This window comes from Pandoraea sp. XJJ-1, from assembly GCF_026802345.1.
Classification (GTDB): Bacteria; Pseudomonadota; Gammaproteobacteria; order Burkholderiales; family Burkholderiaceae; genus Pandoraea; species Pandoraea cepalis.
This window is the reverse complement of the sequence record NZ_CP113827.1, coordinates 5255055-5370397: the sequence shown is the minus strand read 5'-3', so window position 1 is coordinate 5370397 and position 115343 is coordinate 5255055. Positions and strand designations below refer to the sequence as shown.

Below are 115343 nucleotides of genomic sequence, written 5' to 3'. Positions count from 1 at the left end.
TCGCCGACCTGATCGAAACAGGCGATGTCATGCCTGTCGGAGGCAGCCCCATCCTGCACTGAACCGTGCGCGGCGCCGAAGGGCGCTCGCCCATCAATACGCCGGCCCGTCTTTTCGACGGGCCGGCGTTTCGCATTTCAGACGCATGCCACTGCGAGGTCAGACAGGTCCCGCGTGCTGACGCATGAGGGCGTCGAGGCGCGCCGCCATGCGCTCGCGCCGACGACGCGACGTACGATACAGCAGCACCGCCATCGCGAGCAGGACCACGCAGGCGATCAGGAACACGCCATACGGCAGCATGTCGCCATGCAGCCGCATGCTGATCTGCGCAGGCGTGGACGACGTGCAGATGATCGTGCCGGCGCGCATGCCCGTGTAGTGCATCCCGCAAACGGCCACCGCCATCACCAGCGACGCCAGCGCTCGTTGCAGACTCGTCTCGAGATGGAACGCCAGCCAGAGCGCCACGCTCGCCGCCACGATCGCGATGACCACCGACAGGGCGACGATGGCCGTATTCCATTCGAAATACGCCTGCGTGCGCACGGCGTTCATCCCCAGGTAGTGCATGCCCGCGACGCCCAAGCCGCCCGCCACGCCACCGATCACGCAGCGCACGGCATTGCGATAGGGCGCGCGCGCAACGTACCAGAGCGCCGCCCCCGAGACCACCACCGCCAACAGCAGACTGCCGAGCGTCGGCCATAGCGAATACGACACGGGAAATGGCATGCGCTGCGCGGCCATACCGATGAAATGCATGCCCCAGATGCCAATGCCCCCCAAGGCCAGGGCCGATACCACGAGATAGCCGACACTGATGCGGCCGTCGTCGTCGCGAATACGGGACGCGGCCACCAACGCCACATAGGCCCCCAGCGCCGAGATCACGAAGGAGAGCAGAACGAGGAATTCACTGTACTGAAGCGGAACGACGCTACCTGGCTGCATGGGCTGATCCTGTGATTTCGCAGTCGCCGGGGTGCCAAAAGCGCGGACGAGCGAACGGTAGTTGAGCCTGCACGACGACGCCCAGGGGGCCGCGACGTGGCTTCGCACACGTCGGACGTCAGCGGCGATTCAATCTCGACGGCCCGGCGACGTCAAGGGGCAAAAACGTCTTGCGTTCGCCAAACGAAGATCATTTGCCGCACGTCGATTACACCCAACGAAACAGTCTCGTCCCAAACCCTTACCGGGCGCGTGATCCGCGCAAACGCCCTCTGGTTGATCGGCCAATCGGCGCACATCCTGACGATTTAGAGCGCGAATTCCAAACCCTCGTCGCACACCATCGCCGTTCTGCGGCACCATCCGGGAATCACATTGGCCCGAGTCGCTGCGACCCGGCCAGCATTCCACGGAGACACTTCACATGGCCGACGCAGCCACCGCAAACGCCACCGCAGCGCCGCAGGGCGCGCCGTTGACCGGTACGCGACTGGCGATTCTCACGGTAGGCCTCGCGCTGGGTACCTTCATGGAGGTGCTCGACACGTCCATCGCGAACGTTGCGGTGCCCACCATTGCAGGCAGCGTCGGGGTATCGAACAGCCAGGGCACATGGGTCATCAGCTCTTACGCGGTGGCCGCGGCCATCGCGGTGCCTCTCACCGGGTGGCTGGCACGTCGCGTTGGGGAGGCGAAGCTGTTCGTGTCGTCGGTCGCGGCGTTCACCGTGGCGTCGATGTTGTGCGGTCTGGCGCCCAATATGGAGACGCTCGTCCTCTTCCGGCTGCTGCAGGGGCTCGTATCCGGCCCGATGGTGCCGCTCTCGCAAACCATCCTACTGCGCAGCTTCCCGGAAAAAAAACGCGGTCTTGCACTCGGCCTGTGGGCCATGACCGTGATCGTCGCGCCGATCTTCGGTCCCGTGGTGGGCGGATGGATCACCGACAACTACACCTGGCCATGGATCTTCTACATCAACGTGCCGGTCGGGATCTTCTCCGCCGTGTCCTGCTTCGTCCTGCTGCGCGGGCATGAGACGAAGACCCAGAAGCTGCCCATCGACCTGATCGGTCTCGCGCTGCTTGCTATCGGCGTGGGTTCGTTGCAGATGATGCTCGACCTCGGCAAGGACCGCGACTGGTTCAACAGCGGCTTGATCGTCACGCTCGCGCTCGCCGCGGCCATCTGCCTGTCGTTCCTGATTATCTGGGAGCTGACGTCCGACAAGCCCATCGTCGACCTCACGCTGTTCAAGGATCGCAACTTCGCGTTGGGCGTCGTGGTGATCTCGTTCGGCTTCATGACATTCTTCGCCTCGGTGGTCATCTTCCCGCTGTGGTTGCAAACGGTGATGGACTACACGGCAGGCAAGGCCGGGTTGGCAACGGCCCCCGTGGGCCTGCTGGCGCTGGTGCTCTCGCCGATCATCGGCCAGAACATGAACCGGCTGAACCTGCGCGCGGTGGCCTCGTTCGCGTTTGTCGTGTTCGCCGGCGTGTCGTTCTGGAATTCGCACTTCGCGTTGAATCTGTCGTTCGCGAAGGTGATCGAGCCCCGGCTCGTCCAGGGCATCGGCATTGCGTGCTTCTTCGTGCCGATGACGACCATCACGCTCTCGAGCATGTCCGACGAGCGCCTGGCGGCGGCGGCCGGCCTGTCGAACTTCTTCCGCACGCTCTCGGGCGCTATCGGCACAGCCGTGAGCACTACCCTGTGGGAGGACCGGGCGATCTACCATCACGCCCGGCTCGCCGAGAACCTCACGCCGTATTCCAACGCGACGACGAGCTATCTCGACCAACTGCGCCAAGGGCTGGGACTCGCGAACGGGACCGACTTCGGCATGCTCAACGATCTCGTGACACGTCAATCGTTCATGCTGGCGACGAACGACATCTTTCATCTGTCGGGATATGTCTTTCTCGCCATGGCGGTGCTCGTCTGGCTGACTCGACCGAAGCGCGGGGCCCAGGCGGCGGTCGGGCACTGACGCGGGCGCCCCGTGACGACCCCGAACCCCCCGTCGCAACGCGACACCGCAATCGTTCCAGAAAAGCAACACTACGTCTCCGCTTCGCGGCTTCTGGCTGTGACCGCCGGACGCTACCATGCGGTATTGCGACTATTTGCCGACAGGGATCCTGCATGCTGTTCGATCTGATCGCCCGCTACGGGCTCTGGCTGGTCTTTCTGAATATCTTCGGACAGGCATTGGGGCTGCCGTTGCCGGCCTATCCCACACTCATTGTCACGGCGTCGACATCGCTGTTCCCGGCGCCGCTGATCGTCGCGTTGGCGATCGGCGCCGCGCTGCTGGGCGACGCGCTCTGGTTTCTCGCCGGACGCCGCTATGGTCACCATATCTTGCGGCTGATGTGTCGCCTGTCGATCTCGCCCGATACGTGTGTGAGCCGCACGGAGGGTGCGATGGGCCGCCACGGCGTGCGCGTCTTGATGTTTGCCCGCTTCGTGCCGGGACTCTCGGCGCTGTCGGTGCCGATGGCCGGTGCGCTGGGGGTGTCGTGGCGCACGTTCTTGATGTACGACGCAATCGGCGCTTTGGTCTGGTCGGGTGTCGCCGTGGCGCTCGGCGTGGGCTTCGCCTCGCACATCGTCGCCCTGCTCGACACCTTCGACACGCTCGGCCGCGGCGTGCTGTGGCTGATCGTGCTCGTTTTCGCGCTGTATCTGCTCAACCGCTGGCTCAATCGATACCGTCTGCTGCGCTCGCTACGCATGGCGCGCATTGGCGTTCAGACGTTGGAAAGCTGGATGAAAGACGACGTCACGCCCGTTGTGATCGACGTGCGCTCCGCCGCACTTCGGGCGGTCGATCCGTTCACGATCCCCGGAGCGCTGGCCATCGCCCCGAGCGAAATCGAGGAAAAGTTGCGAGATGTACCGCGCGATCGCCGCATCGTCGTGTTTTGCGCGTGCCCGAATGAAGTATCGGCCGCGCGCCTGGCGCAGCGCCTGCGTCAGCAGGGCTTCGCGGAAGTTCGTCCGTTGCTCGGTGGACTCGATGCCTGGCGCAATGCCGGCTACACCGTCGACAAGATCGATGGCATTGAATCGCTCGTCCCAGCCAACTGATCTTTCCCCGTTCGCGCGAACCATTGCGCACAATTGAATGACGCGCGCTTACCCAAAGGGAAGCGCGCGTTTCGCTTGAGATCAAGCGTCGTTCAGGGTGTCTTTGAGCTGAAGAAGCAGCGTGCGCAAGGTCTTTTGCGCGGCATCGGACTGGCCCGTAGCCGCCTGTATTTGCGCGGGCACCTGACGCGCGTCACGACGCAGATTCACCCCTCGTGGCGTAAGATCGATGAACACCTGACGTTCATCCACTTCGCCTCGTCGACGCGTCAAAAGCCCCATGGATTCGAGTCGTTTCAGCAGCGGCGTCAGCGTGCCGGAGTCGAGTCCGAGGCGCGCACCAAGCTGATTGACGGCAATGTCGTCCTGCTCCCAAAGCACGAGCATCGCCAGGTATTGCGAATACGTCAGGCCCAGTCTATCGAGCACCGGCTTATAGGCTTTCGTCATGGCAAGCGATGCCGAGTACAGCGCGAAACCCAACTGATCTTCCAGGCGCACGGGTGTTTTTTGTGCGGCTTTTTTGTTCACTGCCATTCGTAGACGACTTTTCAAATCCAATTCAATTGCGCGCCATTCTATTTCACCGCGTGGAATGTGGCCAGGTGCAATGACACGTCGCCTTACGTGCCGCACCAGGCGTTTCGGTGGAACGGCACCGGCCCCACCGCTGCGAGTGAAGGTGCGACGACAGGGTAGGTATATCGAGCGGCGGGCGGCCGCGCCGACCGTTTGTCGCGCGGCGCCGCCTTCGGACGATGTCGTTGTCGGCGGCAACCGTCACGGGAAACGGTCACGCGCATCCGTTCAAATGCGTTTGCAGCCTCGAAATTTACCTTTATCTGAATAACGCTCAGATAATCTCCGCGTCGGTCGCGGCCTCTACTCGCGATCGCTTTGAAAAAATCGAAATCGGCAAATCGATGCGCGCGACACTGACATTCGATTCGGATGATCAATTCTCCCTCATCAACGCCCAAAACCCCCTTTCCTGAGCATTACTCAGTTTTGTTGCGTTAACCCGCCGTCCAGCGGCGCGCTTTCAAAAATGAGCGTCGCTCGATACCATGAGACCCAATTCCGATCTCGACTGTCTTTTATCCGTGTCAGCAGTATCTGCCTGGGCGAAATCGCCCATTGTTGTATGGGTGCGGCGTCAGTTCGCCCCGAATACCCTGCAAATCACGTTGCTGCTTGCCGGCATCGTCGGTCTGCTGGGGGCGTTGGCCACCGTGGCGTTTCGCGAAGCGCTCTCGGGATTGCAATTTCTCCTCGCCGGCCATCGCAGCGGCATGGTCGAGCTGGCGCAGGGCCTGAACTGGTGGCAACGCCTGCTGCTGCCGACCACCGGCGGCCTGATCGCCGGGCTGATCCTGCAGTTCGCCACGTTGTGGGTGCCGAAGAAGGGCTCCGACGACTACATGGAAGCCATTGCCATAGGCACCGGCGTGCTGAGCCTGCGCCAGACCCTGGTCAAAAGCTTGTCGTCGCTGTGCTCGGTGGCCTCGGGCGCGTCGATCGGCCGGGAAGGGCCGATGGTGCAACTCGCCGCAATGTTCGCGTCGCTCGTCGGCCGCATGCTCGCCTTCCCGCCCGAGCGCTTGCGCCTGCTCGTCGCTTGCGGGGCGACGGCCGGTATCACGTCGGCGTATAACGCGCCGATCGCGGGCGCGCTGTTCATCTCCGAAATCGTCTACGGCTCGATTTCAACCGCAACGCTCGGCCCGCTGGTCGTCGCCTCAGTCATCGCGAACATCGTCATCCGTCAGTTTCTCGGCTACGAAGCGGTCTACCGGATGCCGCGCTTCGATTTCGTTTCCGGCTGGGAAGTCTTTTTCTACGTCGGCCTCGGCATTCTCGCCGGCGTACTCGCGCCGCTGTTCCTGCGCCTGCTCGACACCGCCAAGCATCGTTTCAGCGCGCTACCCGTGCCGCTGTTCCTGCGCCTCACACTTGGCGGCTTCATCGTGGGGATACTGTCGCTGAAGGTGCCGCACGTCTGGGGTAACGGCTACAGCGTGGTCAACTCGATCCTGCACACGCATTGGGCATGGCAAGCGCTCGCAATGGTGCTGGTGTTCAAGGTGCTGGCGACCGCATCGTCGGCGGGCTCCGGCGCCGTGGGTGGCGTGTTCACGCCAACGCTCTTCGTCGGTGCCGCGCTCGGCAGCCTCTATGGCATCGCGATGAATGCGCTCGCGCCTGCCGCCGCCTCGGTGGCGAGCAGCTACGCCGTGGTCGGCATGGGAGCGTTCCTTGCGGCAACGACCTATGCGCCGCTGATGTCGATTCTGATGATCTTCGAGATGACGCTGAGTTATCAGGTCGTGCTGCCGCTGATGTTGGCGTGCGTGACGGCCTACATCACAGCTCACACATTACGCGCGGATTCCGTCTACGCAAAATCGCTGCGCCGCAATCAGGTGGCAGGCCGATGGCTGTCGATGACCGGCGAGGGCAGCGAGATGCGCCTGTCGTCGCTGGCGACGGACAACGACGCCGTCGTCAACGACGCCATGACCTCGGAAGCCCTCGGCGAGCGCTTTATCGCCACCGGCTATCGCAACCTTGTCGTCCGCGACCAGGACGGCCGTTTTGTCGGAACACTCGACGCCGCACGCTGGTGGCGGCGGCAGGCCACCGGCGAACCCGCTGACTGGACGGAGGTGATCGTGCCGTGCAAAGCGCTCGACGGCGAGATGACGCTGGTCGGCGCGCTGCGCGCCGTCGGCAAGCTGCACGTCGACTGGGTACCCGTGGCGAACGAGGCGGGCGAATGGTTGGGCGTGGTGTCGCTACCGGGACTCATCGAGATCGTGACAGAAGAGCGGGGCGGCGAATGAAGCGTCGCGCAGGCGCCAGTCCCATCATGCCGGCAGAACCGGCGACCGGCGCGGACGGCACCCCCTGTTCGGCAGTCTTCGACGAGGCCTATCACCGCACCGACGACGCGCTCGGTCAGGTGCGACATACCTTTCTGGGCGGCAACCGTCTGCCCGAACGCTGGCGCGGTCGCGAGGCTTTCGTGATCGTCGAGACCGGCTTCGGCCTGGGTCTGAATTTCCTGGCAACGTGGGCCGCCTGGCGGGACGATCCGCAACGGCCCGCGCGGCTGCATTTCGTGTCGGTGGAGAAGTTTCCGTTCCGGGTGCAGGATTTACGGCATTGTCTCGAGGCGATGCTCGTTCTGCCCGGCATGACGCAACTCGCGCCTCTGGTACAGAAGCTGTGCGACGTCTGGCCAGGCCCCGTGGCAGGCTGGCACCGGCTGGAGCCGGCGCCCGGCGTGGTCCTGAGCGTCGGTTTCGGCGACTTCTTCGATCTGATGCCGTCGCTGCGAGCCGGCGCGGACGCGTTTTATCTCGACGGTTTCACGCCTGAAAAAAACGCCGATCTGTGGACGCCTAACGTCTTCAAGACGCTTGGCCGTCTGGCACGTGACGGGGCCACGCTGGCGACGCATACCGCCGTCGAAGCGGTACGACGTGATCTCATCGGCGCGGGTTTCCAAGTCGCCCCGCGTGCCGGACACGGCGGCAAGCCGGACGTGCTTGCGGGCGATTACGCGCCGCCTTATCGCATGCGGCGTTACGATCCGCCCACCGTGCCCCCGCAGCGCGCCCGTGAGGCGATTGTGGTCGGCGCGGGAATGGCGGGGGCGGCGATGGTGCGGCGTCTTGTCGCCCGCGGCTGGCGGGTGCGCCTGTTCGAACGGGCACAAGCGCCTGGCACGGCGGCGTCGGGCAACCCGGCGGGGGTCTTTCATCCGCAACTCTCGGTTGACGATAACGTGCTGTCTCGCTTGACGCGGGCGGGCTTTCTGTACGCGCTCTCGCAGTGGAGAACGCTGCCGGGTGGACTGCCCGGGCATGCCGACGGCTTGCTCCAGGTTGCCACGGACGACGATCAGGCGCACGCGTTGCAGCAACTCATAGCGGCGCACCGGTATCCGCAGACGTACGCGAAGTGGGTTGATGCGGCGCAAGCATCGGCGCTTGCCGGCGAAACGCTCGCGCGCGGCGGCGTCTGGTTTCCGGAAGGCGGCTGGCTGGCGCCGGCGATGCTCTGCCGGGCCGAATTGGTTGCTGCCGGGCCGTTGCTCGATGCCCGCTACGGCGTGAACGTGGAACGGCTCGAACGCTGCAATGGCCGCTGGACCGCGATCGACGAAGCGGGTCACGTGTTGGCCGAGGCCGACGCCATCGTTGTGACGGCCGCAGACAGCTCCCAGAAACTGCTCGCGCCGTACCTCGCGCCCGAGTTTTTGCCCGTCAAACGGGTGCGCGGGCAATTGACGTTCCTGCCCCCCGACATGTTGACCGACCTGCGCGTGCCGGTCTGCGGAGACGGTTACGTAACGCCGTCGTCGCTGGGGGGCACTGGGCCCATCACAGGTGCGACCTACGGCTTCGACGACCCGGCCGAGGCCATACGCGTCACCGATCACCAGGCCAATCTGCGTCGGCTTGCCGCGCTGTTGCCAGCCCATGCGAGCACGCTCGGCGATGGTGGGCTGGCGAGCGAGCACGCCGCCGCCGAATTGGGCGGGCGCACGGCGTTTCGCTCCATGGTGCCCGACCGCCTGCCGATGGCGGGGCAACTGCCTGACATGGCCATTCTCGACACGCAACGTCAACAGCTGGGCGGCGGGCATCTCCGAGATCTGCCGCGCCTTGACGGCCTGTATGCCAGCTTCGCGTTCGGCTCTCGGGGCCTGGTGTTCGCGTCGTTGTGCGCGGAGCTGGTCGCCAGTCAGATCGAGGGCGAACCGTGGCCGGTCGGCAGCGATCTGGCCGACGCCATCGACCCGGCGCGATACCTGATGCACTGGCTGCGCAAAGGCTGACAACGCGCGTGCCCCAACAGGCACGCCGGCTTCGCGCGCCGTCGGGCTTGGCCGGATCCTTCGCTCGCCGCCCCCGCGACCCGCGACCTCGCTATCTCCCATCGACGTTTCCCACGTTCCTTCATGACGCGCGGCCCACGCCCGCCTGCCGTCGTTCTCCGAAAATACACGGGGATTCAATAAATCGAATCTGACCCTATAGCGGTCGTAACCCCGCCCCATGCGGGGGCGGCGCCCCTTCGGGGCTTGCCCCCGTAATTCCCGGCTGAAGGGCCATATCCCGCCTCCAAGGTGCGCCGTCCCCACCGCTCGGCATCGGGATGAAATGGGTTTGTGCCAGGTCAAACCTCCTGCCATGGAGACGCCCGTTTGGAAGCGTCGGAAACCGAGTGTGGCAAAATGGGCCCAACCCTTCGGGTTCGTCGTGCATTTGTTCTTAATCTGCAACCCCGCGCGCGACTTTCTTTCCTTTCCACCACTTGATGCGCCGTCAAGCGGCGCAAAGCGAGCATTAATGACGTCGGAACTGTCCCTCTTTCCGGGCTGGCCGCCGACGCCCGATCCCGTTTTCTTCGCTGGGCTGGCATTGGTTTTTGCCGGACTCGCGGGGGAAATCTGTTTCCGGAGACTGCGCCTGCCGCGGATCACCGGTTACGCCGTGGTCGGGCTGGTCGGCGGTACCCTGGGTCTTTCCTCGATGCTGGACGCGCAGACGAGCGCGGCCATCCGGCTGCTGATCGATCTGGCGCTGGGTTTGTTGCTGTTCGAACTGGGCAGCCGCCTCAACCTGAAATGGATGCGGGCCAACCCCTGGATCATCGTTACCAGCGCGCTCGAAGCTTTGCTCACCTTCGTGGCGGTCTATGCCGTGCTGTGGGTGTTCGGGGTGGCGCCGCTGAGCGCAGTGCTCATCGCCGCCATCAGCATGGCGACCTCGCCGGCCGTGGTGATCCAGCTCAAGAACGAGCTGCGTGCCGAGGGGCAGGTAACGGAGCGTTTGCTGGCCCTGGCGGCGCTTAACAGCGTGTACGCGGTCGTCGCGGTGAAGCTTGTCTACGGATGGATGCACCAGGCGTATCACTCGAGCGTGTGGGTCGTCCTGTTTCATCCTTTGTACCTGCTCATTGGCTCGATCGTGCTGGCGTTCGTACTGGCCAAGGCGTGCAATCTGATCTTTCGCAAGTTCGGTAGCCAGGACCAGCATGCTTTCGTGATTCTCATCGGCCTGATCATGCTGATGGTCGCGCTGGTGCATATGCTCAAGTTACCGAACTCGCTCACATTGCTGCTTGCCGGGATCATTTTCCGAAATCTGGATGAGCGTCCGCAGCTTTGGCCCGCGTACTTCGGCACGGCCGGCTGGTTGCTTGCGGTGGTGCTCTTCGTGCTGACGTCGCTGGCGTTCCGGTGGGAATACGTCGTGATCGGCGGTCTGGCCGCGGCAGCCATCATCGTGGTGCGCGGCATCGCCAAGGTGGTGGGCACGGTCGCCGTCGCCCATCAGGCGGGGATCAGTTACAAGCAGGCCGTCGCGCTCGGGTTGTCGTTGTGCCCGATGGCCAGTCTCGCGTTCGTACTCGTTGCCGACACGTACGACATTTACCCGCAGTTCGACCCGACGCTCAAGGCCGTGGTGATGTGCACCGTCGCAGCACTGCAACTGGTCGCGCCGCTGGTGGTTTATTGGGCGTTGGCCCTGGTCGGTGAACGGAAGGATTAAACCATGTCATTAGAAGCATTCATTCCCTCGAAGCCGTGCACTTTCGGTGTGGAGCTGGAGATGCAGATCGTCAATCGCCACGATTACGATCTGACCAAAGCCGCCGCCGATCTGATGCGGCTCGTGGCCAAGGAGACACACCCGGGCGAGATCAAGCCAGAGATGACGGAAAGCATGATCGAGCTGTCGACGGACATCTGCCATCGACATAGCGATGCCGTCGCGCAGCTGGGCCGGGTTCGAGACGTGCTGGTGGCGGCGAGCGAGCAGCTCAACGTCGGCCTGTGCGGCGGCGGCACCCATGCCTTTCAGCGCTGGAGCGAACGTACGATCTACGATTCGCCACGCTTTCACTTCCTGTCCGAGTTATACGGCTACCTGGCCAAGCAGTTCACGGTCTTTGGCCAGCACGTGCACATCGGCTGCCCGGATCCGGACAGTGCCTTGTACCTGCTGCACGCCATGTCGCGCTATATCCCGCACTTCATCGCGCTATCGGCCTCATCGCCCTATGTGCAAGGTGTCGACACGGGCTTCCACTCGGCGCGTCTGAACTCGGTGTTCGCGTTCCCACTCTCGGGCCGCGCGCCATTCGTGCTGAAGTGGGAAGACTTCGAGACGTACTTCGACAAGATGGTGAAAACCGGCGTCGTCGAGAGCATGAAGGACTTCTACTGGGATATTCGGCCGAAACCGGGTTTTGGGACGATCGAAGTGCGAGTCATGGATACCCCCTTATCGGTCGGCCGCGCGGCCGCTATCGCCTGTTACATCCAGTCCCTGGCCCGTTATCTGCTCGAGGAGCGTCCGTTCGTGCTGAGCGAGGACGACTACCTCGTCTACACGTTCAATCGCTTCGAAGCTTGCCGCTTTGGGCTGGAAGGGGCTTACGTCGATCCTCAGACCGGCGAGCGCACCACATTGGGGCATCACATCATGCGGACGCTGGAGATCATCAAGCCGCACGCGGCGGTGCTGGAGGCCGAAGCAGCCTGCGAAGAAGTCCGTCAGCTTGTCGCATCCGGCAAGAACGACGCTGTTTGGCTGCGCGACGTCCACCGGGAAGCCAAGTCACTCAACGAAATGGTTCGTCAACAATGCTTGCGATGGGCCGCATGAACTGAGGCCTTGGCCGACGGGCCGGACTGGGTACCGTCGGTCTCTGGACGCGATCGTTGTTATGCGATCGGTGTGAGGAACCCCGCCTTGGCGGGGTTTTTTCTTGCCCGTACGTTTTGCAACCGTCCAGCACGCGCTACCGGGCAGCAAACGTTTCCGCTTAGTCCCACCCACGACGCGCCGTGTGCCGGCGCCGTTGGCCGAATTGTGCATCGCAAGCGATGCGTTTTCCACGATTCAGGCTGAGCGCGTTTTGCCGATTTTGCGTCGCCCATAGCAAGGTTTTAAGGTTTTAATAGGTTTACTGTATGTATACATAGTAGTAGTTAACAAAGGCGGCCCACTCCTGTGGATAACCACAGTTAACGTTGAGTAAACAGAAAGTTGCCCGAATGAGAACTGGATGGAAAAACAGCGGGTATCCCAAGAACAACTCGGAACAGTTTTTGGCCTTGTGGAAAGATTCGCGAGTTATCCCGAACCCATGCACAACCAGTCCGACAGGTTATCCAGAAAGTTATCCACAGGCGCCTAAATATTGTGCAGAACACCCTCGAAAACGGGGTTTTGTGGATAATTTTGACGTTCCTGCGTTAGCCGAACGGTTCGCGGATACAATCTCGCCACTTTGAAATGTGACTTGGCGTGCGTGGTGCAAGAAGTGAAAGATGCTGGTTTTGCAGAATGTAACGAGCGAGATCGCTGGTACTGTCAAATTCTTCAATTCGCGTGTCCGGAAGGGGCCTCCTGCGGACACGTTGCCCCGCACTTCCCTCCAGTTTCCTGCGCAGCACCTCCCTCGCCGATTGGCGATTTACGGTCGCGTTTCAAATGATTCGCATGTCGTTGGACGTTTGCTACGAAACGCAGGGCATCGGGTACGCTCACGCCGCATGTCGGATGGCGCCGAAATGTCTCGAAAATCGAGTGGATTTTCACAAGATCGTTGTCCGCGATGGTGGCCCGTGGGTGGGATCGCTAAGGTCTGCGAGCCATGTCTGGCGAGGCTTTGCCGATGTGCGCGGAGATCGTGCGGGATGCGAGGCGGTTCCCAACGGCCGCTGCGGGCGACGCCTGTTCGATCTGCCGCGTAATTGGCATGGGATGCGAAATGTTTTTCCCAATTTGATCCTTCGCAAAGCGAGTGCGCAGGACACCAATATTTTGTAAACATCTTGAGTAGGATTTGGGAGATCAGTACAAGAACTGATACGCCAAAATCAAACTCAGAACACACAATGGAATCGTGGTGGGGCGGTGGGTTCAACAGCGACTTGCCGTCGCGTATCGACACGGAAGTGGCTTAGGGTTTCCCCCGGGCGGGGCGCCGACATGGATGCAAGGCAATGACGAGACGTGTGATGCACCGCCCGTAAGTTCATTTGACAAGCTGTTTTACTGACGTATAGTTTTTAGAAATCCTAACGAAAATCATGGCTACTCCGACCCCACTAGATGAAGCGCTGCCCAAGCGCGTGACAGCCGGTTTGTTGCGCATGGGAACCGCGTTACGGAGCCACGCCTGGGAGGGCGCGGCAATGGCTGGATTGACGCCGACGCAGGGCGAGATTCTGACGCTCTTGCTCTCGCGTGGCGTGCCGATGCGATTGGGCGAGATTGCGGAGGATGCCGCACTCACATCGGCCACGGTCAGCGAGGCCGTAAGCACGTTGGAAAACAAGGGTCTGGTCGAGAAGCGTCGCGATGCGAACGACGGTCGTGCCCTGGCGCTGCGTCTGACCGCGCGCGGCAAGACGGCAGCCAAAAAGGCGTCGCAATGGCCGAACTTCCTGACCACGGCGTCGGAATCGCTGGGCGAGAAGGAATGTGCCCAACTCTACCGAACGCTCGTCAAGCTGATCTTCACGATGCAGGAGCGGGGCGACGTACCATCGCAACGCATGTGCCTGACGTGCAGCCACTTCGAAGTCTCGGCGCGCGGCAAAGGCCAATACCACTGCGATCACTTCAATGTGACGTACGACGATTCGCGCCTGCCGCTGGACTGCAACGCGCATGAGGACGCCGACATCGCCATGCAGCGCAAAGTCTGGAAGCTGTATAGCAAAACCTGAGCGGCTGACCGGCATTCGTCACGCGCAGGCGGCGCGAGCCAGGGGGAGAACGTCATTCGGTACCGGGTGACGTTTTTTTTCGTCGACGCTTGTCACGCACATGAGTGTCGCCTGCCTGTACACTGCGCTTTTTTGCATCCACGAAACCTCATCGCACAGAGATGGCAGCCAAGCGCAGAATCGAAGTCAGGAAGTCCGGCGTCCACGGTAAGGGGGTGTACGCGCTCAAGCGTCTCAAGAAAGGGGATCGCGTGATCGAGTACAAGGGCGAGATCATTTCGTGGCGTGAGGCCTTGCGCCGCCATCCTCACGATCCGGCCCACCCGACGCACACCTTCTACTTCAGTCTGGAAGACGGACGGTGCATCGACGGCAAGGTCGACGGCAACAACGCCCGCTGGATCAACCACGCCTGCTCGCCCAACTGCGAAGCGCGTGAAGAGGGCGAACATGTCTATATCTATGCCGTGCGCGACATCGAGCCTGGCGAAGAGTTGTTTTACGACTACGGTCTGGTGATCGACGCGCGCTACACGGCAAAACTGAAACGCGAATACGCTTGCCACTGCGGTACCAAGGCGTGCCGTGGCACGCTGCTCGCACCGAAGCGCTGAACGCGTCGGGCGTTACCCGCGGCAGCAAGCGCGCAGCGGCAGGTCAGTTGGAGGCGCGATCGCCTGCGAACTGGTCGATGGCCACGGCCAGATCGACATCGCGTTGGGTCAGGCCGTCGGCGTCGTGCGTCGAGAGGGTGATGTCTACCCGGTTATAGACGTTGAACCACTCTGGATGGTGGTTCATCTTCTCGGCCTTGAGCGCGACCTGCGCCATGAAGCCGAAGGCCTCATTGAAGTCGTGGAATGTGAAGCTGCGCTGGATGGCGTCGCGTCCGACCACCTGGTGCCACTCTGGCAGCACTTCGGTCAGGCTGGCGCGTGCCTCGGAGGAGAGTCGTGTTGTCATGGCATTCCTTTCAAAGCGTTCAGTGCAAATCGGGCCAACGGGCATGCACCGACGTCGGCATGGCGTCAGTGATGGCTGCGTACGGTTGTCAGGAGGGTTGTCGGCTGGGCCGCACGCAGCGCCCACGAAGCGGCAGGGTTGCCGGTTCATGCGACCTATTGTTTCACAGGCGAGCTGGGCGTGTGCGTGAGCCCTGTCCTATAACGCGAAGGGTCGGGACATAAGACCGGGCGCCAGGAGGCGTCGAGCGACAGGCCGCGGCGCGACCCGGGGCCTGTCAGACCGTGCATCATGCCGGCAACAGGATAGGTGTGTCGTCGGTATGGCGGGCGTTGGCCTCGAATGCCGGCTGCTCGGCAAACGTTTTGAACAGCGTGGGCAGGTCGGCACGCATGGCGTCGAACAGTTGGGCGAAGTCGTCGATCACGAAGTACGTCTGCTGGAATGTGTCGATGCGGTATTGCGTGCGCAGTACCCGCTCGAGCGAAAATCCGAGCCGATTCGGCGCGCGCGAGGTCAGCGAGAAGTCGGTTTCGCCGCGGCTCGAGACAATTCCGGCGCCATAGATGCGCAGGCCGTCGCCGTCGCGCATCAGGCCGAATTCGACGGTGTACCAGTACAGACGGGCGAGCAACGGGAGTGCCCCCAGCGATTGCGCGACCTTGCCGGCTTTGCCGTAGGCTTGCATGAAATCGGCGAACACCGGATTGGCGAGCAGCGGCACGTGACCGAAGACGTCGTGAAAGCAGTCGGGCTCTTGCAGGTAGTCGAGCTGGTCGGGACGGCGCATCCACCACGTCGCCGGGAAGCGGCGGTTTGCGAGATGCTCGAAAAAGACATCGTCCGGCACGAGTCCGGGTACGGCAACGACCTGCCAGCCGGTCGCCGCCATCAGTTTTTCGTTCAGGTGTTCGAACTCCGGCACGCGACGCGCGTCCATGTCGAGGGCGCGAATGCCGTCCATGAACGCATCGCAGACCCGGCCCGGCAGCATCGCCGTTTGACGTTCGTAGAGTTGCTGCCACACCGCGTGATCGACCGCGCCGTATTGATCGACGGGTTGTTCAATGGTGAAGTCGGGCCGGGTCGTGAGACCGGCATCGAATTGCTCTCGGAGCATGGCAGTAAGGGACATGATGCGAACGACTCAATCAGGCAGTGACAGTGATTGAAAGTGTAGTGCGCATGGCATGCGAAATGGGCGCATAATGCGCCTGTGGTGAAAGTCGTTTGCATAAATTTCGCATAAAAATGTGAATTATTGCGGAGAATCGTCATGCTTGTTCTGGATCACTTCGATTTGGCTCTTCTGGACGCGTTGCAGAAGGAGGGGCGTGCCACGCACCATCAGTTAGCGGAGCACGTGGCGCTTTCCGCGTCGCAGATAGGCCGCCGCCTGCAGCGGCTCGAGGCTGAAGGCGTTATCGAGGGATATCGTGTGGTGCTGCGACCCGAAGCGTTGGGTCTGGCCGTGACGGCATTCACGACGTTGCGTCTGCAACATCATGGCGATCAGGTCATCGAACGTTTTCAGGCGGAAATCGATCTGTTGCCCGAAGTGCTCGAGTGTCACGCGGTGGTTGGCGAGGCGGATTACCTGCTGCGCATCGTGGTGCCGGATCTGAATGCCCTGTCGGCCTTCGTCATGAAGCGGCTGATGCAGGTGCCGGGCGTGGAGAACGTGCGCTCGAACATCGTGCTCAGCGCTTTCAAGCGCAGCAATGCGCTGCCGCTGCACTATCTGGCGAACCGACAATCGTCTCGCTGAGCGGGCGCGGCGCCACGCCGCCTCGCATCGCTATTTTCCCGCCCTTTGCCGGATGTCCCGGCATGTCCCTGCGCGCTTGGGGCAGGCGTTCGCTTGTCCGATCGATGGATCGGACGGCAAGCCGTTTGCGCGGCCTTATGTTCGACGGCTCAGTCAGTGGGCATCAACCAGGGCTTCACGTAGCGCCCATAGATTAGCGACTGAATGAGCGCGACAGTGGAGCCGATCAGCACTTCGATCACGCGCAACATGGCGAGGCTGAGCTCCTGATGCAGCCCTTGCCCCTGTCCGCTCAACGCTGCCGACATCAGAATGACCACGGTGGCCGGGCCCAGACGCCAATTGGCCGGATAGTTCTGCACCAGCATTGCAGCCAGCGTGGCCAGCGTGATGCCCACAAGCATGGCCGCCAGCCCGGGCCCGAAGACGAGTAAGACGATGCAAGCGATGACGGCCCCGGTGATCGTGTTGATCGAGCGCGCCTTGAAGTTGCTGCGCGCCTGCATCGGGTCCGGTTCGGTCACGATGATGAGCGAGATCATTGCCCAATAAGGCTCTGGAAAGCCTGCCGCCCGCAGGCCGAACCAGACGATCAGCGAGCCGCTAAGAATCTTCACCAGATAGACCAGTGCGTTCTTCTTGGGGTGGAGAATGGCTAGAGACATGACGCGCCCACGTTGCGAACATGGAAAGGTGCCAGTGTGACATAGGCGAATCCTGGAACCCAACCCAGAAGATTCCGCCTCGGTCGAGCGGCCGATCCGAAATGCGGTTTCCCGATGTGCATGGGAAGGGAAACGGTTCGAAATGCCAACGACTGCGGGGTAGAATCGCCTGACCAGAACTCGGGAGGAGACCGGCATGCAAAGCCGAACGCAACGCGTCTGGCCGGCCGCGCCGTGGGTGTGGGCGGTGCTGTGTCTTGGTGGGTTCGCCGCGTCGCCCGTGCAGGCGGCGCGCGTCACGAGCGTCAGTCCGCAAGGCGAGGTCGCGAGTGTGGACCAGGTCGTCGTGAAGTTCGACGAAGCCATGGTGCCGGCGGGCGATCCGCGCGCGCAGGCGCCAGCCGCCGTGAAGTGCACCGACACGTCGCTCGCAGGCGAGGGCCATTGGCTCGAACCGAAGATCTGGGTCTACGATTTCAAGTCGTCGCTGCCGCCGGGTGCGAAATGCTCGGTGGAGCTGCGCGGCGGGTTGTCCGCCGTCTCGGGCGCCGCGCTGTCGGGCACCACGCGTTACGCGTTCAACACGGGCGGCCCGGCCGTCACGTCCATCCGTCCGTCGTACGGTCCCATCGACGAAAACCAGATCTTCATCCTTACGCTCAATGGCGCGGCGCAGCCCGCCAGTGTGATTCAACACGCCTGGTGCGAGACGGAAGGGGTTGGGGAACGCATCGGCGTGAAGGGAATCGAGGGCGGCACGCGTTCGGCGTTGCTCAAGCGTTTCAGTCTGGAGAAGCAGGCAGCGCGTGTCGTCATGCTGCAATGCAACCGAACGCTTGCGGCGGGCGCCAAGATGCATCTGGTGTGGGGCGCGGGTATCACGACGCCATCGGGCGTGCCAACGAAGACGGCGCGACGTTTTGAATACGATGTGCGTGAACCGTTCACGGCCAGTTTCAGTTGCGAGCGCGAGAATGCGAACGCGCCCTGCACGCCGTTGCGGCCACTGCGTCTGACGTTCAACTCGCCCGTTGCGCGCGACATGGCGGCCAAGATTCGTCTACATGGCGCGGGTGCCGAACGGTCGCCGACGTTCAGCGATTCGGATCGCACGTCCAGTGTGAGCGATGTCACCTTCAACGCGCCGTTCCCCGAGAAGGCCGAGCTGACGATCTCGCTGCCGAAAGGATTTACGGACGACAGTGGCCGAGCGCTCGACAACGCAGGCGAATTCCCGTTGAAGACGAAGACAGCGACGATGCCGCCGCTGGCCAAGTTCGCGGCCGCGCCGTTCGGCATTGTGGAGCGCTTTGCCGAGCCCGGCATGCCGCCGATGCTGCCGGTCACGCTGCGCAAGGTCGAGCCTGCGCTGCAGATCAACGGGCTGGGGGTGGCTGGCGAGGCCGCGAAGACCGGCGGGGGCGGCGAGAGCGGGCGCACCCTGCAACTGCGGGTCGACGACGACGCCGAGGTCATGAACTGGATGTCGCGCGTGCGCCGATTCGACGAAACGACGATGACCCGCAAGCAGATTGCGCAGGCGATGCCGTCGATTCTTACGGCCCCGGCGGCCAATGTGGCGTTCGGGCCGAATGCCGCGGTGATCGTCGAGGACAAGATCACGCGTTATGACACGCGCAGCCTGTCGTTGCTGTCCGGATGGCCTGGCGTCCAGGCGTTGACCCTGCCCGTGCCCAAGGAGAAAGATCCGCGCCCGTTCGAAGTGGTCGGCATTCCATTCCAGAAGCCCGGCTTTTATGTCGTGGAGTTGGCCTCGCCATCGCTCGGGGCGGCCCTGTTGGGCAAGTCGTTGCCGATGTACGTACGCACGACGGTGCTCGTCACCAATCTTGGGGTGCATTTCAAGATGGGCCGCGAGAATTCCATTGCGTGGGTGACGACGCTGGACAAAGGCCAGCCGGTGGCCAATGCGAAGGTGCGAGTGCTCGATTGCGATGGCAGCGAAGTGGCGAGCGCCGTGACCGACAAGACGGGCGTGGCGAAGATCGACAAGTCGCTCGAGCGATACCGGTACTGCGAGAAGACGATGCGCTCGGGGTACTTCGTGGTCGCCCGCACGCAGGGGAACGATCCCGACATGGCGTTCGTGTCTTCCGACTGGGATCGCGGCATCGAGCCCTGGCGGTTTCATGTGCCGACCGACGGTGGCAGCAGTCCCACCGTGCGCGCGCAAACGGTATTCGACCGCGTGCTGTTCCGCGTTGGCGAAACGGTGTCGATGAAGCACTTCATCCGTCAGGAAACGATGCAGGGGCTGGTGTTGCCCGCGAGTCTGCCGTCGCAATTGACGATCACCCATGAGGGTTCCGGACAAACCTACACGCAGCCCATCAAGTGGCGCAATGGACGGCTCGCCGAAAACACTTTCCAGATTCCGCAGGGCGCGAAGCTTGGCGAGTACGCGGTGACGCTCGACTACACGGATGCGGATTCGCGTCCGAAGGCGTATCCATCATCGCTCGACGCGGGGCATTTCCGCGTGGAGGCTTTCCGTCTGCCGGTGCTGGCCGGATCGATTGGTGTGCGCGATGCCGCGAAGTCACCGCTCATCAACAAGACCGAAGCCCCGGTAAATGTGCAGGTGAACTACGTGGCGGGTGGCCCGGCGGGCAACTTGCCGGTGCGCGTCTCGGCGTTGTTGCGCGTGCGAGACATGACCTTCGACGGGTATGACGATTTCAGCTTCACGCCGTACCGTCCGCCGTCGGCGCAGTCGGAGGCCGATGACGGGGATCAGGGCAATGACGAGAGTGCGGGAGCGAGTGATCAGAAGCTGGTCGCCGACAAGCAACGGCTTGTGCTCGACAGAAACGGTGCAGGTAATCTGACGCTCAAGGACTTGCCCAAGGTCGACCGTCCAAGCGATCTCGTGCTCGAGGCGAGCTTCGCGGATCCGAACGGCGAAATTCAGACGCTTCGGGGCAATGCCACGTTGTGGCCCGCGAATCTCATCACAGGCGTGCGCAGCGAGAGCTGGGTGTCGGTGACCCACAAGCTTCCGGTGAAGGCGCTCGCGCTTGATTTGCAGGGCAAGCCGAAGGCCGGGGTGGCGATGGACGTGCGCGCCGAGGCGCGGATGACCACCAGCAGTCGCAAGCGCATGGTGGGGGGGGTCTATGCGTACGACAACCACACCGAGGTCAAGGATCTCGGCACGGTGTGCAGCGGCAAGACGGACGAGCGCGGTTTGCTGGCGTGCGACGTTTCGCTCTCGCAGCCGGGCGAAATTACGCTCGTGGCACAGGCCAAGGACGACAAGGGCAATCTGAGTACGTCGACAACGAGCGTGTGGGTGACGGGACGCGGCGAGGTCTGGTTCGGCGGTGACAATACCGACCGGATGGATGTGCTACCGGAGCGCCGGGCTTACGAGCCGGGCGAGACGGCCAAGCTTCAGGTGCGCATGCCGTTCCGCTCGGCAACGGCGCTCGTCGCGATCGAGCGCGAAGGCGTGATCCAGACGCGCACGATGGAGATCTCCGGCAAGGACCCCAGCATTTCGCTCAAGGTCGAACCCACCTGGGGCCCCAACGTTTACGTGTCGGTGCTCGCGGTGCGGGGTCGAATCCATGAAGTGCCCTGGTACTCGTTCTTCCAATGGGGCTGGAAGCAGCCGCTGGAATGGTTCCGGGCGTTTTGGTACGAGGGCCGGGAGTATCAGGCCCCGACGGGGCTGGTGGATCTGGGCAAACCGGCCTATCGCTTCGGCTTGACCGAGTTGCGTGTGGGCACGGCGGGGCAGCGTCTTGGCGTGGAAGTAAAGCCGGACGCGGCGACGTACCCGGTGCGCGGTCATGCCAAGGTGCGCATCAAAGTCACGCAGCCGGACGGCAAGCCGGTCGTGGCCGGCACCGAGGTTGCCGTTGCGGCCGTCGACGAGGCGCTGCTGGAGCTGGCGCCGAACACCAGCTGGAATCTGCTCGATGCCATGTGGCAGCGTCGCAGCTACGGCGTGACGACGGCCACCGCGCAGATGGAGATCATCGGACGCCGCCACTACGGTCGCAAGGCCGTACCTGCGGGCGGCGGCGGCGGCAAGAGTCCGACGCGCGAGCTGTTCGACACGCTGCTGCTCTGGCAACCGCGCGTCGTGCTCGACGACAAGGGCGAGGCGAGTGTGGACGTGCCGCTGGGCGACGCGCTGTCCAGTTTCCGCATCGTGGCCGTGGCCGATGATGGCAGGCCCGGTGCGCAGGCGCTTGGCTGGTTCGGCACCGGGACCGCGACCATTCGCACCACGCAGGACCTGCAATTGATCTCGGGTTTGCCGCCGCTGGTGCGCGAGGGCGACATGTATCGTGCCCAATTCACCGTGCGCAATACCACGCAACATGCGATGCAGGTGCAGTTGACCGCACGCGCCACGCAACTGACCCTGGCACCGCAGCGGGTTGACGTGCCGGCCGGCGAATCGCGTGAAGTGACGTGGGACGTGACGGCGCCTGCCGGACTGGCGGACACGCGTGCCCAACGCGTGTTGTGGGAAGTCAGCGCACAGGCACCGGCGACGGGCACGGCGCCCGCCGCGAGCGATGCCATCAAGGTCGGGCAGGACATTCAGCCGTCGTTGCCTGCGAGCGTCCAGCAGTCGGTGCTCACGCAGGTGGAAGGCAGTCTGACGCTGCCCATGGCACCGCCAGCGGGCGCGGTGGCAGACAGCACCGGAAAGTTGCGCGGCGGGGTTCGCATCAGCCTGCAACCGCGTCTGTCGCAGGGATTGCCGGGAGTGAAGCGCTGGTTCGAGGTCTATCCGTACGGTTGCCTGGAGCAACTGGCGTCGAAGGCGATCGGCATGCGCGACACTGCGCAGTGGAAACGGGTGATGGGCACGCTGCCGTCGTATCTCGACGACGACGGGCTGGCGAGCTACTTTCCGCCGCAAGAGGGTTTTGCGAATCAGGGCAGCGATACGCTCACTGCCTATCTGCTGGCCGTAAGCAGCGAAGCGAAGGCGCTCGACCCAGGCTATGCGTTGCCGGACGACGCGCTGGCACGCATGGAGGACGGACTGACGGCGTTCGTCGAAGGGCGTCTCACGCGCCGCTTCTGGGCCCCGCGTGACGACCTGACGTTGCGCAAGCTGAGCGCCATCGAAGCGTTGTCCCGGTACGGTCGGGCAAGCGCACGCATGCTGAGTTCGCTCACCCTCGCGCCGAACGACTGGCCGACGTCTGCGGTCATCGACTGGTACGCGATCCTGCAGCGCCTGCCCGACGCGCCACAGCGTGCCGAGCGCATGGCGCAGGCCGAGCAGATCCTGCGGGCGCGTCTGTCATATCAGGGAACACGTGTGGGTTTCTCCACGCAGGCAAGCGACGGGCTCTGGTGGCTGATGGTCGGCCCCGAGACTAACGCGGCGCGGCTGGCGTTGCTGATGAACGCGAACCCGGCATGGAAGGACGAGATGCCGCGTCTCGTGATCGGCCTGCTGGGACTGCAGTCGCGCGGGGCCTGGTCGACGACCACGGCGAACGTCTGGGGCGGTTTGGCCGTGGATCGATTCTCGGCACGATTCGAGCGCGACACGCCGACGGGACACACGGCCATTCAGTGGCAGCGCGACAACCAGACGAGCGGCAGCGTGCAAACCGTCGACTGGGACAAGCTCAAGGCAGGCACCGTGCCGCCGGCCGTCTCGTTGCCATGGTTGAGCAACGCGGCAGCCGGAAAGGACAGCGCGCGCGATGTATTGCGCCTGGATCAGACGGGCGCCGGCAAGCCTTGGGCAACGATCCAGAGCCTGGCCGCCGTTCCGCTCAAGGCGCCGTTCTCCGCCGGCTATCGCGTGACGCGCAGTGTTCAAGTGCAGGACGTCGCCGATCGTTCGGGAGATCGCTTCGTGCGTGGTGCGGTATTGCGCGTGCGTCTGGATATCGACGCGCAGGCCGACATGCGCTGGGTCGTGGTGAGCGATCCGCTGCCTGGCGGGGCGACAGTGCTGGGTGGCGGGCTTGGACGCGATTCGGTCATCGCCACGCAAGGCGAGAAGAGCGAAGGCGCCACGCCCGCTTTCGAGGAGCGCGCGCAGGACACCTACCGTGCCTACTACGATTACCTGCCGAAGGGGCAGCATCGGATCGAGTACACGGTGCGGCTGAACAACGTCGGCACGTTCGCGACACCGCCAACGCGGGTCGAGGCGATGTACGAACCGGCGATGTACGGCGAGACGCCTAACGCGCCGGTGCAAGTGGTGCCGGCGAAGTAATGACGAATGGGGGGCGCACTGTCATGACGTCGAACTTCTTTGACCCGGCGGCGGCGCTGCCACGAGAGGCGCGCCGCTTCTGGTGGCTGGCCGCGATTGCGGGCGCCGCCTATGCGTTGGCGTTGCGCGGCGCACCTTATGCCGACCAGGGCATTGCAAAGGTGCTGTTGTGTGCATTGTTGTTGTTCGCGGCGCTTTACCACCGGGTGCCGCGCGAGCGGGTGTGGCTTTGCGCGGCGCTGATCCTGTCGGGCGCGGGTGACGTGCTGCTCGCCTCGCCGACCTTGGCGCAAGGTTTCATTCTGGGCCTTGGCGCATTCCTGCTGGCCCATCTCGCGTATTTCGTGTTGTTCTGGCGCTTGCGGCGCCCTTGGGCGAAGGTGCCCGGTTGGCATCGCGTCGCCATCGTGCTGGTGTGGGCGGCGGCGGCGCTGGCGTACGCGATGTACTGGCCGGGAATGGGGGAACTCAAGGCACCAGTGGCGTGCTACGTGATCGTGCTGGCGATGATGGCCTCGGCGGCGCTGCTGGCCGACCTGCCGAGCGAATGGGCCGCCGTCGGCGCGCTGCTTTTCACGGTCTCGGACGCGCTCATCGGCACCACGCGCTTCGTGGGCCCCATCATGGCGCAGGAGTACGCCATCTGGATTCTTTACGCACTCGCGCAACTGATGCTCGCGGCCGGCATCCTGGCAGTGCGTCCCGCGGATTTGTCGCAACCGGGTGAGAAGCATGTGCGCCGTGATTGAACATCGGGGCTGGGGCGTTGGCCGTCAGGTCGTGTTGAGCGTTGCGCTGATGCTCGGGGCATTTCTGTCCCCGGCACCCGCGCGCGCCGTCCCGTCGTTTGACGAGGTGCATCGTGACTGGCGCGCGTCGGACTGGATCCTGCTGGATCGTCGCGGCGAACCCTTGCAGCGCCTGCGGGCCGACATGCAGGCGCAACGCGGCGACTGGGTAACGCTCGCCGATGTCTCGCCCGCTTTTCGCGAGGCGTTGATCGTTTCCGAGGACAAGCGCTTTTACGAGCACAGTGGCGTCGATTGGCGCGGCGTGGCCGCCGCCGCGTGGGGCAACCTCTGGCACACGCGCACGCGCGGCGCCTCCACGCTGACGATGCAGTTGGCGGGGCTGCTCGACGACGATCTGCGACCGAGTACCCGCAATCGATCCGTTTCGCAGAAGATCGGTCAGGCGGCAACGGCGTTGTGGCTGGAGCAGCGCTGGCGTAAGGATCAGATTCTCGAGGCCTATCTGAACCTCGTGCCGTTTCGGGGCGAGCTCGTCGGCATCTCGGCCGTCTCGCAAACGCTGTTCGGCAAGTTCCCCAGCGGACTCGACGCGCGCGAATCGGCGTTGGCCGTTGCGCTGCTGCGCGCGCCGAACGCGCCCGCCGCGCGCGTGGCGCAGCGCGCCTGCGGCATTCTGCGTGACATGAGGCAGGCGTCTGACTGCAACGGCCTCGATGGCTACGCGCAACTCGTGTTTTCGCGACCGGCAAGCGTCATGACGACGCGCGATGCCGTTGGCCTTGCACCGCATTTCGCGCGTCGAGTGTTCAGCGCGAGTCGTCCGCCCGCGGGCACGCGAATTGTCAGCACGCTGGACGCAAATCTCCAGCGCATGGCGGTGACCACCTTGCAGCAGACGCTGCGCGAGCTGGGCACGCCGGGACGTTCGCGCAACGTGCAGGACGGGGCCATTGTCGTCATCGATAACGCAAGCGGCGACATTCTCGCGTGGGTTGGTTCCTCCGGGCCATTGTCGTCGGCGGCGCAGGTCGATGGCGTCACGTCGCTGCGACAGGCCGGCTCGACACTCAAGCCATTTCTCTACGCCCAGGCGATTGCGGAGCATCGCCTGACGGCAGCGTCGCTCCTCGACGATTCTCCCATCGATCTGCCCACGGGGGGCGGCCTGTACATTCCGCAGAACTACGATCATCACTTCAAGGGCTGGATCAGCGCGCGTACGGCGCTGGCCTCGTCGCTGAACGTGCCGGCCGTGCGCACGCTCGTGATGGTCACACCGCGCAGGTTCGCCCAGACGCTCGTGTCACTCGGCTTGCCGCTCACGCAAAGCGGCGACTTCTACGGCTACAGTCTCGCGCTTGGCAGCGCCGACGTGACACTGCTCACGCTCGCGAATGCCTATCGCGCGCTCGCCAACGGAGGCACCGCCAGCGGCGTGAACGAGCGCATGCCGGCGTCGGTACGCCCGCGCGCGGGTGACGTCACGAAAGCGCGCGCGAGGGAGGTGATGCCCACGACCGTCTTTTCGCCGCAGGTGAGTTTCATCGTCTCTGACATGATCGCCGACCGGCAGGCGCGCACCCGCACGTTCGGGCTCGACAGCCCGCTCTCGACGCGCTACTGGACCGCCGTGAAGACGGGCACCAGCAAGGACATGCGCGACAACTGGGCCGTCGGGTACTCGCGACACTATACGGTCGGGGTGTGGGTGGGCAATGCCGACGGTGCGCCGATGTGGGACGTCTCCGGGGTGTCGGGAGCCGCACCGATCTGGCATCGCCTCATGGACTATCTGCATCGACGCACGGCGAGCCTGCCGCCCACGCCGCCGCCCGGACTTGAGCATGTTGCGGTGCAGTACGCCGAGCGCGTTGAACCTGCACGCGACGAGTGGTTTCTTCGCGGAACGTCGCAGCGCACAATCGTGCTTTCCTCGCTCGCGACCAAAGCGCCCGGCGGACCGCTCTGGCGAATTGCCGGGCCGCCCGACGGCACGATCGTGGCGCTCGACCCGGATATTCCGCCGGCGAACCAGCGTCTGTGGTTCCAGGTGGCGGCCGCCTGGCCGAAGGGGGCGGCATGGCGGCTCGACGGCAAGCCGCTTGCGGGCCGTGCGCGTGTGGGGTGGCTGCCGTGGCCGGGGCGTCACACGCTCGAACTCGTCGATGCTGCCGGAGCAATGCGTGACCGCGTGCACTTCGAAGTGCGCGGTGCGACGCTCGACGATGGCAAGCGCATGCGCAATGCGAGTCGCTGAGCGCATGTGCGCTGCATCGCGAATAATTTTTGATGCGGCAGACGCGTTCACGCGATGCAGGCTACACTCGAATCAGACCTGCCAATGCGTGACGCAATGTGACGGCGACGAGCGCGCCGCCGCCCGACAATGACGCACGCCCCGGAGCGGAGACATATCGATGATCACGCTGGATGCGCGTCAAACCGCACAGTTGTTGCCGTACCCTCAGTTGGCCGACGGCATCGAGGCCATGCTCATGGAGATGCGCGCGGGCACCGCGCGCGCGCCCGCGCGTCTGCATTTCGCGTTGACCGAACCGGAACGCGGCCGCCGTGGCGGTGTGCTGCTGGTGATGCCCGCCGCCAATCGCGATGTCGCGATGACCAAGCACATCACCGTGCATCCGGAGAATTGCCGTGCGGGAAAGCCTTCCATCATCGGTGAGGTGATGGTGTTCGATCCGCATACCGGAGAGCGATTAATGTTGCTCGACGGGCCCACCATCACCGGTCGACGCACGGCCGCCGTGACGCTGTTCGCCGCCCGCAAGTTCGCGCCGCGCCCCAAGGGACCGGTGTTGATCGTCGGAGCGGGCGTGCAGGCGAGGGCGCACCTGGAAGCGTTTGCCGCAGGCATGGGCACGCGGCACTTCATGATCTTTTCACGCAGCGCGGAGCGCGCCCACGCGCTCGCGGAACATGCCGCTACGCTTGGTGTGGAAGCGACCGTGGTCGACGCGGTGGAGCCTGTGCTGAACACCGTGAGCATCGTGATTGCCGCGACCACCAGCAGCGAGCCTGTGCTGCCCGATAGCGACGTGCTGCGCTGGCGCGACGACATCTTCGTCGCGGGCGTCGGTGCGTTCCGTCCGGACATGCGCGAGTTGCCGCCGCAGTTGTGCCGCGACGCCGCCGTGCGCGGCACGCTCGTCGTCGATACCTGGGAGGTCAAGCACGAAGCCGGCGATCTGCTGCATGCGGCCATCGACTGGGGACGTGCCGCACCGTTGCTCGACGCCATCATCACCCCCGATCGCTTCCGTTCGAGCGGGCCGGTGATTTTCAAGAGCGTGGGCTACGCCCTGTGGGATCTCGCCGCCGTCTTGTGCGCACGCGCGAATCTCGCAAAGGACGGCGTGCCCGCTGCCTGAGCGGTCTGACGCCGTTGGGATGAACGGGGTTGGGCCCAGGTCGCGCCGACGCGTGAACCGCGTGGCGTGTTCACGCGGGCAATGCGAAGGGCACGCCTGCGGATGCGGCTTTGAGCCTTGGATAGCCGGGCAATGTCTCAGGCGTCATCACGTGCACCGGCAAGCCGAGCGTTGCCTCGATGAGGTCGGCGCGCATCACGTCGCGAGGTATCCCTTCTGCAAGAATGCGTCCGTTGGCAAGCAACGCCATACGGTCCGCGTGACGCGCCGCGAGGTTGACGTCGTGCACGATGGCCATCGCACCGAATCCCCACGTTGCGGCAAGTTCGCGCGTGAGCGAGAGCAGGTGATGCTGATGCGCCAGGTCGAGCGCCGCCGTCGGTTCGTCCAGCAGCAGATAGCGCGGCACCGACGGGGCCGAAGCCTCGTCGTCGGGCCATAGCTGCGCAAGGACTCGTGCAAACTGCACTCGCGCCCATTCCCCGCCAGACAAGGTCATCACGTCACGCTGCCGTAGCGGCAGCGCCCCCGCGCGTTCCAGCGCGAGCGTCGCGATTTCCGTATCGCTCGCGACGGTCTTGCCGGAGGCGTCCCGTCTGTGCGATTTCGGGTAGGGCAGACGCCCCATCGCCACGATATCAAGCGCACTGAACGGAAACGCCAACTGCGCCGTTTGCGGCAGCACGGCACGCAAGCGAGCCAACGCCGCCGGGGCGTATTGCGCGAGCGGCGCACCGTTGAGCGTGATGTCGCCGCGCATGTGCGTGCGCGTGGGCAGCGGATCGCCGGCCATCGCCTTGAGCAGCGTGCTCTTGCCCGCGCCGTTGCGGCCAAGCAGCACCAGCAGTTCGCCGGGACGGATGTCGAGCGACAGGCCGTCGAGCACGGGCGAATCGGTGTGGGCAATCGTGAGGTCGTGTGCACTGAGCATGGCGATGTCCTGTTCTATCAGACCGGATCGATGAGCGTCATAGCCCAAACTGTCCGCGGCGTCGCCACAGCAGCATCAGGAAGAACGGCGCGCCGAGCAGTGCCGTGAGAATGCCCAACGGTAACTCGGCCGGCGAAACCCAGGTGCGCGCGACCAGATCGGCAAGCAACGTCAGGATCGCACCGAAGAGCGCGGCTGCCGGGAGCACGGCGCGCGGGTCGGGCCCGACGACCAGCCGCACGATATGCGGTGCGATCAGGCCGATGAATCCGATCATGCCGCTCGACGCGACCAGCGCACCGATGCACAGCGCGCATGCCACCATCACTCGACGCTTGACCGACTGCACGGCGACGCCCAGATGCAACGCCTCCGCTTCGCCCAGCAACAAGGCGTTCAGCGAGCGGCACTGTGTGGCGAGCGCGACGATCCCCAGCGCGACCGGCCATACGATTACGCCGAGCATCGGCCATTGCGCGCCACCGAGACTGCCGAGCGTCCAGAAGGTGAGCGTGCGCAACTGCGTATCGTCGGCGAGGTAGGTGAGCAAACCGATGGCCGCCCCCGAGACGGCATTGATCGCAATGCCGGCGAGCAACAGCAACGGCAGGGCGAGGCGACCGCGTCCCGCGGCCAGACGGTAGACGAGCGTGGTGACGCCAAGCGCACCGACGAACGCCGCCACCGGCAGCATCCACAGGCCGAGCGACGCCGCGAGCGCCGCCGGAAGCAGAACACCGCCGAGGACGATCACCCCTGCCGCGCCCAACGCCGCACCGCTGGCCACGCCGATCAGTCCGGGGTCGGCGAGCGGGTTGCGGAAGAGGGCCTGCAACGCGGCGCCGGCGGCGCCGAAGCCCGCGCCGACCAGGATACCGAGCACGATGCGCGGCAGGCGAATCTGCAACATGACGTTGCGTGCCTGGTCCTGCGCGAAGTCCCCTGTGGCGCCCCGGAACAGCACAGCAATCGCTTCTCCGGGCGCGATGCGATAGGCCCCGCCGCATAGCGCAGCGAGCACCGCGACGGCGAGCAAGGCGGCCAGTGCCGTCATGACGCACCATCGTGGCGGGCGGCGTCGCACCGTGCCGGTGTGATGCAGTGTGGCGGCAACGGTCGTGGGCCGTCCCGCTTCAGAGGGGCGTGATGGCAACGACTTTGGTAGCGCAGGCGCGGCTGGCATAGTTTCGTTTACGGGCGAATGGCGGATTTCGGGATAGCCTTGGCGCATGGTCAAACGGTGTGCACGCGCAGCGCGAGATCGGCAACCGCCAGCGGCAGTCGCGGACCGAAGCCGAGCAGATACAGCGCATCGAAGCTCACCACGCGTTTGGCGCGTCCGGCGGGTGTGTTCGCGAGCCCCGGTTGTGCGAGCAGCGTTACCGCGGGATCGGCGGGCGATGGCCCGGTCGTGGTCGTGAGCAGCACGTCGGGCTGGGCCGCGACGGCCGCTTCCGCCGTCAGCGGCCGATAGCCGGTGAAGCCACGCAACGCATTCTCCGCACCGGCGTAGGCGAGCATGGCGTGCGCCGCCGTGTCTTGCCCCGCCACCATCACCTGGTTGCCCATGTGGCCGAGGATGAACAGCACGCGTGGGCGGCGCGCGATGCCATACCGTTGTTCGACGTCGTCGCGAACGCGCAGCCAGTCGGCGGTAAAGCGGTCCGCCACACGTGCGCCGTCCTTGGGCACGCGCAGAGCGGTGGCAACGGCGCGAATGTTGTCGAGCACTCGCTCGGCGGTATAGCCGTGTACGAAGCGCTCGACCGGCACGCCCGCCGCCGCGATCTGCGACAGCACGTTGGGCGGACCCGCTTCCGCGCCCGCGAGCAGCAGGTCGGGACGCAGCGAGAGCACGCCTTCCGCCGACAAGGTGCGCAGGTACCCGATCTTGGGCAGCCGGGTGGCCGCTTCCGGATACAGGCTCGTCAGATCGTTGGCGATCACGCGATCCTGCGCACCGAGCGCGTAGACGATTTCGGTGAGTGCGCCGCCTGCGACCACGACGCGCTTCGGCCCGCCTCGCCCAGGCGCCTCAGGCGTCGTTGCGTTGGCCTGCGTCGTCATGACGCGCGCGCCCAGCCACGCGCCGGCTGCCAGCGCAGCGCTGCTGGTCAACAGCGCGCGCCGCGAGGCCCCGCGTGTGTCGATCGGGCGGTTCACGTCGAAGTCTCCGTGACGCCTTGTGCGTCTTCCGCGTGCGACGCATGCCTCACTCGAGCGAGCGTCTCGCGCCAGTCGTCGCGCTCGGCCTGCCCGGGCTTGCGCTCACCAAAGAACATGGCGATCACCATGCCCGAGGCATCGAGCAGTTCCAGCGAGGTGACGATGCCATCTGCCGTCGGCTTGCGCACGATCCAGGCCGAGTCGACGAGGTCTTCACGCAGATGCAGGTTGAAGCCCGGATCGAGCACATTGACCCACGGACCCATGACGCGAATCGTCGTGACCGGCCCCGTGTGGATCTGGATCATGCCCGCGTTGCCGACGAACACCATGATCGGCAGGGCGGTGCCGGCGGCATCGTCGAGCAACGCGCGCACCGATGCCGCCCTCACGCGCTGCGCATGACCTTCGGGGGCGAGACGCAAAGCTTGGGCGCGCGACACTCGGTGCCGCTTGAGCAGTTCGAAGAACTGATGGGTGTCGGTCATGGCCAGCCAGTCGCGCTGGAAGGCGGCGGCGTCGATGTCGGCGTCGGGCGTCTCGGCCTTCGGGGCGTCGGCAGCGACGACGTGCTGACCCGGCGTCTGGTCGCTCGCGCGAAAGCGGGCGACGAGGGCGTCATACGCAAGCGCGTCGCTGTGATCGCGCAGGAACATCTTGTGCACGGCAGTGCCGGTCTTGTCGAAGAACTGCAACGAGCGGCGGGGGCCGTTCTCCGTCGGCGTTTCGACGGCATACCCGAACGCCCATTGGTGATAGAAGACGCGCAGGTCGAGGTCTTTGCCGAGCCCCAGGCCAATGGTGCCCGTGTGCGAGAGCTTCTCGTACTGACCGTCCTTTTCGTGAACCGCGGCGTTGTTGCGCGTGAGCGCCATCACGCGCCCCAGCGCGGGCAACGCTTCGACGATCTCGATGAACTCGGGACGCAGCCTCACGACGTGCTCGCCGACGAACGCCGCGACCGTCTCGCCTTCGGAGACGCCCAGGGCGGCGGCGGCGTCGCGATCGCGCAGGTTCCGTTCGGTCTTGACGCGGTGGAAGTCGCTGCGCAGACGGGTGACGTCGGCGAGCGCGGGGAACGCCGGGCGGGCGGCGGGAGTAGCGGTTTGCGTGTTCATCATGGCGATTCCTTGGTGGCGGGGATTGCGTTCGTTGCGTGATGGCGGGTGCGCCGTTGCGAGTCTCGAGCCGTCGAATCAGTACTGAAGCTTCAGGCTCACGGCCACGCTGCGGCCCGGTGCCGAATACGCGTCCTTGAGCGTTGAGCTATCGGCGAGGCCGCGCACGTCCGACCAGTTCCAGGCCTTGCGGTCGAACACGTTGTAGATGCCGGCGTAGAGCGTCGCGGACTTGTTGAGGCGATAGCCGCCCGACAGGTCGAGTACGACCGACGACGGCGGCGCCCAGCAGGTCTGGTTCTGCTGCGTGCCCGAGGTGCAGGTTTTCGCGATCTGGCTTTGTGCCTTCGCGGCCTGAAAGAGCAGGTCGGCTTGCGCGAACCACGTCGTGTTCGGCTCGTAGCGCACGCCGAGCACCATCGAGAACGGATTGACGGTGTTGAGCGGCTGGGTGGCGGCGCCGTTGTTTTGCGTCGTGCCGTGTGTGTAGGCCATCGCCGTGCGCAGCGTCACGCCGCCCTGGAGCGCCCACGTGGCGCGGCCCTCCCAGCCCTGGATGCGGGCACGGCTGTAGTTCACGTACTGATAGATGAGCGGATCGCTCGGGCGGCCCGAGCCGCTGATGTTCTGCTGCGAGATGAAATTGCGGTAGTTGCCGGCGAAGACGGCGGTGCTGTAGGTGACGGGGCCGAGCGTGGTGGCGAGGCGTCCGCGCAACCCCAGCTCTAACGTGTCGCTCGTCTCGGGCTTGAGGTTCGGGTTCGCGATCGACATGTAACCGAAGATCGGATTCGAGAAGCCGTTGTTGACCTGATCGGGCGTTGGCGTGCGGAAGCCGCGTGCGTACTGCACGTACGGAATCAGCGAAGGGGCGATCTCGTACATGACCGCCAGGCGCGGCGAGAACGCGCCATCGTTCGACGAAGTCGGTTGAACGCGCGCGCCGGAGGCCGTCTGCGACACATACAGCGGATCGTTCTGCTTCGGCGAGAGCCAGTAGGCGTCGTAGCGAATGCCCGGTGTGACGCTCAGCGCGCCGTAGCGGATCTCGTCCTGCGCGAAGGCGCCGAACAGTGTGTAGTCGGTGTCCGGGAACGCCTTGTTGGGGAACGACTCGCCCATGCCGGGCACGGTGCCGTTGCGATAGCTGGTGATGTACGCGAGGCTCGCGTCGGCGCCGTACACGAACTTGTGCGCGAGCGGGCCGGTCGTGAAGTGGCTTTCCGCCTGCACGGCGCCGCCGACGGTGCGCTCCTTGTACGTGTTGTCGCGCGTGCGATCGCCCGCCGTGCGTTGCTCGTACGCGAACTGGCTGTTTTTCGCGTCCTGGAAGTACAGCAGCGCGTGCGCGTTCTGGACATAGGCCTGCGACGCGTCGTTGAAGTCGTAATCGAGGCTGACGCGGTTGCGTTCTAGACGATCGCTCGTGGTCAGACCCAGCGTCGTGGGCGGATTGATGGCCGACAGAACGCTCGCGTCCACCCGACGGCGCACGGTCTCGCCCGTGAGCTTGAACGTCGAGCGGGGCGTGGCCTTGAAGACCAGTTTGCCGAGCACGGAGTCGCCGTTGCTGTCCTGCGGGTTGGCCGTTGTGCGCGACGTGCTGGCCGAGTTGTTGGTGCCCTTGCCGTCGAGTTCGTGGCCCTTGTTGCCGTCGACGATCACCATGCCCTGCCACTGCTCGCCGCCCCACGCGGCCTGGGCGGTCGTGCCGAAACTGCGGTCTATCGAGTTGTAGTAGGGACGCAGAGAGAAGTAGGTCGACTTGCCGAAGACATCAAGCAGGTCTTGCGGATCCTTGGTGAGGAAGTTGACGACGCCGGTGAGCCCGTCGCTGCCGTAGAGCGAAGAGGCGGGGCCGCGCAGGATTTCGATGCGGCGCAGCACGTCCATGCTCATGTAATCACCGCGACCCGCTTCGAGCGGACCGAACGCATAGCCGGACGGCATGCGGATGCCGTCTTCGAAGAGCGCCACGCGGTTGCCTTCGAGGCCACGAATGTTGATGCTCGAATTGCCGTCGCGACCGCCGCCGGCGGCCGCCGATGCGGGTCGATACGGTGCACGGCGCACCGTGACGCCTGGCTCGTAGCGCAGGGCCTCCTTGATGTCTTGCGCTTGTTGTTCTTCGAGATCCTGATCGGTAATGACCGAAATCGACGCCGGGGTTCGATCCGCTTCGGTCGGCGTGCGCGTCGCCGTGACGTTCACCTCCCGCAGATTGGCTTCAGCGAGCTGCAAGGGCGTGTTGGGCGAGGCTTGCGCGAGTTGAAGCGTCTCAACCGACCGGGCCGAGCCCATGCTCGAGGCCGGTTGCGCGAAGACCGCGGGCGACCAGAACGCAGCAAGCACCGCCCCTGCGAGCGGGCGAAGACGCCATCGACGCGCACGATCGCGTTGCGAATCTTCGGATCGGATCGAGCCGTGGGTGCCGAATTTCCGGCCACCCCGGCGCGTTGACATGACAATAGCGCGGCCCCCGCCGCTTGACGACTGCTTCACTGCTGGCTCCCAGAGCAAGAAAACCCCGTTGCTGGCTGGCAAGCGCTCGTGGCAATCGTCGTGTTCCGCGTGTCGTTATCAAGGCTCGGGAACACGCCGGCAGGCGCGGCTGGCGAAAGATCTCACGTCCCGCGGCCGGATAGGTTCGGCCTTGAGACGAAAATGTTAATAAGAATCATTTGCATTGTTGACGAAGAACGACCGACGCGTCAAGGGGCGAGGTGACGCGATGTCAATGAATGGGAAGGGGATGAAAGCCGCGCGTCAGATCGGCAGGCTCGTATCGAACTTGATTTCACGCAGCACGACGCTGGTCTTGACGTTGGCCACCGCGGGCAGACGGAAGATGTGTTCGTGCAGGAACGCGTCGTAGGCCTTGATGTCGGGCGCCACGATTTTGAGGATGTAGTCGGCTTCGCCCGTGGTGCTGTAGCACTCCGTCACTTCCGGGCAGGTGCGGATTTCGCGCTCGAACTGCTCCGTGCCGCCCTCCGTATGGCGGGTGAGTTGTACGTGGGCCAGGGCGCATACGTGCAGGCCGAGCTTTTCCCGATCGAGCAGCACCGTGTAGCGCTGGATCACGCCGCTTTGCTCCATGTCCTTGATGCGCCGCCAGCACGGAGTTGCCGACAACCCCACGTTATCCGACAGCTCCTGCGCCGAGCGGCGCGAGTCGATCTGCAACAGTCGCAGAATCTGGCGCGCAAAATTATCGAGTAATTCCATTTCTCAAAACCGCCGTTTACGAAATGAACGTTTCTTATTGTGCGCCAAACGGAGTGAAATAGTAAAAATCTTTCTCGTGCCTCCCCATACACTGCTTGCATACCGATGCGTGGCCGCTCGATGCGGTCGGAACGTCGAGACGAACAGAACAATTGCCCCCGAAACACGGCCGATGTCGCCGTCAGATCGATCTGACGCAGGCCGCGGGGGATCAGGAGAGACACAATGAATGCCCCCATGCGCGCCGCCCTCGCGACGCCGACGGCCAATCCCCTGGCCCATCCCGATTACCAGCTCTCCGACGCGCTCGCGGCCAGTCGCGGTCAGATTTTCCTCACCGGCACGCAGGCGCTCGTGCGCATCCTGCTGATGCAGCATCAGCTCGACGCCGCGCGGGGCTTGAACACCGCGGGTTTCATCAGCGGCTATCGCGGCTCGCCGCTCGGCGGCGTGGATCAGCAGTTGTGGAAGGCGAAGAAGCTGCTGGATGCGGCCAACGTCAAGTTCCTGCCGGCGATCAACGAAGAGTTGGGCGGTACCGCCGTCATGGGCACGCAACGCGTGGAAGCCGACCCGGAGCGCACCGTCGAGGGTGTGTTTGGCATGTGGTACGGCAAGGGGCCGGGCGTGGATCGCGCGGGCGATGCACTCAAGCACGGTAACGCTTACGGGGCGTCGCGCCACGGTGGCGTGGTTGTGGTGGCGGGCGACGACCACGGTTGCGTGTCGTCGTCGATGCCGCATCAGAGCGACTTTACGATGATGTCGTGGAGCATGCCCGTGCTCAACCCGGCCGACATCGGCGAGCTCGTCGAATTCGGTCTCTACGGTTATGCGCTGTCGCGCTTCTCGGGCGCCTGGGCTGGCTTGAAGGCCATCTCCGAGACGGTCGAATCGCGCGGCACCGTCGATCTCGACAAGATCCGCACTGACTGGGTCGAGCCGTCGGACTACGTTGCGCCTGCGGGTGGCCTGCACAACCGCTGGCCCGATCTGCCGAGCCTGGCGCTCGAAGCGCGTCTGGCGGACAAGCTCGACGCCGTGCGCGCCTTTTCGCGCGTGAACAGCATCGACAAGTGGATTGCCCCGGCCCCGGACGCCGACATCGGTATCGTGACGTGCGGCAAGGCACATCTCGACCTGATGGAGACGCTGCGCCGCCTGGACATCACCGTCGACGATCTTGCCGCGGCCGGTGTGCGCATCTACAAGGTCGGCCTGTCGTTCCCGCTGGATATGTCGCGCCTGGACACGTTTGTCGCTGGCCTGGAGGAAATCCTCGTGATCGAGGAAAAGGGCCCCGTCGTCGAGCAGCAGATCAAGCAATACCTGTACAACCGCGCGACGGGCACGCGCCCGAGCGTGCTCGGCAAGACCGACGCCGAGGGCCGCGCGCTGCTCTCCGCGCTGGGCGAGTTGCGGCCGTCGCGCGTGTTGCCGGTGTTCGCCGAGTGGCTGGCGAAGCATCGCCCGGCGCTGGATCGTCGTGAGCGTGTGGTCGATCTCGTGGCGCACGACATCCTGTCGAACGCCGCCGACGGCGTGCGCCGCGTGCCGTATTTCTGCTCGGGTTGCCCGCACAACACGTCGACGAAGGTGCCCGAAGGCTCCATCGCGCAGGCCGGCATCGGGTGTCACTTCATGGCGTCGTGGATGGATCGCGACACGACGGGGTTGATCCAGATGGGCGGCGAGGGCGTGGACTGGGCCGCGCACTCGCACTTCACCAAGCGTGCGCACGTCTTCCAGAATCTGGGCGACGGCACGTACTTCCACTCCGGTCTGCTCGCGATTCGCCAGGCCGTGGCCTCGAAGGCGAACATCACCTACAAGATTCTCTACAACGACGCCGTGGCGATGACGGGTGGCCAGCCGGTCGACGGTTCGATTTCGGTGCCGCAGATCGCGCGTCAGGTCGAAGCCGAGGGCATTGCGAAACTTGTCGTGGTGAGCGACGAGCCGGAGAAGTACATCGGCCACGAAGGCCAGTTCCCGAAGGGCACGACGTTCCATCACCGTAGCGAACTCGACGCCGTGCAGCGCGAGTTGCGCGAGATCGCGGGCACGACCGTGCTCATCTACGATCAGACGTGCGCGGCCGAGAAGCGTCGTCGTCGGAAGAAAAACGAATTCCCGAATCCGGATCGGCGTCTGTTCATCAACGAGGCGGTTTGCGAAGGCTGCGGCGATTGCGGCGTGGCATCGAACTGCCTGTCGGTCGAGCCGGTGGAAACGGCACTGGGGCGCAAGCGTCGCATCGATCAGTCGTCGTGCAACAAGGACTTCTCCTGCGTGAACGGCTTCTGCCCGAGCTTCGTGTCGGTCAAGGGCGCGCAGTTGAAGAAGGCGCTCGCCGCCGCCTTCGATCAGGCGGCCTTCGAAGGGCGTCTGAACGCGCTGCCGCAGCCGAGCGCGCTCGCCGGCGATGCACCGTTCGACATCATGGTCACGGGCGTGGGCGGCACCGGTGTGGTGACGATTGGCGCGCTCATCACGATGGCAGCGCACCTCGAAGGCAAGAGCGCGTCGGTGCTCGACTTCATGGGTTTCGCGCAGAAGGGCGGCGCGGTGCTGTCGTTCGTGCGCTTCGCCAACACGCCGCAAGCACTCAACCAGGTGCGTATCGACACGCAGCAGGCCGACGTGCTGCTCGCGTGCGACATGGTGGTGGGCGCCAGTGCGGATGCGCTGCAAACCGTGCGACGCGACCGCACGCGCGTGGTGGTCAACACGCATGCGATTCCGAACGCGACGTTCGTGCAGAACCCCGACGCGAATCTTCATGCCGACGCGCTGCTCGAGAAGATGCGTCATGCGGCAGGTAGCGACAAGCTCGATGCGTGCGACGCTCAGGCGCTCGCCCAGCGTTTCCTCGGCGACACGATGGGCGCGAACATCATCATGCTCGGCTTTGCGTGGCAACTGGGGCTGGTACCGGTGTCGCTGCATGCACTGCAACGTGCGATCGAACTGAACAACGTGGCGGTGCCGATGAACCAGCTGGCGCTGGCGATCGGTCGGTTGGCGGCGGGGGATCCGACGGCGCTGACGCAGACGACGGCCAAGGCCACGCCGGTGCCGGTGCATGCCCCGGTCGCCGACGACATGACGTTCGACGAGCTCGTTGCGCATCGCGTGACGTTGCTGACGCAGTACCAGAGTGCAGCGTATGCGGCGCAGTTCGCTGCCTTCGTGAAGCAGGTGGCCGATGCGGAAACGCGTGTGGCGGGGGCGCCTGGCCGCTTGTCGCGCGCCGTGGCGCAGCAGCTCTCGCGCCTGATGGCGTACAAGGACGAGTACGAAGTGGCGCGACTGTATGCGCAAACGGCGTTCGCCGACGCGCTGGGCGAGACCTTCGAGGGCAAGCCGGGACGCGACTTCCGTGTCGAGTTCCATATGGCGCCGCCGCTGATTGCCCGCGGCAAGGACGGTGCGGTGCCGAAGAAGGTGACGATCGGGCCGTGGCTGTGGCCGGTGCTGCGCGGCATGGCGAAGCTGCGCGGATTGCGCGGCGGTGCACTCGACGTCTTCGGTTACACGCTGGAGCGCCGCATGGAGCGTCAGTTGATCGCGGACTATCGCACGACGCTGGAGCGTGCGTTGGCGGGCCTGTCGGCCGACACGTTGGCTGACGTGATCGCGCTGGCCGAAGCGCCGGCGAAGATTCGCGGCTATGGTCATGTGAAGCTGGCGAACCTGGCGATGGTCAAGCGCGTCGAGGCCACGATTGCGGCACGGCTGAACGTGACGCCCGCCACGAGCGATGCCGTCGAGCAGGCGCTGGCGCATGCTCGCAGCAGCGGCAAGTCGCTCAAGGGCATTCCGGTGGTGACGGCGCGCTAATCGAGACGTACCGGTTTGCACCGACGTTGACGTATCCAAGCGGGGGCTTCGGCCCCCGTTTTTTTCTGGGGGCGGCAAACGTAGTTGCGCCTTGCGGCGGGTGTGTTTCTGTACCGCCATCCCGCCGACGCGCTACCATTCGGGGGTTACGGTTGACGCAACGGGGTGAGCCGGATGCCGGCGGTGGCGTTGCGACGGGAGGCCGTCCATCGCGCACGGAGCATCGGGGCTCGCCATAAGCGCTTGAATACGGAGAGGAAAATGAGTGTTTCGAAGGCACCTGCGGATCGCAAGGTGATCCTCACGGGTGACCGCCCGACGGGGCCGCTGCATCTGGGCCACTATGTCGGCAGTCTGAAGAACCGCGTGGCGTATCAGCACGAATACAAACAGTTCATCCTGGTCGCCGACGCGCAGGCGTTGACGGACAACACCGACGATCGTGGCAAGGTACACCGCAACGTCTCGGAAGTGGCGCTCGACTATTTGGCCGTCGGCATCGACCCCAGCGTGACGACCATCTGCGTGCAGACGTGGCTACCCGAATTGACCGAACTCACGTTCTACTACCTGAACCTCGTGACCGTGGCGCGCCTGGAGCGCAATCCGACCGTCAAGCAGGAGATCGGCCTGCGCAACTTCGAGCGCGATATTCCGGCGGGCTTCCTCACGTATCCGGTCAGTCAGGCGGCCGACATCACGGCGTTTCGGGCAACGCTCGTGCCGGTCGGCGAAGACCAGTTGCCGATGATCGAGCAGACCAACGAAATCGTGCGCCGTCTGAATCGTTTGGCCGATCGCGAGATCCTGGTCGAAGCGAAGGCACTGGTGCCGCCGATCGGGCGTCTGCCGGGCATCGACGGCAAGGCCAAGATGAGCAAGTCGCTGGGCAACGTGATCAACATTTCGTCGACGCCGGACGAGATCCGTGCCGCCGTGAAGAAGTGCTACACCGATCCGCTGCATCTGAAGGTGGAAGATCCGGGGCATCTGGAAGGCAATGTGGCATTCGCGTACCTCGACGCCTTCGACGAAGACAAGGAAGGCTTGCAGGCGCTCAAGGATCACTACGTGCGCGGCGGTCTGGCCGACTCGAAGGTGAAGGCGCGTCTGGAAGAGCGGTTGCAGGAGATGCTGCGCCCGATGCGTGAGCGTCGCGAGGAATTCGCCAAGAATCCGGAGTTCGTGTGGGACATGCTGCGCGCCGGTACGGAACGTGCGCGTGAGACGGTCTCGCAAACGCTTGAAGATGTGCGCTCGGTGTTCGTCACGCCCGGGTGGAAGAAATAAGGTCGCGCCGACCGCCGCGTCGGCGTCTTGCTGGAAGAGAAAAGCAGCCCGGTGAACTGCACCCCAAAAGTTGGACGTAAATCCAATCTTTGGGGTGTTTTTCATGGGCGCGGCAGCGGGCGAGGCGTTGTAGAGGGAGGCGTCTGTACGGCAGTTCTGGTCACACGGGCGGTCTCGCCGTTGGGACTCGATCCACACTGTGCCATGTCGTTCCTGAACGACTCGGCGCTGAGCAGGGGTTGCGCCTCGTCAGCGGATGCATCGTGCGCCGCAGCGCCCGCGTTCGCCTGACGGACGAGGCGCTCGACGCGGGACAGCGCCGCATTCTGCAGGCTCAGCAGTTCCGCGAGGCCGCTTTCCGCCTCCGTCAGGGCGTCCCTGATCTGCCCTTGCGCGGCGAGTGTCCGATAGCGTTGCGCCAAATCGACGGTGGGCGCGGCAGATACGTACTTGATTGGACGCATGGTGATTTTGTCTCCTCGTGTTGAATGAACCCTCGCCGAGCCAACGGCTCGCCGTCAAAGCCGGGTATTCCCAAACGTGTGATCGAGATGCTCGAGATTCTCGTTGAGCACGCGTTGATTGCGTGTGGTGCGCGCAATGTCACGACTGAGCTCGTCGAGACGCGCCTGTATCTCGGTGGTCGCCCCCGATTGATGCGCACTGTGCCGCGCATCCAGCCCGCGATTGACGGCGTCGTTCAGGTTCTTGATCGCTGTGATCTCGTTCGATAGCTTGCCCCAGCCGCGATTGCGGGCATAACCGAAGACGTTGAATATCCCGTTGCAGGCCGTCAACACACCGGCCGCCGTTGAGGCGAGCTTCAACCCCAGCGCGAGACCGACGATTGCGGGCAGCAACCCGGGAAGCACCGCCGACGCGACCCCTAACGAGACCGTGATGACCAGGAACGAGACGAGAATCAGGATTCTTGTCTTCCATCTCCGCTTCTCTCCCGGGATGGCGGCCTGGGCCTCGGTCAGATAGTGGTTGATCAGCGGCTCGGACTTGCTCAACAGATCGCCCGTCACCACGAACGCCGCGTATAGCTCTGCCTTCGCTTGTCGAAGCGCTGCCGGCGTCATCTCCGCGTTCTCCAGGGCCCGCTGCTGGTCCTCCAGAACCCGTCGCGCCGATGTCGTGCCCACCATCGTGTCGAGCGCGGCTTTCAAATGACGGAGCGCGTCGAACCCCGCCTTCGCTTTCGGCGTCAGTTGTGCCGTGTCGGAGATCGATTGTTGCGCGTCGACGCGCTTGGATGACGTGAACGACAGATCGCGTGCCTTGCCGATTTTCACGATGGCCTTCTCGAACTGGTCGATCAGTGCATCGATGCCGAGAATATCGGACGCTGCGTGCGTCGAGATGGTTTCCGACAGTCGCGCGATGGCGTCGTACTCGCCGGACAGTTTGCCCCGGACCGCTGCGGGGCTGACCGCTTGCGCCGCCGCATCCCAGTCGCGCTTGATCGCGGCCAGGTTGGCGACAATGTCGGCCCGGAGCGTTTCGATCGTGGGTAAGGTATCGGCGCCAGCGGTGGCCGACGAGGCCAATCCAGGGGCTGGCGCATGCTGCCGAACCCCGACCTGTTTCCATTCGGACCCGGGCGTTGGCGATAAGGGCTTGGCGACACGCCCGCCAAAGGCGGTATCGAAGCCTAATGACAGGTAGGATGGCGGAGCGAGCTTCATGGGTAGACACCTTCTGCGCGACATTGCGAGGAGTCTATGCAGCGGTGCCCGGCCGCGCTTTTCATTCGCGCGTCGAATTGTCGGAATCGGGGTATCGAGGCACCACCGGCAACGACTGCTTACGCAACAAAAAAACGCCGCGATGTGCGAGACATCGCGGCGCTTCGTTTTCCGCCCACCGCGAACGCGCTTGCGCGTGTTGCCGGGCGGCGGCTCCGGTGATTGCGGTTATTCCGGCTGCTTGGCGACCTTGCCGTCCTTGAAGACCCAGCGGATGTTTTCGCCCTGGCCGTTCAGCACCTCGATGGATTCGAGCGGATTCCCCTCGACGACCAGCACGTCGGCCAGCGCGCCCGGTGCGATCACACCCAGCTCGCCCGCGCGATTCAGAATCTCCGCACCGATGACCGTTGCCGAGCGAAGCGCTTCGGCGGCCCCCAGCACGTCGGCACGGATCGTCAGCTCGTCGGACTGGTACTTGTGCATGTCGCCGAGCAGGTCGGAGCCGAAGCCCATCTTCACGCCGGCGTCGCGATAGATCGTAAGCGATTCGCGACCGGCGCGCTGCACACTCTCCACCTTGGCCACCGACTCCGGCGGCAGGCCCAGCGACGCGCCGTCCTTGGCCAGCGCGTCGTAGGTGACCAGCGTCGGCACCACATAAGCCCCTTTCTCCGCCATGAGCTTTGCCGTCTCGGCGTCGCAAAGATTGCCGTGCTCGATGGTACGCACGCCACAGCGCACAGCGCGGGCAATCGCCCGCGGGGTGTAGGCGTGGGCCATCACATAGGTTTGCGCCGCCTCCGCTTCCGCGACCGCTGCGCGGATCTCGTCTTCCGAGTATTGCGTGTTGGCAATGGGATCGACCGGCGACGCCACGCCCCCCGAGGCCATCAGCTTGATCTGCGTGGCGCCTTTCTGAATCTCCTCGCGCACGGCGAGGCGGATCGGATCGACGCCATCGACGACGCGCCCGATCGCCCCCGCGCGAAACGCGCACGAGCACGGCTCCAGCGTGTCGCTGCGGGGACGGAAGTCGCCATGCCCGCCCGTCTGCGAGAGCGCCTTGCCCGACGGGAAAATGCGCGGCCCGGGAATCACGCCCTGCTCGATGGCCTGTTGCAACGCCCAATCGGCGCCGCCGGCGTCACGCACGGTTGTGAAGCCGCGATTGAGCATGCCCTGCATGATCGGCAGTGACTTGAGCACGGTGAGCACGTTCGGCTGGCTGGCGTTCGTGCCGAGGTTGGGATGCGACGCGAGCACGTGCACGTGGCAGTCGATCATGCCGGGCATGACGGTCTTGCCGGTGACGTCGATCACCGTCGCGCCGTCGATGTCGAGCGGCGTGGCGCTGAGCGCCGCAATGCGATTGCCCTCAATAACTACGTCGTGACGCTCGAGCAGACGGCCGGCGGCTGCATCGAGCACATTGCCGCCGCGAAGCAGGGTAACGGACATGGGGGGATTCCTTGAAAAAATGCATAAGGCGCGCCGGTGAGGGCGCGCCCGGACGACAGGGGACTCAGGCCTTGGGCAGCGGCTTCACGAAGCACGTGCCGACGAGGCTGATGGCCGCCGCGACGATCACGTAGATGGCCGGCGCCATGTTGCTGCCCGTGCGGGCAATCAGCCACGTGATGATGAGCGCGGCGAAGCCGCCAAAGATCGTCACCGCGAAGTTATAGGCTACTGACAGACCCGTCGAGAGCACCTTCGCGGGGAACATCTCGGAGAACGCCGCGAGAATCGGGCCGGTATAGCAAGCGATGAGCAGGCCGAACACGATCTGGAACATCAGCAGCGAGTGCAGGCCAGGGGCCACGTTCAGGTACGTGAACATCGGCCATGCCAGCAGCAGGATCAGCAGGGCCGATCCCGACAGGAACGGACGGCGTCCGTAGCGATCCGCCAGACGTCCCACCACCGGCGCGAACACGAGAATCATCGCGCCGCCGACCATGCCCGCCGTGAAGCCATCGGAGGCCTGCAGCTTGAGCACGCGCTGGGCATACGTCGGCATGTAGAACAGCAGCACGTAAGTGCAGATCGTCCACAGCACAACCATGGAGAAGCTGGCGAGTGTCTCGCGCGGATACTGCGAGAGCACGTCGCGCAACGGCGTATCGGACTTCTCGGCGTGCTGGAACGTCGGCGTTTCGTCGATCTTGTGACGGATGTAGAAGCCGACCGGGCCGATGAGCATGCCCACGAGGAACGGCACGCGCCAGCCCCAGGACACGAGCGAGGCGTGATCGAGTTCCGTTGTCACGAACGTGCCCACGGCCGCGCCGAGCAGCACGGCGAAGCCAATGCTCGACTGAATCCAGGCCGAGTAATAGGCGCGCTGATTGGCGGGTGCGTACTCGGTCAGGAAGGCCGTTGCGCCGCCCATTTCGCCGCCGGCCGAGAAGCCTTGCAGCAAACGCGCCAGCACGATGATGAGGGGCGCGCCCAGGCCGATCTGATCGTAGGTCGGGGCCAGGCCGATCATCGCGGTGCCGGCGGCCATGAGCAGAATGGTGAGCGACAGGGCCGCCTTGCGGCCCACGCGGTCGGAATAGATGCCGAGCACGATGCCGCCGACCGGGCGCATGAAGAAGCCCACGCCGAACGTGGCCACGGCCAGCAGAAACGACGACAGATCGTCGCCGGTGGGGAAGAATTGCTTCGCGATGATGGCCGCGAAGAAACTGTACACGGTGAAGTCGAACCACTCGAGACCGTTGCCGATCACCGTCGCCACGATCGCGTGACGGCGCTGACGGGCCAGGTTCTGTTGAGGCACTGCCAAAGTCGCCTGCATCTGAGTCTCCCGAAAGATGGGTGGCGTCCGTTGCGTGCCTTGCGACTACGTCATACCGGTAATACGCCTGCTTTTATGTCGGATCACGTCTGCGCTCCCATCGGGATCGGCACACGTGCGCGGATAAGACACAAAGTAGTGCAGACAAAATGACAGGCCAAACGAAAATTCTGCATGTTGCCATGCGTGTGGCGCATGGCAACGGTCCGAAAGATGGCGTAACCCCTATGATGGGGAACAATATTCCGTGTAGATCCAGTTGCGGAAAATTCGCGCCGCAGCATGCTCGTGGCGCTCGGCAGGCCATACGAGATAGTAGCCGCCGCCCAGGCTGGCGGTCGCATGGCACGCCTGCACGAGCAGGCCCGCGTCGAGGCACGGATCGATCATGTGGCGCCATCCCATGACCAAACCGCCACCCTCGATCGCCATCTGCACGAGTAGCGGGTAGTAGTTCGCGCTCACCATGCGCGGAAACTTCGGTGCGTTCACCCCCTGCAGCTCGAACCAGTCGGTCCATGACATCCACTTGCGCTGGCCGTCTTCGATGAAGAGCAGCGTCTCGCCGACGAGATCGGCCGGCGTGAGCTGGCGCCCGCGCAAATAGGTGGGCGAGCAGACGGGAAACACTTCCTCGTCGAAGAGCCGCCGACCGGCGAAGTCCGGGGGCAGGTCGTTACGCACGTAATAGACGCCCAGATCGAACTCCGACGCGGACAGCGACGTCATGCCGTCTTTCACGATCACGCGAATCTTGATGTCGGGGTGCGCGGCGCGAAATCGCATGAGTTGGGGCGTCATCCACAACACCGCCACGCCCGATGAGCAGGCCACGGTGAGTTCCAGATCGCCGCGCCGCTTCATCAGGTCGGCGGTGGCTTCGGCGCACTCGCCGAGCAGGCGCTGGATCTGTTCGGCGTAGCGTTGCCCGGCCACCGTCAGGCGCAGCGTGCGATGCTCGCGCGTGAACAGCGCGCGCCCGAGGAATTCCTCGAGCTGCGCGATTTGCCGGCTCACGGCGCTTTGCGTGAGATTGAGTTCGACGGCGGCCCGCGTGAAGCTCGCGTGCCGCACGGCTGCATCGAAAGCAATCAGGCAATGCAGCGGCGGCAACGGCGAGATGGGCATGCGTGGTGACGAAGTGACGGGTGAGGGCGCGCGCGAAATCAGCGCTTGCCGACCATTTGCTCGGGGCGAACCCAGGCGTCGAACTGCTCGGCCGTGACGTGGCCCAGCGCGAGGGCGGCCGCCTTGAGCGTGGTGCCTTCCTTGTGCGCCTTCTTGGCGATCTGCGCAGCCTTGTCGTACCCGATGTGCGGGTTGAGCGCGGTCACGAGCATGAGCGACTCTTCGAGCAGCGTGCCGATGCGCGCCCGGTTCGGTTCGATGCCGATGGCGCAGTTGTCGTCGAAGCTCACCGCACCGTCGGCCAGCACGCGCACGCTTTGCAGGAAGTTGTGGATGAGCATCGGCTTGAACACATTCAGCTCGAAGTTGCCCATCGAGCCGCCGATGTTGATCGCCACGTCGTTGCCGAGCACCTGGGCGCACAGCATCGTCATCGCTTCGCATTGGGTCGGATTGACCTTGCCCGGCATGATCGAGCTGCCCGGTTCGTTTTCCGGAATCATCAGCTCGCCAATGCCGCAGCGCGGGCCGCTGGCCAGCCAGCGCACGTCGTTGGCGATCTTCATCAGGCTGGCGGCGAGCGTCTTGAGCGTGCCGTGCGCGTTGACGATGGCGTCGTTGGCGGCCAGCGCTTCGAACTTGTTCGGCGCGGTGACGAACGGCAGGCCGGTGTCGCGCGCGAGCGTGGCGGCTACTTGCCTGGCGAATTCCGGATGCGCGTTCAGGCCCGTGCCCACGGCCGTGCCGCCGAGCGCGAGTTCCGCCACGTGGGGCAGGGCGTCGTCGACGTGCTTCAGGCCGTGGTCGATCTGCGCGACCCACCCCGAGATTTCCTGGCCGAGCGTGAGCGGCGTGGCGTCCTGGAGGTGGGTGCGGCCGATCTTGACGATATCGTCATAAGCGCGGGCCTTGGCGGCGAGCGTGTCGCGCAGTTGGCCGACCCCGGGCTTCAGGTGATTGACGAGGGCGTCGAGGGCGGCCACGCTCATGGCCGTCGGGAATACGTCGTTCGACGACTGGCCTTTGTTCACGTCGTCGTTGGGGTGCACGAGACGCGTTTCGCCGCGCACGCCGCCGAGCAGTTCGCTGGCGCGGTTCGCAAGCACTTCGTTCATGTTCATGTTCGACTGCGTGCCCGAGCCGGTTTGCCACACGGCCAGCGGGAATTCGTCGTCATGCTGACCGGCGATGACTTCGTCGGCGGCCTGGATGATGGCGTCGGCCTTCTTCGCGTCGAGCACGCCCAGGCCCTTGTTGACCTCGGCGGCGGCGCGCTTCACGCGAGCGAGCGCGCGCACGAGTTCGCGCGGCATCTTCTCGGTGGAAATCTTGAAGTTCTGCAGCGAGCGCTGCGTTTGCGCACCCCAGAGACGATCGGCGGGTACCGCAATTTCGCCGAAGGTATCGCGTTCCATTCTCACAGACATGATCGACTCCTCGAAGACAGAGTTAAATTCTAGAGCTTTCACCGGGATCCGGCATGGCAGCGTCTTCCGGGATGCACCACGAAGTGGGCGTGAATCGCGGGACAGGGGGGCTTTTCGAAGGTTTGGAACCCGATGGCCCGAGCCACGAATTATGCGCCCCAACCGGGGGTAGAGGGCGCGGGGCGTCGGGCGTTGGGCGAGGGCGTGCCGTAGCCGTTGCTCGCGCGCTCAGGCCCAGACCGCCGTCACCAATTGCAAGGCGGCGGCGATGGCGGGTTCGTCGCGTCGCGAGGCCAGCGTGACGAACGTGAGTTCCGTCGGCACGCTCACGCCGTCAGCGATCACCAGACCATGGGCGTGCGCCTCGCGCAACGCGATCGAGTCGCGCACGAGCGACAGCCCGACGCCCGACTTCACCAGATCGAGCATCGACGGCTCCTGATCCACTTCCGCCACCTTCGTGGGCGACACGCCCAGAGCGCCGAAGCGTTCAGAGAGCAGGCGGTTGTGGGCCGATTCGGGGGGCGTCCAGATCCACGGCAACGCGGCGAGTTCGCGCCATCCGCGCCGGGCCACGCGCTCGCGCCAGCCGGCGGGTGCCAGCACCTGATACGAGAACGGCGTGAGCGTGATGGCGTGAAAGCGCTCGGGGTCAGGCAGGCCGAGATAGAAGCCGACGTCGAGTTCGCCGCGCCCCAGTTGTTGCAGCACCGATCCGGACATCCCCTGACGCAGCGCCGTCTCGATCTGCGGATATGACTCGACCAGCCGTTTGAGAAAGGCGCCCAGCCGGGTGAATTCGGGGTCGAGAATCGTGCCAATGCGCAGCCGTCCGCGCACCGTGTCGCGCATCGCACCGGCCGCCTGCTGCAGATCGGCCAGCGCGGCGAGCATGCGCTCGGCCAGCGGCAACAGGGCCTGTGCGTCGCGCGTGAGCGCCAACCCCTGCGCCGTGCGTGTGAAGAGCGTGAGCCGCAGCGCCTCCTGGAGCGCCTTCGCCTGCAGGCTGACCGCCGGTTGCGTCAGATGCAGGCGTTGCGCGGCGCGCGTGAGGTTGCCCTCGTGGGCGATGGCGACAAACGCGCGAAGATGGGCGAGTTCCATGGAGGACATTCACGGGCGGCGCCCGAGGCGTGGATTATCGAGAAAGGGAGAGCAACATAAGTGAATCTTATATTGCTTTTGATAATTTCTCATTGGATTGTGTCGGTGCGCAGCAGTACGCTTGGGGCTTGATGTGGCGTGAGCCGTGGGGCGAGCGTCTGGCGAAACAGGCGGGGACCGTGTCACGGACCGGGCCGGATTGGGGAAAGACGAACATGAGCAATGCTGATATTCCGACGGTGCAACACTTCATCGGCGGTCGCCGCGTAGCGGGCGATGGCGAGCGTTTTAGCGACGTTTTCGATCCGGCGCAAGGCACCGTGAGTGCGCGCGTGGCGCTGGCTGGTGTCAACGACGTGAACGCCGCGGTGGCGGCGGCCAAGGCTGCGCTGCCATCGTGGGCGGACACGGCGCCGCTCAAGCGCGCCCGGGTGCTCTTCAAGTTCAAGGCGTTGCTCGACGAGCATCAGGACGAACTGGCACGCATTATCACGCGCGAGCACGGCAAGGTGTTCTCCGACGCGCGCGGCGAAGTCACGCGCGGTATCGAAGTTGTGGAATACGCCTGCGGTGCGCCGAGCCTGCTCATGGGCAAGCACAGCGACAATATCGGCGGCGGTATCGACAACTGGCATCTGCGTCAGCCCGTTGGCGTATGTGCGGGCATTACGCCGTTCAACTTCCCCGTGATGGTGCCGATGTGGATGTTCCCGATGGCGCTGGCGTGTGGCAATGCGTTCGTGCTCAAGCCGTCCGAGCGCGACCCGTCGGCCAGCTTGCTGATCGCCGAGTTGCTGCGCGAAGCGGGGTTGCCCGATGGCGTTTTCAACGTGGTGCAAGGGGACAAGGTCGCGGTCGACGCGCTGTTGGCGCATCCTGACGTCGACGCCCTGTCGTTCGTCGGTTCGACGCCGATTGCCGAGTACATCTATACCGAAGGCACGCGTCACGGCAAGCGAGTGCAGGCGCTCGGCGGCGCGAAGAATCACCTGGTGGTGATGCCCGACGCGAATCTCGATCAGGCGGTCGACGCGCTGATCGGTGCGGCCTACGGGTCGGCGGGCGAGCGCTGCATGGCGATTTCGGTCGCGGTGGCCGTGGGCCAGGTGGCGGATCGTCTGGTCGATGCGTTGGTGCCTCGTGTGAAGGCGTTGCGCGTGGGGCCGGGGGCGGACGAAGCCTCGGAAATGGGGCCGGTCGTCACGGGGGCGCACAAGGCGAAGATCGAGGGCTATATTGCCGATGGGGTGAGCGCGGGGGCCAAGCTGCTGGTCGACGGCCGCGGATTGCAGGTGCCGGGCCACGCGCAGGGGTTTTTCCTCGGCGGGACGCTGTTCGATCACGTCACGCCCGAAATGACGATCTATCGGGAAGAGATCTTCGGGCCAGTGCTGGCGGTGGTGCGTGTGCCGGATCTTGCGGCGGCCATCGACCTGGTCAATGGGCACGAATATGGCAATGGCGTTTCGTGCTTCACCAGCGACGGTGGCGTGGCGCGTGCGTTCTCGCGTCAGGTGAAGGTCGGCATGGTGGGCATCAATGTGCCGATTCCGGTGCCGATGGCGTGGCAGTCGTTCGGCGGCTGGAAGCGTTCGCTGTTTGGCGATCATCATGCGTATGGCGAGGAGGGCATTCGTTTCTACACGCGCTTCAAGAGTGTGATGCAGCGCTGGCCGGACAGCATCGCCAAGGGGGCGGAATTCACGATGCCGGTGGCGAAATAATCGAGTGCCGTGCGTATCGGCGCGCACCGGGGTGTCGCGCCGGATGTCGGACCTGACGACAAAAATGAACCCGGTGCGGGTGGCGACAGTCCATCCCACTCGGGTGCCGCACCAGTGTTGGCACCGCACCATGGCGAGTGCTGCGCCATCGACGGAGACAGGCGGGAATGAACAAGCAGGCAGCGAAGCCGGATCGCTTCGATTACATCATTGTGGGGGCCGGCTCGGCCGGTTGCGTGCTGGCCAATCGCCTCACGCAGGACCCCGACGTCACCGTGCTGTTGCTCGAAGCGGGCGGCAAGGATGACTATCACTGGATTCACATCCCCGTCGGCTATCTCTACTGCATCGGCAATCCGCGCACCGACTGGCTGTATCGCACGCAGGCCGAGGCAGGGCTGAACGGGCGTTCGCTCGCGTATCCGCGTGGGCGGGTGCTGGGCGGCAGCTCGTCGATCAACGGCATGATCTACATGCGCGGACAGCGTGAGGATTACGACGTGTGGGCCGACGCCACCGGTGACGATGGCTGGCGGTGGGACAACGTGCTGCCGCTCTTCAAGCGCAGCGAGGATCACTACAAGGGCGGTACGGCGTTTCACGGCAGCGGGGGCGAGTGGCGTGTCGAGAAGCAGCGCCTGTCGTGGCGCGTGCTCGATTCGTTTGCGGACGCCGCCGAGCAGGTGGGTATCCCCAAGACGGACGACTTCAATCAGGGCGACAACTTCGGCATTGGCTATTTCGAAGTGAATCAGCGGCGCGGTGTGCGCTGGAGTGCGGCCAAGGGGTTCTTGCGTCCGGCGTCGCAGCGGCCGAACCTGACGATCATCACGGGCGCGAGTGTGAGTCGCTTGCTGTTCGACGGCACACGCTGTACAGGCGTGGCGTATCGCGGCGGCAATGAGGACTTCACGGCGCTGGCGGGTGCCGAAGTGATTCTTGCGGCAGGGGCGGTGAATTCGCCGCATCTGCTGGAGGTCTCGGGCATTGGCGATGGCGAGCGTCTGCGCGGTTTCGGGATCGACGTCGTCTCGGACCTGCCGGGCGTGGGCGAGAACCTGCAAGACCATCTGCAATTGCGCACCGTGTACAAGTTGCGCGGGGTGCCGACCCTCAATCTCACCGCCAACAGTTGGTTCGGCAAGCTGAAGATCGGCATGCAATATGCGTTTGCGCAGCGCGGACCGATGAGCATGGCGCCGTCGCAATTGGGGGCGTTCGCTCGCAGTCGCGACGATATGGCGCGCCCCGATCTCGAATACCACGTACAGCCGTTGTCGCTGGAACGCTTTGGCGAACCGTTGCACAAGTTCAATGCGTTCACGGCGTCGGTGTGCAATCTGCGGCCGACGTCGCGCGGCCATGTCCATCTGAGCTCACCTGATGCGCGCGTTGCACCGAGCATCGCGCCGAATTATCTGTCGACGGAAGCGGATTTGCGCGTGGCGGCGGATGCCATCAAATTGACGCGCCGCATCGTGGGCGCACCGGCGTTCGCGCGCTATGAACCGCGCGAATATTTGCCGGGGCCATCGGTCCAGACCGACGCGGAGTTGAAGCGCGCGGCGGGCGACATCGGCACGACGATCTTTCATCCGGTGGGGACCTGCCGCATGGGCCGAGCGAACGATCCGGAGGCGGTCGTCGATGCGCAGTTGCGCGTGCGCGGCGTGCAGAACCTGCGCGTGGTCGATGCGTCGGTCATGCCGGTCATCACGTCGGGCAACACGAACTCGCCGACGATCATGATTGCCGAGCGCGCGAGCGACATGATTCGCGCGGCGCGCAAAGCAGGGCGGTGAGCGAGCACGTGATCAGCAGGCTGGCGAGTATCGCGAGTCGCGGCGGATCGACGGCCGTGATGACGAGCGTCAGGGTGCCCGCCATCGTGAAGCGGATGGCCCCTATCATGGCCGCAGCCGTGCCGGCGTGCGTCTCGAAGCGGGCCATCGCAAGCGTTGTGCTGGCGGGACGCACTGCGGACGCGCCGAACGTGACGATCAGCATGGGGATGAGTACGGTGACGACATGTATTCCAATCAGGACTCCCAGCAATGCCATCAGTCCACCCGCCATCGCCAGCAGCATGAATCCCGTGCGGATTTGATCGCGCGCGTCACGCACGCGGGCCATGCGTCCTGCCGCGAAGCCAGCCGCCACGTAGGTCAATCCGTAGATGGCGAGCATCTTCCCATAGGCGCTCGCTGAATACCCGAGGTCGTCGATGAAGATCGCAGGGGAGAGCATGATGAACGAGAAGTGGCAGACGAAGGCCATCGCGGCCTGGCTGGCGTAGATCATGAACTGGCGATGCCGCAGCATTTGTGCGTACAGCCGAACGTATTGCGCGAGGCCGGAATTCGTTTGCGGCATAGATGCCGGGAATCGAACCGCTGTGACAAAGCCCGTCAGGGCGCCCAGTCCTGCGAAGGACCAGAAAATGGCACGCCAGCCGGCGGCCTGCGTCAATGCCACGCCCACAAGTGGGGCGAGCGCGAGGCAGACACTCGCGAACGTGAGGGTGAAAATGCGCGCGCGCCATCCGGTCTCGCCGGGGAAGGCGTCTTGCAGAATAGCCTGGCAAAGCGCGAAGCCCGCGCAGCCTGCGCCCTGAACGATGCGAAAGGCGAAATGGATCTCGTACGTCGTGGCGCATGCGCTTCCGACGGCACCCATGCTCGCAAGCGTCAGGCTGCCGAGCAGCACGCGCTTTCGACCGAAGCGATCGGACATCGGGCCGACGATCAATTGCAGTCCTGAGAGTGTCAGCACCACATGGCCGACGATGGCGGCGATGGCGCGGACGTCGATCCGAAAGTCGAGCGCCATGGCTCCGAACGCGGGCAATGTGGCATCGAGCAGCAGCGCGCTGATCGCCGTGAGTGAACTGGTGAGCCAAAGGACTTCCGCGCTGCGCATATCGAATCGCTTCCGGGGAGAGCGTTCGATGCTGTCACGAAGCGACGCGGCGTAGTTTGGTGAAAATCCGATGATGACGGCGCCAGGCGCACTTTCCGGATTTCCGGATATTTACCTTAAAACTTACGTAGTAATACCTAATGTCGGTTGCGCGACCCATGGCGGGGCATCGTCAAACGGGGCCGGACGCTTTTTTGCGGGCGCGGTAAAAGCCTTATGCCATAAGGGGTTTGGGACGTGTTCGCGCCGTGATCGAAGGGTCTCGAAAGCGTGTGCGCACGCGCGTTTCGGTAGACGCGAAGCCTAGTGCAAATCCCAATGATCGCGTTGCAGCAAACCACACACAATATCGGTTCCCAGTGTGCGACCGGACCAAGAATTCGGCGACACACCCCGGGACGCGGGGCACCTCGCCGACGACGCCACCCACAGCGATGTCCGCCTGCCTCGCGGTTGTCACAGACGATGGTGCCGAGGCGGTCATTTGCCTCGCACCGCCAACCAGGAATGTGGCAGGAGACATGGCGAACAACGATTACATTCTCGAGACCCGCGGACTCACAAAAGAGTTTCGTGGCTTCACCGCCGTGAACGGGGTCGACCTGCGCGTCGCGCGCGGTACCATTCACGCACTCATCGGGCCTAACGGCGCCGGCAAGACGACCTGCTTCAACCTGCTCACCAAGTTTCTCGTGCCCAGCGCCGGCACCATCACGTTCAACGGTGAGGACATCACACGCGAAGCGCCCGCGCAGATCGCGCGACGCGGCATCATCCGGTCGTTCCAGATCTCCGCCGTCTTCCCGCACCTCACCGTGCTCGAGAACGTGCGCATCGGCCTGCAACGCAACCTCGGCACCGCGTTCCACTTCTGGCGCAGCAGCCGTTCGCTGCATCAGCTCGATGCCCGTGCCATGGAATTGCTCGCGGAAGTCAGCCTGACCGAATTCGCCGATACGCTGACCGTGGAGCTGCCCTACGGGCGCAAGCGCGCTCTCGAGATCGCCACGACGCTTGCCATGGAACCCGAACTAATGCTGCTCGACGAGCCGACGCAAGGCATGGGCCACGAAGACGTGGATCGTGTCACCGCGCTCATCAAAAAAGTGTCGGCCGGTCGCACGATCCTGATGGTCGAGCACAACATGAACGTGATCGCCGGCATTTCCGACACCATCACCGTGCTTCAGCGCGGCGAGGTGCTCGCCGAAGGGCCGTATCACGAAGTCTCGAAGAATCCGCAGGTGATGGAAGCCTATATGGGCACCGCGGACGGCGAATTGCAGGGAGCGCACGGGTGAGGACGTCTATGTACGGTAACGGCGGCGGTAATGGTGGCGCGAATGTGCCCGCACTCGAAGTCGAAGGACTGCAGGCCTGGTACGGCGAATCGCACATCCTGCACGGGGTGGATCTGGCGGTCGGCCGCGGCGAGGTCGTGACGCTGCTCGGACGCAACGGCGCCGGGCGCACCACCACGCTGCGCGCCATCATGGGCCTGACTGGCCAGCGTCAGGGCTCGATCCGGATCGGCGGCGAGGAGACCATTCACCTGCCGACCTACAAGGTTGCGCACCATGGCGTGGGCTACTGCCCCGAGGAGCGGGGCATTTTCGCGAGCCTGTCGTGCGAGGAAAACCTGTTGCTGCCCCCTTATATCGGTGTGCGAGGCGATCGTCGCGACGACGGCGGGCGCGGAATGTCGCTCGACGAAATCTATGACATGTTCCCCAACCTGAAGGAGCGTCGCCACAGTCCCGGCACGCGCCTGTCGGGCGGCGAGCAGCAGATGCTGGCGGTGGCGCGCATTCTTCGCACCGGTGCGAATCTGCTGTTGCTCGATGAGATCTCCGAAGGGCTCGCGCCCGTGATCGTGCAGACGTTGGCACGCATGATCACCACGCTCAAGGCGCGGGGCTACACCATCGTGATGGTGGAACAGAATTTCCGTTTTGCGGCTCCGCTGGCCGATCGCTTCTATGTGATGGAGCACGGCAAGATCGTGGAGCGCTTCGGCGCTCCGGAGCTGGAGGCGAAGATGCCGGTGCTGCACGAGTTGTTAGGGGTATGAGGTGACTTGCCCGGCGCGCAGGCGTTCCGGGCGATGAAACCAGGCAATCCAATCCACGAAGGAGACAAAGATGACGATGCGGATGAAGGCGTTGGCGGTTGCGGCTGCGTTCGGTTTTGCGGCGATGGCCTCACAGGCCCATGCCGACGGCAATGCGGTGAAGATCGGTTTCATTACCGATATGTCGGGCCTGTATACCGACATCGACGGGCCGGGCGGGGCGGAAGCCATCAAGATGGCCATCGCCGACTTCGGCGGCAAGGTCCTCGGCAAGCCGATCGAGCTGGTCACCGCCGATCACCAGAACAAGGCGGACGTTGCGGCGTCCAAGGCGCGCGAATGGTTCGACCGTGATGGCGTGGACATGCTGATCGGCGGCACGAACTCGGCGACTGGCCTCGCGATGAACAAGGTCTCGGCCGAGAAGAAGCGCGTCTACATCAACGTGGGCGCCGGCTCGGATGCCCTGACCAACGATCAGTGCCAGCCGTACGGCGTGCACTATGCCTATGACACCGTCGCACTGGCGCGTGGCACCGGCTCGGCCGTCGTGAAGGCTGGCGGCAAGTCGTGGTTCTTCCTGACGGCCGACTATGCGTTCGGCCACGCGCTGGAGAAGGCCACGGCCGATGTGGTCAAGGCCAACGGCGGCACGGTGAAGGGCGAGGTGCGACATCCGCTCTCGGCCTCGGACTTCTCGTCGTATCTGCTCCAGGCGCAGGCGTCGGGCGCCCAGGTGCTGGGTCTGGCCAATGCCGGCGGCGACACGGTCAACGCCATCAAGGCCGCGAAGGAGTTCGGCATCAAGGGCAAGATGCAGATCGCCGGTCTGCTCGTGTTCATCAACGACATTCACTCGCTGGGGCTGGATAACACCGGCGGCATGTACTTGACCGATAGCTGGTACTGGGACAAGAACGACAAGACGCGTGCCTTCTCCAAGCGTTACTTCGACAAGATGAAGAAGATGCCGTCGAGCCTGCAGGCCGGCGACTATTCGGCCACGATGACCTATCTGAAGGCGGTTCAGGCCGCGGGCTCGACCGACGCCGACAAGGTGATGGACGAACTGCACAAGATCAAGATCGACGACATGTTCAGCAAGGGTTACATCCGCAAGGACGGCTCGATGATCCACGACATGTACCTGATGCAGGTCAAGACCAAGCAGGAATCGAAAGCGCCGTGGGATTACTACAAGATTGTCGCCACGATTCCGGGTGACAAGGCATTCACTACGCCGCAAGAGTCGACCTGTCCGGTCTGGAAGAAGTAAGCGCCGTTAGCACGATGCTCCGAAAGCGGCGGGACGCGTGTCCCGTCGCGACCTTTCTCGCAGAGAATCGATTTCGATGGAATTACTAGGCATCCCCCTGCCGGCGCTGTTGAGCCAACTGCTGCTGGGACTGGTGAACGGCTCGTTCTACGCCATGCTGAGCCTCGGCCTGGCGGTGATTTTCGGCCTGCTCAACGTGATCAACTTCGCGCACGGCGCGTTGTTCATGCTGGGGGCCATGCTCGCCTGGATGGGCGGCAACTATCTCGGCCTCAATTACTGGGTCATGTTGATTCTCGCCCCCGTTGTGGTGGGCATCATCGGTATCGTCATCGAGCGCACCATGCTGCGCTGGATCTACAAGCTCGATCACCTGTACGGCCTGCTGCTGACGTTCGGCATCACGCTCGTGCTCGAGGGCGTCTTCCGTTCGATCTACGGCGTGTCGGGGCAGCCCTTCGACGCCCCCGACATGCTCTCCGGCGCGACCAATCTCGGCTTCATGTTCATGCCGAACTATCGCGCGTGGGTGGTGGTGGCTTCGCTCGTGGTGTGCTTCGCAACGTGGTTCGTGATCGAGAAGACCAAGATCGGTGCGTATCTGCGCGCGGGGACCGAAAACCCGAAGCTGGTGGAAGCGTTTGGTGTGAACGTGCCGCTCATGATTACGCTGACGTATGGCTTCGGGGTGGCGCTCGCCGCGTTTGCGGGCGTGCTCGCCGCGCCCGTTATCCAGATCTCGCCGCTCATGGGGCAGTCGATGATCATCACCGTGTTCGCGGTGGTCGTGATCGGTGGTATGGGCTCCATCATGGGTTCCATCCTGACCGGTCTGATGCTCGGGATCATCGAAGGCTTTACCAAGGTGTTCTACCCGCAAGGGTCTGCGACCGTGGTGTTCGTCATCATGGTGATCGTGTTGCTGCTGCGCCCGGCAGGGTTGTTCGGCAAACAAAAGTAAGGGGCGGAACCATGCAACAAGAGACGCAACAACGGGTGCTTTATTCCCTCTTGCTACTGGCGCTGATCGTCGCGCCGTTCGCCGGTGCGTATCCGGTATTCATCATGAAGGTGCTGTGCTTCACGCTGTTCGCTTGTGCGTTCAACCTGCTGCTCGGCTTTACGGGTCTGCTGTCGTTCGGCCATGCCGCGTTCTTTGGCAGCGCAGGCTACGTCACCGGTTATGTGGTGCGCAATCTGGGGTTCACGCCTGAAGTCGGCATCATTGCGGGCGTGGCGGCCGGGGCGTTGCTTGGCCTCGTCATGGGGGTGCTGGCGATCCGGCGGCAGGGCATCTACTTCGCGATGATTACGCTGGCGTTGGCGCAAATGCTGTACTTCCTCTGCCTGCAAGCGCCGTTCACCGGTGGCGAGGACGGCCTGCAAGGCGTGCCGCGCGGTAGCCTCTTTGGCCTGCTGCCGCTCGATTCCGACCTCACGCTGTATTACGTGGTGCTGGCCATTTGCGCGTTGGGCTTCCTGCTCATCATGCGTGTCGTGCATTCGCCCTTCGGTCAGGTACTCAAGGCGATCAAGGAGAACGAGCCGCGCGCCATCTCGCTCGGTTACGACGTCGATCGCTTCAAGCTGCTCGCGTTCGTGCTGTCGGCCACGCTTGCCGCGCTGGCCGGTTCGACCAAGACGCTGGTGCTGGGCTTCGCGACGCTGACGGACGTGCATTGGACGATGTCGGGCATGGTGATCCTGATGACGCTGGTGGGTGGGCTGGGCACGATGTTTGGGCCGGTGGTGGGCGCGGTGGTGATCGTCGTGCTGGAGAACAAGCTCGGCGACATCGGCGACTGGCTCGCGACGGCCACGGGCGTGACCTGGTTCCAGACGCTCGGCGAGTCGGTGACGATCGTCATCGGGGCGATCTTCATCATCTGCGTGCTGGCTTTCCGCCGCGGTCTGGTGGGCGAGCTGGTGGCGCGGAGCCGGTTGTTCCGCCCTACGCGCACCACGGCGCAACCTTCTTGACGGAGGCACGGGCGCACCGGCTTGGGGCGCCCGCTCTTCACCCTGGCGCACGCGTGTCGGAAAAAAACTAATCCGTAGGGGTAAATGCTGACTTGTGGTGCATCGGGTGCTCCTTTATTCTCTCCTTCAATTCGCGTCACGGCAGGATATAGGGGCGAGGATCGAGGAGACAATAAGCGCGATAACGCGCACCGCCAAAAAGGAAGCGCTGTTGGAGAAAACTCCAACAGCGCTTTTTATATTGGGCTTCGCCGCAGTGCGAAGCCGTCATCCGCAGAAGCCCGATTCTCGTCCCCCGACAGTCCTGGTCGCATGCCCCGCCCCCCTCACGTTCCTCCATCAGCACTTTTGCGCGCCCATGTCCGGCGTGTCCTTGCGGCGATCGGAGCACGTCCCGAAAAACACCTGTTTGCCGATAGGGGGGACGGATGTTGACGAGTGGGGCGCTGACCGATTGGCTGATGCTCGCGGTCGGGGCGTTTGTGGCCGGTCTGGTCGATGCGGTGGTCGGAGGTGGCGGGCTGATCTCCGTACCGACGCTTTTCGCCGTTTTCCCGAACGCGGCGCCGCCGTTGCTGTTCGGTACCAACAAGCTGGCCGGTATCTGGGGCACGGCATCGGCTGCGCTGCGCTACGCGCGCGGCATTCAACTGCGCTGGGCCATTCTGTTGCCGGCCACCGTCGCCGCCTTCTTGTTTTCGTTTTGCGGTGCGTACGCCGTCTCCCATGTGCCGGCCGACGTGCTTCGCAAGCTGCTGCCGTTCGTGCTGACCGGCGTGGCAATCTACACCCTGCGCAAGAAGGATTTCGGGACGGTTCACGCCCCTGTGACAGGTGGGGCGGGGGTGACCCTCATGGCGATCGCCGTGGGCGGCGCCATCGGCTTCTACGACGGTTTCTTCGGCCCCGGCACGGGCAGCTTCCTCGTCTTCCTGTTTGTCCGCCTGTTTGGTCAGGATTTCGTCAACGCCTCGGCGTCGGCGAAGATCGTGAACGTGGCGACCAACCTGGCCGCGCTGTGGCTGTTTGGCATGGGCGGGCACGTTGCGTGGCAGGTTGGCCTCGGCATGGCGGTCATGAACGTGCTGGGCAGTCAGGTGGGCAGCCGGCTCGCGCTCAAGCGCGGCGTGGGTTTCGTGCGACGCATGTTCCTGTGTGTGCTCGCCGTGCTGATCGTGAAGACCGGCTATGACGCATTGCTTCGCGGCTGACGGGAGACCGGACAGCATCGCGCGTGCGCAAGTGCGGCATCGGTGGTGAAGGCGGCGCCCGGCGCCGTTCGGACGTAAGCCTTTGCGGTTGAAGCCACAGGTGGGGAAACCGCACTTTACGAGAAGGCGCCGGTGCCCGTAAGATGAGCGACAATTTGCCGACTGCGCGGTCGGTTAATATCGGGCCGGCGGGTTCAACAATGGTCAGAACAACGAATTCAAAATTTTTGCGAGGAGACCCAAATGAAACTGAAGTTGCTGTGCGTGGCGTCGGCGATGATGCTGGCTACGGGCGTTGCGAGCGCCCAGGTGAAGATTGGCGTGTCGCTGTCGGCGACCGGTCCGGCGGCTTCGCTGGGCATTCCCGAGAAGAACACCATTTCGCTGCTGCCCAAGACGATCGGCGGCCAGTCGGTGCAGTACATCCTGCTCGACGACGCGACCGACACCACGACGGCCGTCAAGAACATGCGCAAGCTGATCAGCGAAGACCACGTTGACGCCGTGCTCGGCTCGACGGTCACGCCGAACTCCCTGGCGATGGTCGACGTGGCGGCAGAGACGCAGACCCCGATGATCTCGATGGCCGCGGGCGCTGCCATTGTCGAACCGGTGGACGCCAAGCGCGCCTGGTCGTTCAAGACCCCGCAGAACGACATTCTGATGGCCACCGCCATTGCCAAGCACATGGCCGACAACGGCGTGAAGACGGTCGCGTTCATCGGCTTCTCCGACGCCTACGGCGAAGGCTGGCACAAGGAGTTCCAGAAGGCTGCCGATCTGAACAAGATCAAGGTCGTGGCCAATGAGCGCTTCAATCGTGCCGACACGTCGGTCACGGGCCAGGTCCTCAAGATCATGGCGGCCAATCCGGATGCCGTGCTGATCGCTGGTTCAGGTACGCCGGCAGCGCTGCCGCAGCGCACGCTCAAGGAGCGCGGCTACAAGGGCAAGCTGTATCAGACCCACGGTGTCGCCAACAACGACTTCCTGCGCGTTTGCGGCAAGGATTGCGACGGCACGTACCTGCCGGCGGGCCCGCTGCTCGTCGTCGACCAACTGCCTGCCGACAATCCGGTGAAGAAGTCGGCCGCTGCCTACAAGGTCGTGTATGAAAAGGCATACGGCGCGGGCTCCATCTCGACCTTCGGCGGTCACGCCTGGGACGCCGGTCTGTTGCTGCAGCGGGCCATTCCCGTTGCGCTGAAGAAGGCCAAGCCGGGCACGGCCGAGTTCCGCGCGGCATTGCGCGAGGCCCTGGAGAACGTCAAGGACATGCCGGGCACCGCGGGCATCTTCAACATGAGCGCGAAGGACCACAACGGCCTGGACCAGCGCTCGCGCGTGATGGTGGAAATCGTCAACGGCAAGTGGAAATTGGCGAACTGATGGGCGCCGGGGCTGCCTATAGCTCACAGGCATGCCCCGCTGTCACCTCCGATGGATCTGCGGTATCGGCGCCCGGTTGGACCGACCGGGCCAGAAGAACGGGCGTTCGCGCCCGTTTTTTTTGAGCGTGGTAGTTTCGCGCTTCGCAAAGAGACGGCAGGACATGCGTTTGCGAGCGGCACCTGAGAGGCCGCATTGTCCCAACCTGATCGCCGCCGCCGGGGGGCTGGCCGGCCGATCCTTTCGAGCGTAAATCCATGACGGGTGAATTCGAACACCGCAACCTATCGTTGGTGTTGTTACAGACGCGGGAAGCGGCAATGGGGCTGTTCCGACCCTTGCTCAATCGTTACGACATCACGGAACAACAATGGCGTGTGATAAGGGCCGTCAACGATAGCCAATCCGGGGAAATGGAAATCGGGCAGGTCGCACGGGAGTGCTGCATCCTCAGCCCGAGCCTGTCCGGCATGCTGGAGCGCATGGAGGCGTCGGGCCTCATCATTCGCCGTCGGATGGCAGTCGATCAGCGTCGCGTGATGGTGTCGCTTACGCCATCGAGCCGCGCACTATGCAAAAAGCTCGGTCCGCTGGTCGAGGCGCGCTATCGCTATCTGGAAGACAAGGTCGGGCGAGACACGCTCGCCGAGATCTACCGGCTGCTCGACGTCGTGCGCGAGGCCCTGCCGCCGGAGGTGCTGGCCGCTGCGCCATCGCTGCCGGACAAGCCGCGTCGCCGCCGGAAGGTGGCGGAATGACCGTTTTCGGGACGCCTGGCATTGCGAGGATGGCCGGTGCATGCCCGGCGCGGGTGGCGAGGACGACATGGCAGGCAGCGACGTCACTCGAAAGACGTCGATGACTCAGTAGTCGCCCGAGTTTTACCAATGCATAATGATTTATACAATACATAATTCTGTGCGCTGTCACACGGGGACCGTGGGGGCGTAGGGATATGAAGGGGAACGGGGTGGCAGCGCGCTGCGCCGTGCATCACACCGGCTGTCTCGCCAGTCGGCTCAAGAAGTACTCAAACGAAGTGAGAGGAGCATGGATCTTTCGATTGCAGCCATCCTGGCGCAGGACGGCATCACCACGGGTGCGATTTATGCCTTGCTGGCATTGGCACTGGTGCTGGTGTTCTCCGTCACTCGCGTCATCTTCATTCCGCAGGGCGAGTTCGTGTCGTATGGCGCGCTTACGCTGGCGGCACTGCAAACCCAGAAGTTTCCGCTGACGAGCTGGATGCTTGTGGCGATGGGCGTATGTACGTTCGTCGTGGAGACGGCGGGCGTCTTGCGTCACAGCGAGCGTCGCAAGCTGGCGGGGCGCTTGGTGCCGACGCTTGCGGGCAAGTACCTGGTGTTTCCGATTGCCGCGTTCTTCGTCGTCAGGGCGTTGGCACCGATGAATCTGCCGATGCTCGTCCAAATCGCGCTCACGATGTTGCTCGTCGTGCCGATGGGGCCGATGCTCTATCGTCTCGCGTACCAGCCGCTGGCGGAGGCGAGCACGCTGTTGCTGCTGATCGTCTCCGTGGGCGTGCACTTCGCGCTGACGGGGCTGGGGCTCGTGATGTTCGGGGCGGAAGGCTCGCGCACGCAGGCATTCTCCGACGCCAACTTCAACATCGGCTCCGTCATGGTGTCTGGCCAGAGCCTGTGGGTGTTGGGCGTCTCGGTCGTGATGATCCTGGCGTTGTACTTCTACTTCGACCGTTCGCTCTCGGGCAAGGCGTTGCGTGCGACGGCCGTGAACCGGCTGGGCGCGCGGCTCGTGGGCATCGGCACGGTGCAGGCGGGGCGTCTGGCGTTCACGCTGGCGGCCGTGCTGGGCGTGCTGTGCGGCATCCTGATCGCACCGATCACGACGATCTATTACGAGTCGGGCTTCCTGATCGGCCTCAAGGGCTTCGTGGGCGCGATCATCGGCGGTCTGGTGAGTTATCCGGTTGCGGCGCTGGGCGCCATTCTGGTCGGCCTGTTGGAGTCGTACTCGTCGTTCTGGGCGAGTGCGTACAAAGAGGTCATCGTCTTCACGCTGATCCTTCCCGTGCTGCTGTGGCTGTCGCTTACAAGCAAGCATGTGGAAGAAGACGAGGAATAAGCCGGGGCGGACCACAGAATGAAAAACAAATACTTCCTGATTTTCCTGGTGGTGCTGGCCGTGTTGCCGGTGCTGCCTGCACCCGTGCGTTTGCCTGAGTACTGGGTAACGCTGCTCAACTACATCGGTCTATACAGCATTGTGGCCATTGGTCTCGTGCTGTTGACGGGCGTGGCGGGCATGACGTCGTTCGGACAGGCGGCATTCGTCGGTCTGGGCGCCTATGCGACCGCCTACCTGACGACTGCCTATGGCGCGTCGCCGTGGCTCGGCCTGATCGTCGGGGTGATCATCACCGCGGCGGCAGCGCTCGTCATTGGCGCGATCACCATGCGCCTGTCGGGCCACTTCCTGCCGCTGGGCACGATTGCATGGGGCCTGGCGCTGTACTACCTGTTCGGCAACCTGGAGTTCCTGGGCAAGTACGACGGTCTGAACGATATCCCGACGATCAGCCTCTTCGGCAAGGAATTGGCGAGCGGGCGTCAGATGTACTACCTGATCTGGATCGTTGTGGTGCTGGCGGTGGTATCGGTCAAGAACCTGCTTGATTCGCGTCCTGGCCGCGCGATTCGTGCGCTCAAGGGCGGTGGCGTGATGGCCGAGGCGATGGGCGTGAACACTGCGTGGATGAAAGTGGTCGTGTTCGTGTACGCCGCCGTGCTCGCCGCCATCTCGGGCTGGTTGTACGCGCATTTGCAACGCGCCGTGAACCCGACGCCGTTCAACCTGAACCACGGCATCGAATACCTGTTCATGGCCGTGGTGGGGGGCGTCTCGCATGTGTGGGGCGCGGTGCTCGGCGCCGCGATCCTGACCGTGCTCAAGGACTACCTCCAGAACATCCTGCCGATGCTGTTGGGTGCGAACGGCAACTTCGAGACCATCGTCTTTGGTGTGTTGCTGGTGCTGCTGCTGCAATATGCGCGCGACGGCGTGTGGCCCTTCTTCGGCAAGATCTTCCCGGCGCGTCGTGTCGCGAAGGCGCCGGAGCAAGCGGATCCGCTGGGGCATCGTGCCAAGCCGGCGGTCGGCGAAGTGGTGCTGACGCTGGACAAGGCGCGCAAGGAGTTCGGCGGCCTCGTAGCGGTCAACGACGTCTCCTTCCAGGTCAAAGCAGGCGAGATCGTGGGGCTGATCGGGCCGAACGGCGCGGGCAAGTCGACCACGTTCAACCTCGTGACCGGCGTGCTGCAGGCCACCCGCGGCGAGATCTCCTTCCTCGGCGAGCGAATCGACCGGCTGCCGTCGCGCGAGATCGTCAAGCGCGGTATTGGCCGTACATTCCAGCACGTGCGCTTGATGCCGCAGATGAGCGTGCTCGAGAACGTTGCGATTGGCGCCTATCTGCGAGACAAGAACGGGCTGCGTCGACGTCCCCAGGGCGGCGTGTGGTCCAGCGTGCTGCGTCTTGATCGTCAGGAAGAAGCCATGTTGCTGTACGAAGCCAAGCGGCAGATCGAGCGTGTGGGTCTCGGCGCGCACATGTATGACGAGGCGGGCAGTCTCGCGTTGGGCCAGCAGCGTATTCTGGAAATTGCACGCGCATTGGCGTGCGATCCCACGTTGCTGTTGCTCGACGAGCCGGCAGCCGGCCTGCGCTACAAAGAGAAGCAGGCGCTGGCCGATTTGCTCAAGAAGCTCAAGGACGAAGGGATGAGCGTGCTGCTGGTCGAGCACGACATGGACTTCGTGATGAACCTGACCGATCACCTCGTCGTGATGGAGTTCGGTACCAAGATCGCCGAAGGCCTGCCCGAAGACGTGCAGAAGAACCCGGCAGTGCTCGAAGCGTACCTGGGAGGAGTGGAGTGATGGCAGACGCGATTCTGGAGGTCAAGGACCTCGCCGTGGCGTACGGCAAAGTCGAAGCGGTGCACGGTGCGCATCTGCGGGTGGGGGCGGGCCAGATCGTCACCGTGATCGGTCCGAACGGAGCGGGCAAGTCGTCCATGCTCAACGCCATCATGGGGGCATTGCCGCACAACGGCTCCAGCCGTGGGAGCGTCGCGTATCTCGGTCACGAGATGTCGGCGCTGGGCATCGAAGCCCGCGTGGCCCGCGGCATGTGCCTGGTTCCGGAAAAGCGGGAGTTGTTCTCGACGATGACCGTCGAGGACAACCTGTTGCTGGGGGCGTACCGTCGCAAGCGGGCGGGGGAGAAGAACTTCCTGGACCAGATGGAAGTCGTCTACGCCCTGTTTCCGCGTCTCAAAGAGCGCCAGAAGCAGCAAGCGGGGACCTTGTCAGGCGGTGAGCGCCAAATGCTCGCGGTGGGCCGTGCATTGATGGCCAAGCCGCAATTGCTGATGCTTGACGAGCCCAGCCTCGGGCTGGCGCCACTGATCGTCAAGGAAATCTTCCACATCATCAGCGACTTGCGTAACACCGGTGTGGCCACGCTGCTGATCGAACAGAACGCTCGCGCGGCGTTGCAGGTGGCCGATTACGGCTACGTCATCGAGACGGGCGAACTCGCGTTGGAAGGCCCGGCGCAAGAACTGGCCAACAATCCTAAAGTCATCGAAACGTATCTGGGGCTGGCGAAGAAGGCTGCCTGAAGGGCGTCGCTTGTCGCGTTGGTACCCCCGGAGAGCCCGCCACTTTGGCGGGCTTTTTCATTTTCGGAGGTTGACCGGCACCCGTCGGTGACTGTTATCTGCCCCTATTTTTTTGAAGAAATGAGGGGCGCCATACACTGCACCGGTGGACTCAGTTATTCACAGTTGCTTGTGGATATTTGCAGCGCTGCAAAATCCATGGCGCACTGCCGCAATAAGGGGTTTGGCGATATTTTCGAGAATCTCAAGGAAATGACATTTGAGGTTATCCACAGAAAAGCAAACTCCCGAAAGCGATTTGCGGGGTAAGAGGGCACCTGTGGATATGCGGGTTTCAAAGTGCAATGCCAGGAGGCGCTTTCGATTTTGTAGCGTCGCTTTTGCTTCCGAGGTTTTCACGTAGAGCGTGAGGGAAAATAAGAAAGCAGAAACGCCGCGTCCCCGCAATCAGGTGACGTGCTCTCATCCGTCCGGGCAGTGGTCATTGATTGTTGGCACACTGATTGTGCTCCACCTCAAAGTTACTCCGTCAGGGCTCCGCCAATCTCACTACTATTGCGTTCGATCTCTCAACCGCGTCCTCCATTGAAGTCCGCTGGCGCCGCCGAGATGAAAAAGGGGGGCGGTGGAATTCGAGAGTGAGGTGGTGGAGTCATGCCTTCACGTCGCGGTAACGTCAAAGCAACCGCCGAATCCACCCAACCAGGTTTCACGTGAAACACCGAGTGACGATCCGGCGATGGTTGTCCTGGGGCAATGGATTGGCGAAGATTGCCGGTGCCCTGACGGAGCGACTTTCAAGTGGAGCGCAGTCGGGGTGCCGGCGATCTCCGCTGCCCGGAGGCAGGTGAGGGTGGGGGCGGAATTCAAGGGTGGGGTGTTGCAGTGTTGCGTTCACGTCGCGGTAACGTTAAAGCAACCGCCGAATCCGCTCAACGACGTTTCACGTGAAACATCGAGTGACGATCTGGCGATGGTTGTCCTGGGGCAATGGATTGGCGGAGATTGCCGGTGCCCTGACGGAGCGACTTTCAAGTGGAGCGCAGTCGGGGCGCCGGTGATCTCCGCTGCCCGGAGGCAGGTGAAGGTTGGGGCGGAATTCAAGGGTGGGGTGTTGCAGTGTTGCGTTCACGTCGCGGTAAAGTTAAAGCAACCGCCGAATCCGCTCAACGACGTTTCACGTGAAACATCGAGTGACGATCTGGCGATGGTTGTCCTGGGGCAATGGATTGGCGGAGATTGCCGGTGCCCTGACGGAGCGACTTTCAAGTGGAGCGCAGTCGGGGCGCCGGTGATCTCCGCTGCCCGGAGGCAGGCGAGAGCGAGGGATGGAATTCAACGGTGGGGTGGTGCAGGAAGGCCCTCGCCACGCTTCATAACCTAAGCGTTCCCCCATCCAACCCAACGATGTTTCACGTGAAACCGTCCCCAATACCGTCGTTTTGCCAACGTTCCACGTGAAACACCTCAGCCGTTACAAATGATGCACCGCAATACCGCTATAATTCCGCCATTACCGAATCCAGAGAGTTTGCCGTCCGCGGCAAGATGACGATGCTTTATCCGACCGAGTTCGACGTGATCGTAGTGGGTGGCGGCCATGCCGGCACAGAGGCTGCGCTCGCCTCGGCCCGCATGGGCTGTAAGACGCTTCTGCTCACCCACAACATCGAGACCCTCGGTCAGATGAGCTGCAATCCCTCCATCGGCGGGATCGGCAAAGGCCATCTCGTCAAAGAGGTCGATGCACTGGGCGGGGCCATGGCCGCCGCGACCGACGAGAGCGGTATCCAGTTTCGCATCCTGAATTCGTCCAAAGGGCCGGCCGTGCGCGCCACCCGTGCCCAAGCTGACCGAATTCTCTACAAGCAGGCTATCCGCCATCGCCTCGAGAATCAGCCTAACCTTTGGCTCTTCCAGCAAGCCGTCGAAGACCTCATCGTCGAAGGCGAACGTGTCGTAGGCGCCATCACCCAAGTGGGGCTGCGTTTCCGCGCCCGCGCCGTGGTTCTCACCGCCGGCACCTTCCTCGACGGCAAAATCCACGTCGGGCTGAACAACTACGTTGGCGGGCGCGCCGGAGACCCGGCCGCCATCAGCCTGTCCGCTCGCCTCAAAGAGTTGAAACTACCGCAAGGTCGGTTGAAAACCGGTACGCCGCCGCGCATCGACGGCCGTTCCATCGACTTCTCCGTTCTCGAAGAACAGCCCGGTGACCTCGATCCCGTTCCCGTGTTCTCGTTTCTCGGCCGCCCCGAACAGCATCCGCGCCAAGTGCCGTGCTGGGTCACCCACACCAACGAACGCACCCACGATATCATCCGCGGCGGACTCGACCGGTCGCCCATGTACACCGGCGTTATCGAAGGCGTCGGTCCGCGCTATTGTCCGTCCATCGAAGACAAGATTCACCGCTTCGCCGACAAGACGTCGCACCAGATCTACCTCGAACCCGAAGGCCTCACGACCAACGAGTTCTACCCCAACGGCATCTCCACCAGCCTGCCGTTCGACGTACAACTCGAACTCGTCCGCTCGATGAAAGGCATGGAGAATGCCTACATCCTGCGCCCAGGCTATGCCATCGAATACGACTACTTCGATCCCCGTGGGCTGCGCAGCTCGCTCGAAACCCGCGTCATCTCCGGGCTCTTCTTCGCGGGGCAGATCAACGGAACGACGGGCTACGAAGAGGCCGCCGCCCAAGGGCTGCTCGCCGGCATCAACGCCGCGTTGCAAGTACAAGGCCGCGATGCCTGGTGCCCGCGCCGCGATCAGGCGTACCTTGGCGTGCTCGTCGACGACCTGATTACGCGTGGCGTCTCCGAACCCTACCGCATGTTCACCAGCCGCGCCGAGTATCGCCTGTCGCTGCGTGAAGACAATGCCGACATGCGTCTGACCGAAGTCGGCCGCGAACTCGGTGTCGTCGACGATACGCGCTGGGAATCGTTCTGCCGCAAACGCGACGCTGTTTCACGTGAAACAGAACGTCTCAAATCGACGTGGGTGACACCGAAAACCTTCCCGGCCGAAGATGCCGTGCCGCTGCTCGGCAAAGCCATCGACCATGAATACTCGCTGGCCGATTTGCTGCGTCGCCCGGAAGTTGGCTACGACGCCCTCATGGCCGTGCAGGGCGGTCGTCTTGCCGCCGAAACACCGCTCTCCGACGATCCACTGCAAGCGAACCAGATTCGTGAGCAGATCGAGATCGCCGCCAAGTATCAGGGCTACATCGACCGTCAGGCCGACGAGATCGTGCGCAAGGAAGCGAACGAAAACACCGTGCTGCCGGCCAACATCGACTACAACGACGTACGCGGACTATCGATCGAAGTGCGCCAGAAGCTGGGGGCGCAGCGGCCTGAGACATTGGGCCAGGCATCGCGTATCTCCGGCGTGACGCCCGCCGCGATCTCGCTGCTGATGATCCACCTCAAGAAAGGGCTCGGACGCCGTCGCGCGTCAGGGGAAGCGACCGCTGCCGCCGATGACGGCGACGCACACGCAGCCTGACGCGGAGCCCTCATGACCGATCCGCGACGTTCCGCCGCCAACGGCGGCAATGACCTGGCTGTGCTTTTGGCCGACGGCATCCGGCAACTCGGCCTGTCCATCAGCGAAGAACAACAGCGGTGCCTGCTCGACTACCAGGCGTTGCTGGCGAAATGGAATGCCTCGTTGCAGATGACCTCCATCCGCGAACCCCGCCAAATGGTCGTCAAGCACCTGCTCGATTCGCTCTCCATTCTGCCGCGCCTTGACCGTGAGCCGATTTCACGTGTGCTTGACGTGGGCTCAGGCGGTGGGCTGCCCGGCGTGGTGCTCGCGATTGTGCGTCCCGACTGGCAAGTGACGGTCAACGACATCGTGCACAAAAAAACAGCATTCCTCACCCAGGCCCGCGCGACATTCAAGTTGACCAATCTGACGGTCGTGACCGGCCGGGTCGAGTCACTCGCTGTTGGCAAAGAAGTGAGCGCACCTTTCGACGCCATCGTGTCGCGCGCCTTTGCTGAGCTGACCGATTTCGTCACCCTCGCGGGAGCCTTGCTGGCTCCCGATGGCAGCTTCTGGGCCATGAAAGGCGTGGCGTCAGAAAGCGAACTCGCGCTGCCCACCGGCTACACACTGGTTGAGCGCCTGGCGCTGAACGTCCCATTTCTCGACGCCGAGCGTCATTTGCTTCGCGTGAAGGTAACAGCATGAATAAGATGACCCGCTGGGCAGGGGCCGTCATGGTCAGTTTTTCGGTGGTTGCCGCGGTCGCCTGGGGGCAATCCGGACAAGAATCGCTGACGACACGCGTGCGGCCGGTACAGAAGATCGACAAAGCGCGCTACGTCGGCACCTGGTACGAAATAGCACGCTATCCGAATTTCTTCGAGCGAAAATGTGTGTCGGACGTGACGGCGCAGTATGCCGCGCGACCGGACGGGCGGATCGAAGTCACCAACCGATGCCGCAAGGACGATGGTACGTGGGTCAGCGATACCGGTCTGGCACGCACCGATGGGCAGGGCACCGGCACGGCCCGCTTCAAGGTGACGTTCGCGCCGCAATGGTTGCACTGGATTCCCTGGCTTTGGGCGAACTACTGGGTTATCGTGCTCGACGACGACTATCAGTTTGCCGCTGTCGGAGAGCCCAGTCGCGAGTACCTCTGGGTCCTCTCGCGAACGCCGACGATGGACGACAACGCACTGAATCAAATGCGTGCCCAGTTGCGCAAGCAGGGCTACGACACTGACAAACTGGTGTTGACGCCCCAAAAGGCGAGCGCCTCGGCAGTACCGCCCGCCGGCGCGTCTGACGCCGGTCAGCGAAAGTAATAACTGAGCTTTACTCAGGTAATCGAATTTGCGGGACGGAGCGAATCGCGCACGCCGGGCCTCAGCCAGTCGGCGGTCGCTGGCGGCGCGGCGCATTGGCCCCGGTTTCAGCCCGGCATGATCTGCACCCATCGCATCAACACGGCAGCATTCGGAGGACTACATCGGCATGGCGAAAATTTTCTGCGTGGCCAATCAGAAGGGCGGCGTCGGCAAGACGACCACCACGGTGAACCTCGCTGCCGGACTGGCGTCGCACGGGCAGCGTGTCCTGTTGGTCGACCTCGATCCGCAGGGCAATGCGACGATGGGCAGCGGCATCGACAAAGCCGCTCTCGAATCAAGCGTGTACGAAGTGCTGGTGGACGGTGCCGATGTGGTCGCGAGTTGCCAGCGCTCGGAGTCGGGGAGTTACGATGTGCTGCCCGCGAACCGTGAACTCGCGGGTGCGGACGTGGAACTCGTCTCGCTCGAAAATCGCGACACCCGATTGAAGCTGGCGCTCGCCAAAGTCGACGACGCGTACGATTTCATCCTCATCGACTGCCCGCCCACGCTCTCGCTGCTTACCCTCAACGGGTTGTGCGCGGCGCACGGCGTGATCATTCCGATGCAGTGCGAATATTTCGCGCTCGAAGGGTTGTCGGATCTCGTCAATACGATCAAGCAAGTGCACGCGAATCTGAACCGCGACCTGCAGGTGATCGGCCTGCTGCGCGTGATGTTCGATCCGCGCATCACGCTGCAGCAACAAGTCTCGGACCAGCTCAAGGAGCACTTCGGAGACAAGGTATTCAACGCGATCATTCCGCGCAATGTGCGACTCGCTGAAGCGCCGAGCTACGGCATGCCAGGCGTCGTTTTCGATCCTGCATCGCGTGGCGCGAAGGCGTATCTGCAATTCGGCGCGGAAATGATCGCGCGTATTCAAACTATGTAAGGCGCATTCGCGCAGGAACGCATTCACATGGCGACCAAGACCACCGCACTGAAGAAAAAGGGCCTGGGCCGCGGCCTCGAAGCCCTGCTCGGCGCCCACGCCGATAATCACAACGGCGCGACCGACGCGCGCGCCGACGGCGCACCGTCGGTCATGGCGCTCGAGCGCCTTCAGGCCGGCAAGTATCAGCCTCGCACTCGCATGGATGAGGGCGCACTGCAGGAACTTGCCGCGAGCATTCGCGCGCAGGGCCTGATGCAGCCGATTCTGGTGCGTCCCGTCGATGGTGAGAAGTACGAAATTATTGCGGGCGAGCGACGTTTTCGTGCCGCACGTATCGCCGGACTGGCCGAAGTGCCGGTGCTCGTGCGCGACGTGCCCGACGAAGCCGCCGCCGCGATGGCGCTCATCGAGAATATTCAGCGCGAAGACTTGAATCCGCTTGAAGAAGCGCAAGGCATTCAGCGGCTGCTCGGTGAGTTCAACTACACGCACGAGCAAGCCGCCGAATCGCTTGGCCGCTCGCGCAGCGCGGTGTCGAACCTGTTGCGCCTGCTCAATCTCGCGCATCCCGTGCAGACGATGCTGCTCGCGGGCGATCTCGACATGGGGCACGCGCGTGCGCTGCTCTCCGTCGACGCCGCCACGCAGATCACGCTCGCCAATCAAGTGGTGAACAAGCGTCTTTCGGTGCGCGACACGGAGCGCATCGTCAATGCGTCGCTCAAGCCGCAGGGAGACGGGATTCGTCGTCGCTCGGCGGAAGAGGGCGGTCGCGACGTGACGCGTCTCGAAGAAGAGTTGTCGGATTTGCTCGCGTCGAACGTCAAGATCAAGGTCGGCCGCAAAGGCGCCGGACAACTCACGATTGAATTCGGCAGCCTCGACGCGCTCGACGGCATTCTCGCGCGCATTCGTGCCGAATGACGTCGGTGTGTTGAGCGTCCTCTCGTGAGCGATCCCGCAGGCAAGTCCGTGGAGCCGACGAAGGCGAGCCCGTCGCAGACATCGGCCGTGCCAGCTTCATCGTCATCGGCAGCGTCATCGCCATCGTCACAGCACGGCACCGCAGCAACGCGTGCATTGCGCGCCCTGCGCGCAACCTACGAGCGCGTGCGCGACGATCGCGTGCTGGTCATCCTGCTCGTGGGCTTCGTCGCCTTGCAGATAGCCCGGCCGGCGAGCCTTGGGGACCTGTTCGCACGCATCGATCAGCACACGATTCTCACGCTCGCCGGATTGCTGATGCTCACGCGCGCGATCGATCAGAGCGGCTTCCTCGATTGGCTTGCTCAGCGCTTGCTGCGGGCGTTTCGCACCGAGCGACGTCTCGCGCTGTTGATGGTGGCGTTCGCCGCAGCCCTCTCCACGCTGCTCACCAACGACGTCGCCCTCTTTGCCGTCGTGCCGCTCGCGCAGTCGCTCGCACGCATTGCACCGGTGCGGATTGAACGGCTGATCATCTTCCTCGCGTTGGCGGTCAATGCCGGCTCGAGCCTCACGCCGCTCGGCAATCCGCAGAATCTCTTCCTGTGGCAACACAGTGGCATGGGCTTCGGAGCTTACGTCGTCATGATGACGCCTCTGACGTTGGCGCTCATGGCCGTGTTGCTCGTGACGTGTGCGATGGCGTTCGATTCCCGTGTGCTGCATTTTCAGCGGCGCGGCCCCGCGCATGACGTGCGCTGGCCGTTGCTGTGGGTCGCCCTGGCGCTGTTCGTGGCGTTCGTCGTGCTGGCGGATCACGGCGCTGCCACCTGGGCCTGCGCGGGTGTGGCGGCGGTCCTGCTGGTCGCGCGGCGCAATGCGGTGTTCGGTATCGACTGGTTGCTGCTCGCCATCTTCGTGCTGATGTTCGTGGTGCTGCGCGGTGTGGCCGGGTTACCCGAGGTGCGCGCGACGCTCGGTCAGGTGGATTTGTCCGGATCCGGTATGGCCTATATGGGGGCCGCGGTGCTGTCGCAGGTCATCAGCAACGTTCCCGCCGCGATCCTGCTCGCGGAGTACAGCCACAACTGGCCGGCGCTTGCGCATGGCGCGGCGGTCGGTGGCTTCGGCCTTGCAATCGGTTCGTTAGCCAACCTGATCGCATTGCGCATGGCGAAATCTGACAAGATCTGGTGGCGCTTTCATTGGCTCTCCCTCCCGTTTTATCTGGTGGCACTGTGTGTCGGATATGTTGCCCTCAAATGGGGATAATCGCGCATCGAATGACGTCAAGTCGCAGCGATTGCGCAGCGTTTGGGGCATTTGCCGCGCTGCACCATGAGGAAAATCGGGCTCCTTGAGAGTTGGCGCCAAATCGGAGCATGCACTGCACAATTTCGGCGAATTTGTTGCGTGTTTCGATTGACTGGGGTTCGTAATTTCCCGTAAAATCTCGCGGATTTATCTGCTTGAAGAGCCCATTCGTTTTGCACGAGTCGGGCGGGGAGGCTACGAGATGACCGACGAAAAACGGTCGGACTTGGAACCGAAACCGCAAGCGCCGGCACGTGCAGCATCAGAGGTCTGGGACGACGAGCAGGCGCAAGAAACCATCGTTCCGCTCACACGTGCGCAGGCTGAGCGCCTGTTCGGTCCCGATGTGGGGCGTGTGTCCCGTGTGACTCCATTCAGGGTGGTGGGAGCCCAGGTACTGCTGTCGCTGGTAGCGGCGCTGGCCTGGTGGTTACTCTCGGCATCGCCACGAGACGCGGCGGTGTCCGCATGGCTGGGTGGAATGGTCGGTTGGTTGCCGGGCGCATTGTTTGCGCTGCGGCTAAGAATGTCAGGTGATCGCCTCTCCGTCGGTTCGTTGATGGTGGGAGAGGCGGTCAAGGTAGCAACGACGATTGCGTTGTTTGTGGCCATAGCCTTCGGCTACCCAGGCGTGCACTGGATAGCGTTGCTGGTCACCTTCGTGCTCACGCTCAAAGTCTATTGGCTTGCGATGGCATTGAAGTAGCGGTGAAAACCCGCTCGCGCGTCGACACGCTACCGTGTGCGGATTTTCATAATTGGGTGTTTGATCGCTATGTCATTAGAAGCCGGCCACGCTCCGAGCCCGTCGGAGTACATTTCGCACCACCTGCAAAACCTTGCGAGTTCGACGCAAACCAAGATCGTCGATTTCTCGATCATCAACTGGGACACGATGTTCTGGTCGATCGCAATGGGCGTTCTGGGCTGTTTCGTGCTTTGGTTGGCTGCCCGTAAAGCGTCCTCGGGCGTGCCGAGCCGTTTCCAGGGGGCGGTTGAAATGCTCGTCGAAATGGTGGAAGACCAGTCGAAGAGCATCGTGCACGGCAATCGTGCGTTCATCGCACCGCTGGCGTTGACCGTGTTCGTCTGGGTCGCCCTCATGAACTCGCTGGACTTGCTGCCCGTCGATCTGCCGTCAAAGGTGATCGGGTGGGTCGGCCTGGGCGACATCATTACCCATCACCGCATCGTGCCGACGGCCGATCTGAACGGTACGCTGGGTATTTCCGTCGGCGTGCTGATCCTGATGCTGTACTACAGCTTCAAGATCAAGGGCGCGGGTGGTTTCATGCACGAGTTGTTCACGGCACCGTTCGGTAACCACTTCCTGCTGTGGATCCCGAACCTGCTGCTCAACCTGATCGAATTCTGTGCCAAGACCGTGTCGCTCGGTATGCGACTGTTCGGCAATATGTACGCCGGCGAACTGTTGTTCCTGCTGATCGCTCTGTTGGGCGGCATCTGGAGCTTTGGCGCGGATGCGTCGGTGCTGGGTTTTGTCGGTCACATCATTGCCGGCACCGCATGGGCGATTTTCCACATCCTGATCGTGTTGCTCCAGGCGTTCATCATGATGATGCTCACGCTGGTGTATATCGGCCAGGCGCACGACCATCATTGATGGGTCGTTGCAGGCAGTGACGTGTTTCCCGGTTTCACAGTTTTTCAAATTTAAAGTTTCAAGTCTCTAACCAAAAGGAGTAATCATGCAAGCTTTCATCGCCAACATCCAGGGTCTGACCGCCATCGCTATCGGCATTATCATCGGTCTGGGTGCTATCGGCGCCTGCCTGGGTATCGCGCTGATGGGCGGTAAGTACATCGAAGCGTGCGCCCGTCAGCCCGAGCTGATGAACCCGCTGCAAACGAAGATGTTCCTGCTGGCCGGCCTGATCGATGCGGCATTCCTGATCGGCGTGGGCGTTGCCATGCTGTTCGCGTTCGCGAACCCGCTGCTGTCGAAGCTCGCTTAAGTTTCTTTCGGCCGGTCGCGCAATGATCCGCGCGGCCAACTGGACATGAACGGCGCGCCCAAGCCAGCTGGCACCATGGGGCGCGCTGTTTTGCCAATCGACTCGCATCACCGAAAGGAAACACCGTGAACATAAACGCAACTCTGTTCGCGCAAACCGTCGTGTTTCTGATCCTGGCATGGTTCACGATGAAGTTCGTGTGGCCGCCGCTGATCAAGGCTATCGACGAACGCGCGAAGAAAATCGCTGACGGTCTGGCTGCCGCCGACAAGGGCAAGGCCGAACTGGACGCCGCCAACAAGCGCTCCACGCAAGCCCTCGCGGAAGCCCGCGACGAAGGCGCGAAGCGTATTGCCGACGCCGAGAAGCGTGCTCAGGCCGTGGCCGACGAAATCAAGGCCCAGGCGCAAGCCGAAGCCGCCCGAATCATCGCCAACGCCAAAGCCGAAGCCGAGAATCAGGCCGTCAAGGTCCGTGAATCGCTGCGCGAAGACGTTGCCGGTCTGGCTGTCAAGGGCGCCGAGCAGATCCTGAAGCGTGAAGTTGACGCCAAGGCCCATGCCGACCTGCTGAACCAACTCAAGGCAGAGCTCTGATCATGGCCGAACTCGCAACCATCGCTCGTCCGTACGCCGAAGCGCTGTTCCGCGTGGCCAAGACCGGCGACCTGAATCGCTGGTCGGGGCTGGTGCGCGAACTGGCGCAAGTGGCAGCGCTGTCCGAAGTGGCCAATCTGGCCGACGATCCGAAAATCACGCCGGCGCAAGTGGTCGATGTGCTGACCGCGGCCGTGAAATCGACCGACGCCGAAGTGCGCAACTTCGTCGCCGCTGTGGTCGAGAACGGCCGTCTGGCCGCCATGCCGGAGATCGCCGAACAGTTTGAAGCGTTGAAGAACGCTGCCTCCGGTTCGGCGGATGCCACGATCGAAAGCGCCTTCCCGCTCGAAGGCGAGCAACTGACCTCTCTGGTCAAGGGCCTCGAGCACAAGTTCGGCTGCAAGCTCAACGCGAGCGTGACGGTAGACCCGTCGCTCATCGGTGGCGTGCGTGTGGTGGTTGGCGACGAGGTGCTGGACACTTCGGTGCGCGCCCGCCTGGCAGCTATGCGGACGTCGCTGACGGCCTGAGGCCGGCGCGATACGACTGCGACGGCAAGAATTGAATATCAGGAGCACATATGCAACTCAATCCCTCTGAAATCAGCGAACTGATCAAGAGCCGGATTCAAGGTCTCGAGAGCGGCGCCGAAGTCCGTAACGAAGGCACCGTGATCTCGGTGACTGACGGTATCTGCCGCATCCATGGCCTGTCGGACGTGATGCAGGGCGAAATGCTGGAATTCCCGGGCAATACGTTCGGTCTGGCACTGAACCTCGAGCGCGACTCCGTCGGCGCCGTGATTTTGGGCGAATACGAGCACATCTCGGAAGGCGACACCGTCAAGTGCACGGGCCGCATTCTGGAAGTGCCGGTCGGCCCGGAACTGAAGGGCCGCGTCGTTGACGCACTGGGCCAGCCGATCGACGGCAAGGGTCCGATCAACGCCAAGCTCACCGACGCCATCGAAAAAATCGCCCCGGGCGTGATCTGGCGTAAGTCGGTGTCGCAACCGGTGCAGACCGGTATCAAGGCAATCGACGCCATGGTGCCGATCGGCCGCGGCCAGCGTGAGCTGATCATTGGTGACCGTCAGACGGGTAAGACCGCTGTGGCCATCGACGCGATCATCTCGCAGAAGGGCAAGGGCATGACCTGCGTGTACGTCGCCATCGGTCAGAAGGCCTCGTCGATCATGAACGTGGTGCGCAAGCTCGAAGAGCACGGCGCGATGGAATACACGATCATCGTGACGGCAACGGCGTCGGACTCGGCGGCCATGCAGTTCATCGCACCGTACGCCGGCTGCACGATGGGCGAGTACTTCCGCGATCGCGGCGAAGACGCGCTGATCATTTATGACGACTTGACCAAGCAAGCCTGGGCCTATCGTCAGATTTCGCTGCTGCTGCGCCGTCCGCCGGGCCGTGAAGCCTACCCGGGCGACGTGTTCTATCTCCACTCGCGTCTGCTCGAGCGTGCGGCGCGTGTCTCGGAAGAGTACGTCGAGAAGTTCACCAACGGCCAAATCAAGGGCCAGAGCGGTTCGCTGACCGCCCTGCCGGTGATTGAAACGCAAGCCGGCGACGTGACCGCCTTCGTTCCGACGAACGTGATTTCGATTACCGACGGCCAGATCTTCCTGGAAACCGACCTCTTCAACGCGGGTATCCGTCCGGCAATCAACGCCGGTATCTCGGTGTCGCGTGTGGGTGGTGCGGCGCAGACCAAGGTCATCAAGAAGCTGTCGGGCGGTATCCGTACCGACCTCGCACAGTACCGTGAGCTGGCTGCGTTCGCGCAGTTCGCCTCCGACCTGGACGAAGCGACCCGCAAGCAGCTCGAGCGCGGCCGCCGCGTGACGGAACTGCTCAAGCAGCCGCAGTACCAGCCGCTGCAGGTCTGGGAACTGGCCACGTCGCTGTTTGCCGCCAACAACGGCTATCTGGACGACCTCGAAGTCTCCCAGGTCCTGTCGTTCGAAAAGGGTCTGCGCGAAGTTCTGAAGACCAGCCACGGCGCGCTCATCGGCCGTATCGAAGAGACCAAAGATCTCTCGAAGGACGACGAAGCCGCCCTGCACGCTGCGATCAAGGACTTCAAGCAGACCGGCGCTTACTAATCCGGTTGAATCGGTAACTATTCAACGGACCCGGGAAGGCGCGATGTTCAGCCAACAGCGAACGTCGCGCCGAGACAAGGAGTAAGCAATGGCTGGAATGAAGGAAATTCGCGGCAAGATCAAGAGCGTGCAAAACACGCGCAAGATCACCAAGGCCATGGAAATGGTGGCCGCGTCGAAGATGCGCCGCGCGCAGGAACGCATGCGTCATGCCCGGCCGTACGCTGACAAGGTGCGCCAGATCGCCGCGCATATGGGCCAGGCGAATCCGGAATACCACCACCCGTTCATGGTGAAGCATGCCGACGCGAAAGCGGCCGGCTTCATCGTGGTGACGACGGACAAGGGTCTGTGCGGCGGCTTGAACACCAACGTGCTGCGTGCCGTGGTGGCCAAGATGAAGGACATCGAAGCGCAAGGCCTGAAGATCGAGGCCACTGCCATCGGCAGCAAGGGCTTCGGTTTCCTGAACCGTATCGGCGCGAAGGTGGTATCGCATGTCGTGCAACTGGGCGACACGCCACATCTGGACAAGTTGATCGGCGCAGTGAAGCTGCAGCTCGATGCGTACGCCGAAGGCAAGCTCGACGCCGTGTATCTGGCCTACAACCGCTTCGTCAACACGATGAAGCAGGAAGCCGTGGTCGAACAACTGCTGCCGCTGCCCGAGAAGTTCGAGGGTGCGTCGGACGACGCGAGCGCAGTGCCGGCACAGCATTCGTGGGACTACATCTACGAACCGGATGCGAAGACGGTCGTCGATGCCCTGTTGGTGCGTTACGTCGAAGCTGTCGTGTACCAGGCTGTCGCAGAGAACATGGCGTCGGAACAGTCCGCCCGTATGGTGGCCATGAAGGCCGCATCGGACAACGCGAAGACCGTGATCGGTGAATTGCAGATGATCTACAACAAGGGTCGTCAAGCCGCGATTACGAAGGAACTGTCCGAAATCGTGGGTGGCGCCGCCGCAGTCTAAGCGGTGGCACGGGCCGATGCGCCGCAAGGCGAAATGAATTTGAGTATCTAAAGGAAAAGCGATGAGTACTGCTTTGATTGAAGGCAAAATCGTACAGTGCATCGGCGCCGTTATCGACGTGGAATTCCCGCGCGAAAGCATGCCGAAGATCTACGACGCGCTCACCATGGAAGGGTCGGAACTGACGCTCGAAGTCCAGCAACAGCTGGGCGACGGCGTGGTTCGTACCATCTGTCTGGGTTCCTCCGAAGGCCTGCGCCGCGGCATGACGGTGCAAAACACCGGTCTGCCGATCACGGTGCCGGTCGGCAAGCCGACGCTGGGTCGCATCATGGACGTGCTGGGCCGTCCGATCGACGAAGCCGGTCCGATCGCCAAGGAACACACCCGTTCGATTCACCAGAAGGCACCGGCGTTCGACGAACTGTCGCCGTCGACCGAACTGCTCGAAACCGGCATCAAGGTGATCGACCTGATCTGCCCGTTCGCCAAGGGCGGTAAGGTGGGTCTGTTCGGTGGCGCCGGTGTGGGCAAGACCGTGAACATGATGGAACTCATCAATAACATCGCCAAGGAACACGGCGGTTATTCGGTGTTTGCCGGCGTGGGCGAGCGTACCCGTGAAGGGAACGACTTCTACCACGAAATGAAGGACTCGAACGTTCTGGACAAGGTCGCACTGGTGTACGGCCAGATGAACGAGCCGCCGGGCAACCGTCTGCGCGTCGCGCTGACCGGTCTGACGATGGCCGAGCACTTCCGTGACGAAGGTCGCGACGTGCTGTTCTTCGTGGACAACATCTACCGTTTCACGCTGGCCGGTACCGAAGTCTCGGCACTGCTCGGTCGTATGCCGTCCGCCGTGGGCTATCAGCCGACGCTGGCGGAAGAAATGGGTAAGCTGCAAGAGCGTATTACGTCGACCAAGACCGGCTCGATCACGTCGGTGCAAGCCGTGTACGTGCCTGCCGATGACTTGACCGACCCGTCGCCGGCCACCACCTTCGGTCACTTGGACGCCACCGTCGTTCTGTCGCGTGACATCGCCTCGCTGGGTATCTACCCGGCCGTCGATCCGCTCGACTCGACCTCGCGTCAGATCGACCCGAACGTGATTGGCGAAGAGCACTACACGGTGACCCGCCGCGTGCAATCGACGCTGCAGCGTTACAAGGAACTGCGCGACATTATCGCGATTCTGGGCATGGACGAACTGTCGCCGGACGACAAGCTCGCCGTGGCCCGTGCGCGTAAGATTCAGCGTTTCCTGTCGCAGCCGTTCCACGTGGCCGAAGTGTTCACGGGTTCGCCGGGCAAGTACGTTCCGCTCAAGGAAACGATCCGCGGCTTCAAGATGATCGTCGATGGCGAGTGCGACCACCTGCCGGAACAGGCGTTCTACATGGTTGGCACGATCGACGAAGCGTTCGAAAAAGCCAAGAAGATGCAGTAAACGGTTGAGTGCCGGGCGACGGCGGGGTCTCGCGAGAGACGCCACCGCTCGCCGGCAGGTGACTGTTGCGGGGCGGGGTAGCGAAGCGAGGACGGCAATGTTCGGACTGGCGCGCCTGCCGCTTCATCACACTCAACGGGAGCGATTATGGCAACCATTCAAGTAGACGTCGTCAGCGCCGAAGCGCAGATCTTCTCCGGTCCGGCGCGCTTTGTGGCGCTGCCTGGCGAAGCCGGCGAACTGGGCATTTTGCCCGGCCACACGCCGCTGATCACGCGCATCAAGCCGGGCGCGGTGCGTATCGAGGACGAGGCAGGGAACGAGGACTTCGTCTTCGTGGCCGGCGGCATTCTCGAAGTGCAACCGGGTACGGTGACCGTGCTCGCGGATACCGCAATTCGCGGCAAGGATTTGGACGAGGCCAAGGCTGCCGAAGCCAAGCGCCGTGCCGAAGAAGCGCTGTCGAACAAGGATTCGAACATCGAGTATGCGACTGCCCAAGCCGAACTGGCCGAAGCCATCGCCCAACTCGCTGCGATCCAGAAGTTCCGCAAGGTGAAGTAACGCCGCATGGCTGCGGCGACGGCCTCATGGTCGGCGCTGTACTCCATGCTCGCCGTAGTGCAACGAAGGTCATCTTTGCAACGACCATCGCCACGCCGCGGCCAAAAGCCCCATGCATGCAAGTGCGTGGGGCTTTTGTTTTGTCCGCGCATGTCCGCCGCCCGGGGGCACCGCGTGCCCACCGCCCCGCGTATTCTTCGCCCAACTCAGGGCCATCCCCACTCGTGCCGTTGCCAGAATTCCGTTAACGTAAACGTCAAGTCAGCATCGCGCGCTATTGTTATGACTAGCGCCCCCGTCGCTCGATGAGACGACAACAGGCGGGCCATTCACGCGGGCGAGCGCCGGACATCAGCATTTCACCCCTTCAGCATTGCTTCAGGAGACAAGCGCATGGAAAGCCGGGAAGATTCGGGCGTTGTACCTCGTAATGGACTGTCGTATGTGAAGGGTGACACCACCATTCCGCTATCGACGTTGACGGTGTTCGGTCTGCTCGCCGAGACAGCGGCGAAGTATCCAGAGCGGCAGGCCGTCGTGTTCCGTGAGCAGGGCGTGGATTGGACGTGGCGGGAATTCATCGCGCATGTGGATACGTTTGCCTCCGGGCTGATGTCGTTGGGCCTGAAGCAGGGCGATCGCGTGGGCATCTGGTCGCCGAACCGTGTGGAGTGGCTGGTCACGCAGTTCGCCACGGCACGGATCGGTTTGATTCTGGTGAACATCAATCCGGCGTACCGGCTGGCCGAACTCGAATACGCGATCAACAAGGTCGGATGTAAAGCGCTCATCGCGGCGGAGTCCTTCAAGACGTCGCGGTATCTCGACATGCTCAACACGCTCGCGCCCGAGCTGGCAGAGAGTTCTCCCGGTCAACTGCACTCGGCGAAGCTGCCGACGCTGCGCACCGTCATTCGCATGGGCTCGGGCGTGACGCCGGGCATGATGAATTACAGCGACGTGGTCACGCTCGGTGCGGATGCCGATCTCGACGCGCTGCGCGAGATCACCGATGGGCTCGATTGCTTCGACGCCATCAATATCCAGTTCACGAGCGGTACCACCGGCAACCCGAAGGGCGCCACGCTCACGCATCACAACATCGTCAACAACGGCCGTTACATCGCCATGGCGATGCGCTTCTCGGAGCATGACAGCTTGTGCATTCCGGTGCCGTTCTACCACTGTTTCGGCATGGTGCTGGCAGTGCTCGCCTGCGTGTCGACCGGGGCGACGATGGTGTTCCCGGGCGAGGCGTTCGACCCGAAGGCGACGATGGCCGCGGTGTCGGAAGAGCGCTGCACCGCATTGCACGGCGTGCCGACAATGTTCATCGCCCAGCTCGATCATCCGGACTTTGACATCTACCGGTTCGATACCTTGCGCACGGGCATCATGGCTGGCTCGCCGTGCCCGATCGAGACGATGAAGCGCGTGATCAGCCAAATGCACATGCACGAAGTTACGATTGCCTACGGCATGACGGAAACGAGTCCCGTGTCGTTCCAGACCACGACCACCGATCCGCTCGAGAAGCGCGTGACGACCGTCGGGCGCGTGCAGCCGCACCTCGAAGTGAAACTCGTGGATGCTGCCGGGGAGATCGTGCCGGTGGGCGAAAAGGGCGAACTTTGCACGAAGGGCTACTCGGTGATGCAGGGCTATTGGGACGACGAGCCGCGCACGCGTGAGGCGATCCGCGACGGCTGGATGCACACGGGCGATCTGGCCACGATCGACGAGGAAGGCTATTGCAATATCGTCGGCCGCGTAAAGGACATGCTCATTCGCGGGGGAGAGAACATCTACCCGCGCGAGATCGAGGAGTTCCTGTTCCGTCACCCGAAGGTGCAGGCGGTGCAGGTGTTCGGCGTGCCGGATGCGAAGTATGGCGAGGAAGTGTGCGCCTGGATCATTCTCAAACCGGGACAGAGCGCGACGGAAGACGATATCCGCGCCTTCTGCCAGGATCAGATCGCGCATTACAAGATTCCACGCTACATCCGCTTCGTGACCGAGATGCCGATGACGATCACGGGCAAGGTGCAGAAGTTCGTCATGCGCGAGCAGATGGTCGAATCGCTGGGACTGTCGGAAGCGAAGACAGCCTGACCGCCGCCGGGTCGGGGCCCGCGTGAATGGCGGGCCCTTGCTTATTTCTTGAGCGCGCCCGGGGGCAATGCCGTATGATTCGGGATTACCCTAGGTTTCGCGCCATGCCTGCCCACACCTTCCGCACGGTTTTCGTTCTCGGCATTCTGTCGGCCATCGGCTCGCTGTCGATCGACATGTATCTGCCCGCGCTGCCGAGCATTGCACGCGAATTGAATACGACGGACGCGGCAGCGCAATTCTCGCTGGCGTCGTTCTTTATTGGTCTCGGGCTGGGCCAGTTGCTGCACGGGCCGCTGGCCGACCGTTACGGGCGCAAGCGGCCGCTCTACGCCGGTCTGGCGCTCTATACCATCGCGTCGGCCGGTTGTGCGCTCGCCACGAATATCGAGACGCTGATTGTCTGTCGCTTCATTCAGGCGGTGGGCGGCTGCGCATGCTTTGTGATCGCCCGTGCGATGGCGCGCGACCTGTTTGACACGAGCACCGTGGCGCGTGTGCTGTCGCGCATGACGCTCATCATGGGCGCGGCCCCGATCCTCGCACCGCTGATCGGCGGGCAAGTCCTGCTGGTCGTCGGCTGGCGCTGGATCTTCTGGGGCCTGACGGTGTTCGGCGCGCTGTGTTTCGCGATGTCCGTCTATTGGCTGCCGGAGACGCGCGCGGCTGCAAAACAGGCTCGCCATTGGCTCGCTACGGCGTGGCACAACTACGGCGCACTCGTGCGCGACCGCGAATTCATGGGCAATGCGCTTGCGGGGGGCATCTCCCAGGCGGGGATGTTCGCCTACATCACCGGCTCGCCCTTCGTGTTCATCAATCTGTACGGCGTCGACCCTGCGCACTACGGCTGGCTTTTCGGGCTGAACGCGTGCGGCATCATTGCCGGCTCGCAGGTCAACGCCCACCTGTTGCGCAAGCGCCGTCCGGCCGATGTGCTGCGTCGAACCAACAATCTGGTCGCCGTGCTGGGATTGTTGATGCTGGCGGTGGCGGCGCTCAAGCTCGGTGGACTGGTCGGGTTGATGGTGCCGCTGTTCGCCTATGTCACGAGCCTGGGCTTTTCCCAGCCGAATGCGGTGGCCGAAGCGCTGAACCGGCAGCATCAACGCGCCGGGGCCGCATCGGCCCTGCTGGGCGCGCTGCAATTCCTCGCCGCCGCGAGCGCGGGGGCCGCGGTCGGTCTGATGCACGCCCGCTCGGCGGTGCCGATGGCGGCCGTCATGGCCGTGTGCGGTGTGCTGTCTTGGTGTCTCCACACGGTACTGATCCGCCGCGCGGCCCGGGCGTTGCCCCCCGCTGCCGGACCGGCTTGATCCCGCGCTCCGCGCTACTTCGCCGCAAGTCGCGAACGCCGCCGCACCCGGCATCATCGAGTGTTGGAATCCCGCCACACTGGGAAGGGCACGAAAGACACTCGAGCGCCAATGCCGAAGATTTTCGGGGAACCGATGCGCGAAATTGTCTTCCAATCCTGACATTCGATACGCGTCATGCCCACCTGTAACAGTTTGTAATTGGACTGTTCGTGCGCCGGCGCGATAGGCAAAGTGCGATGCATAGCCCTCCTGCAAAGCCCCCGGAAATTTTTTGCAAGAATGGCTAAAGTTCGGCACCCGCTTGCCGAAATACAGTCGAGTAGTAAAGCGCAGCTTCATGACGTCTTCGTGACGCTGACATGATTTCGCCACGATCGCTATCCCCAGGCGTGTCGAGGGGGCCGCTTGCGCCCCGTCTGTAGGAAAAATTCCTACAAATAACTTCCGCTTTTCTCACCGCCCCACGTAGTTTTTCTCCGATTTCTTTATCTTTCGCCCTTGTCCACAATGCGAGGGACTAGGCAGTCGTACGCCAGATCCATCCATTGCGCCGGGGGGCCGCATGCGAAACAGCGAAACACTCAATGAGATTCGTGAATTGAATCTCTCTTATCTCGTCCTGGCTCAGCGCCTGATCCGTGAGGATCGTGCCGCGGCAATGTTCCGCATGGGGATCAGCGACCAACTGGCCGACGTGCTCGGCCGTCTCACATTGGCTCAACTCGTCAAATTCGCGGGGTCGAACCAGCTTCTGTGTCGATTTCGCTTCGACGACCACGTAATGCTGTCGAGTCTTACGCACAGTGCGAAAGACGTGGGTATGCAGCAGTCGCACGCTTCGATTCTGTTGGCGGGGCAACCCGTCGAGCAGATCGGCTAAGCACGCCACGCACGCTACGCCGCCCGGTGGGCGGCGCTTCGCGTGACTTGCCAGGAAGTTTGCCCATGCGTACCAAAAGCGTCGTTCTCGAGGCCCGTGAAATTCAGTTGGCCATCGAGCTGATTGAACTCGGCGCCCGCCTCCAATTGTTGGAAGCTGAAACGAGCCTGAGCCGTGACCGGCTCATCAAACTCTACAAAGAACTCAAGGGGGCATCGCCGCCCAAGGGCATGCTGCCGTTCTCGACCGATTGGTTCGTGACGTGGTTGCCGAACATCCATTCGTCGCTTTTCCACAATATCTATCGCCACCTCGTGCAGCACGGCGGGTGCCAGGGCATCGAAGCCATCGTCAAGGCGTACCGCCTGTACATGGAGCACGTGGAGATGCATGACTGGGAAGCGGTGCTCGGGTTTACACGCGCGTGGACGCTCGTTCGCTTCTTCGACAGCAAGATGTTGCAAATGACGCCGTGCACGCGCTGCGGCGGACATTTCGTCACGCACGCCCATGAGCCGCATGGCCAGTACGTTTGCGGACTTTGCCAGCCCCCGTCGCGCGCCGGCAAGACCCGCAAGGCGAAGCATGCGCCCGCGGCCGATCTGGCGCCGGTCACCGAAATTTCTCCATTGGCCGCCTAGGCAAGCCTACGTCACGAGGTCGCACCCCCTACAGTTTCCCTGCGTGTCTGCCGTTAAGCCCTCTGAACAGGACGGACAATTTTCCGTAGACGTATTTTTGCGAGAGGTATCCGGCAGTGCTTGTCGTCATTGGTTACATCATCGTTCTGGCATCGGTCTTTGGCGGTTTCGTCATGGGCGGAGGCCACTTGGGCGCGCTGTTTCAGCCGACCGAGCTGCTGATCATCGGTGGCGCGGGCATCGGCTCGTTCGTGGTGGGCAACAACAGCAAGGCGATCAAGGCGACGATGAAGGCGCTGCCGATGCTGTTCAAGGGCTCGAAATACACCAAGGATCTGTACATGGAGCTGATGGCGCTCCTGTACGTGCTGCTCGCGAAAGCGCGCAAGGACGGCATGCTCGCCATCGAAGGCGACGTGGAAGACCCGGCATCGAGCCCGGTGTTCTCGCAATATCCGCGCATTCTCGGCGAGCCGCGCATCATGGAATTCCTCACCGACTACCTGCGCCTGATGGTCAGCGGCAACATGAACGCGTTCGAGATCGAGAACCTGATGGATCACGAAATCGAAACGTACCGTCATGAAGGCGAAGTCCCCGCGCACTGTCTGCAGAAGACGGGCGACGCCATGCCCGCTTTCGGTATCGTGGCGGCCGTGATGGGCGTGGTGCACACGATGGCGTCGGCCGACCAGCCGCCGGCGGTGTTGGGCGCGCTGATCGCCCAGGCCCTCGTGGGCACGTTCCTCGGCATTTTGCTCGCCTACGGCTTCATCTCGCCGCTGGCGCAGCTCATCGAACACCGCATCAACGAATCCGTGAAGCTCTACGAGTGCATCAAGGTCACGCTGCTCGCCAGCCTGAACGGTTACGCGCCGGCACTCTCGGTCGAGTTCGGCCGCAAGGTGCTGTATTCCACCGTCCGTCCGTCGTTCGCCGAGCTCGAAGAGCACGTGCGACAGGTCAAGGCACGCTGACGGGCCGCAGCAATGAGCGAGAAAGAAGAGCGGCCCATCATCGTCAAGCGCCGCGCGCGCAGCGCGCACGGCCATCACGGCGGCGCGTGGAAGATTGCGTACGCCGACTTCATGACGGCGATGATGGCGTTCTTCTTGCTGATGTGGCTGCTCAGTTCGGCGACGAGCAAGGAGCTGACGGGGATTGCCGAATACTTCCGCACGCCGCTCATGGTCGCGCTCTCCGGCGGACATAACGCGGCCGACAATAGCGGTGTCATTCCCGGTGGCGGCCCCGACACGACCCGCACCGACGGCCAGAAATCGCGCGGCGATCAAGCCAGATCGCGTCAGGCGATGTCGGCCGAGCTGGCCGAGCGGGCCGAAGCGCAGCGTTTGCGCGAACTCAAGGCGCGCATCGAGAAGGCAATCGAGAACAATCCTACGCTCAAGCAGTTCCGCAAGCAGTTGCTCATCGACGTGACGACCGAGGGCTTGCGCATTCAGATCGTGGACGACCAGAACCGGCCGATGTTCGCCAACGCGAGCGCGCAGGTGCAGCCGTATATGCGTGACATCCTGCGCGAGATCGGCAAGTCGCTCAACGACATGCCGAACCGCATCAGCCTGTCGGGCCACACCGATGCCACCGCCTACGCACAGGGCGACAAGAGCTACAGCAACTGGGAGTTGTCGGCCGATCGCGCGAACGCGTCGCGTCGCGAACTGATTGCCGGCGGTCTCGACGGCGAAAAGGTGCTGCGCGTGGTGGGCCTGGCGTCCACCGTGCCGCTCGATCGCGACAACGCGTACAACCCGATCAATCGCCGCATCAGCATCATCGTGCTCAATCGACGCGCAGAGCAGTCGGTCAAGCGCGAGGCCGACCAACCGACGATCGACGCAGCGAACGCCCGCGGCGCCGGCAGCGATGCCGTGAACGCCCTCATCAACGGCGAGCTGCCGGCACCGCCTGCTCCCCCGGCGGCACCCGACGCCGCTCTGCGATAACGGACAAGAGGAGACGCATGCAGGCCCTTCGAAACACGATTCTCGCCGTCGACGATTCTGCGTCGATGCGTCAGATACTGGCGGCCACGCTTGACGAGGCCGGCTACGCCGTGACGACTGCCCGCGACGGGCAGGAGGCCCTGGCGCTGGCGTCGAACGCGGCGTTCGATCTGGTGCTGACCGACCAGCACATGCCTGGCATGGACGGCCTGTCGCTCATTCGCGCGCTGCGCGAACTCGACACGTTTGCCCAAACGCCGATTCTGGTGCTCACCACCGAAGTCGACGGCGCGTACAAAGCCGCGGCGCGCGAAGCGGGCGCCAGCGGCTGGCTGATCAAACCGGTCGACCCCGAGGCATTGGTCGACGTAGTGGGCTCGCTCGTCGGCGAAGGCGCATGACGATGTCGTCGATGGCACAACCAAGTTAGGACGAGGAAATCGGTGGATATCACCCAGTTCTACCAGACCTTTTTCGATGAAGCGGAAGAGTTGCTCGCCGAGATGGAGCATCTTCTGCTCGCGCTCGATATCAATGCACCCGATAACGAGCAGCTCAATGCGATCTTCCGTGCGGCCCACTCGATCAAGGGCGGCGCCGCGACGTTCGGCTTCACCGCGCTCACCGAGACCACTCACCTGCTGGAAAACCTGCTGGACCGCGCGCGCCGCGGCGAATTGCAGTTGCGCACCGAGATGGTCGACACCTTCCTGGAAACCAAAGACGTGTTGCATCAACAGTTGAATGCCTACCGCGCCTCCAGTGAGCCCGATGCCGAGGCGATGAAGCGCATCTGCGCAGTGCTCCAGCAGCTCGCCGCGGAGGAAAGCGGCGCGCCTGCCCCTGCGGCCGCACCGGCTGCGCCGGTACCCTCCGCAGCGCCAGCCGCGCCAGCCGCCCCCGAAGCCGCTGCCGGGCCGGCGACGGACGCGAGCGGCGCGCCCGCAAGCGCTGTCCCGCCGGGCCAGACGCGTCTGAAGGTCACGCTCACCGGCGTGGGCGAGAAGGATCAGACGTTGCTCGCGGAAGAACTGGGCAACCTGGGCGACGTGGCTGGCCGCCAGTCGAGCGGCGACACGCTGCACCTGTGGCTCGATACCACGTGCGGCGCCGACGACATTCTCGCGGTGTGCTGCTTCGTGATCGAGCCGTCGCAGATCGACGTGCAGGACGCGGCGACGGCGGCCGCGGCGATGGCCGCCGCGGCACCGGTCGAGCCGACGGTGGCCGCCCCGGTCCAGACCTCGGAAATCTTTGCTCCGGCGCCGGTCGTCGCGACACCGATCGAAGTGCCGGTCGCCGCCCCGGTGGCGGCGGCGGCCCAGGAGGCACCGGTGCCGCCGCCTGCGGCCGAGCCGATCATCGTGCCGCCTGAGGCGCCCGCCGCGCATGCCGGCGCTGGCGGTGGTGGCAATGGGGCGCATCCTCCGGCAGAGAAGCGCGTGGCCGCACCGGCAGGCGGCGCGGCCGGACACGAGAACAGTTCGATTCGCGTGGGCGTGGAGAAGGTCGATCAGCTCATCAACCTGGTGGGCGAGCTGGTGATTACGCAGGCGATGCTCGCGCAAACGGCGAGCAGCCTCGATCCGATGCTTCACGATCGCCTGTTCAACGGCATGGGCCAGCTCGAGCGCAATGCGCGCGACCTGCAAGAGGCCGTGATGTCCATCCGCATGATGCCGATGGATTACGTATTCTCGCGCTTCCCGCGCCTGGTGCGCGACCTCGCGACCAAGCTGGGCAAGCAGATCGAACTCGTCACGTTCGGTCAGGCGACCGAACTCGACAAGAGCCTGATCGAGCGCATCATCGATCCGCTCACGCACCTCGTGCGCAACAGCCTCGATCACGGCATCGAGACGACGGAGCTGCGCCTGGCCTCGGGCAAGGACCCGGTCGGTCAGCTCGTGCTGTCCGCGGCGCATCAGGGCGGCAACATCGTGATCGAAGTGAGCGACGACGGCGCGGGCCTGCGTCGCGAAAAGATCCTTGCCAAGGCCCAGCAGCAGGGGCTGCCGGTCTCGGACTCGATGTCCGACGAAGACGTGTGGCAACTGATCTTCATGCCGGGCTTCTCCACCGCCGAGGCGATCACCGACGTGTCGGGCCGCGGCGTGGGCATGGACGTCGTCAAGCGCAACATCCAGCAGATGGGCGGGCACGTGGAGATTCTGTCCACGCGCGGCAAGGGCACCACGATCCGCATCGTGCTGCCGCTCACGCTCGCGATTCTCGACGGCATGTCCGTCAAGGTCGGACCGGAGATCTTCATTCTGCCGCTGAACTTCGTGATGGAGTCGCTGCAGCCGCGTCGCGACGACATTCGCGCCGTGACCGGCGAAGGTCAGGTCGTGCTGGTGCGCGGCGAGTACCTGCCGCTCGTCGAGCTTTACCGCGCGTTCGACGTGCCGGAGGCGCGCGCCGATCCCACGCAGGGCATCATCGTGATCCTTCAGGCCGAAGGCCGCCGCTTTGCGCTGCTCGTCGACGAACTGGTCGGTCAGCAGCAAGTCGTGGTGAAGAATCTCGAAACCAATTACCGCCGTATTCACGGTATTTCCGCCGCCACCATCATGGGTGACGGCAGTGTGGCATTGATCGTCGACGTGGCGGCGCTTCAGCGCGGCCAGCGCTCGGCGGCCGCCACCATCTTCAACTGAAGTCGGAGACGCGTCAGATGGACAACCTTTCGCAAGAACATGCCGTGTCGCGCCAGGGCGGCGCCATGCAGACCGATGGCGACGGTCAGGAGTTTCTGGTCTTCACGCTCGGTGACGAGGAATACGGCATCGACATTCTGAAGGTGCAGGAGATTCGCGGCTACGACGCGGTCACGCGCATCGCCAATGCGCCGGACTTCATCAAGGGCGTGATCAATCTGCGCGGCATCATCGTGCCGATCGTGGACATGCGGATCAAATTCCGTCTGGGCCGCGTCGAGTACAACACGCAAACGGTCGTGATCATTCTGAACGTGGCGGGCCGCGTGGTCGGCATGGTGGTCGACGGGGTCTCCGACGTGCTCACGCTCGCCCGTGGCGAAATCAAGCCGGCGCCGGAATTCGGCGCGCAACTGGCCACCGAGTACATCACCGGACTGGGCACCGTCGAAGGCCGCATGCTGATCCTGATGGACATCGAGAAGCTCATGACCAGCAGCGACATGGCGCTCATCGAGCGCCTGGCGAGCTGAGACCCGGCGCGCCACCCGACACGCCTGACACACCCGAGCCCCCCCGACCTGTCATTCACGGAGACCGAGCACGTGCGCAATAACCAGCCCGTCACCCAAAACGAATTCGTCATCGGCGAGCATCAGTACCTGATCTCACGGACGGATCTGAAGGGGCGGATCACGTATGCCAATCCCGCCTTCGTGGAGGTGAGCGGCTATTCGCGTGAAGAACTGCTGGGCGCACCGCACAACATCGTTCGCCATCCGGACATGCCGCCGGAAGCTTTCGGCGATCTGTGGGAGACGGTCAAGCGCGGCGATACGTGGACCGGGTTGGTCAAGAACCGCCGCAAGAACGGCGATTTCTACTGGGTGCTCGCAACGGTCACGCCGACGTTGGAAAACGGTGCCGTGGTGGGCTTCACGTCGGTGCGTGTGCGTCCGGCGGCAGGTACGACGGCGCAGGCCGAGACGGTCTACGCGCGCTTTCGCAGCGGGCAGGCCGGCAACTTGCGCATTCGCGGCGGTCAGGTCGAGCGCGGCGGATTCGCGGCGGTGGCGCGCAAGATCCGTCTGGACACGCTGCGCGCACGGCTAACCGGGATCATCGTGCTCGGTGCGACGCTGTTGGCCGTGGTCGGCGGTCTGGGCCTCTGGGGGATGTCGAGCAGCAACGGAAAACTGCTGCGCGTCTATCAGCACGGCATGGTGCCGGTAAGTACGCTGGCCGTCATCGGCCAGAAGCTCGACCGCGACGTCTTGCTCGTGGCCGAAGCGGTGGGCAGCCCGAATCTCGACGCGATGAAACGCGCGGGCGATGAGATCACGAGCAGCCTCGACGACATCAACCGCGAGTGGACCGAATACATGGCGTCGGTCGACCCGGACACGCGCGCACAAGCCGAGCGCTTCAACACGATTCGCCAGCGCTTTACGACCGACGGCCTGCAACAGACGGTCGAGATGCTCAAGGCCGGTTCGGCCGAAGGCGCCCAGCAGACGTATCTCGAAAAGGTGAAGCCGGCCTATGGCCCGATGCGTGACGAGCTCAATGTGCTCACGCGCCTTGAACTCACCCAGGCGACCGACCTGTATCAGCAATCGCAGAAAGCCCACACCTTCGTGCGTGCGGCCACCGTGATCGCGGTGATCGGCGGCATCATCCTCTTGTTCGTTCTCGGCAGCGTGCTGCGTCGCGCGATCAATCACCCATTGCGCGTGGCGCTCTCGATGTCGAAGCAGATCGCGGCGGGCGACTTGACTGTCAAGGCGGAAGGCACGGGACGCGACGAGATCGGCCAGTTGCTTTTCGGCCTCACCGTCATGAAGAACAGCCTGCTGTCCATCGTTTCGGACGTGCGCGAAGGCATCGAATCGATCAACGTGGCCTCGCACGAAATCGCGGCGGGCAACACCGATCTGTCGGCGCGCACGGAGCAGCAGGCGGCCTCGCTGGAAGAGACGGCGTCGTCGATGGAGCAGCTCACGGCCACGGTCAAACAGAACGCCGACAACGCCAAGCAGGCGAGCGTGCTGGCCGTGAACGCGTCTGAGATCGCCGCCCGCGGCGGCCGTGTGGTCGGCAACGTGGTCGACACGATGCACGGGATTTCGTCGAGTTCGCACAAGATCGTCGACATCATCAGCGTGATCGAAGGCATCGCGTTCCAGACCAACATCCTTGCGTTGAACGCGGCGGTGGAAGCGGCACGCGCGGGCGAGCAGGGCCGCGGCTTTGCCGTGGTGGCCGGCGAAGTGCGCACGCTGGCGCAGCGCAGCGCGGCGGCGGCCAAGGAAATCAAGGTGCTGATCGAAGACTCGGTCGGGCGCGTGGAGAGCGGCTCGACGCTGGTGGCGCAGGCCGGTCAGACGATGGAGGAAATCGTGCAGGCGGTGCAGCGCGTGACCGACATCATGGGCGAGATCTCGGCGGCATCGAGCGAACAGTCGAGCGGCATCGAGCAGGTCAATCGCGCCGTGACGCAGATGGACGAAGTCACGCAGCAGAACGCGGCACTCGTGGAAGAAGCGGCGGCGGCCGCCGGCTCGCTCGAAGATCAGGCGGGTCGCTTGCGCGACGCCGTGGCTGTCTTCCGTGTCGGCGATGCCTTCAAGGCGGCAGCGGCGCACAGTACCACCGTGCATCACAGCGCCTCCGCGCAAGGCCAGCCGGAGGCCGCTACGTCGGTGGCCCCGGCGGTCTCGGCGGCCCGCGCGGCACCGGCACGGGCCAGCGCAGGCGGTGCTACGCGCACCGTCACGCGACGCCCGCAGTCACCGGCGCCGACGGCGCCCGCCGCCGCCGGCACGCCGGAGGACGCGCAGGTGCTGCAAATGGCCGCGCGTCGAGGCAAGGCGCCGGCGGGCGGATCGACCGGATCGACGTCGAGCGCAAACGCGAGCGATTCGGGCGAGTGGGAAGAATTCTGACGGGTCGGTAATTCGGATAGTTGAGATGGATACACCGGCCGCAGGCCGGTCTTCACGAGGTAGAGATCGTTATGTTTAAGAATGTCACCATCCGGGCACGGCTGACGCTGGCGCTGGGACTCTTCATGGTGCTGCTGGTCGTCGGCGCCGCGGCGGGTCTCCTCTCGCTGCAACAAAGCAATGCGTCGCTGCGCGATATCTACAGGAACGACATGGCGTCGTCGCGCTCCCTCGCACAGACGACGATTTCCACCCTGACGGCTCGCGTGACGCTCTCGCGCATCGAGTTCATTGCCGATCCGACCGAGATCAAGACGGCCATCGAGCGCGTCCGTCAGAACCTCAAGGCGGCAGACGACGCGTGGGGCGCTTACGCGGCGAAGCCCATGTCCGACAGCGAAAAGCCGTTGGCCGATGCAGTGATCTCCGCCCGTGGCAAGGTGGTCAACGAGGGCATCGTGCCCGCACTCAAGGCCATTGAGTCGGGCGATATCCCGGACTTCCACGCCAAGACGGTCATGGACGTGCCGCGCCTCTTCTCCGATTACACCAAGGCGATGGTGGCGTTGGCCGACTTGCAGAACAAGACTGCCGAGAACCGCTACCTGGCCGCCCAGGCGCGTTACACGCTGGTGATGTGGCTGGTCGGCATCGGCCTGGTCATCGGCCTGCTCGTGGGCATCATCACGCAGATCACGCTCACGCGCGCCGTCGTCGGCCCCATCGACGACGCCATCAAGCATTTCGAGAGGATCGCGGGCGGCGACCTGACGCAGCGCATCGAAGTGTGGAACGACACCGAAACCGGGCGTCTGTTCAAGGGCGTGAAGCATATGCAGGACAGCCTCGTGCGCACGGTGACGGAGGTCCGCTCGGGCACCGAGTCGATCACCTCGGCCGCGCAGCAGATTGCCGCGGGAAACACCGATCTGTCGGCACGCACCGAACAGCAGGCCGCGTCGCTCGAAGAGACGGCGTCGTCGATGGAGCAGCTCACCGCCACCGTCAAGCAGAACGCGGACAACGCGCGCCAGGCGAGCCAGCTTGCCGTGACCGCTTCGGACATCGCCGCACGCGGCGGCGAAGTGGTGGGCCGCGTGGTCGGCACGATGCAGGGTATCTCGACCAGCTCGAGCAAGATCGTCGACATCATCAGCGTAATCGACGGGATTGCCTTTCAGACCAACATTCTGGCGCTGAATGCGGCGGTGGAAGCCGCGCGCGCCGGCGAACAGGGCCGTGGTTTCGCGGTGGTAGCGGGCGAAGTGCGCACGCTGGCGCAGCGTAGTGCGGCGGCGGCCAAGGAAATCAAGGAACTGATCGAAGACTCCTCCCACAAGGTCCAGGACGGCTCCTCGCTCGTCGAACAAGCCGGTCAGACGATGGAAGAGATCGTGCAGGCGGTCAAGCGCGTGACCGACATCATGGGCGAGATCTCGGCGGCATCGAGCGAGCAATCGGGCGGCATTGAACAGGTCAATCGCGCCGTCACGCAGATGGACGAAGTCACGCAGCAGAACGCGGCGCTTGTGGAAGAAGCCGCGGCCGCGGCCGGCTCGCTCGAAGAGCAGGCCAATCGTCTGAAGACGGTCGTCTCGGTGTTCCGTCTGGACGCCAGTCAGGCGGCGTCCAGCCACACGGCGCCGACGCTCGCGGCCGCACCGGTGGTCCGCCCCGTTGCAAAGAAGGTGAAGGCGACGGCGCCCGCTGCGTCCGCACCGACGTCAGCGGTGGCCCCGAAGGCCGCGCCCGCCGCGCCGCGCAGACCGGCACCGGCGGCGGCTGCCCCTGCGGCAAGCGCCCGCACCGGCACGGATGACGCCAGCGGCGACTGGGAGACCTTCTGATCGCGCGCCGCGCGCGCTCTGGCAGCAATCGGCAAGACGAAAACCGTCGCGCGCATCGCGCACGCGACGTGCAGGCAGTGGAGGGTCACATCATGAAGCAATTGAGTCTCAAGGCAAAACTCTGGTCCGCGCTTGCGCTGATGTGGCTGGGTCTTTTGATTTTCGGCGGCTGGGCCGCCTGGCATGAACGCAGCACGATGGTGTCGGAGCGGCGTGCGGCGGTGCAAAGCGTCGTCACGAGTGCCGACGGTATCGTGCGCGACTACGCGGCACAAGCGGCGGCGGGCAAGATCAGCGTCGACGAAGCGAAGCAACAGGCCATGGCTCGCCTGAAGACGATGCGCTATGGCGACAGCGGCTACCTGGTCGTGTTCGACTCGAAGCCGGTCGTGCTCATGCATCCGACGCTGGCCGATCTGGTGAACAAGGACGTCTCGAACTATAAGGATTCGAACGGCAAGCTGCTGTTCGTCGAGATGGCTCGTGTCGCCAAGGAGAAGGGCTCGGGCTTCGTCGAATACCACGGTCGTGTCGCGGGCAGCGACAAGCGCCTGGAAAAGCTCTCGTTCGTGAAGTACTTCGCGCCGTGGGACTGGAGTGTGATGAGCGGCATGTACATGCAGGACGTCGACGAAGCGTTCTACAGTGCGTTGATTCGCTACGGCATTGCCCTGTTGCTCATCGGCGCCATCGTGACGGCCGCGATGATCGCGATCATTCGCAACGTGCAGCGCAGCCTCGGCGGCGAGCCGGAATACGCGGCCGACATCGCCCATCGCATCGCGAGTGGCGATCTGCAAAGCCACGTGATGCTGGCGCCGGGCGACAACAGCAGCCTGCTCTATGCGATGCAACGCATGCAGCGCACGTTGGCCGAGACCATCGGGCAGATCCGCGAGGGCACCGAATCGATCACGACGGCGGCGCAGGAAATTGCGGCGGGCAACACCGATCTGTCGGCACGCACCGAACAGCAGGCCGCGTCGCTAGAAGAAACGGCGTCGTCGATGGAGCAACTCACCGCCACCGTCAAGCAGAACGCCGACAACGCGCGCCAGGCGAGCCAGCTTGCCGTGAACGCGTCGGAGATCGCGACCCGTGGCGGTCAGGTCTCCGGAAAGGTGGGCGAGACGATGGACGGCATCTCGACCAGCTCGAGCAAGATCGTCGACATCATCGGTGTGATCGACGGGATCGCATTCCAGACCAACATTCTGGCGCTGAACGCTGCCGTGGAAGCCGCCCGTGCGGGCGAGCAGGGCCGTGGCTTTGCCGTGGTGGCGGGCGAAGTGCGCACGCTGGCGCAGCGCAGTGCGGCAGCGGCGAAGGAAATCAAGGCGCTGATCGAAGAGTCGGCGCGCCGCGTGCAGGACGGTACGGCGCTCGTCGCTCAGCAGCGGCAGACCATGGGTGAGATCGTGCAGGCGGTCAAGCGCGTGACGGACATCATGGGGGAGATCTCGGCGGCATCGAACGAGCAGTCGAGCGGTATCGAGCAGGTCAACCGCGCCGTGACGCAGATGGATGAGGTGACGCAGCAGAACGCGGCGCTCGTGGAAGAAGCGGCCGCCGCTGCGGGATCGCTGGAATCGCAGGCGCACGATCTGCGCGCGGCGGTGGCGGTGTTCCAGACGAGCGGTGCCGGCGGGGCCGTTCACGCGATGGGCGCGCCGCGTCGCGGGCCGGCGCCGCAACCCCTGGCTCGCGCGGCATAGCGCGAACAATTGCCGCGGTGGCAAAGTGAGACGACATGACTGATTCGCGCACGACATCACCTACGACACGTCGAGGCGCCGCGGGCATCGACGGCGACGTCGGCTCGCGCAGCGCGGATTTCGCGCGCGCCAGCGGTGCTGCCCTCTCCGGCGAGCGCGACTTCACCTTCTCGCTGACCGATTTCGGCCGCATCCGTCATCTGATCTATCAGCGCGCCGGGATCGCCCTGGCGGAGCACAAGCGCGAAATGGTGTACAGCCGCATCGCGCGGCGTCTGCGCGCGCTCGGGATGACGAGCTTCACCGAATACCTCGACATGCTCGAGGCTGACACCGGCGAGACCGAATGGGAGTCGTTCACCAACGCGTTGACGACCAACCTGACGTCGTTCTTCCGCGAGTCGCATCATTTCCCGCTGCTCGCCGACTTCGTGCGTCAGCGGGCCAAACCGATCTCGATCTGGTGCTGCGCGGCGTCGACCGGCGAAGAGCCGTATTCGATTGCGATGACGCTCGTCGACACGCTCGGCACGCGGCCCAGCGCGAGCGTGCTCGCCACCGATCTCGACACGCAGGTGCTCGCGCGGGCATCGAGCGCGGTCTACAGCGGCGAGCAGACCGGCAAGCTCTCGCAAGAGCAGTTGCGCCGCCACTTCCTGCGGGGCACGGGCGCCAACGAGGGCAAGATCAAGGTGCGCCCGGAGCTGCAGCAGCTCGTGACGTTCGCGCCGCTCAACCTGCTCGCGCCGTCGTGGCAGATCGGCGGTCCGTTCGACGTCATTTTCTGCCGCAATGTGATGATCTATTTCGACAAGGCCACGCAAGCGCGCATTCTCGAGCGCTTCGTGCCCTTGCTCAAGCCGGATGGTTTGCTTTTCGCCGGGCACTCCGAGAACTTCACCTACGTGAGCCAGGCGTTCCGGCTGCGCGGGCAGACGGTGTACGAGCTGGCCGGCTCGACCGCGCGAGGGGCCTGACATGACGCAGCCACTGGCCGAGGCGCTCGCCACCAACCACTACTTCGACAATGCGTTCGACACGCAGGCGGTGAAGCTGCTGCCGTCCGAGTACTACGTCACGACCGACGACATCATGCTCGTGACGGTGCTCGGGTCGTGCGTGGCCGCGTGTGTGCGCGATACCGTCACGGGTATCGGCGGCATGAATCATTTCATGCTGCCCGACGATGGCGAGAGCGAGCGCAACCGTATACTCTCGGCGTCGATGCGCTACGGCGCTTACGCCATGGAAATGCTTATCAACGAGCTGATCAAGCTCGGCGCACGGCGCGAACGGCTCGAGGCGAAGGTCTTCGGCGGCGGCGCGGTGCTCGCGGGCATGACCACGCTGAACATCGGCGATCGCAATGCGAACTTCGTGTTGCGCTATCTGGAGATGGAGCAGATTCGCGTCACGGCGCAGGATCTTCTCGGACCGCATCCGCGCAAGGTATGCTTTTTGCCGCGCACCGGGCGGGTGATGGTCAGAAAGCTGGGCGACCGGGGCGACCCGGCCATTGCCCAGCGCGAACAGGCGTACGCGCAGCGACTGCGTGCACGCGAAGTCCGGGGTTCCGTAGAACTCTTTGCGCCACCGGCCAGAAACGCCAAGCCTCGGCCGGGGCCTGACAACCGACAAATGGAGGAGGCTTGAGCGAACCTATCAAAGTCCTGTGCGTGGACGATTCCGCACTCGTGCGCAGCCTGATGACCGAGATCATCAATGCGCAACCGGACATGACCGTTGTGGCGACCGCCCCCGATCCGCTCGTGGCGCGCGACCTGATCAAGCAGCACAACCCGGACGTGCTCACGCTCGACGTCGAAATGCCGCGCATGGACGGGCTCGACTTCCTTGAGAAGCTCATGCGTTTGCGTCCGATGCCGGTGCTCATGGTGTCGTCGCTGACCGAGCGCGGCTCGGAAGTCACGCTGCGCGCACTAGAACTCGGCGCCGTGGATTTCGTGACCAAGCCTCGCCTGGGCATTCGCGACGGCATGCTCGAGTACGGCGAGATGATTGCCGACAAGATTCGTGGCGCCGCGCGCGCCCGCGTGCGCAGCGCCCCGCCCAAGAGCGCGACGCCCGTGCCGGTCGAAGCGGCGCCGCTGCTGCGTAACCCGCTGGTGTCGACGGAGAAGCTGATCATCATCGGCGCGTCGACGGGCGGCACGGAGGCGATCCGTGAGGTGCTCGTGCCGATGCCGCCGGACGCCCCGGCGATTTTGATTACCCAGCATATGCCGGCGGGCTTCACCAAGTCGTTCGCGCAGCGCCTGAACGGCCTGTGCCGCATTACGGTGAAGGAAGCCGAGCACGGCGAGCGGGTGCTGCCGGGCCACGCGTACATCGCGCCGGGCGGCGACACCCACCTGCAGCTCTCGCGCAGCGGCGCGAACTATGTGGCTTTGCTCGATGCGGCGCCGCCGGTGAATCGACATCGTCCGTCGGTCGATGTATTGTTCCGCTCCGCGGCGGTTCACGCCGGACGCAATGCGATCGGCGTGATTCTCACGGGCATGGGCCGCGACGGCGCGGCCGGACTCGTGGAAATGCGCCGGGCCGGCGCGCACACCTTCGCGCAGGACGAGGCGAGTTGCATCGTGTTCGGCATGCCGCGCGAGGCCATTGCGATGGGCGGGGCGGAAGAAGTGGTGCCGTTGCACGAAATGGCCCGCAAAGTGCTGCATCAGGTTGCGAAATTTGGCGATCGCACCCAGCGGGTATAGTAGGGCGCTTTTTTGGCGTTTTTTCGCCGTATGCGTCGCGTCGATTTGCGGACACACTTGGGGCACCAAGTGGTGGCGAAATCTGCCCATGAATATCGCCGGCCCCCGCGGGGCGCCGGCTGAATTGGAGTAATGATGGTAGACAAGAACTTGAAATTCCTGGTCGTCGACGATTTTCCGACGATGCGCCGGATTGTGAGAAACCTGCTCAAGGAGCTGGGCTTCTCCAATGTCGACGAAGCGGAAGACGGTGCGGCGGCGCTGGCCAAGCTGCGTGGCGGCAGCTTCGAATTCGTGGTCTCGGATTGGAACATGCCGAACATGGATGGCCTGACGATGCTTCAGCAGATCCGAGCCGATCCGAACCTCGCAAAGCTGCCGGTGCTTATGGTCACGGCCGAAGCGAAGAAGGAAAACATTATCGCGGCTGCCCAGGCCGGGGCGAGCGGGTATGTGGTCAAGCCGTTTACGGCCGCGACGCTCGATGAAAAGCTGGGCAAGATCTTCGAGAAAATGGTTAAGACAGGGGCGTGAGCGTGACCCACGAGGCGAGCACTGAATGGCCGGGTGAGCCCAACGGCGCTTACGTGACCGGCGAAGCGGACCCGTCCGCGCGCATGCTCATGCGCGTTGGGCAGCTGACGCGCATGCTGCGTGACAACCTGCGCGAACTCGGGCTGGACAAGCAACTCGAGCAGGCGGCCGAAGCGATTCCCGACGCGCGCGACCGCCTGAACTATGTCGCCACCCTGACCGAGCAGGCGGCGGTGCGGGCGCTCACGGCCATCGAACTGGCCAAGCCCCTTCAGGATCGTCTCGAAGCGGACGCCAACGCACTCGACGAACGCTGGGCCAAGTGGTTCGACGAGCCGCTCGAACTCGACGATGCCCGCAAGCTGGTCGTGGAGACGCGCACGTATCTGCGTCGCGTGCCGGACGACACGCGCGCGACCAACCACCATCTGATGGAAATCATGATGGCGCAGGACTTCCAGGATCTGACCGGACAGGTCATCAAGAAGATCATGGATGTCGTGCAGGAGATCGAGAAGCACCTGTTGCAGACGCTGCTCGAAAACATGCCGCCCGAGAAGCGCAAGGAAGCCGAAGATTCGCTGCTCAACGGGCCGCAGGTCAAGACCGATGGCCGCACCGACATCGTGTCCGATCAAGGGCAGGTCGACGATCTGCTCGCCAGCCTCGGCTTCTGAGGATTCGCCCCGCCGGCCCGTCGACGGGCTGCCGGGGCGTCGCTTTTTGACGGCGTTTCCGACCTTTGCCGCACGCCGGCGCGAAATACCGCCCAATCCCGCCTCTATTCCCCCCTTTGTGACTTGACGGTTACGGCCATAATCGGTCGCGATAGGGTGGCTTCGTCCACCCGCAGTGGATAAGGCATGGCTGAGGATAGCGATCTCGAAAAGACGGAACCTGCGTCTCCCCGGCGCCTTGAAAAGGCGCGCGAGGAAGGACAGGTTGCGCGTTCGCGGGAACTGTCCACGTTCGCCTTGCTGGCGGCCGGAGTGGCCGGCTTGTGGATGACGGCTGACCGCATTTCGCAAGGCTTCGCCCAACTGATGCGCCACGGGATGCAGTTCGAGCCGGGCACCGCCCTCGACACCCACCGCATGCTCTCCTATGCCGCACGCTCGGGCGCCGACGCGCTCATCGCCATTGCCCCGCTGCTCGGTGTGCTGGTGCTCGCGGCGATTGTCGCCCCGATGGCGCTGGGCGGTTGGCTCTTCACCACCCAGTCGCTCGCGCCCAACTTCGGCCGCCTGAACCCACTCAAGGGGCTGGGCCGCATGTTTTCCGTGCAGGGGCTGGTCGAACTCGTCAAGGCGGTGGCCAAGACGCTGCTCGTCGGCGCCGTGGCCTACTGGGCGATTGCGCGCGACCGCGACGCGGTCATGGGGCTGATGACGCAGTCGCCCCGCGCGGCCTTGCCGTATGTGGGCGAGTTGATCGCGGTGTGCTGTGCGTTCATCGTGGCATCGCTGATGCTGGTGGCGGCCATCGACGTCCCCTTCCAGCTCTGGCAGCACTACAAGAAGCTGCGCATGACCAAAGAGGAAGTGCGGCAGGAAAACAAGGAAAGCGAAGGCGATCCGCATCTCAAGGCGCACATCCGCCAGTTGCAGCGCCAGACGGCGCGCCGTCGCATGATGCAGGACGTGCCCAAGGCCGACGTGATCGTGACCAACCCGACGCACTTTGCCGTTGCGCTCGAATACAAGGAAAACATGACGGCACCGCGCGTGCTGGCCAAGGGCACGGATCTCGTTGCGCTGCGCATCCGCGAGATGGGCGCCGAGCACCACATTCCGATTCTCGAAGCCCCGCCGCTGGCACGGGCACTGCACGCGCACGTGGACATCGGTCACGAAATTCCGGCCACGCTCTACACGGCCGTGGCCGAAGTGCTGGCGTGGGTCTTCCAGCTTCGCCGCTGGCGCACCGAGGGGGGCGCCGCGCCCGTTACCCCGTCGGATCTGCCGGTGCCGGCCGAACTCGACGCGCCGCGGCGCGCCGGGTCGAAACGAGTGTAACGAATGAACCTCAACCCTCGCGCGAACCAGCTACTGCGCTCGTCGCAACTGCTCCTCGGCGGCAATCTGAAGTCGCTCGCCGCGCCGGTGCTGATCATCATGATTCTGGGCATGATGATCCTGCCGTTGCCGCCGTTCATCCTGGATCTGCTCTTCACCTTTAACATCGCATTGGCGGTGATGGTGCTGCTCGTGAGCATGTACACGCAAAAGCCGCTCGACTTCGCGGCGTTCCCGAGCGTGCTGCTGTTCTCCACGTTGCTGCGTCTGTCGCTGAACGTGGCGTCCACCCGCGTGGTGCTGCTCGAAGGCCATACCGGGCCGGACGCCGCCGGCAAAGTGATCGAGGCGTTCGGCCACTTCCTGGTGGGGGGCAACTACGCGGTCGGTATCGTGGTGTTCATCATCCTCGTGGTCATCAACTTCATGGTGATCACGAAGGGCGCCGGGCGCATCGCCGAAGTCGGCGCGCGCTTCACCCTCGACGCGATGCCGGGCAAGCAAATGGCCATCGACGCCGACCTGAACGCCGGACTGATCGGCGAAGAGGAGGCGCGCAAGCGTCGCTCGGTGATCGCCCAGGAAGCCGACTTCTACGGCTCGATGGACGGCGCATCGAAGTTCGTGCGCGGCGATGCGGTCGCCGGTCTGCTCATCATGATCATCAACATCGTCGGCGGGCTGATCGTCGGCGTGGCCCAGCACGGCCTGGATATCGGCATGGCGGCGAAGAACTACACGCTGCTGACCATTGGCGACGGTCTCGTCGCGCAGATCCCCGCGCTGGTGATCTCCACGGCCGCCGGTGTGGTCGTCTCGCGCGTGGCGACCGATGAAGACATTGGCCAGCAGGTCGTCTCGCAACTGTTCAGTAATCCGCGCGTGCTGGGGATCACGGCGGCGATCCTCGGTCTGATGGGCTTGATTCCGGGCATGCCGCACTTCGCCTTTCTGCTGCTGGCCTTGGGGCTGGGGGCGCTCGCTCGCTATCAGTTCCGGCGCGCCGAGGCCGAGAAGCAACAGGCCGCGCGTCCGACCCCCGTGGCGTCCAGCGCGCCGGCCGAAGTGGCCGAAGCGTCGTGGGACGACGTGGCGCTTGTCGACCCGCTCGGACTGGAGGTCGGCTATCGGCTGATTCCGCTCGTCGACCGCAATCAGGACGGCGAATTGCTCAAGCGCATCAAGGGCATCCGCAAGAAATTCGCCCAGGAAATCGGTTTTCTCGCACCGGTGGTGCACATTCGCGACAACCTGGAGCTGCGTCCGAACCAGTACCGCATCACGCTCAAGGGCGTGGTCATCGGCGAAGGCGAAGCGTATCCGGGACAACTGCTCGCCATCGATCCGGGGCAGGTCAGCGCACCGCTGCAGGGCACGCCCACGCGCGATCCGGCCTTCGGCTTGCCGGCGACGTGGATCGATGTCGGTCAGCGCGATCAGGCGCAGGCGTATGGCTACACGGTGGTCGATGCCGGGACGGTGGTCGCCACCCATCTGAACCACCTGATCAACGCCCACGCGCACGAGTTGCTGGGCCGTCAGGAAGTGCAGCAGCTCATCGAGCGCATCGGCAAGGACGCGCCCAAGCTCATCGAAGATCTGGTGCCGAAGACGATCGCGCTCACCACGTTGCAGAAAGTCTTGCAGAACCTGCTCGAGGAGCAGGTGCCGATTCGCGACATGCGCACGATCATCGATACGCTCGCCGAACACGGTACGCGCGTACAGGACGCCCACGACCTCACGGCGCTGGTGCGCCTGGCGCTCGGCCGCGCGATCACGCAAAGCGTGTTCCCGGGAAGTGGCGATCTCGAGGTGGTGGGGCTCGATGCCAATCTCGAAAGAATTCTCACGCAGGCGTTGTCGGCAGGCGGTGGCACGGGGCTGGAGCCGGGTCTCGCGGACACGCTGCTGCGCGAGACGCAGGCCGCGGTGGCGCGCCAGGAGCGTCAGGGCTTGCCGTCGGTACTGCTGGTCCAACATCCGCTGCGTTCGCTGCTCTCGCGCTTCTTGCGCCGCAGCTTGCCGCAGCTCAAGGTTTTGTCGTATGCGGAAGTGCCTGACACACGGAATGTGAAAATGACGGCACTCATCGGAGGTCAAGGGTGAAGATTCGGAAATTCTTTGCGGGCACGTGCCGCGATGCACTGCGCCAGATTCGCGAGGAAATCGGACCCGATGCGGTCGTGTTGTCCAATCGCTCGGTCGCCAATGGCGTGGAAATCGTCGCATTGGCGGAAGAGGATCTTGACGCGCTCGCGGGCGGCGACATGCCGACCCACCGGCCGCGTCCACGCCCGGCGGTGCCTGTCGCCCCGGTCGCTGCCGTCACTGGCGCGCCGATCGCGGCGGCCCATGATGCCGGGGCAACGAGCGCGTTTGCCCAAACCATGATGGATGAACTTCAGAGCATGCGCGGCTTGCTCGAAGAGCAGGTCGCCGGGCTGGTCTGGAACGACAAGCAACGTCGTTCCCCGGCGCAGGGCGAGATTCTGCGCACGCTGCTCGCCGCAGGGTTCTCGGCGCAACTGGGTCGGGCGCTGCTCGAACATCTGCCGGAGGGCGGCGATCTGGAGAGTGGGTTGGCATGGGTGAAGCGCGCGCTGACGCGCAATCTGCCCGTCATGCCGAACGAAGACGAACTGATGGACCGCGGCGGCGTGTATGCGCTGATGGGGCCGACCGGGGTGGGCAAGACCACCACGACGGCCAAGCTCGCGGCGCGCTGCGTGATGCGGCACGGCGCGGAGAAGCTCGCGCTGCTCACCACCGACAGCTATCGTATCGGCGGGCACGAGCAACTGCGCATTTACGGCAAGATTCTCGGCGTGACGGTGCATGCGGTAAAAGATGCCACGGACCTGCGTCTGGCGCTGACCGAATTGCGCAACAAGCACATGGTGCTGATCGACACGGTGGGCATGAGCCAGCGAGACCGTACGGTGCCGGAGCAGGTCGCGATGTTGTGCGGCGCCGAGACGCCGGTGCAGCGTCTGTTGCTGCTCAACGCCACGAGTCATGGCGATACGCTCAACGAGGTGGTACACGCCTACCGCAGCGCGAGCGCGCAAGGCGGCGGCGATCTGGCGGGGTGCATTCTCACGAAACTCGACGAATCGACCAATCTCGGGTCGGTGCTCGATACGGTGATTCGTCATCGCTTGCCGGTGCATTATGTGTCCACGGGACAGCGTGTGCCGGAGAACCTGCACGTGGCCGACAAACCATTCCTGATCGACACCGCACTTTCCGCGCCGGTCACGGGCTCGCCATTCGTGCCGGCCGAGGAAGACCTGCCGGCTGTGGTGCGCGGCGTCGACCCCCAATACAGCGGGCTGTTCGCGCCCGCACAACCCTCAGGCGAGGCTTGCTTTGGTTAAGCTCGTACTCGATCAAGCGGAAGGTCTGCGCCGGCTCGTGGCGCGTCACACCACGCGAATCGTCGCGGTGGTAGGGAGTGCGCCTGAAGCGGGTCAGACGAGTACCGCGCTGAATCTGGCCAGCGCCCTGGCGCATCACGGTCAGGATGTCGTGCTGGCCGACGAGAGCGGCCATGCGGCACCGGCGCTCGGTCTGCCGCTGCGCGGCGACATTCACGACGTGCTGGCCGGACGCGTGTCGCCCGAGGCGATTCGCGTGCACACGCGCGACAACGTGGTGGTGGTGCCCGTGGCGCATCGGCATCCCGAACGCATTGACCCGTTGCGCGCGCTGCCGCTGTTGACGACCAGCGAGCCCGACGTCGTGGTGATCGATTGCACGCACGCGGGGGCGGTGCTCAGCCCGCTCGCGGCGCACGCGCACGACGTGCTGGTGGTGCTGGGGTGCGAACCGGCGTCGATCACGGGGGCGTATTCGTGGATTAAGCAGGCGCATTTCGAGTATGCGTTGGCGCAGTTCCGGGTGTTGGTGAATCGGTCGGAGGACGTGGAGGCGCGCGTGGTGTGCCGCAATCTGGCCACGACGGCGAGCCGTTATCTGGCGGTGTCGCTGGAGCTGGCGGGCCATGTGCCGATGGATCGGCAGGTTGTGCGTGCGCGGCAATTGACGCGCACCGTGGTCGATGCGTTCCCGATGGCGCCGGCGGCGGTGGCGTATCGGCAACTGGCGGCGCAGGTGATGCATTGGCCATTGGCCGTGCGAGAGACGGGGCTGGCCGCGTTGGGCGCCGGGGTGGGTGACATCGGTGGCGAGCGCGGCAACGACATAACGCTTGGCGTGGGCGCGGTGAGCGCGCACACGGCTTGAGCGACACGGCACGCGTCGAGAGGAAGCGGAGGGAAACATGTATACCGCGAGCGGGAAGGTCGACACGAACGACACGCTGACGCAATACGCGCCGTTGGTGCGTCGTCTGGCGCTGCAACTGATGGCGAAGCTGCCGGCGAGCGTGGAATTGGAAGATCTGATTCAGGCGGGCATGCTCGGGCTGCTCGATGCGGCGAACCGCTATCAGGAGACGCAGGGCGCGCAGTTTGAAACGTACGCGAGCCAGCGCATTCGCGGCGCGATGCTCGACGAGTTGCGCGAGCTGGATTGGGCGTCGCGCGGCATTCGCAAGACGGCGCGTCAGATCGAGAAGGCGGTGCAGCGCCTGGAGCAACGGTTGGGCCGGGGGCCGTCGGAGAGCGAGATCGCGGGCGAGCTGTCGATCGGTCTGGCCGAATATCAGCAGATGCTGCAGGACGTGCACGGTTGCCAACTGGTCTATTACGAGGATTTCGATTCGGCGGACGAAGAGCCGTTTATTGACCGGATCTGTGCGAATCCGGGCGCCGATCCGCTGACGATGTTGCTCGACGAAGGCTTGCGCGGCGGCGTGATCGATGCGATCGATCGGCTGCCGGAGCGCGAGAAGTTGCTCATGAGCCTGTATTACGACCAGGGCCTGAATCTGCGCGAGATCGGCGCGGTGCTGGAAGTGAGCGAATCGCGCGTCTGCCAGTTGCATAGCCAGGCGATCTCGCGCCTGCGCACAACGTTGCGTGAGAAGGCTTGGACCTCGGCGAGTTAAGGTGTCCGAGCGGGTGACTGATGGACGGAAGGGGTGCGCTCGACGGACTCGGCTGTGGCTCAATGGCTTCTCGCTTAGCTATTGCGGTGGGCTCGAAGGGCTCGTCGGCGTGCTTTCAATGACTTGAGCAAGCCATAAAGGCTGATCGAGACCCAGAAGGCCTCGATGAGCAGCGAGGCCGGATTCGGGTTATACGCGAGCGAGTAGACGATCATCGCCGATCCGCACAGATTCAAGACGGAATAGCGATAATCGTTGGTGGTGAGCGTTCCGCGAAGATTCAGGAAATAGGCGACGACGACTAGGAGCGCGCCTGCGACCCCGACCACATCCGCCATGGCTGCTGTCGTCATGTCAGGTCGGCACCGCGATTTTGTTCCTGCTGAATTTGTTGCCCACGTTCATTGAAACTCCCCGTCGGACGTCATGCATTGCCAAGACGGGGAAGTGTGCCCCGATGCGTCCCGACGTATGGGGCGGCGACGATGCTGTTTTCCGCACCGATGAGTGCGAAAGCGTTTGGCGCGAGGCTTTTCGCGCTGTGTGAGGCGATCGGATAGCGCGCCGTCTTTCGGATGAGGCCCAGGAAACCTTACCGTTGCGTGAGACGACGCAGACGTCGGCAAGTTAAGTCTCACGCCTATTGAACCAAGCCCTCGGACGTTCGTCTCCGAGGGCTTTTTGCATCTGGGTGCGGCAATCCCCCAACTTTTCGGACAAATCGGCCTTGAACAAATGGCGCCACTATTGGCACCATTTCGGCATGCCGTCTTCCCCAAAATCGCACGCTAGGATAGCTCTCGAACCGGATCTGGAATGCCATTTGAAAATTCGAGGGCCGAGAGCATGAACATTGATCATTACATCTACCGTCTGACCTGGTCGCCGGAAGATGGCGAGCACGTCGGGCTTTGTGCCGAATTCCCATCGCTGTCCTGGCTGGATGTGACGCCGGAAGGAGCGTTGGACGGTATTCGGAAGGTGGTGACGGACGTGGTCGCCGATATGCAGGCGAACGGGGAAATGGTGCCGGAACCGCTGGCCGAGCATCGTTACAGCGGTGAATTTCGCGTGCGGATTCCCCCAACGCTATATCGCGCGTTGGTCATCGAAGCGGCGGAACTGGGAGTCAGTCTGAATCGACTGGCGAGCCTCAAGCTTGCGGCGAACTAAGCCGCGTCAAGCCGTAGTCAAGCCGTAATGCTGCCGCCGCTCGATCGCGGGGCGGTGCGGCCATCGGGGCCGTAGAGCGGGGCATTCTGCTGCGGGCCGTACAACACGTTCAGCGCCTGCTGCGTGTAGGTCAGACGCGTGCGAATCAGTACGCCATTCGTTTCATTGGCACGCTTGGCTTCAATCGCCGCGTCCAGCAGCGCCTTCCACGCGGCGTCGATGCCGGTGTCGGCGGCGGCCGCCGCCGTTGCGCCCGACTCGTCCGGACGATAGCCCAGGGCTTCCAGCTGGGTGTCGCGTTCGCGCCCAAGGGCTGCGAGGTCGGTCACGGCTTGCGTCTTGCGCTCGGTCAGCTCCGGCAATGCGTCGAGCATGCCATTGACCAACGCCTGCTGTTCCTCGAGAAGCAGCGCCGAAAACGCGCGAATGGCGTTCGTTTCGGCGGCGAGAGTTTTCAGCAGGGCGTCAGTGGTCATGACTTCGATTGCGTGGAGAGCAGATCGCGCGCGGTCGCAATGAGACCGTCCGCAATCTTGCTGGGATCAATGACGAGCTTTCCTTCGGAGATGGCCTGCTTGATCGCGGCCACCTTGGCCACGTCAATATCGGCAGATCCCGTCTTCGCCAGCGCTGCCTGCAAGGCGCGCATGTCCGACGACAGCGCGCTCGCGCTCACATTCGCGCCGCTGCCCGTGCTGGCGACAGACGCGTTCGTGCCTTCGGCGCTCGCCGTGGCGGCAGTCGTCCGGTCGGTCGGCGCCTTGCCCGGACCGACACCAGTCAACGGATTGGCGGGTGGTTCGATTTTCATATGCTTTCCCCTGAAACCTGCCTGTGTAACGGCATCGTCGGGCGCAACTTTAGGTAAGTTACATCCTGTTACCCGATCCCGCGACCGACCGATTTCAGTGAATTCTAACCCGTAGTGAGTGTTTGCTTACAGGGCAACTTCCACTTCAACGCTCCCATTCTTACCGGTCTTGACGGTCCCACTGACGAGCTGACCGGCGCGGGTGCGCACCTGAACGGGATCGCCGGCGCTGGCACGCGACAGCACCTGTCCTTCGGTACTCACCTCGAAGCCCGAGCCGCGCGAGACGACGCGCACGGTTTGTCCCTGCTGGACGGCAATCGCGCTGCGCAGCAGATCGGAACGGATCGGCAGGCCAGACGTGATCCGGTTCACCGCCACTGTGCCGATGATCTGACCGGCATCGGTCGCCACCGTGCGCGGCAACAAGGTGAGATCGCCCTGGCGCGGTGACAGATCGTTCGGCCCGATGGCTTCGCCCGGGTTGATCTGACGCGCGGCAACGAAATACGTGGCGGTGATGCTCACTCGGGCCTGAAGGTAGAGCGTCCAGGGACGCTCGCCCGCGCAGCGCACGCCGACGGTCGTCGACCCCCACAGGCGCGCGCCCGGCGGCAGAAAGGGTTCGAGGGCGGCGCAGGCCGGCATCCGATCGGAGACCGCGTCGCCCACCGTCAAGCTCACACGTCCCGGCAACCCGGTCGTCTGCTCGCGCAGGAAACGTTCGGCCGTCTGACGGATGACTTCGGTGTTCTGGAACTGGGACTGAACGGCGGCGCCGGCGGCCTGGGGGGCTTGCACCGCGGCCGCCACCCCGACATTCGAATTGGCATTCGCCGTGGTGACCGTCGCCGCCACATTCCGCGCCGCGCTCGACACGTTCGACACGTTCGAGGCGATACCGCCGGCTGCGGCATTGTTGCCGGGAATGACAACGGCGCCGGGGCCGAGCGTGCTCCCCAGATGCTGCGCGGCCGGGTCGGTGGCAACACCCGCGGCAGGCGAGGCAGCCCGCGCAAGACCCGGTAAAGCGAGACTCGTCAGGCTCAGGACGACGGCAAGCAGACTGGATCGCACGCATGTGCGAACGCCCTGCCGCAGCGCGCTGCGCGCGCGGGGGGCACTGGCGAGAACGCCGCCGAATTTGCCTGCCATGCTCACTCTCCTTCGTACACGGCACCCGAGCGGTGTGCCGGGTGGCTGGCGCACGCCCTGCGCCGCGCCGTGAAGCCGACGGCACCGGGCAGCGTTCCGATGCCTGGGGGGCGAACCCCGCCCGATGCCGTCAGGAAGCCATTCTAGAGATGTCGCCAACCGGGGCATGGCCCGAAATGGCGGTCAATCTCGTGCCTATTCCCCCGATTGAATCCCGAGGGGTACGCATACGATGCAAAGCATGCCAAAAGGTCCGTACTTTTCCCGGGCCCTGGCAGGACATGCCGTCTGCGTGCCGCTGTGAGACCCGCCCTCAGTGCTGAGCGGACGTCCCCGGTGCCGAGACGGTCAGGCTTCTTGTGCACTACCCGCATCAAGGCAAGCATCGGGCGAGACGAGATCATGGACAAACTGGACGCGGCATTGCGATTTTCTCAGCAGGCGCTGGCCATGCGCGCCTACCGCCAGGAGGTGATCTCGTCGAACATCGCCAACGCGGATACGCCGGGATACAAGGCGCGTGATGTCGATTTCAACAATGCGTTGAGCCAGGCGGTCGAGCGCGGCGCGCAGCAACAGCTTGCTACCGAATCGAGTGTTTCGCTCTCGCGCACCTCGTCGCGCCACATCGCCGGGCGGGGCGTGAGCATGGCCCCGCCGATGGGCGGTCCCGAGCTGCTGTATCGCGTGCCGTACCAACAAAGTATCGACGGCAACACCGTCGAACTCGATGCCGAGCGTGTGAACTTCGCCGACAACGCCGTGCATTACCAAACGGGCCTCACGGTCCTGTCCAGCCAGATCAAGACGATGCTGGCCGCCATTACAAGTCAAGGGTAAGCGCCATGCCGCTGATGAGCATCTTCGATGTCGCCGGATCGGCCATGACTGCGCAGTCGCAGCGCATGAACGTGACGGCGAGCAATCTCGCCAACGCCGAGTCGGTGACGGGACCGGACGGTCAGCCGTATCGCGCCAAGCAGGTCGTGTTCCAGGTCAATCCGGTCGAGGGCAGCAACGTCGGCGGCGTGAAGGTGGCCGGCGTGGTCGAGGATTCGTCGCCGCTCAAGACGGTGTACGACCCGAAGAACCCGGCTGCCAATGCCCAGGGCTACGTCACCATGCCCAACGTGAATCCGGTGGAGGAGATGGTCAACATGATCTCCGCTTCCCGCTCTTATCAGGCCAACGTCGAGGCGCTCAACACCGCCAAGACGCTGATGCTCAAAACCCTCACGGTCGGCCAGTAAGGGGCCGCGCGGAGACCAGAAGATGGCAAGTATCAATACGTCGAACGCCGCGAACTTATCCCAGACGTTCCTCGACTCGGTCAACGGCACTGCCAGCAGCAGCTCCAGTTCGTCTGCCGGCAGCGCAAACGACCTGCAAGGCAGTTTCCTGAAGCTGCTCGTCGCGCAGATGAACAATCAGGATCCGCTCAATCCGATGGACAACTCGCAGGTGACCTCGCAGCTCGCGCAGATCAGCACGGTCTCGGGCATCACCCAGTTGAACACGACGCTCTCGTCGGTGACCTCGCAGCTCAATTCGACGCAAAGCCTGCAAGCCTCGGCGCTCGTGGGCAAGGGCGTGCTGATTCCGGGCAGCAGCGTCGGGGTAGGCAGCACCACGGCCACGGACGGCACGGTCACGAAGACCGCCACCCCGTTCGGCTTCGAACTGCCGAGCGACGCCGACACGGTGACGATCCAGATCAAGGACAGCACGGGCAAGGTCGTACGCACGGTCAACGCGGGCGCGCTCGACGCTGGCGTGCAGGCCCTTACGTGGGATGCCAAAGATGACGCGGGCACCGCCGTGGCCGATGGCAAGTACACGGTCGCGGTGACTGCCGCGGCTAACGGCAAGGCCGTGACGCCGACGCTGCTCTCGTACGCGCAGGTGCAAAGCGTGGTGGCCAGCACGACCGGCGCGCCGCTGCTCAACGTGGGGACAGGCTCGAACGTCAAGCTCTCCGATGTGCGCGAAATCCTGTAACCGGCCCTATCGACCCCGCACGGCGTAAGCCCTTAACCCTTTCCATTGCGACAGACGTCGTCGACCACCGAATTTCAGGAGTATCCACATGGCCTTTTCGACCGGACTGAGCGGCCTGAACGCCGCCTCCAAAGACCTGGACGTCATCGGCAACAACGTTGCCAACGCGGCCACCGTCGGTTTCAAGCAAGGTGAGGCACAGTTTGCCGACATCTACGCCAACTCGCTGTACGGCGCGGGCAACAACACGGTGGGCATCGGCACGCGCGTGGCGGGCATTGCCCAGCAGTTCACGCAGGGCGACATCACCGTCACGAATCGTCAGCTCGATCTGGCGGTGTCGGGTAACGGCTTCTTCCGCATGTCGAACAATGGCGCCATTGCCTACACGCGCAACGGTCAGTTTTCGCTCGACAAGAACGGCTACATCGTCGACACCAACGGCGACCGCTTGACCGGCTATCTGGCGGGCCCGACCGGCATCATCAACAGCGTCTCGCCGGTCGATCTGCGCATCCCGACGGGCGACCTGTCGCCGACGGCCACATCCAAGATCACCGCTCAGTTCAACCTCGACTCGCGCAGCGCGGTCAATACGACGGCATTCTCGATTACCGATCCGAACTCGTACACGAACGCCACGTCGCTCAAGGTCTACGACTCGCTGGGCAATTCGCACGACGTGAACCTGTACTTCGTGAAGTCGAGCGTCAACGCCGTGACCAACAACGCCACCTGGTCGGTGTACGCCTCGACCGACGGCACGACCCAGGTGGGCGCCGGTCCGATCGGCACGCTGACGTTCAACTCGGCCGGCAGCCTCGTGTCGCAGACCGACTCGACCGGCGCCGCCGTGACGGGCCCGATCACGCTGCCGACGATCAACTACGGTAACGGTGCGTCGAGCGCCAGCTTGACGCTCGACATGTCGGGCACCACGCAATACGGAAACACCTACTCGCCGAACAACCTGACGCAGAACGGCTACACGTCGGGCCGACTGACCGGGTTCACGTTCAGTGCCGACGGCACGATCGTCGGCACGTACTCGAATACCCAATCGATGGCGCTGGGCCAGGTGGCGTTGGCGAACTTCAACAACGTGCAGGGCCTGATCCCGCAGGGCAACAACCTCTGGCAAGAGTCGGCCGCGTCGGGCATTCCGATCGTCGGCGTGCCGGGCGGCACGAACCTCGGCAAGCTGCAGTCGGGCGCCGTCGAAGCCTCGAACGTCGACCTGACGGCGGAACTGGTTCACATGATCACCGCGCAGCGCAACTACCAGGCCAGCGCGCAGACGATCAAGACGGAAGACCAGTTGATGCAGACCATGGTCAACCTGTAAGGCGGATCCGAGGACATGCATAACTTGCACGGGGGCCGTCGATGGATCGTCTGATCTATATCGCCATGACTGGCGCGAAGCAGGCGATGGAGCAGCAGTCGACCACCGCCAACAATCTCGCGAACGTCTCGACGCCGGGCTTTCGCGCCCAGCTCGCGGCGTTCCGTCAGGCGCCGGTGCGCGCGCCAGACGGCACGACCGGCACGCGGACCTTTGTCGCCACGTCCACGCCGGGTACCGACTTCACCCCCGGCGCGATGCAGCAGACGGGCCGCCCGCTCGACGTGGCCATCCAGGGTCAGGGCTGGCTTGCCGTGCGCGATGCGCAGGGCCGCGAAGCCTACACGCGCGGCGGCAACCTCGAGATGACGGCCGACGGGCAACTCACGCTGCACGGGCTGCCGGTCATGACCGATGCCGGGCCGGCCGCCGTGCCGCCGGGCGCGGCGGTGAGCATCGGCACCGACGGCACGATCTCGGCGCTGGGGCAGGGCGATCCGCCCAACTCCATTGCCGTGATGGGCCAACTGAAGTTGGTCAATCCGCCCGAGACCAATTTGGTGCGAGGCGACGACGGGCTGTTCCGCACGGCGAACAATGCGCCGGCGCAGGTTGACCCGAACGTCGTCGTCGTGGCGGGGGCGATCGAGAACAGCAACGTCAATCCGGTCACTGGCCTGGTGAACATGATCTCGCAGTCGCGGGCCTTCGAGATGCAGATGAAGATGCTGCAGACGGCCGACACCAACGAACAATCCGCCAACCAGTTGCTGAACTTCAGCTAACGGGCGTGTGGCGCGTCGGATCCGAGGGGACCCGCGCGCCGCGACCGTACACGGGGAGAAACACCACATGATCCGTTCGCTCTACATCGCTGCTACCGGCATGAACGCCCAGCAGACGAACATGGACGTGATTTCGAACAACCTCGCCAACACCAGCACGAACGGCTTCAAGAAGGGTCGTGCGGTGTTCGAGGATCTGCTGTACCAGACGCTGCGCCAGCCCGGTGCCCAGTCGTCGCAGCAGACGTTGCTGCCTTCGGGCCTGCAATTGGGCACGGGTGTGCGCCCGGCGGCGACCGAGCGCATCTTCACGCAGGGCAACCTGACGCAGACGAGCAACGCCAAGGACGTCGCGATCAACGGCGACGGTTTCTTCCAGGTGCTCATGCCGGACGGCACGACCGCTTACACGCGCGACGGCTCGTTCCAGGTCGACAACAACGGCCAGCT

General features: G+C 63.9%; 96 protein-coding genes (2 of these 96 cut by a window edge). 73 read left to right on the top strand and 23 right to left on the bottom strand.

Annotated features, from left to right (window positions below; translation table 11 throughout):
* Positions 1–62, top strand: partial view of a hypothetical protein gene (locus OYT13_RS24800; protein WP_017233878.1) — the end only. The gene continues 154 nt to the left of window position 1, outside the view; 62 of the gene's 216 nt are visible here — the last part of the coding sequence; its start codon lies off the left edge, out of view; the stop codon is at positions 60–62.
* A 97-nt stretch (positions 63–159) separates the two neighbouring features.
* Here the strand turns inward: OYT13_RS24800 and OYT13_RS24795 are convergent, their stop codons facing one another.
* Entirely contained in the window at positions 160–954 is a 795-nt protein-coding gene (locus OYT13_RS24795; protein WP_017233877.1) for an MHYT domain-containing protein, read from the bottom strand.
* Positions 955–1378: 424 nt separating this feature from the next.
* On the opposite strand from OYT13_RS24795, the gene OYT13_RS24790 reads away from it, so the two are divergent.
* Positions 1379–2944 (top strand): DHA2 family efflux MFS transporter permease subunit, encoded by a 1566-nt coding sequence (locus OYT13_RS24790; RefSeq protein ID WP_017233875.1) that lies wholly within the window; start codon positions 1379–1381, stop codon positions 2942–2944.
* A gap of 155 nt (positions 2945–3099) precedes the next feature.
* Positions 3100–4047 (top strand): DedA family protein/thiosulfate sulfurtransferase GlpE, encoded by a 948-nt coding sequence (locus OYT13_RS24785; protein WP_268567085.1) that lies wholly within the window; start codon positions 3100–3102, stop codon positions 4045–4047.
* 81 nt (positions 4048–4128) lie between these two features.
* Here OYT13_RS24785 and OYT13_RS24780 read toward each other — a convergent pair whose 3' ends face one another.
* On the bottom strand, positions 4129–4584 hold the full coding sequence (locus OYT13_RS24780; protein ID WP_261939822.1) for a MarR family winged helix-turn-helix transcriptional regulator: 456 nt from the start codon (positions 4582–4584) through the stop codon (positions 4129–4131).
* A 530-nt stretch (positions 4585–5114) separates the two neighbouring features.
* Between OYT13_RS24780 and OYT13_RS24775 the strand changes: the two genes are divergently transcribed.
* The 6 genes from OYT13_RS24775 to OYT13_RS24750 all read left to right on the top strand — a co-directional run bounded on the left by OYT13_RS24775 (position 5115) and on the right by OYT13_RS24750 (position 14421).
* Positions 5115–6890 (top strand): ClcB-like voltage-gated chloride channel protein, encoded by a 1776-nt coding sequence (locus OYT13_RS24775; protein ID WP_442796444.1) that lies wholly within the window; start codon positions 5115–5117, stop codon positions 6888–6890.
* Positions 6887–8893, top strand: coding sequence for a bifunctional tRNA (5-methylaminomethyl-2-thiouridine)(34)-methyltransferase MnmD/FAD-dependent 5-carboxymethylaminomethyl-2-thiouridine(34) oxidoreductase MnmC (mnmC, locus tag OYT13_RS24770; RefSeq protein ID WP_268567084.1), 2007 nt, complete (start codon positions 6887–6889; stop codon positions 8891–8893). Before OYT13_RS24775 ends, mnmC begins: the two co-directional genes overlap by 4 nt.
* A gap of 514 nt (positions 8894–9407) precedes the next feature.
* Entirely contained in the window at positions 9408–10613 is a 1206-nt protein-coding gene (locus OYT13_RS24765) for a cation:proton antiporter (RefSeq protein WP_017233869.1), read from the top strand.
* A 3-nt stretch (positions 10614–10616) separates the two neighbouring features.
* Positions 10617–11732 (top strand): YbdK family carboxylate-amine ligase, encoded by a 1116-nt coding sequence (locus tag OYT13_RS24760; protein ID WP_268567083.1) that lies wholly within the window; start codon positions 10617–10619, stop codon positions 11730–11732.
* Positions 11733–13165: 1433 nt separating this feature from the next.
* Positions 13166–13807: a MarR family winged helix-turn-helix transcriptional regulator gene (locus tag OYT13_RS24755; protein WP_261939539.1), complete on the top strand. Its 642-nt coding sequence runs from the start codon at positions 13166–13168 to the stop codon at positions 13805–13807.
* 161 nt (positions 13808–13968) lie between these two features.
* A complete protein-coding gene (locus OYT13_RS24750) occupies positions 13969–14421 on the top strand; it encodes an SET domain-containing protein (RefSeq protein WP_017233866.1) in 453 nt (150 codons plus the stop codon).
* A 43-nt stretch (positions 14422–14464) separates the two neighbouring features.
* Here OYT13_RS24750 and OYT13_RS24745 read toward each other — a convergent pair whose 3' ends face one another.
* Together OYT13_RS24745 and phhA are read right to left on the bottom strand one after the other, a co-directional pair.
* Positions 14465–14770: a 4a-hydroxytetrahydrobiopterin dehydratase gene (locus OYT13_RS24745; RefSeq protein WP_017233865.1), complete on the bottom strand. Its 306-nt coding sequence runs from the start codon at positions 14768–14770 to the stop codon at positions 14465–14467.
* A gap of 289 nt (positions 14771–15059) precedes the next feature.
* Positions 15060–15905, bottom strand: a complete 846-nt coding sequence (gene phhA / locus OYT13_RS24740) for a phenylalanine 4-monooxygenase (RefSeq protein WP_051060174.1) — start codon at positions 15903–15905, stop codon at positions 15060–15062.
* Positions 15906–16046: 141 nt separating this feature from the next.
* Between phhA and OYT13_RS24735 the strand changes: the two genes are divergently transcribed.
* Positions 16047–16538 carry an Lrp/AsnC family transcriptional regulator gene (locus OYT13_RS24735; RefSeq protein WP_017233863.1) on the top strand — a complete coding sequence of 164 codons (492 nt, stop codon included), beginning with the start codon at positions 16047–16049 and terminating at the stop codon, positions 16536–16538.
* Between the two features lie 149 nt (positions 16539–16687).
* On the opposite strand, the gene OYT13_RS24730 is transcribed toward OYT13_RS24735, so the two are convergent.
* A complete protein-coding gene (locus tag OYT13_RS24730) occupies positions 16688–17203 on the bottom strand; it encodes an FUSC family protein (protein WP_017233862.1) in 516 nt (171 codons plus the stop codon).
* Positions 17204–17399: 196 nt separating this feature from the next.
* On the opposite strand from OYT13_RS24730, the gene OYT13_RS24725 reads away from it, so the two are divergent.
* The 4 genes from OYT13_RS24725 to OYT13_RS24710 all read left to right on the top strand — a co-directional run bounded on the left by OYT13_RS24725 (position 17400) and on the right by OYT13_RS24710 (position 27573).
* A complete protein-coding gene (locus OYT13_RS24725; protein WP_268567082.1) occupies positions 17400–23432 on the top strand; it encodes an alpha-2-macroglobulin family protein in 6033 nt (2010 codons plus the stop codon).
* 23 nt (positions 23433–23455) lie between these two features.
* Positions 23456–24181 carry a lysoplasmalogenase gene (locus OYT13_RS24720; RefSeq protein WP_268567081.1) on the top strand — a complete coding sequence of 242 codons (726 nt, stop codon included), beginning with the start codon at positions 23456–23458 and terminating at the stop codon, positions 24179–24181.
* Complete coding sequence (gene pbpC, locus OYT13_RS24715) at positions 24165–26441, top strand: penicillin-binding protein 1C (RefSeq protein WP_268567080.1); 2277 nt, start codon at positions 24165–24167, stop codon at positions 26439–26441. The genes OYT13_RS24720 and pbpC overlap by 17 nt, the downstream gene beginning before the upstream one ends.
* 160 nt (positions 26442–26601) lie before the next feature.
* On the top strand, positions 26602–27573 hold the full coding sequence (locus tag OYT13_RS24710) for a delta(1)-pyrroline-2-carboxylate reductase family protein (protein WP_017233858.1): 972 nt from the start codon (positions 26602–26604) through the stop codon (positions 27571–27573).
* A 70-nt stretch (positions 27574–27643) separates the two neighbouring features.
* Here the strand turns inward: OYT13_RS24710 and OYT13_RS24705 are convergent, their stop codons facing one another.
* The 6 genes from OYT13_RS24705 to OYT13_RS24680 all read right to left on the bottom strand — a co-directional run bounded on the left by OYT13_RS24705 (position 27644) and on the right by OYT13_RS24680 (position 35016).
* Positions 27644–28504: a heme ABC transporter ATP-binding protein gene (locus OYT13_RS24705; protein WP_017233857.1), complete on the bottom strand. Its 861-nt coding sequence runs from the start codon at positions 28502–28504 to the stop codon at positions 27644–27646.
* A 37-nt stretch (positions 28505–28541) separates the two neighbouring features.
* Positions 28542–29687 (bottom strand): FecCD family ABC transporter permease, encoded by a 1146-nt coding sequence (locus tag OYT13_RS24700; protein ID WP_268567079.1) that lies wholly within the window; start codon positions 29685–29687, stop codon positions 28542–28544.
* Positions 29688–29737: 50 nt separating this feature from the next.
* On the bottom strand, positions 29738–30571 hold the full coding sequence (locus OYT13_RS24695; protein WP_369751575.1) for a heme/hemin ABC transporter substrate-binding protein: 834 nt from the start codon (positions 30569–30571) through the stop codon (positions 29738–29740).
* A gap of 92 nt (positions 30572–30663) precedes the next feature.
* Positions 30664–31791: a hemin-degrading factor gene (locus tag OYT13_RS24690; protein WP_017233854.1), complete on the bottom strand. Its 1128-nt coding sequence runs from the start codon at positions 31789–31791 to the stop codon at positions 30664–30666.
* 75 nt (positions 31792–31866) lie between these two features.
* Positions 31867–34251 (bottom strand): TonB-dependent hemoglobin/transferrin/lactoferrin family receptor, encoded by a 2385-nt coding sequence (locus tag OYT13_RS24685; RefSeq protein ID WP_268567078.1) that lies wholly within the window; start codon positions 34249–34251, stop codon positions 31867–31869.
* A gap of 303 nt (positions 34252–34554) precedes the next feature.
* Complete coding sequence (locus tag OYT13_RS24680) at positions 34555–35016, bottom strand: Lrp/AsnC family transcriptional regulator (protein WP_130027606.1); 462 nt, start codon at positions 35014–35016, stop codon at positions 34555–34557.
* Between the two features lie 225 nt (positions 35017–35241).
* Between OYT13_RS24680 and OYT13_RS24675 the strand changes: the two genes are divergently transcribed.
* Together OYT13_RS24675 and trpS are read left to right on the top strand one after the other, a co-directional pair.
* Positions 35242–38859 (top strand): indolepyruvate ferredoxin oxidoreductase family protein, encoded by a 3618-nt coding sequence (locus OYT13_RS24675; RefSeq protein WP_268567077.1) that lies wholly within the window; start codon positions 35242–35244, stop codon positions 38857–38859.
* Positions 38860–39120: 261 nt separating this feature from the next.
* A complete protein-coding gene (gene trpS / locus OYT13_RS24670) occupies positions 39121–40149 on the top strand; it encodes a tryptophan--tRNA ligase (protein WP_017233850.1) in 1029 nt (342 codons plus the stop codon).
* Positions 40150–40250: 101 nt separating this feature from the next.
* Here trpS and OYT13_RS24665 read toward each other — a convergent pair whose 3' ends face one another.
* The 7 genes from OYT13_RS24665 to OYT13_RS24635 form a co-directional block, all read right to left on the bottom strand.
* Positions 40251–40613, bottom strand: coding sequence for a hypothetical protein (locus OYT13_RS24665; protein WP_268567076.1), 363 nt, complete (start codon positions 40611–40613; stop codon positions 40251–40253).
* A 54-nt stretch (positions 40614–40667) separates the two neighbouring features.
* A complete protein-coding gene (locus OYT13_RS24660; protein ID WP_268567075.1) occupies positions 40668–41840 on the bottom strand; it encodes a hypothetical protein in 1173 nt (390 codons plus the stop codon).
* A 228-nt stretch (positions 41841–42068) separates the two neighbouring features.
* The gene (locus OYT13_RS24655) at positions 42069–43301 is read right to left on the bottom strand and encodes a metal-dependent hydrolase family protein (RefSeq protein WP_268567074.1); all 1233 of its coding nucleotides are present in this window, start codon (positions 43299–43301) and stop codon (positions 42069–42071) included.
* Between the two features lie 64 nt (positions 43302–43365).
* On the bottom strand, positions 43366–44646 hold the full coding sequence (locus tag OYT13_RS24650; RefSeq protein WP_017233846.1) for an MFS transporter: 1281 nt from the start codon (positions 44644–44646) through the stop codon (positions 43366–43368).
* A gap of 225 nt (positions 44647–44871) precedes the next feature.
* The gene (locus tag OYT13_RS24645) at positions 44872–45774 is read right to left on the bottom strand and encodes a LysR substrate-binding domain-containing protein (RefSeq protein WP_017233845.1); all 903 of its coding nucleotides are present in this window, start codon (positions 45772–45774) and stop codon (positions 44872–44874) included.
* A 38-nt stretch (positions 45775–45812) separates the two neighbouring features.
* A complete protein-coding gene (gene fumC / locus OYT13_RS24640; RefSeq protein WP_254441097.1) occupies positions 45813–47201 on the bottom strand; it encodes a class II fumarate hydratase in 1389 nt (462 codons plus the stop codon).
* Between the two features lie 228 nt (positions 47202–47429).
* Entirely contained in the window at positions 47430–48305 is an 876-nt protein-coding gene (locus OYT13_RS24635) for a LysR family transcriptional regulator (RefSeq protein ID WP_017233843.1), read from the bottom strand.
* Between the two features lie 215 nt (positions 48306–48520).
* Here OYT13_RS24635 and OYT13_RS24630 point away from each other — a divergent pair, with 215 nt between their 5' ends.
* Positions 48521–50029 (top strand): CoA-acylating methylmalonate-semialdehyde dehydrogenase, encoded by a 1509-nt coding sequence (locus OYT13_RS24630; RefSeq protein ID WP_268567073.1) that lies wholly within the window; start codon positions 48521–48523, stop codon positions 50027–50029.
* 167 nt (positions 50030–50196) lie between these two features.
* The gene (locus tag OYT13_RS24625) at positions 50197–51831 is read left to right on the top strand and encodes a GMC family oxidoreductase (protein ID WP_268567072.1); all 1635 of its coding nucleotides are present in this window, start codon (positions 50197–50199) and stop codon (positions 51829–51831) included.
* On the opposite strand, the gene OYT13_RS24620 is transcribed toward OYT13_RS24625, so the two are convergent.
* A complete protein-coding gene (locus OYT13_RS24620; protein WP_268567071.1) occupies positions 51773–52948 on the bottom strand; it encodes an MFS transporter in 1176 nt (391 codons plus the stop codon). The two genes, OYT13_RS24625 and OYT13_RS24620, sit on opposite strands and share 59 nt — an antisense overlap.
* Before the next feature lie 521 nt (positions 52949–53469).
* On the opposite strand from OYT13_RS24620, the gene OYT13_RS24615 reads away from it, so the two are divergent.
* The 48 genes from OYT13_RS24615 to OYT13_RS24370 all read left to right on the top strand — a co-directional run bounded on the left by OYT13_RS24615 (position 53470) and on the right by OYT13_RS24370 (position 107626).
* Entirely contained in the window at positions 53470–54249 is a 780-nt protein-coding gene (locus OYT13_RS24615) for an ABC transporter ATP-binding protein (protein ID WP_017233839.1), read from the top strand.
* A gap of 8 nt (positions 54250–54257) precedes the next feature.
* Positions 54258–55019 (top strand): ABC transporter ATP-binding protein, encoded by a 762-nt coding sequence (locus OYT13_RS24610; RefSeq protein ID WP_017233838.1) that lies wholly within the window; start codon positions 54258–54260, stop codon positions 55017–55019.
* A 76-nt stretch (positions 55020–55095) separates the two neighbouring features.
* Complete coding sequence (locus OYT13_RS24605; RefSeq protein ID WP_026131933.1) at positions 55096–56295, top strand: ABC transporter substrate-binding protein; 1200 nt, start codon at positions 55096–55098, stop codon at positions 56293–56295.
* Between the two features lie 76 nt (positions 56296–56371).
* Positions 56372–57256, top strand: coding sequence for a branched-chain amino acid ABC transporter permease (locus OYT13_RS24600; RefSeq protein WP_017233836.1), 885 nt, complete (start codon positions 56372–56374; stop codon positions 57254–57256).
* Positions 57257–57267: 11 nt separating this feature from the next.
* On the top strand, positions 57268–58275 hold the full coding sequence (locus tag OYT13_RS24595; protein WP_017233835.1) for a branched-chain amino acid ABC transporter permease: 1008 nt from the start codon (positions 57268–57270) through the stop codon (positions 58273–58275).
* Positions 58276–58703: 428 nt separating this feature from the next.
* Entirely contained in the window at positions 58704–59486 is a 783-nt protein-coding gene (locus OYT13_RS24590) for a sulfite exporter TauE/SafE family protein (protein ID WP_261939552.1), read from the top strand.
* Between the two features lie 243 nt (positions 59487–59729).
* A complete protein-coding gene (locus OYT13_RS24585) occupies positions 59730–60875 on the top strand; it encodes an ABC transporter substrate-binding protein (protein WP_017233833.1) in 1146 nt (381 codons plus the stop codon).
* Positions 60876–61132: 257 nt separating this feature from the next.
* Entirely contained in the window at positions 61133–61633 is a 501-nt protein-coding gene (hpaR, locus tag OYT13_RS24580; protein ID WP_017233832.1) for a homoprotocatechuate degradation operon regulator HpaR, read from the top strand.
* A gap of 292 nt (positions 61634–61925) precedes the next feature.
* Positions 61926–62981 carry a branched-chain amino acid ABC transporter permease gene (locus OYT13_RS24575; protein WP_017233831.1) on the top strand — a complete coding sequence of 352 codons (1056 nt, stop codon included), beginning with the start codon at positions 61926–61928 and terminating at the stop codon, positions 62979–62981.
* An 18-nt stretch (positions 62982–62999) separates the two neighbouring features.
* The gene (locus OYT13_RS24570; protein ID WP_017233830.1) at positions 63000–64796 is read left to right on the top strand and encodes a branched-chain amino acid ABC transporter ATP-binding protein/permease; all 1797 of its coding nucleotides are present in this window, start codon (positions 63000–63002) and stop codon (positions 64794–64796) included.
* Complete coding sequence (locus OYT13_RS24565) at positions 64796–65542, top strand: ABC transporter ATP-binding protein (RefSeq protein ID WP_017233829.1); 747 nt, start codon at positions 64796–64798, stop codon at positions 65540–65542. Before OYT13_RS24570 ends, OYT13_RS24565 begins: the two co-directional genes overlap by 1 nt.
* Before the next feature lie 1554 nt (positions 65543–67096).
* On the top strand, positions 67097–69061 hold the full coding sequence (gene mnmG, locus OYT13_RS24560) for a tRNA uridine-5-carboxymethylaminomethyl(34) synthesis enzyme MnmG (RefSeq protein ID WP_268567070.1): 1965 nt from the start codon (positions 67097–67099) through the stop codon (positions 69059–69061).
* A 12-nt stretch (positions 69062–69073) separates the two neighbouring features.
* Positions 69074–69754, top strand: coding sequence for a 16S rRNA (guanine(527)-N(7))-methyltransferase RsmG (gene rsmG, locus OYT13_RS24555; protein ID WP_017233827.1), 681 nt, complete (start codon positions 69074–69076; stop codon positions 69752–69754).
* Complete coding sequence (locus OYT13_RS24550) at positions 69751–70377, top strand: lipocalin family protein (protein WP_017233826.1); 627 nt, start codon at positions 69751–69753, stop codon at positions 70375–70377. Before rsmG ends, OYT13_RS24550 begins: the two co-directional genes overlap by 4 nt.
* A 169-nt stretch (positions 70378–70546) precedes the next feature.
* Complete coding sequence (locus OYT13_RS24545) at positions 70547–71317, top strand: ParA family protein (protein WP_017233825.1); 771 nt, start codon at positions 70547–70549, stop codon at positions 71315–71317.
* Between the two features lie 27 nt (positions 71318–71344).
* Positions 71345–72244, top strand: a complete 900-nt coding sequence (locus OYT13_RS24540; protein ID WP_017233824.1) for a ParB/RepB/Spo0J family partition protein — start codon at positions 71345–71347, stop codon at positions 72242–72244.
* A gap of 156 nt (positions 72245–72400) precedes the next feature.
* The gene (locus OYT13_RS24535; RefSeq protein WP_017233823.1) at positions 72401–73516 is read left to right on the top strand and encodes an SLC13 family permease; all 1116 of its coding nucleotides are present in this window, start codon (positions 72401–72403) and stop codon (positions 73514–73516) included.
* A 244-nt stretch (positions 73517–73760) separates the two neighbouring features.
* A complete protein-coding gene (locus OYT13_RS24530; protein WP_017233822.1) occupies positions 73761–74264 on the top strand; it encodes an ATP synthase subunit I in 504 nt (167 codons plus the stop codon).
* Positions 74265–74333: 69 nt separating this feature from the next.
* Positions 74334–75182 (top strand): F0F1 ATP synthase subunit A, encoded by an 849-nt coding sequence (atpB, locus tag OYT13_RS24525; RefSeq protein ID WP_017233821.1) that lies wholly within the window; start codon positions 74334–74336, stop codon positions 75180–75182.
* A gap of 85 nt (positions 75183–75267) precedes the next feature.
* A complete protein-coding gene (gene atpE, locus OYT13_RS24520; RefSeq protein WP_017233820.1) occupies positions 75268–75534 on the top strand; it encodes a F0F1 ATP synthase subunit C in 267 nt (88 codons plus the stop codon).
* A gap of 125 nt (positions 75535–75659) precedes the next feature.
* Positions 75660–76130, top strand: coding sequence for a F0F1 ATP synthase subunit B (locus OYT13_RS24515; RefSeq protein WP_017233819.1), 471 nt, complete (start codon positions 75660–75662; stop codon positions 76128–76130).
* 2 nt (positions 76131–76132) lie between these two features.
* Entirely contained in the window at positions 76133–76663 is a 531-nt protein-coding gene (locus tag OYT13_RS24510; RefSeq protein WP_017233818.1) for a F0F1 ATP synthase subunit delta, read from the top strand.
* Positions 76664–76713: 50 nt separating this feature from the next.
* The gene (atpA, locus tag OYT13_RS24505; RefSeq protein WP_017233817.1) at positions 76714–78255 is read left to right on the top strand and encodes a F0F1 ATP synthase subunit alpha; all 1542 of its coding nucleotides are present in this window, start codon (positions 76714–76716) and stop codon (positions 78253–78255) included.
* Positions 78256–78343: 88 nt separating this feature from the next.
* Complete coding sequence (gene atpG / locus OYT13_RS24500) at positions 78344–79231, top strand: F0F1 ATP synthase subunit gamma (RefSeq protein ID WP_026131929.1); 888 nt, start codon at positions 78344–78346, stop codon at positions 79229–79231.
* A gap of 61 nt (positions 79232–79292) precedes the next feature.
* Positions 79293–80684: a F0F1 ATP synthase subunit beta gene (gene atpD / locus OYT13_RS24495; RefSeq protein WP_017233815.1), complete on the top strand. Its 1392-nt coding sequence runs from the start codon at positions 79293–79295 to the stop codon at positions 80682–80684.
* Between the two features lie 147 nt (positions 80685–80831).
* Positions 80832–81248: a F0F1 ATP synthase subunit epsilon gene (locus OYT13_RS24490; RefSeq protein ID WP_017233814.1), complete on the top strand. Its 417-nt coding sequence runs from the start codon at positions 80832–80834 to the stop codon at positions 81246–81248.
* Between the two features lie 393 nt (positions 81249–81641).
* Entirely contained in the window at positions 81642–83360 is a 1719-nt protein-coding gene (locus tag OYT13_RS24485) for an AMP-binding protein (protein ID WP_261939556.1), read from the top strand.
* A gap of 104 nt (positions 83361–83464) precedes the next feature.
* On the top strand, positions 83465–84676 hold the full coding sequence (locus tag OYT13_RS24480; RefSeq protein WP_017233812.1) for a Bcr/CflA family multidrug efflux MFS transporter: 1212 nt from the start codon (positions 83465–83467) through the stop codon (positions 84674–84676).
* A gap of 565 nt (positions 84677–85241) precedes the next feature.
* Positions 85242–85559 (top strand): flagellar transcriptional regulator FlhD, encoded by a 318-nt coding sequence (gene flhD / locus OYT13_RS24475; protein WP_017233811.1) that lies wholly within the window; start codon positions 85242–85244, stop codon positions 85557–85559.
* Between the two features lie 65 nt (positions 85560–85624).
* Complete coding sequence (gene flhC, locus OYT13_RS24470) at positions 85625–86200, top strand: flagellar transcriptional regulator FlhC (RefSeq protein ID WP_268567069.1); 576 nt, start codon at positions 85625–85627, stop codon at positions 86198–86200.
* Positions 86201–86373: 173 nt separating this feature from the next.
* The gene (motA, locus tag OYT13_RS24465; protein ID WP_370364046.1) at positions 86374–87177 is read left to right on the top strand and encodes a flagellar motor stator protein MotA; all 804 of its coding nucleotides are present in this window, start codon (positions 86374–86376) and stop codon (positions 87175–87177) included.
* A gap of 12 nt (positions 87178–87189) precedes the next feature.
* Positions 87190–88167 (top strand): flagellar motor protein MotB, encoded by a 978-nt coding sequence (motB, locus tag OYT13_RS24460; protein ID WP_017233808.1) that lies wholly within the window; start codon positions 87190–87192, stop codon positions 88165–88167.
* 17 nt (positions 88168–88184) lie between these two features.
* Entirely contained in the window at positions 88185–88568 is a 384-nt protein-coding gene (locus OYT13_RS24455) for a response regulator (protein ID WP_017233807.1), read from the top strand.
* Between the two features lie 42 nt (positions 88569–88610).
* On the top strand, positions 88611–90827 hold the full coding sequence (gene cheA, locus OYT13_RS24450) for a chemotaxis protein CheA (protein ID WP_268567068.1): 2217 nt from the start codon (positions 88611–88613) through the stop codon (positions 90825–90827).
* Between the two features lie 17 nt (positions 90828–90844).
* Complete coding sequence (locus OYT13_RS24445; RefSeq protein WP_017231684.1) at positions 90845–91360, top strand: chemotaxis protein CheW; 516 nt, start codon at positions 90845–90847, stop codon at positions 91358–91360.
* 72 nt (positions 91361–91432) lie between these two features.
* Positions 91433–93772, top strand: a complete 2340-nt coding sequence (locus OYT13_RS25200; protein ID WP_286797424.1) for a methyl-accepting chemotaxis protein — start codon at positions 91433–91435, stop codon at positions 93770–93772.
* A gap of 71 nt (positions 93773–93843) precedes the next feature.
* Positions 93844–95619, top strand: a complete 1776-nt coding sequence (locus tag OYT13_RS25195; RefSeq protein WP_327198109.1) for a methyl-accepting chemotaxis protein — start codon at positions 93844–93846, stop codon at positions 95617–95619.
* Between the two features lie 92 nt (positions 95620–95711).
* Positions 95712–97334 (top strand): methyl-accepting chemotaxis protein, encoded by a 1623-nt coding sequence (locus OYT13_RS24420; RefSeq protein WP_039830256.1) that lies wholly within the window; start codon positions 95712–95714, stop codon positions 97332–97334.
* Between the two features lie 35 nt (positions 97335–97369).
* Positions 97370–98311, top strand: coding sequence for a CheR family methyltransferase (locus OYT13_RS24415; RefSeq protein ID WP_150564382.1), 942 nt, complete (start codon positions 97370–97372; stop codon positions 98309–98311).
* A 1-nt stretch (position 98312) separates the two neighbouring features.
* Positions 98313–98987, top strand: coding sequence for a chemoreceptor glutamine deamidase CheD (gene cheD, locus OYT13_RS24410; RefSeq protein WP_150564383.1), 675 nt, complete (start codon positions 98313–98315; stop codon positions 98985–98987).
* A gap of 53 nt (positions 98988–99040) precedes the next feature.
* Positions 99041–100063 (top strand): protein-glutamate methylesterase/protein-glutamine glutaminase, encoded by a 1023-nt coding sequence (locus tag OYT13_RS24405; RefSeq protein ID WP_051060151.1) that lies wholly within the window; start codon positions 99041–99043, stop codon positions 100061–100063.
* A 135-nt stretch (positions 100064–100198) separates the two neighbouring features.
* Entirely contained in the window at positions 100199–100597 is a 399-nt protein-coding gene (gene cheY, locus OYT13_RS24400; RefSeq protein WP_017233620.1) for a chemotaxis response regulator CheY, read from the top strand.
* Between the two features lie 83 nt (positions 100598–100680).
* Positions 100681–101274: a protein phosphatase CheZ gene (gene cheZ / locus OYT13_RS24395; protein WP_051060153.1), complete on the top strand. Its 594-nt coding sequence runs from the start codon at positions 100681–100683 to the stop codon at positions 101272–101274.
* A 186-nt stretch (positions 101275–101460) separates the two neighbouring features.
* Positions 101461–102612: a flagellar biosynthesis protein FlhB gene (gene flhB, locus OYT13_RS24390; protein ID WP_017233622.1), complete on the top strand. Its 1152-nt coding sequence runs from the start codon at positions 101461–101463 to the stop codon at positions 102610–102612.
* Positions 102613–102615: 3 nt separating this feature from the next.
* Positions 102616–104721, top strand: a complete 2106-nt coding sequence (gene flhA, locus OYT13_RS24385) for a flagellar biosynthesis protein FlhA (RefSeq protein WP_017233623.1) — start codon at positions 102616–102618, stop codon at positions 104719–104721.
* On the top strand, positions 104718–105992 hold the full coding sequence (flhF, locus tag OYT13_RS24380; RefSeq protein WP_017233624.1) for a flagellar biosynthesis protein FlhF: 1275 nt from the start codon (positions 104718–104720) through the stop codon (positions 105990–105992). Before flhA ends, flhF begins: the two co-directional genes overlap by 4 nt.
* Positions 105985–106860: a MinD/ParA family ATP-binding protein gene (locus OYT13_RS24375; protein ID WP_017233625.1), complete on the top strand. Its 876-nt coding sequence runs from the start codon at positions 105985–105987 to the stop codon at positions 106858–106860. The genes flhF and OYT13_RS24375 overlap by 8 nt, the downstream gene beginning before the upstream one ends.
* 37 nt (positions 106861–106897) lie before the next feature.
* On the top strand, positions 106898–107626 hold the full coding sequence (locus OYT13_RS24370; protein WP_017233626.1) for an RNA polymerase sigma factor FliA: 729 nt from the start codon (positions 106898–106900) through the stop codon (positions 107624–107626).
* Between the two features lie 74 nt (positions 107627–107700).
* On the opposite strand, the gene OYT13_RS24365 is transcribed toward OYT13_RS24370, so the two are convergent.
* Positions 107701–107979, bottom strand: a complete 279-nt coding sequence (locus tag OYT13_RS24365) for a CBU_0592 family membrane protein (protein WP_261939559.1) — start codon at positions 107977–107979, stop codon at positions 107701–107703.
* A gap of 493 nt (positions 107980–108472) precedes the next feature.
* Between OYT13_RS24365 and OYT13_RS24360 the strand changes: the two genes are divergently transcribed.
* Positions 108473–108799 (top strand): type II toxin-antitoxin system HicB family antitoxin, encoded by a 327-nt coding sequence (locus OYT13_RS24360; protein WP_261939560.1) that lies wholly within the window; start codon positions 108473–108475, stop codon positions 108797–108799.
* Positions 108800–108816: 17 nt separating this feature from the next.
* Here OYT13_RS24360 and OYT13_RS24355 read toward each other — a convergent pair whose 3' ends face one another.
* From OYT13_RS24355 to flgA, 3 genes are all read right to left on the bottom strand, one after another.
* Positions 108817–109275: a flagella synthesis protein FlgN gene (locus OYT13_RS24355; protein ID WP_261939561.1), complete on the bottom strand. Its 459-nt coding sequence runs from the start codon at positions 109273–109275 to the stop codon at positions 108817–108819.
* Complete coding sequence (flgM, locus tag OYT13_RS24350) at positions 109272–109610, bottom strand: flagellar biosynthesis anti-sigma factor FlgM (protein WP_268567067.1); 339 nt, start codon at positions 109608–109610, stop codon at positions 109272–109274. Before flgM ends, OYT13_RS24355 begins: the two co-directional genes overlap by 4 nt.
* 126 nt (positions 109611–109736) lie before the next feature.
* Entirely contained in the window at positions 109737–110765 is a 1029-nt protein-coding gene (flgA, locus tag OYT13_RS24345) for a flagellar basal body P-ring formation chaperone FlgA (RefSeq protein ID WP_017233631.1), read from the bottom strand.
* Between the two features lie 399 nt (positions 110766–111164).
* On the opposite strand from flgA, the gene flgB reads away from it, so the two are divergent.
* From flgB to flgG, 6 genes are all read left to right on the top strand, one after another.
* Positions 111165–111605, top strand: coding sequence for a flagellar basal body rod protein FlgB (flgB, locus tag OYT13_RS24340; protein WP_026131887.1), 441 nt, complete (start codon positions 111165–111167; stop codon positions 111603–111605).
* A 5-nt stretch (positions 111606–111610) separates the two neighbouring features.
* Positions 111611–112015 carry a flagellar basal body rod protein FlgC gene (flgC, locus tag OYT13_RS24335; protein ID WP_017233633.1) on the top strand — a complete coding sequence of 135 codons (405 nt, stop codon included), beginning with the start codon at positions 111611–111613 and terminating at the stop codon, positions 112013–112015.
* A gap of 22 nt (positions 112016–112037) precedes the next feature.
* Complete coding sequence (flgD, locus tag OYT13_RS24330; RefSeq protein WP_017233634.1) at positions 112038–112763, top strand: flagellar hook assembly protein FlgD; 726 nt, start codon at positions 112038–112040, stop codon at positions 112761–112763.
* Between the two features lie 88 nt (positions 112764–112851).
* Positions 112852–114108, top strand: coding sequence for a flagellar hook protein FlgE (flgE, locus tag OYT13_RS24325; protein WP_017233635.1), 1257 nt, complete (start codon positions 112852–112854; stop codon positions 114106–114108).
* A gap of 41 nt (positions 114109–114149) precedes the next feature.
* On the top strand, positions 114150–114893 hold the full coding sequence (locus OYT13_RS24320) for a flagellar basal body rod protein FlgF (protein WP_017233636.1): 744 nt from the start codon (positions 114150–114152) through the stop codon (positions 114891–114893).
* Between the two features lie 67 nt (positions 114894–114960).
* Positions 114961–115343: the start of a flagellar basal-body rod protein FlgG gene (gene flgG, locus OYT13_RS24315; RefSeq protein ID WP_017233637.1), read on the top strand. The gene runs 400 nt beyond the window's last position; the window shows 383 of its 783 coding nt (coding positions 1–383); the start codon lies at positions 114961–114963; the stop codon falls past the right edge of the window.

Coding starts and splice junctions, on each gene's coding strand:
- OYT13_RS24360 (WP_261939560.1), top strand. CDS start 108,473: ATGAACATTGATCATTACATCTACCGTCTGACCTGGTCGCCGGAAGAT.
- OYT13_RS24355 (WP_261939561.1), bottom strand. CDS start 109,275: ATGACCACTGACGCCCTGCTGAAAACTCTCGCCGCCGAAACGAACGCC.
- atpB (WP_017233821.1), top strand. CDS start 74,334: ATGTCATTAGAAGCCGGCCACGCTCCGAGCCCGTCGGAGTACATTTCG.
- mnmG (WP_268567070.1), top strand. CDS start 67,097: ATGCTTTATCCGACCGAGTTCGACGTGATCGTAGTGGGTGGCGGCCAT.
- OYT13_RS24620 (WP_268567071.1), bottom strand. CDS start 52,948: ATGCGCAGCGCGGAAGTCCTTTGGCTCACCAGTTCACTCACGGCGATC.
- phhA (WP_051060174.1), bottom strand. CDS start 15,905: ATGTCCCTTACTGCCATGCTCCGAGAGCAATTCGATGCCGGTCTCACG.
- OYT13_RS24705 (WP_017233857.1), bottom strand. CDS start 28,504: ATGCTCAGTGCACACGACCTCACGATTGCCCACACCGATTCGCCCGTG.
- OYT13_RS24540 (WP_017233824.1), top strand. CDS start 71,345: ATGGCGACCAAGACCACCGCACTGAAGAAAAAGGGCCTGGGCCGCGGC.
- OYT13_RS25195 (WP_327198109.1), top strand. CDS start 93,844: ATGTTTAAGAATGTCACCATCCGGGCACGGCTGACGCTGGCGCTGGGA.
- OYT13_RS24690 (WP_017233854.1), bottom strand. CDS start 31,791: ATGATGAACACGCAAACCGCTACTCCCGCCGCCCGCCCGGCGTTCCCC.
- OYT13_RS24510 (WP_017233818.1), top strand. CDS start 76,133: ATGGCCGAACTCGCAACCATCGCTCGTCCGTACGCCGAAGCGCTGTTC.
- OYT13_RS24605 (WP_026131933.1), top strand. CDS start 55,096: ATGCGGATGAAGGCGTTGGCGGTTGCGGCTGCGTTCGGTTTTGCGGCG.
- flgE (WP_017233635.1), top strand. CDS start 112,852: ATGGCCTTTTCGACCGGACTGAGCGGCCTGAACGCCGCCTCCAAAGAC.
- OYT13_RS24530 (WP_017233822.1), top strand. CDS start 73,761: ATGACCGACGAAAAACGGTCGGACTTGGAACCGAAACCGCAAGCGCCG.
- OYT13_RS24645 (WP_017233845.1), bottom strand. CDS start 45,774: ATGCCCATCTCGCCGTTGCCGCCGCTGCATTGCCTGATTGCTTTCGAT.
- OYT13_RS24545 (WP_017233825.1), top strand. CDS start 70,547: ATGGCGAAAATTTTCTGCGTGGCCAATCAGAAGGGCGGCGTCGGCAAG.
- OYT13_RS24570 (WP_017233830.1), top strand. CDS start 63,000: ATGAAAAACAAATACTTCCTGATTTTCCTGGTGGTGCTGGCCGTGTTG.
- flhC (WP_268567069.1), top strand. CDS start 85,625: ATGCGTACCAAAAGCGTCGTTCTCGAGGCCCGTGAAATTCAGTTGGCC.
- OYT13_RS24615 (WP_017233839.1), top strand. CDS start 53,470: ATGGCGAACAACGATTACATTCTCGAGACCCGCGGACTCACAAAAGAG.
- OYT13_RS24785 (WP_268567085.1), top strand. CDS start 3,100: ATGCTGTTCGATCTGATCGCCCGCTACGGGCTCTGGCTGGTCTTTCTG.
- OYT13_RS24550 (WP_017233826.1), top strand. CDS start 69,751: ATGAATAAGATGACCCGCTGGGCAGGGGCCGTCATGGTCAGTTTTTCG.
- OYT13_RS24755 (WP_261939539.1), top strand. CDS start 13,166: ATGGCTACTCCGACCCCACTAGATGAAGCGCTGCCCAAGCGCGTGACA.
- OYT13_RS24675 (WP_268567077.1), top strand. CDS start 35,242: ATGAATGCCCCCATGCGCGCCGCCCTCGCGACGCCGACGGCCAATCCC.
- OYT13_RS24780 (WP_261939822.1), bottom strand. CDS start 4,584: ATGGCAGTGAACAAAAAAGCCGCACAAAAAACACCCGTGCGCCTGGAA.
- OYT13_RS24480 (WP_017233812.1), top strand. CDS start 83,465: ATGCCTGCCCACACCTTCCGCACGGTTTTCGTTCTCGGCATTCTGTCG.
- OYT13_RS24660 (WP_268567075.1), bottom strand. CDS start 41,840: ATGAAGCTCGCTCCGCCATCCTACCTGTCATTAGGCTTCGATACCGCC.
- OYT13_RS24730 (WP_017233862.1), bottom strand. CDS start 17,203: ATGTCTCTAGCCATTCTCCACCCCAAGAAGAACGCACTGGTCTATCTG.
- OYT13_RS24710 (WP_017233858.1), top strand. CDS start 26,602: ATGATCACGCTGGATGCGCGTCAAACCGCACAGTTGTTGCCGTACCCT.
- motB (WP_017233808.1), top strand. CDS start 87,190: ATGAGCGAGAAAGAAGAGCGGCCCATCATCGTCAAGCGCCGCGCGCGC.
- rsmG (WP_017233827.1), top strand. CDS start 69,074: ATGACCGATCCGCGACGTTCCGCCGCCAACGGCGGCAATGACCTGGCT.
- OYT13_RS24455 (WP_017233807.1), top strand. CDS start 88,185: ATGCAGGCCCTTCGAAACACGATTCTCGCCGTCGACGATTCTGCGTCG.
- OYT13_RS24420 (WP_039830256.1), top strand. CDS start 95,712: ATGAAGCAATTGAGTCTCAAGGCAAAACTCTGGTCCGCGCTTGCGCTG.
- OYT13_RS24405 (WP_051060151.1), top strand. CDS start 99,041: ATGACCGAGATCATCAATGCGCAACCGGACATGACCGTTGTGGCGACC.
- OYT13_RS24365 (WP_261939559.1), bottom strand. CDS start 107,979: ATGACGACAGCAGCCATGGCGGATGTGGTCGGGGTCGCAGGCGCGCTC.
- OYT13_RS24745 (WP_017233865.1), bottom strand. CDS start 14,770: ATGACAACACGACTCTCCTCCGAGGCACGCGCCAGCCTGACCGAAGTG.
- OYT13_RS24790 (WP_017233875.1), top strand. CDS start 1,379: ATGGCCGACGCAGCCACCGCAAACGCCACCGCAGCGCCGCAGGGCGCG.
- OYT13_RS24655 (WP_268567074.1), bottom strand. CDS start 43,301: ATGTCCGTTACCCTGCTTCGCGGCGGCAATGTGCTCGATGCAGCCGCC.
- atpE (WP_017233820.1), top strand. CDS start 75,268: ATGCAAGCTTTCATCGCCAACATCCAGGGTCTGACCGCCATCGCTATC.
- motA (WP_370364046.1), top strand. CDS start 86,374: ATGGGCGGAGGCCACTTGGGCGCGCTGTTTCAGCCGACCGAGCTGCTG.
- OYT13_RS24585 (WP_017233833.1), top strand. CDS start 59,730: ATGAAACTGAAGTTGCTGTGCGTGGCGTCGGCGATGATGCTGGCTACG.
- OYT13_RS24590 (WP_261939552.1), top strand. CDS start 58,704: ATGTTGACGAGTGGGGCGCTGACCGATTGGCTGATGCTCGCGGTCGGG.
- fumC (WP_254441097.1), bottom strand. CDS start 47,201: ATGTCTGTGAGAATGGAACGCGATACCTTCGGCGAAATTGCGGTACCC.
- flhA (WP_017233623.1), top strand. CDS start 102,616: ATGAACCTCAACCCTCGCGCGAACCAGCTACTGCGCTCGTCGCAACTG.
- OYT13_RS24600 (WP_017233836.1), top strand. CDS start 56,372: ATGGAATTACTAGGCATCCCCCTGCCGGCGCTGTTGAGCCAACTGCTG.
- cheY (WP_017233620.1), top strand. CDS start 100,199: ATGGTAGACAAGAACTTGAAATTCCTGGTCGTCGACGATTTTCCGACG.
- OYT13_RS24760 (WP_268567083.1), top strand. CDS start 10,617: ATGTCATTAGAAGCATTCATTCCCTCGAAGCCGTGCACTTTCGGTGTG.
- flhD (WP_017233811.1), top strand. CDS start 85,242: ATGCGAAACAGCGAAACACTCAATGAGATTCGTGAATTGAATCTCTCT.
- flhB (WP_017233622.1), top strand. CDS start 101,461: ATGGCTGAGGATAGCGATCTCGAAAAGACGGAACCTGCGTCTCCCCGG.
- atpA (WP_017233817.1), top strand. CDS start 76,714: ATGCAACTCAATCCCTCTGAAATCAGCGAACTGATCAAGAGCCGGATT.
- cheZ (WP_051060153.1), top strand. CDS start 100,681: ATGCTCATGCGCGTTGGGCAGCTGACGCGCATGCTGCGTGACAACCTG.
- atpD (WP_017233815.1), top strand. CDS start 79,293: ATGAGTACTGCTTTGATTGAAGGCAAAATCGTACAGTGCATCGGCGCC.
- OYT13_RS24565 (WP_017233829.1), top strand. CDS start 64,796: ATGGCAGACGCGATTCTGGAGGTCAAGGACCTCGCCGTGGCGTACGGC.
- cheD (WP_150564383.1), top strand. CDS start 98,313: ATGACGCAGCCACTGGCCGAGGCGCTCGCCACCAACCACTACTTCGAC.
- OYT13_RS24485 (WP_261939556.1), top strand. CDS start 81,642: ATGGAAAGCCGGGAAGATTCGGGCGTTGTACCTCGTAATGGACTGTCG.
- OYT13_RS24695 (WP_369751575.1), bottom strand. CDS start 30,571: ATGACGACGCAGGCCAACGCAACGACGCCTGAGGCGCCTGGGCGAGGC.
- OYT13_RS24610 (WP_017233838.1), top strand. CDS start 54,258: ATGTACGGTAACGGCGGCGGTAATGGTGGCGCGAATGTGCCCGCACTC.
- OYT13_RS24650 (WP_017233846.1), bottom strand. CDS start 44,646: ATGCAGGCGACTTTGGCAGTGCCTCAACAGAACCTGGCCCGTCAGCGC.
- flgC (WP_017233633.1), top strand. CDS start 111,611: ATGCCGCTGATGAGCATCTTCGATGTCGCCGGATCGGCCATGACTGCG.
- OYT13_RS24445 (WP_017231684.1), top strand. CDS start 90,845: ATGGACAACCTTTCGCAAGAACATGCCGTGTCGCGCCAGGGCGGCGCC.
- OYT13_RS24370 (WP_017233626.1), top strand. CDS start 106,898: ATGTATACCGCGAGCGGGAAGGTCGACACGAACGACACGCTGACGCAA.
- flgA (WP_017233631.1), bottom strand. CDS start 110,765: ATGGCAGGCAAATTCGGCGGCGTTCTCGCCAGTGCCCCCCGCGCGCGC.
- OYT13_RS24720 (WP_268567081.1), top strand. CDS start 23,456: ATGACGTCGAACTTCTTTGACCCGGCGGCGGCGCTGCCACGAGAGGCG.
- OYT13_RS24595 (WP_017233835.1), top strand. CDS start 57,268: ATGCAACAAGAGACGCAACAACGGGTGCTTTATTCCCTCTTGCTACTG.
- OYT13_RS24665 (WP_268567076.1), bottom strand. CDS start 40,613: ATGCGTCCAATCAAGTACGTATCTGCCGCGCCCACCGTCGATTTGGCG.
- OYT13_RS24575 (WP_017233831.1), top strand. CDS start 61,926: ATGGATCTTTCGATTGCAGCCATCCTGGCGCAGGACGGCATCACCACG.
- OYT13_RS24320 (WP_017233636.1), top strand. CDS start 114,150: ATGGATCGTCTGATCTATATCGCCATGACTGGCGCGAAGCAGGCGATG.
- pbpC (WP_268567080.1), top strand. CDS start 24,165: ATGTGCGCCGTGATTGAACATCGGGGCTGGGGCGTTGGCCGTCAGGTC.
- atpG (WP_026131929.1), top strand. CDS start 78,344: ATGGCTGGAATGAAGGAAATTCGCGGCAAGATCAAGAGCGTGCAAAAC.
- OYT13_RS24685 (WP_268567078.1), bottom strand. CDS start 34,251: ATGTCAACGCGCCGGGGTGGCCGGAAATTCGGCACCCACGGCTCGATC.
- OYT13_RS24625 (WP_268567072.1), top strand. CDS start 50,197: ATGAACAAGCAGGCAGCGAAGCCGGATCGCTTCGATTACATCATTGTG.
- flgM (WP_268567067.1), bottom strand. CDS start 109,610: ATGAAAATCGAACCACCCGCCAATCCGTTGACTGGTGTCGGTCCGGGC.
- OYT13_RS24765 (WP_017233869.1), top strand. CDS start 9,408: ATGACGTCGGAACTGTCCCTCTTTCCGGGCTGGCCGCCGACGCCCGAT.
- OYT13_RS24635 (WP_017233843.1), bottom strand. CDS start 48,305: ATGGAACTCGCCCATCTTCGCGCGTTTGTCGCCATCGCCCACGAGGGC.
- OYT13_RS24415 (WP_150564382.1), top strand. CDS start 97,370: ATGACTGATTCGCGCACGACATCACCTACGACACGTCGAGGCGCCGCG.
- OYT13_RS24725 (WP_268567082.1), top strand. CDS start 17,400: ATGCAAAGCCGAACGCAACGCGTCTGGCCGGCCGCGCCGTGGGTGTGG.
- hpaR (WP_017233832.1), top strand. CDS start 61,133: ATGACGGGTGAATTCGAACACCGCAACCTATCGTTGGTGTTGTTACAG.
- trpS (WP_017233850.1), top strand. CDS start 39,121: ATGAGTGTTTCGAAGGCACCTGCGGATCGCAAGGTGATCCTCACGGGT.
- OYT13_RS24630 (WP_268567073.1), top strand. CDS start 48,521: ATGAGCAATGCTGATATTCCGACGGTGCAACACTTCATCGGCGGTCGC.
- OYT13_RS24795 (WP_017233877.1), bottom strand. CDS start 954: ATGCAGCCAGGTAGCGTCGTTCCGCTTCAGTACAGTGAATTCCTCGTT.
- OYT13_RS24750 (WP_017233866.1), top strand. CDS start 13,969: ATGGCAGCCAAGCGCAGAATCGAAGTCAGGAAGTCCGGCGTCCACGGT.
- OYT13_RS24680 (WP_130027606.1), bottom strand. CDS start 35,016: ATGGAATTACTCGATAATTTTGCGCGCCAGATTCTGCGACTGTTGCAG.
- OYT13_RS24490 (WP_017233814.1), top strand. CDS start 80,832: ATGGCAACCATTCAAGTAGACGTCGTCAGCGCCGAAGCGCAGATCTTC.
- mnmC (WP_268567084.1), top strand. CDS start 6,887: ATGAAGCGTCGCGCAGGCGCCAGTCCCATCATGCCGGCAGAACCGGCG.
- OYT13_RS24735 (WP_017233863.1), top strand. CDS start 16,047: ATGCTTGTTCTGGATCACTTCGATTTGGCTCTTCTGGACGCGTTGCAG.
- OYT13_RS24700 (WP_268567079.1), bottom strand. CDS start 29,687: ATGCCAGCCGCGCCTGCGCTACCAAAGTCGTTGCCATCACGCCCCTCT.
- OYT13_RS24775 (WP_442796444.1), top strand. CDS start 5,115: ATGAGACCCAATTCCGATCTCGACTGTCTTTTATCCGTGTCAGCAGTA.
- flgD (WP_017233634.1), top strand. CDS start 112,038: ATGGCAAGTATCAATACGTCGAACGCCGCGAACTTATCCCAGACGTTC.